Source organism: Salipiger abyssi (assembly GCF_017311415.1).
GTDB classification, from domain to species: Bacteria; Pseudomonadota; Alphaproteobacteria; order Rhodobacterales; family Rhodobacteraceae; genus Salipiger; species Salipiger abyssi_A.
On the sequence record NZ_JAEKIS010000002.1, the window covers coordinates 280,395 to 362,098 of the forward strand.

General features: G+C 66.3%; 78 protein-coding genes and 1 tRNA gene (1 of these 79 only partly in view). 34 read left to right on the plus strand and 45 right to left on the minus strand.

Going from position 1 to position 81,704, the window contains the following annotated elements; genetic code table 11:
- Positions 1 to 85, minus strand: partial view of a hypothetical protein gene (locus tag I6N89_RS04670; RefSeq protein ID WP_207017050.1) — the beginning only. 149 nt of this gene lie to the left of the window's left edge; the window shows 85 of its 234 coding nt (coding positions 1-85); its start codon is at positions 83 to 85; the stop codon falls past the left edge of the window.
- A 127-nt stretch (positions 86 to 212) separates the two neighbouring features.
- On the opposite strand from I6N89_RS04670, the gene I6N89_RS04675 reads away from it, so the two are divergent.
- Positions 213 to 818 carry a nucleotidyltransferase family protein gene (locus I6N89_RS04675; protein ID WP_207017051.1) on the plus strand — a complete coding sequence of 202 codons (606 nt, stop codon included), beginning with the start codon at positions 213 to 215 and terminating at the stop codon, positions 816 to 818.
- Positions 819 to 872: 54 nt separating this feature from the next.
- Here the strand turns inward: I6N89_RS04675 and I6N89_RS04680 are convergent, their stop codons facing one another.
- From I6N89_RS04680 to I6N89_RS04695, 4 genes are all read right to left on the minus strand, one after another.
- Entirely contained in the window at positions 873 to 2,144 is a 1,272-nt protein-coding gene (locus tag I6N89_RS04680; RefSeq protein ID WP_207017052.1) for a glycerate kinase type-2 family protein, read from the minus strand.
- Between the two features lie 24 nt (positions 2,145 to 2,168).
- Positions 2,169 to 3,887, minus strand: coding sequence for a CoA-binding protein (locus I6N89_RS04685; protein WP_207017053.1), 1,719 nt, complete (start codon positions 3,885 to 3,887; stop codon positions 2,169 to 2,171).
- A 152-nt stretch (positions 3,888 to 4,039) separates the two neighbouring features.
- Positions 4,040 to 4,489: a lipocalin gene (locus I6N89_RS04690; protein WP_207017054.1), complete on the minus strand. Its 450-nt coding sequence runs from the start codon at positions 4,487 to 4,489 to the stop codon at positions 4,040 to 4,042.
- Complete coding sequence (locus tag I6N89_RS04695) at positions 4,486 to 5,121, minus strand: SGNH/GDSL hydrolase family protein (RefSeq protein WP_207017055.1); 636 nt, start codon at positions 5,119 to 5,121, stop codon at positions 4,486 to 4,488. The genes I6N89_RS04690 and I6N89_RS04695 overlap by 4 nt, the downstream gene beginning before the upstream one ends.
- A gap of 166 nt (positions 5,122 to 5,287) precedes the next feature.
- Here I6N89_RS04695 and I6N89_RS04700 point away from each other — a divergent pair, with 166 nt between their 5' ends.
- Positions 5,288 to 5,533 carry a hypothetical protein gene (locus I6N89_RS04700; RefSeq protein ID WP_207017056.1) on the plus strand — a complete coding sequence of 82 codons (246 nt, stop codon included), beginning with the start codon at positions 5,288 to 5,290 and terminating at the stop codon, positions 5,531 to 5,533.
- On the opposite strand, the gene I6N89_RS04705 is transcribed toward I6N89_RS04700, so the two are convergent.
- Positions 5,530 to 6,246, minus strand: coding sequence for an RlmE family RNA methyltransferase (locus I6N89_RS04705; protein ID WP_207017057.1), 717 nt, complete (start codon positions 6,244 to 6,246; stop codon positions 5,530 to 5,532). The two genes, I6N89_RS04700 and I6N89_RS04705, sit on opposite strands and share 4 nt — an antisense overlap.
- A 66-nt stretch (positions 6,247 to 6,312) precedes the next feature.
- Entirely contained in the window at positions 6,313 to 7,221 is a 909-nt protein-coding gene (locus I6N89_RS04710; RefSeq protein WP_207017058.1) for an AAA family ATPase, read from the minus strand.
- 202 nt (positions 7,222 to 7,423) lie between these two features.
- Here I6N89_RS04710 and I6N89_RS04715 point away from each other — a divergent pair, with 202 nt between their 5' ends.
- The 5 genes from I6N89_RS04715 to I6N89_RS04735 all read left to right on the plus strand — a co-directional run bounded on the left by I6N89_RS04715 (position 7,424) and on the right by I6N89_RS04735 (position 13,664).
- Positions 7,424 to 8,446 carry a glycosyltransferase family 2 protein gene (locus tag I6N89_RS04715; RefSeq protein WP_207017059.1) on the plus strand — a complete coding sequence of 341 codons (1,023 nt, stop codon included), beginning with the start codon at positions 7,424 to 7,426 and terminating at the stop codon, positions 8,444 to 8,446.
- Positions 8,446 to 9,078, plus strand: coding sequence for a sulfotransferase family protein (locus I6N89_RS04720; RefSeq protein ID WP_207017060.1), 633 nt, complete (start codon positions 8,446 to 8,448; stop codon positions 9,076 to 9,078). The genes I6N89_RS04715 and I6N89_RS04720 overlap by 1 nt, the downstream gene beginning before the upstream one ends.
- A complete protein-coding gene (locus I6N89_RS04725; protein ID WP_207017061.1) occupies positions 9,075 to 11,417 on the plus strand; it encodes a glycosyltransferase family 2 protein in 2,343 nt (780 codons plus the stop codon). Before I6N89_RS04720 ends, I6N89_RS04725 begins: the two co-directional genes overlap by 4 nt.
- A gap of 70 nt (positions 11,418 to 11,487) precedes the next feature.
- The gene (locus I6N89_RS04730; RefSeq protein WP_207017062.1) at positions 11,488 to 12,558 is read left to right on the plus strand and encodes a glycosyltransferase family 2 protein; all 1,071 of its coding nucleotides are present in this window, start codon (positions 11,488 to 11,490) and stop codon (positions 12,556 to 12,558) included.
- Positions 12,559 to 12,719: 161 nt separating this feature from the next.
- Positions 12,720 to 13,664 carry a phosphoadenosine phosphosulfate reductase gene (locus I6N89_RS04735; RefSeq protein ID WP_207017063.1) on the plus strand — a complete coding sequence of 315 codons (945 nt, stop codon included), beginning with the start codon at positions 12,720 to 12,722 and terminating at the stop codon, positions 13,662 to 13,664.
- 6 nt (positions 13,665 to 13,670) lie between these two features.
- Here the strand turns inward: I6N89_RS04735 and I6N89_RS04740 are convergent, their stop codons facing one another.
- Together I6N89_RS04740 and I6N89_RS04745 are read right to left on the minus strand one after the other, a co-directional pair.
- Positions 13,671 to 14,438 (minus strand): GNAT family N-acetyltransferase, encoded by a 768-nt coding sequence (locus tag I6N89_RS04740; RefSeq protein ID WP_207017064.1) that lies wholly within the window; start codon positions 14,436 to 14,438, stop codon positions 13,671 to 13,673.
- Positions 14,439 to 14,447: 9 nt separating this feature from the next.
- Positions 14,448 to 14,900 carry an outer membrane protein assembly factor BamE gene (locus I6N89_RS04745; RefSeq protein WP_236016431.1) on the minus strand — a complete coding sequence of 151 codons (453 nt, stop codon included), beginning with the start codon at positions 14,898 to 14,900 and terminating at the stop codon, positions 14,448 to 14,450.
- Positions 14,901 to 14,995: 95 nt separating this feature from the next.
- Between I6N89_RS04745 and I6N89_RS04750 the strand changes: the two genes are divergently transcribed.
- The 8 genes from I6N89_RS04750 (at position 14,996) to I6N89_RS04785 (ending at position 20,958) form a co-directional block, all read left to right on the plus strand.
- On the plus strand, positions 14,996 to 15,571 hold the full coding sequence (locus tag I6N89_RS04750; protein ID WP_207017065.1) for a YceD family protein: 576 nt from the start codon (positions 14,996 to 14,998) through the stop codon (positions 15,569 to 15,571).
- A gap of 174 nt (positions 15,572 to 15,745) precedes the next feature.
- A complete protein-coding gene (gene rpmF / locus I6N89_RS04755) occupies positions 15,746 to 15,952 on the plus strand; it encodes a 50S ribosomal protein L32 (RefSeq protein WP_076704033.1) in 207 nt (68 codons plus the stop codon).
- A 24-nt stretch (positions 15,953 to 15,976) separates the two neighbouring features.
- Positions 15,977 to 17,095: a phosphate acyltransferase PlsX gene (gene plsX, locus I6N89_RS04760; protein WP_207017066.1), complete on the plus strand. Its 1,119-nt coding sequence runs from the start codon at positions 15,977 to 15,979 to the stop codon at positions 17,093 to 17,095.
- Positions 17,092 to 18,063 carry a beta-ketoacyl-ACP synthase III gene (locus I6N89_RS04765; protein WP_207017067.1) on the plus strand — a complete coding sequence of 324 codons (972 nt, stop codon included), beginning with the start codon at positions 17,092 to 17,094 and terminating at the stop codon, positions 18,061 to 18,063. Before plsX ends, I6N89_RS04765 begins: the two co-directional genes overlap by 4 nt.
- Before the next feature lie 108 nt (positions 18,064 to 18,171).
- A complete protein-coding gene (ihfA, locus tag I6N89_RS04770; RefSeq protein ID WP_076704026.1) occupies positions 18,172 to 18,474 on the plus strand; it encodes an integration host factor subunit alpha in 303 nt (100 codons plus the stop codon).
- A 6-nt stretch (positions 18,475 to 18,480) separates the two neighbouring features.
- Positions 18,481 to 19,596 (plus strand): MerR family transcriptional regulator, encoded by a 1,116-nt coding sequence (locus I6N89_RS04775; protein WP_207017068.1) that lies wholly within the window; start codon positions 18,481 to 18,483, stop codon positions 19,594 to 19,596.
- Between the two features lie 77 nt (positions 19,597 to 19,673).
- Positions 19,674 to 19,750, plus strand: a tRNA-Pro gene (locus tag I6N89_RS04780).
- Between the two features lie 131 nt (positions 19,751 to 19,881).
- Positions 19,882 to 20,958 (plus strand): 2'-deoxycytidine 5'-triphosphate deaminase, encoded by a 1,077-nt coding sequence (locus I6N89_RS04785; protein ID WP_207017069.1) that lies wholly within the window; start codon positions 19,882 to 19,884, stop codon positions 20,956 to 20,958.
- A gap of 236 nt (positions 20,959 to 21,194) precedes the next feature.
- Here the strand turns inward: I6N89_RS04785 and I6N89_RS25655 are convergent, their stop codons facing one another.
- The 10 genes from I6N89_RS25655 to I6N89_RS04835 all read right to left on the minus strand — a co-directional run bounded on the left by I6N89_RS25655 (position 21,195) and on the right by I6N89_RS04835 (position 31,947).
- Positions 21,195 to 22,448 carry a diguanylate cyclase domain-containing protein gene (locus tag I6N89_RS25655; RefSeq protein ID WP_207017070.1) on the minus strand — a complete coding sequence of 418 codons (1,254 nt, stop codon included), beginning with the start codon at positions 22,446 to 22,448 and terminating at the stop codon, positions 21,195 to 21,197.
- 173 nt (positions 22,449 to 22,621) lie between these two features.
- Positions 22,622 to 22,819 carry a hypothetical protein gene (locus tag I6N89_RS04795; protein WP_207017071.1) on the minus strand — a complete coding sequence of 66 codons (198 nt, stop codon included), beginning with the start codon at positions 22,817 to 22,819 and terminating at the stop codon, positions 22,622 to 22,624.
- Positions 22,820 to 22,890: 71 nt separating this feature from the next.
- Entirely contained in the window at positions 22,891 to 23,481 is a 591-nt protein-coding gene (gene scpB / locus I6N89_RS04800; protein ID WP_236016448.1) for an SMC-Scp complex subunit ScpB, read from the minus strand.
- A 106-nt stretch (positions 23,482 to 23,587) separates the two neighbouring features.
- Positions 23,588 to 24,385, minus strand: coding sequence for a segregation and condensation protein A (locus I6N89_RS04805; protein ID WP_207017073.1), 798 nt, complete (start codon positions 24,383 to 24,385; stop codon positions 23,588 to 23,590).
- Positions 24,386 to 25,390, minus strand: a complete 1,005-nt coding sequence (locus I6N89_RS04810) for a glycoside hydrolase family 3 protein (protein WP_207017074.1) — start codon at positions 25,388 to 25,390, stop codon at positions 24,386 to 24,388.
- Positions 25,387 to 26,394: an SPOR domain-containing protein gene (locus I6N89_RS04815; RefSeq protein WP_207017075.1), complete on the minus strand. Its 1,008-nt coding sequence runs from the start codon at positions 26,392 to 26,394 to the stop codon at positions 25,387 to 25,389. Before I6N89_RS04815 ends, I6N89_RS04810 begins: the two co-directional genes overlap by 4 nt.
- 85 nt (positions 26,395 to 26,479) lie before the next feature.
- Entirely contained in the window at positions 26,480 to 28,222 is a 1,743-nt protein-coding gene (gene argS, locus I6N89_RS04820) for an arginine--tRNA ligase (RefSeq protein ID WP_207017076.1), read from the minus strand.
- Between the two features lie 144 nt (positions 28,223 to 28,366).
- Entirely contained in the window at positions 28,367 to 29,491 is a 1,125-nt protein-coding gene (locus I6N89_RS04825; protein WP_207017077.1) for an extracellular solute-binding protein, read from the minus strand.
- Between the two features lie 113 nt (positions 29,492 to 29,604).
- Positions 29,605 to 31,356, minus strand: coding sequence for a methyl-accepting chemotaxis protein (locus I6N89_RS25390; protein ID WP_236016432.1), 1,752 nt, complete (start codon positions 31,354 to 31,356; stop codon positions 29,605 to 29,607).
- A 21-nt stretch (positions 31,357 to 31,377) separates the two neighbouring features.
- Entirely contained in the window at positions 31,378 to 31,947 is a 570-nt protein-coding gene (locus tag I6N89_RS04835; RefSeq protein WP_207017078.1) for a hypothetical protein, read from the minus strand.
- Positions 31,948 to 32,151: 204 nt separating this feature from the next.
- Between I6N89_RS04835 and typA the strand changes: the two genes are divergently transcribed.
- On the plus strand, positions 32,152 to 33,972 hold the full coding sequence (typA, locus tag I6N89_RS04840; protein WP_207017079.1) for a translational GTPase TypA: 1,821 nt from the start codon (positions 32,152 to 32,154) through the stop codon (positions 33,970 to 33,972).
- Positions 33,973 to 34,267: 295 nt separating this feature from the next.
- On the opposite strand, the gene I6N89_RS04845 is transcribed toward typA, so the two are convergent.
- The 12 genes from I6N89_RS04845 to I6N89_RS04900 all read right to left on the minus strand — a co-directional run bounded on the left by I6N89_RS04845 (position 34,268) and on the right by I6N89_RS04900 (position 47,370).
- Positions 34,268 to 34,984, minus strand: coding sequence for an alanyl-tRNA editing protein (locus I6N89_RS04845; RefSeq protein ID WP_207017080.1), 717 nt, complete (start codon positions 34,982 to 34,984; stop codon positions 34,268 to 34,270).
- Complete coding sequence (locus I6N89_RS04850) at positions 34,981 to 37,455, minus strand: DUF3772 domain-containing protein (protein ID WP_207017081.1); 2,475 nt, start codon at positions 37,453 to 37,455, stop codon at positions 34,981 to 34,983. Before I6N89_RS04850 ends, I6N89_RS04845 begins: the two co-directional genes overlap by 4 nt.
- Positions 37,452 to 38,480 (minus strand): cysteine synthase A, encoded by a 1,029-nt coding sequence (locus I6N89_RS04855; RefSeq protein WP_207017082.1) that lies wholly within the window; start codon positions 38,478 to 38,480, stop codon positions 37,452 to 37,454. Before I6N89_RS04855 ends, I6N89_RS04850 begins: the two co-directional genes overlap by 4 nt.
- Before the next feature lie 58 nt (positions 38,481 to 38,538).
- A complete protein-coding gene (locus I6N89_RS04860) occupies positions 38,539 to 39,663 on the minus strand; it encodes an NUDIX domain-containing protein (RefSeq protein WP_207017083.1) in 1,125 nt (374 codons plus the stop codon).
- A gap of 11 nt (positions 39,664 to 39,674) precedes the next feature.
- Complete coding sequence (locus tag I6N89_RS04865; protein ID WP_207017084.1) at positions 39,675 to 40,115, minus strand: TrgA family protein; 441 nt, start codon at positions 40,113 to 40,115, stop codon at positions 39,675 to 39,677.
- 139 nt (positions 40,116 to 40,254) lie between these two features.
- Positions 40,255 to 41,676, minus strand: coding sequence for a cryptochrome/photolyase family protein (locus I6N89_RS04870; RefSeq protein ID WP_207017085.1), 1,422 nt, complete (start codon positions 41,674 to 41,676; stop codon positions 40,255 to 40,257).
- A 63-nt stretch (positions 41,677 to 41,739) separates the two neighbouring features.
- Entirely contained in the window at positions 41,740 to 42,939 is a 1,200-nt protein-coding gene (locus I6N89_RS04875; protein ID WP_207017086.1) for an aminotransferase class V-fold PLP-dependent enzyme, read from the minus strand.
- A gap of 124 nt (positions 42,940 to 43,063) precedes the next feature.
- Entirely contained in the window at positions 43,064 to 43,486 is a 423-nt protein-coding gene (locus I6N89_RS04880) for a hypothetical protein (RefSeq protein ID WP_207017087.1), read from the minus strand.
- Positions 43,487 to 43,740: 254 nt separating this feature from the next.
- Positions 43,741 to 45,384, minus strand: coding sequence for a BCCT family transporter (locus tag I6N89_RS04885; RefSeq protein WP_207017088.1), 1,644 nt, complete (start codon positions 45,382 to 45,384; stop codon positions 43,741 to 43,743).
- A 42-nt stretch (positions 45,385 to 45,426) separates the two neighbouring features.
- The gene (locus I6N89_RS04890) at positions 45,427 to 45,840 is read right to left on the minus strand and encodes a universal stress protein (RefSeq protein WP_207017089.1); all 414 of its coding nucleotides are present in this window, start codon (positions 45,838 to 45,840) and stop codon (positions 45,427 to 45,429) included.
- A 339-nt stretch (positions 45,841 to 46,179) separates the two neighbouring features.
- The gene (locus tag I6N89_RS04895; RefSeq protein WP_207017090.1) at positions 46,180 to 46,695 is read right to left on the minus strand and encodes a DinB family protein; all 516 of its coding nucleotides are present in this window, start codon (positions 46,693 to 46,695) and stop codon (positions 46,180 to 46,182) included.
- 186 nt (positions 46,696 to 46,881) lie between these two features.
- On the minus strand, positions 46,882 to 47,370 hold the full coding sequence (locus I6N89_RS04900) for a DUF2867 domain-containing protein (protein WP_207017091.1): 489 nt from the start codon (positions 47,368 to 47,370) through the stop codon (positions 46,882 to 46,884).
- A gap of 226 nt (positions 47,371 to 47,596) precedes the next feature.
- Between I6N89_RS04900 and I6N89_RS04905 the strand changes: the two genes are divergently transcribed.
- The 3 genes from I6N89_RS04905 (at position 47,597) to I6N89_RS04915 (ending at position 50,961) form a co-directional block, all read left to right on the plus strand.
- Positions 47,597 to 48,658: a TRAP transporter substrate-binding protein gene (locus tag I6N89_RS04905; protein WP_207017092.1), complete on the plus strand. Its 1,062-nt coding sequence runs from the start codon at positions 47,597 to 47,599 to the stop codon at positions 48,656 to 48,658.
- A 76-nt stretch (positions 48,659 to 48,734) separates the two neighbouring features.
- Complete coding sequence (locus tag I6N89_RS04910; RefSeq protein ID WP_207017093.1) at positions 48,735 to 49,532, plus strand: TRAP transporter small permease subunit; 798 nt, start codon at positions 48,735 to 48,737, stop codon at positions 49,530 to 49,532.
- Between the two features lies 1 nt (position 49,533).
- Positions 49,534 to 50,961, plus strand: coding sequence for a TRAP transporter large permease (locus I6N89_RS04915; RefSeq protein ID WP_207017094.1), 1,428 nt, complete (start codon positions 49,534 to 49,536; stop codon positions 50,959 to 50,961).
- Positions 50,962 to 51,221: 260 nt separating this feature from the next.
- Here the strand turns inward: I6N89_RS04915 and I6N89_RS04920 are convergent, their stop codons facing one another.
- Positions 51,222 to 52,811, minus strand: coding sequence for an NAD(P)H-hydrate dehydratase (locus tag I6N89_RS04920; protein WP_207017095.1), 1,590 nt, complete (start codon positions 52,809 to 52,811; stop codon positions 51,222 to 51,224).
- Positions 52,812 to 52,984: 173 nt separating this feature from the next.
- On the opposite strand from I6N89_RS04920, the gene I6N89_RS04925 reads away from it, so the two are divergent.
- Entirely contained in the window at positions 52,985 to 53,323 is a 339-nt protein-coding gene (locus I6N89_RS04925; RefSeq protein ID WP_076703943.1) for a P-II family nitrogen regulator, read from the plus strand.
- A 61-nt stretch (positions 53,324 to 53,384) separates the two neighbouring features.
- Positions 53,385 to 54,791 carry a type I glutamate--ammonia ligase gene (gene glnA, locus I6N89_RS04930; RefSeq protein WP_207017096.1) on the plus strand — a complete coding sequence of 469 codons (1,407 nt, stop codon included), beginning with the start codon at positions 53,385 to 53,387 and terminating at the stop codon, positions 54,789 to 54,791.
- Positions 54,792 to 54,877: 86 nt separating this feature from the next.
- On the opposite strand, the gene I6N89_RS04935 is transcribed toward glnA, so the two are convergent.
- Positions 54,878 to 55,297, minus strand: a complete 420-nt coding sequence (locus I6N89_RS04935; RefSeq protein WP_207017097.1) for a hypothetical protein — start codon at positions 55,295 to 55,297, stop codon at positions 54,878 to 54,880.
- Here I6N89_RS04935 and I6N89_RS04940 point away from each other — a divergent pair.
- From I6N89_RS04940 to I6N89_RS04950, 3 genes are all read left to right on the plus strand, one after another.
- On the plus strand, positions 55,284 to 56,105 hold the full coding sequence (locus I6N89_RS04940) for a hypothetical protein (protein ID WP_207017098.1): 822 nt from the start codon (positions 55,284 to 55,286) through the stop codon (positions 56,103 to 56,105). The two genes, I6N89_RS04935 and I6N89_RS04940, sit on opposite strands and share 14 nt — an antisense overlap.
- Positions 56,106 to 56,232: 127 nt before the next feature.
- Entirely contained in the window at positions 56,233 to 57,045 is an 813-nt protein-coding gene (locus tag I6N89_RS04945; RefSeq protein WP_207017099.1) for a lytic murein transglycosylase, read from the plus strand.
- Positions 57,046 to 57,158: 113 nt separating this feature from the next.
- Complete coding sequence (locus I6N89_RS04950) at positions 57,159 to 57,950, plus strand: hypothetical protein (protein WP_207017100.1); 792 nt, start codon at positions 57,159 to 57,161, stop codon at positions 57,948 to 57,950.
- Here I6N89_RS04950 and I6N89_RS04955 read toward each other — a convergent pair.
- Entirely contained in the window at positions 57,931 to 58,686 is a 756-nt protein-coding gene (locus I6N89_RS04955) for a heme-dependent oxidative N-demethylase family protein (protein WP_207017101.1), read from the minus strand. The two genes, I6N89_RS04950 and I6N89_RS04955, sit on opposite strands and share 20 nt — an antisense overlap.
- Before the next feature lie 218 nt (positions 58,687 to 58,904).
- Here I6N89_RS04955 and I6N89_RS04960 point away from each other — a divergent pair, with 218 nt between their 5' ends.
- From I6N89_RS04960 to I6N89_RS04985, 6 genes are all read left to right on the plus strand, one after another.
- Entirely contained in the window at positions 58,905 to 59,321 is a 417-nt protein-coding gene (locus I6N89_RS04960) for an EF-hand domain-containing protein (RefSeq protein ID WP_207017102.1), read from the plus strand.
- Positions 59,322 to 59,377: 56 nt separating this feature from the next.
- Positions 59,378 to 59,683 carry a hypothetical protein gene (locus tag I6N89_RS04965; protein WP_207017103.1) on the plus strand — a complete coding sequence of 102 codons (306 nt, stop codon included), beginning with the start codon at positions 59,378 to 59,380 and terminating at the stop codon, positions 59,681 to 59,683.
- A gap of 81 nt (positions 59,684 to 59,764) precedes the next feature.
- Positions 59,765 to 60,337 (plus strand): RNA polymerase sigma factor, encoded by a 573-nt coding sequence (locus tag I6N89_RS04970; protein ID WP_207017104.1) that lies wholly within the window; start codon positions 59,765 to 59,767, stop codon positions 60,335 to 60,337.
- On the plus strand, positions 60,334 to 60,648 hold the full coding sequence (locus I6N89_RS04975; RefSeq protein WP_207017105.1) for a hypothetical protein: 315 nt from the start codon (positions 60,334 to 60,336) through the stop codon (positions 60,646 to 60,648). Before I6N89_RS04970 ends, I6N89_RS04975 begins: the two co-directional genes overlap by 4 nt.
- The gene (locus I6N89_RS04980) at positions 60,648 to 61,043 is read left to right on the plus strand and encodes a hypothetical protein (RefSeq protein WP_207017106.1); all 396 of its coding nucleotides are present in this window, start codon (positions 60,648 to 60,650) and stop codon (positions 61,041 to 61,043) included. Before I6N89_RS04975 ends, I6N89_RS04980 begins: the two co-directional genes overlap by 1 nt.
- Positions 61,044 to 61,175: 132 nt before the next feature.
- The gene (locus I6N89_RS04985; RefSeq protein ID WP_207017107.1) at positions 61,176 to 61,523 is read left to right on the plus strand and encodes a TfoX/Sxy family protein; all 348 of its coding nucleotides are present in this window, start codon (positions 61,176 to 61,178) and stop codon (positions 61,521 to 61,523) included.
- A 96-nt stretch (positions 61,524 to 61,619) separates the two neighbouring features.
- On the opposite strand, the gene ndk is transcribed toward I6N89_RS04985, so the two are convergent.
- Positions 61,620 to 62,042 carry a nucleoside-diphosphate kinase gene (gene ndk / locus I6N89_RS04990; RefSeq protein WP_076703908.1) on the minus strand — a complete coding sequence of 141 codons (423 nt, stop codon included), beginning with the start codon at positions 62,040 to 62,042 and terminating at the stop codon, positions 61,620 to 61,622.
- 220 nt (positions 62,043 to 62,262) lie between these two features.
- Between ndk and I6N89_RS04995 the strand changes: the two genes are divergently transcribed.
- From I6N89_RS04995 to I6N89_RS05005, 3 genes are all read left to right on the plus strand, one after another.
- Positions 62,263 to 64,116 (plus strand): ABC-F family ATP-binding cassette domain-containing protein, encoded by a 1,854-nt coding sequence (locus I6N89_RS04995; RefSeq protein ID WP_207017108.1) that lies wholly within the window; start codon positions 62,263 to 62,265, stop codon positions 64,114 to 64,116.
- A 112-nt stretch (positions 64,117 to 64,228) separates the two neighbouring features.
- Entirely contained in the window at positions 64,229 to 64,849 is a 621-nt protein-coding gene (locus I6N89_RS05000; RefSeq protein ID WP_076703902.1) for a MarC family protein, read from the plus strand.
- A gap of 63 nt (positions 64,850 to 64,912) precedes the next feature.
- The gene (locus tag I6N89_RS05005; RefSeq protein WP_207017109.1) at positions 64,913 to 65,494 is read left to right on the plus strand and encodes a retropepsin-like aspartic protease family protein; all 582 of its coding nucleotides are present in this window, start codon (positions 64,913 to 64,915) and stop codon (positions 65,492 to 65,494) included.
- Positions 65,495 to 65,760: 266 nt separating this feature from the next.
- Here I6N89_RS05005 and I6N89_RS05010 read toward each other — a convergent pair whose 3' ends face one another.
- Positions 65,761 to 67,134 carry an FAD-binding oxidoreductase gene (locus I6N89_RS05010; protein WP_207017110.1) on the minus strand — a complete coding sequence of 458 codons (1,374 nt, stop codon included), beginning with the start codon at positions 67,132 to 67,134 and terminating at the stop codon, positions 65,761 to 65,763.
- Between the two features lie 73 nt (positions 67,135 to 67,207).
- On the opposite strand from I6N89_RS05010, the gene I6N89_RS05015 reads away from it, so the two are divergent.
- Complete coding sequence (locus I6N89_RS05015; protein WP_207017111.1) at positions 67,208 to 68,884, plus strand: chloride channel protein; 1,677 nt, start codon at positions 67,208 to 67,210, stop codon at positions 68,882 to 68,884.
- Here the strand turns inward: I6N89_RS05015 and I6N89_RS05020 are convergent.
- The 9 genes from I6N89_RS05020 to I6N89_RS05060 form a co-directional block, all read right to left on the minus strand.
- Entirely contained in the window at positions 68,881 to 69,999 is a 1,119-nt protein-coding gene (locus tag I6N89_RS05020) for an ABC transporter permease (RefSeq protein WP_207017112.1), read from the minus strand. The two genes, I6N89_RS05015 and I6N89_RS05020, sit on opposite strands and share 4 nt — an antisense overlap.
- 2 nt (positions 70,000 to 70,001) lie before the next feature.
- Positions 70,002 to 72,704, minus strand: a complete 2,703-nt coding sequence (gene rbbA / locus I6N89_RS05025) for a ribosome-associated ATPase/putative transporter RbbA (protein WP_207017113.1) — start codon at positions 72,702 to 72,704, stop codon at positions 70,002 to 70,004.
- 4 nt (positions 72,705 to 72,708) lie between these two features.
- A complete protein-coding gene (locus I6N89_RS05030) occupies positions 72,709 to 73,728 on the minus strand; it encodes an HlyD family secretion protein (RefSeq protein ID WP_328805842.1) in 1,020 nt (339 codons plus the stop codon).
- A gap of 310 nt (positions 73,729 to 74,038) precedes the next feature.
- Positions 74,039 to 77,110 (minus strand): molybdopterin dinucleotide binding domain-containing protein, encoded by a 3,072-nt coding sequence (locus I6N89_RS05035; RefSeq protein WP_207017114.1) that lies wholly within the window; start codon positions 77,108 to 77,110, stop codon positions 74,039 to 74,041.
- 12 nt (positions 77,111 to 77,122) lie between these two features.
- Entirely contained in the window at positions 77,123 to 78,232 is a 1,110-nt protein-coding gene (gene nrfD / locus I6N89_RS05040; protein WP_207017115.1) for an NrfD/PsrC family molybdoenzyme membrane anchor subunit, read from the minus strand.
- Entirely contained in the window at positions 78,232 to 79,005 is a 774-nt protein-coding gene (gene dsrO / locus I6N89_RS05045; protein ID WP_236016433.1) for a sulfate reduction electron transfer complex DsrMKJOP subunit DsrO, read from the minus strand. Before dsrO ends, nrfD begins: the two co-directional genes overlap by 1 nt.
- A gap of 213 nt (positions 79,006 to 79,218) precedes the next feature.
- Positions 79,219 to 80,283 carry a hypothetical protein gene (locus I6N89_RS05050; RefSeq protein WP_207017116.1) on the minus strand — a complete coding sequence of 355 codons (1,065 nt, stop codon included), beginning with the start codon at positions 80,281 to 80,283 and terminating at the stop codon, positions 79,219 to 79,221.
- A gap of 178 nt (positions 80,284 to 80,461) precedes the next feature.
- The gene (locus tag I6N89_RS05055; RefSeq protein ID WP_207017117.1) at positions 80,462 to 81,415 is read right to left on the minus strand and encodes a DUF2971 domain-containing protein; all 954 of its coding nucleotides are present in this window, start codon (positions 81,413 to 81,415) and stop codon (positions 80,462 to 80,464) included.
- A gap of 41 nt (positions 81,416 to 81,456) precedes the next feature.
- On the minus strand, positions 81,457 to 81,704 hold a 248-nt coding region (locus I6N89_RS05060), incomplete at its 5' end, for a hypothetical protein (RefSeq protein WP_207017118.1).

Here is an 81,704-nt window from a genome sequence, read left to right on the forward strand (position 1 = left end):
GGCTCGGCTGGGGCAGCGCAGCGGAGGCCAGCGGCGACAGCGCAAGTGCCGCCGAAACAAGCAGGGACGTGATCGTCGAGATCATGTTTGCGCCTTTTCACGCCAGGTTTTCGTGAAATATTAACAAATATTAACAGCGCTTACGAACAAGTTTACAAAATCTATACCAAAAAACACGTACAGGTTGCCGGAACTCGGATATAAGGGCCGCCATGGGAGGAATCGCTGTTCTGATTCCCGCCGCCGGTGCGAGTCGCCGTATGCGCGGGACCGATAAGCTGCTGATGGATGTCGGGGGCCAACCGCTCCTGCGTCGTCAGGCAGAGGCGGCGCTTGTCGCCGCAGATCATGTCGTTGTGGCCCTGCCGGGCCACGACCATCCCCGCGCCAAGGCCCTGAGCGGCCTGCCGGTGCAGGTTGTCGAAGTTCCCGATGCCGATCTGGGTATGTCCTCCGCGCTGCGGCGCGGTGTCAGTCTGCTGCCGCCCGGCATCGACGCGGTGATGATCCTGCCGGCCGACATGCCGGACATCACCACCGCCGATCTGAGGCGCGTCATCGCCGCGTTCCGCACGGTACCGCGCCCGACGATCCAACAGGCCACCGCCGAGGATGGCACGCCGGGTCACCCGGTGCTATTCCCCGCCGACTGCTTCTCTGCACTGCTGGCGCTTAGCGGCGATATGGGGGCCAAGGCGGTGCTGCTGGCCAATGCGCATCGGGTCCGTTACGTGCCGCTGCCCGGACGCGGGGCGCTCACCGATCTCGATACGCCCGAGGCGTGGCGCGACTGGGAGGCGACGCGGGCGGCGGTCTGACCCGATCGGCACCGGCATGCGAACGGTGGGCAGGAATTGCCCAACCGGTACGTCCTATTCCGGCGCTCTGATCAGGATGGCGCGGAAATCGTTCACATTCGTCCCGGTTGGACCGGGTACGAAGAGCGCGCTCACGCGGTCGAAGGCGCTCCAGGCGTCGTTGCGCGAAAGCGCCGTCATCGCATCATCGCCGGTGTCGCGCAGCCGCGCAGCCGTACCGGCATCAGCAAAGGCCCCGGCATTGTCCTCGGACCCGTCGATCCCGTCGGTATCGGCGGCCAGCGCGTGCACGCCCGCCACCCCGTCGATCGCATGGGCGAAGGCCAGCAGAAACTCGGTATTGCGCCCGCCGCGCCCGCCTTCGCCGCGCAGCGTCACCGTGGTCTCGCCGCCCGAGAGCAGTACTACCGGCGGCGCAAAGGGCCGACCCCGTGCCGCCACCTCGCGGGCAATGGCCGCATGCACGAGCCCCACGTCGCGCGCCTCGCCCTCGACCGAATCCGACAGGATCGCCGCCGGCACCCCCGCCGCTTCGGCCTTGCGCGCGGCGGCTTCCAGCGACAGCCGTGCCGAGGCCACTACATGCACCTCGTTGCGGGCAAAGACCGGGTCGTCCGGCATCGGCGCCGCCGAGGCTTCGCTGCGGATATGCGCCAGCACGCGCTCGGGCAGCGCGATGTTCCAGGCCTCGACCATGCCGAGCGCCGTCTTTGCATCCACCGCGTCGGGCACCGTGGGGCCGGAGGCGACCTGGGCGGGATCGTCGCCCGGCACATCCGAGACGATCAGGCTCACCACCCGCGCCGGCGCGCAGGCTGCCGCCAGCCGCCCGCCCTTGATCCGGCTCGCATGCTTGCGGATGGCGTTCATCACGCCAATAGGTGCGCCAGAGCCCAGCAGCGCCCGGTTCAGCGCCTGTTCGTCCTCCAGCGTCAGCCCCTCGGGCGGCGCCGGCAGCAGCGCCGAGCCGCCGCCGCAGACCAGCGCCACGACGAGATCGTCCTCCGTGAGCCCCGCGACCGCCTCGAACAGCGCCGCACTGGCGTCGAGCCCCGCCGCGTCGGGCACCGGATGCGCGGCTTCCATCACCCGGAGCTGCGCGCAGGGCGCGGCATAGCCGTAACGCGTTATGACCACGCCCTCGACCGGCCCGTCCCAGAGCCGCTCGAAGGCGGCCGCGAGCTGCGCCGCCCCCTTGCCGAGCCCGATCACCACGGTGCGCCCCTTCGGCCGCTCCGGAAGCGCCGCGCGCAGCGCGAGCTCGGGGTCGGCGGCAGCGACCGCAGCCTCGAAGAGCCCGGTCAGGAAAAGCCGTTCATCCTGCATGCGTGATGTCCTTCGCCTTCGTCCTCAGCCGCCCGCCGCTCGGATCCGCAGCCCGCTGGCCAGCGCCCTCCCGCGCCCGCCGGGGCGAAAGCCGAGCTCCAGCTCGGCAACGGTCCCGCCCTGGGCGACGACGTAATCCTGCACCGAGAGCAGCGCGGGAACAACCGCCGCCACCTCCTCGCTCGACATCGGCAGCGACGAGAGCAGCGCCTGCGCCTCGCCCTCACGCAGCGGCAGCAGGCCCGAGACATGCGCCGCGCCGATGCGGAAGGTCATAACATAACCATAGGCCGGATCCGCTGCGAGATGCAGATGCAGTTCGGTGCCTTCCGGCGGTGTGTCGGCGGCGAGCAGATGCACGCCGCGCGCCGCCAGCGTCGCCGTCGCGGCGGAGGGGTCGGCACCGTCGGGAGGTGTCGCGCCGCCAGCGGCGGGCATGAAGAGCGGCGCCGGATGGCGCAGCGGCCCGCCCAGCGTGACGCAGGCGGCCAGCGCCTCAAGCGCCGCGGCAAGCCCCGCCAGCGGGATCAGTTTCTGCTCGATCAGCGCCTCGGCGCGGGATTCGGGCAGGCCCTCCGGCAGGGTCGAGACGATTGCCAGCGGCATGCCGACACGGGCCCGGGCGGCACCGGCCGCTTCGGTCACCCGTCGCCAGGTCTCGTCATCGCACAGCTCCTCGCGCGGGCAGTCGAGCACCACCAGGGTCAGCACAGCCCCACCAGACATCACTTCGGTAAAAACCCGGGCCAGATGGGGCACCGGCCGGCCGGCGGCGGCGCCGCATTCCAGCGGGTTTTCCACCACCGCACGCGGCTCGAGATCCTCGGCCAACACCCGCCGCTGCGCCTCGGAGAACGGGGCGAAGCTCAGCCCGTGCAGCGTCGCCATATCCTTCACCATCTGCGCGGTACCGCCGGTGCAGGCGACCGCCGCCAGCGCGTTGGCCGGCAGCGCCCCCATCACATGCAGCACCTTCAGCGCCTCCAGCAGCGCCTCGGGACTGCGCAGCCGCGCCATGCCGCCGCGCGCGATCAGCGCCGTGGCACCGGCATCTTCACCGGACCGCAACACGACCACCGGCTTGCCCAGCCGCTCCGCCGTCTTCGCGAGCGCAAGAAACGCTTCCGGATCACCCAGTTCCTCGGCCTGAATGCCCAGAGCGGTGATGCGGTCATCGTGCAACAGCGCCTCGCCCAGCCGCGCCAGGCCTGTCTGTGCCGCGCCGGCAGCCGCCACGACAATGCAGGCAATGGGCAGGCCGCGGCGCTGCATGGAAAGGCTCTGCGCCAGACTGGCACTGCGTGCGAGAATCGCCACGCCGCGCTTGACCGGGCGAAGCCCGTGCGCGCCCTCCCAGACCGGTGCGCGCTCCAGCGCGTTGACGATGCCCTTGCAACCCGGCCCCAGCACCGGCATCCGCCCGGCCGCTGCAGCGAGATCCTGCGGTTCTACCTGCCCCGCGCACATCGCCCCGCCGGCGCCGCGCGCGGCAAGCGCCGCAACCGCCGCGATGGCCGCCTCGCCATCGAATTCCACAAACGCGCTGTCCGGAGGCGCCGGCAGACGGTCGATGCTTTCGAAGCTGCGCATCTCCATCACCGAGCCTGCCCCTGGGACCACCGGCCAGATATCCCAGACATAGCCCATGGCGCGCAGATTGCCGATCACCCCACGGCACCAGACCTCAGACCCGATCAAAGCGATCGAGCGCGGTGTCAAAAGGCGTGAATAGTCTCGCGTCATTCGGTCGGTTTCAGGTTCACAGATGCCTCTCCCCGCATCCCGAATGAAAGTTTTGCGTGAAACTGCAAGCGGTTGCGAGCCTTTTCAAGCAATTGACGCAACGGAAATCCATGGCTGCCGCATTATTCAGCGTGGTGGCGGGCCGGCACATGTTAAACACCGTCGAGGCGCCGCAGGTCATACCCGTACCAGTCGAGGATCTCGCGCGCGGCGTGCAGCCGCTCTCCCGGCGCGCCGCCGCGGTCCATGATCCAGACTCGCGCGCCGGCGGGGTCGCCCATCGCCGCCGTCCGGTTGTCGGCATCGAGCCAGTGTACCCAGACCGTCTGGCCCGCCAGTTCGAACCGACCCGCGCCGCGCGTCGCCATCGGCATCGCCACCCCGTCGAGTGACATGGCCCGCTCGGAAAAACGCAGCCGCGTACCTGGCGCCACACCCGCGCCCTGCACCACCACCCACTCGCCCGCGAGCCGCGCCGCGGTGGCGTCGGCCTGGCTCGCCACCGGCGCGGTGGGGTTGCGCAGCGGAATCGTCACCTGCGGCAGGTCCGGCGCCCCTGAGCAGGCCGAAAGCAGCAGCAGCGCCGCGAACGCGCGCCTCACTGCAACCGCTCCAGCGCGCTGCGCGCCTGCTCCGCCATCACAGCGCCGAATCTCTCATGTTGCTCCGCCTCCCAATGCACGCCATCGCCTTGCGAGACCGAGACATGCGCGCCGGCCTCGACAAAGCCGCAACCGTGGCGCTCGGCCACCGCGCGCATATGCGCTTCGAGCCCGGCCTGCCGCGCCTCGGCGCCGGCGAAGACATCCGTGAGCGTGCCGGTCTCGCGCACCGGAGCCGGGCAGACGATCAGCTCGCCCCGCGTGACCGCCTCGGCCCGGGTGGCGAGCAGGATGCGCTCGACCGAGCGCGCGATCTCGTAGGCGCTGACCGAGAACCGGTTCTTGAGATCGTTTGTCCCAAGCATCAGGATCATCAGGTCAATCGGCTTGTGGCTGTGAAGGACGGCCGGCAACACCTTGATACCGTTTCGCTCTCCGCCTTCTACCGGATCGTCGTGAACGGTGGTGCGCCCAGGCAGGCCCTCGGAAATCACCTCATGCCCGGCGCCCAGGGCACGCGCCATGACCTCGGGCCAGCGCTGCGCGCGCTGGTGCCTCTCCGATACGCCCGCGATGCGCATCGGTCGGGTGCCATGCGTGTTGCTGTCGCCATAACAAAGGATCACGCTCATCCCGCCTGCCCACCCCGGTTCTGCCTGTTGCGGCACAGAGTGATCAACCGCGCCGGGATACGCAAGAGCGCCGGTCGCCCGATTTCCGCTCCAATTCCGTTCAAAAGCCGCCTTGTTTACGGAATAGAAAAATCTTCCGGCCAGAGTGTCCGGGAGGAGGAGCGCCATGAACCGGCCTATCACAGAGAGGGTGACCGCCTTTCCGGTCACGGGTTTTCCAACATCCGCGCCGCAGCCTGACGCTGCAGCCGCTCCGCGGGCGCGCCTGTTCTCGCTCATGCGTCAGCAAGATAGCCAGACGCGCAGCGCCGGTTTCGTCGAGGAGCGGGTGATCTCTCCGTATTTCGCGCGGGCCTTTCAGGAACGGGCGGTGGCGTCATTCCGCCATCCGCCGGCCCTGAGGCAAGACTAACCGCGAAACCCCGTCGCGACCACGAATTTTTCCGAAGAATCAGAACGACTTGCCGGCGGCTTCACATTCGCCACCTTGTCGAAGCGCTGCTTCAGCAGCGCCTGAAGCCCCTGTTCCGCACCGCCCGCCAGCACCTTGGCGACAAAGGTGCCGCCCACTTCCAGCACGTCAAAGGCCAGCTCCGCCGCCGCCTCGCACAGTGCCACGATGCGCAGGTGATCCGTCTGCTTGTGGCCCGAGGACGATGCCGCCATGTCCGACATCACCACATCCGCCTTGCCGCCGAGCCAGGCCTTGACCTTGTCGTCGGCGCCGTCCTCCATGAAATCGAGCTGGTGGATCTCGGCGCCCGGCACCGGCAGCACCTCTTGCAGATCGACCCCCAGGACATAGCCCTGCGGCTTGTTCTTCTTCTCTCCCAGCGCGTTCACCCGGGGCACCGCCACCTGACACCAGCCGCCCGGCGCACAGCCGAGATCGACCACCCGCGCGCCGGGCTTCAGGAAATGGAATTTCTCGTCCAGCTCCAGAATCTTGAAGGCCGCGCGCCCGCGATAGCCCTCGTCCTTGGCGCGCTTCACATAAGGATCGTTCAACTGCCGTTGCAGCCAGCGCGTCGAGCTGAGCTTGCGCCCGCGCGCCGTCTTGACCTTGACCTTCAGGTCGCGCTGACCGCGCCCGGAGGTGTTCTTTCCCGATGGGGGCTTTGCCATGGCCATGCCGCCTTTCCGCAACTCTTCGGGGTCACATGGCCCCATCGCGACTATTCTGCAACCAGATCAGCCCGGTTCCAATGACGCTTTCGCCTCTTTCAGCAGCCGCGCCGCCTCCGAGCCCTGAATCTTCGCGATATCGTCCTGATATTTCAGGATCGCCCCCAGCGTGTCCGAGATCACCTCGGGCGAGAGATCGACCACATCCAGCGCCAGCAGGCATTTCGCCCAGTCGATGGTCTCCGCCACGCCCGGCTTCTTGAAGATATCCTCGGTGCGCAGCGCCTGCACAAAGGCGACGATCTCGCGGCTGAGCTGCTCGGCCAGATGCGGCTCGCGCGCATGCAGGATCTCGACCTCGCGGGCGAAATCCGGGTAGTCGACCCAGTGATAGAGGCAGCGGCGCTTGAGCGCGTCATGCACCTCGCGCGTGCGGTTCGAAGTCAGCACCACGATGGGCGGCTCGGGCGCGGTGATCGTGCCGAGCTCGGGGATGGTCACCTGAAAATCGCTGAGCGCCTCCAGCAGAAACGCCTCGAAGGGCTCGTCGGTGCGGTCGAGCTCGTCGATGAGCAGCACCGGCGCGCCATTCGCATCGGGCCGCATTGCCTGCAAGAGCGGTCGCTCGACCAGATAATCCGGCCCGAACAGCTCTTTCTGGAGGATCTCACGGTCGGCATCACCCTGCGCTTCCGCCGTGCGGATGGCGATCATCTGGGCGGGAAAGTTCCACTCATAGACCGCGCTCGCCGCGTCCAGCCCCTCATAGCATTGCAGACGGATCAGCCGGCGCCCCAGCGACGCGGCCAGCGCCTTGGCGATCTCGGTCTTGCCGACGCCGGCCTCGCCTTCGAGAAACAGCGGGCGGCCGAGCTTTAGCGACAGGAACACGACGGTGGCCAGCGCCCGGCCGCAGACATAGCCCGTCTGCGACAGCATCGCCTGCACATCGTCGATGGAATTGGGGTTTTGCATGAGGCCTCCTCCTGCCCTCCGGCTTGCCCGCCCCGACCGGCCCGGTCAATACCCACAAGGTCGCAGAGCGCCGCCCGCAGATTGACGACACGGCAGCGAGATGCGATGATTTCGGCAAGTTAGAAAGCCATGGCGGAGCAACCGCCGGGCGGTCAGGCGCAGCGGGCAGACCCATGGGCAACGATTTCGCGGGAGCGCAGCCATGCGCATAACCGCTGTGACATGTGTGAAGAACGAAGGCCCCTTCCTGCTGGAATGGATCGCCTTCAACCGTCTGATCGGCGTCACGGATTTCCTCATCTATTCAAACGATTGCACCGACGGCACCGACCGGCTGCTCGACGCGCTCGGCGAGTATGGCGTGGTGCATCTGCCGAACCCTGCCAAGGGGCGCAACTACCAGATGGAGGCGCTGAAACACGCCGCGAAACAGCCCTTGGTGCGTGATGCGGATTGGGTCTGGATCGCCGACGTGGACGAGTTCCTCAATATCCAAACGGGCGATCACACGATCCCCGCGCTGATCGCGGCCTGCGGCACTCCGCAGGCGATCTCGGTCACCTTCCAGTTCTTCGCCAATGACGGGATCGAGCGCTTCGAGGACCGCCCGGTGATCGAGCAGTTCACCCGCACCCACAATCCCGATCTATGGTGCGCAGACAGCGCCATCGAAGTCAAAACACTGATCCGTAAGGATTTCCCCCTGCAATATTTCGGCGCACACCGGCCGTTTTTTCGCGAGGCCAAAGGGGCCGAGCTGCCCAGCTGGACCGACGGGTCTGGCCGCCCGGTGCCGCCGAAGTTCCACACCGCCGCCAACACACGCCGCATCCGCCGCTTTCCCGCCGCCGGCGCGCGGCGTTATGCGACGCTCAATCATTATGCTCTGCGCTCGCTCGACAGCTATCTCGTCAAGAACGACCGTGGCGACGTCAACCGCGAGGGCCGGGCCTTTGACGACAGCTATTGGCGCGAGCGCAACGACCGCGCCTGGGAGGAGCGTTCAATCCACCGCTACCTACCCGCGCTTGAGGCGGCTCTGGCAGATATGAAGCGCGGAGAGATCGGCGCGCTGCATGACGAGGCGGTGCGCCTGCATCTCGAAAAGGTCAATGAACTCAAGAGGAAGACCGCCCATGCGGAGATGTGGAAGCATCTGCACGCGCTGCCGCCCTACCCGCCCGGCGAACTTGAGATCCGACATGAACTTGGACTGACAACCTAATGGTTCACATCATAAATCTTGGACTTCCGAAGACCGGAACCACGACGCTGGGCGTGGCTTTGCAGCGTGCGGGCCTCACGGTGGCGGATTTCAAGCTGCGCCGGGGCAGTTGCCCGGACAAGACCATCGCCGGCAGCTATGTGGCGCGGCAGCTCTATGACGGCTATTTCGGCGCTGGAGACCCTTTGGAACATCTCGGCGCGCTGGATGCGCTGAGCGAGATTTCCGTCCTGAACCCAACGCTCTGCCTCTGGCCGCAGACCGATTTCGGCCTGATCGAGGCGATCCGCAGCCGCTATCCGGATCTGCGCTTTGTCGCCTCCTGGCGCGATCCGGACGATACCGCCCATTCCATCCTGCGCTGGTCAGATCTCGGCACGCGGCGGCTGCCCGAGGGCAATATCCCCGGCCTGCCCGCCGGCTATGGCGAGACGCGGCTGCAACGGGCGCAGTGGGTGGCGCAGCATTACGCCTTCCTGCGCCACATTTTCGCCGGCGATACCCGCTTTCTGGAATATGACACCGCCGATCCGGAGGCGCCGAAAAAGCTCTCCGACTTTTTGGGGCTGGAGCTTCCGTGGTGGGGAAAAGCGAATGAAAACAGATCCCTGAAAGCACCCGGCTCGGCATGAGGATCTATGTACATATCGGCCCCGACGCGACCGTGACCGACCGGCTGCAACGGGTGTTGCAGGCCAAGCGCGACCAGCTCGGCGGTAAGGGTGTGCTCTTTCCCCGCTCGCCCGGCACCAAGAACCATACCCGGCTCTTCATGGCGGTCACCGATCCCGAGGCGGTGGATTCGCTGCGCTTCAACCGGGGTTTCATCGCGCCGGAGAAACAGGCGGCGCTGCGTCAGGCGGTGGTGACCCAGCTCACTCAGGAGGTGGAGCAGGCCCGGCCCGACACGCTGGTCCTGACCGCGCACCAGCTCGGATCTTCTCTTATATCTCAGAGAGGAATCAAATCACTACGGGACATTCTTTCACCGATTTCCGAAGACATCCGCATCGTGGCGCATCTCGACGATCCGGCGCGCATGCTGGCCCGGCGCTATGCGGCGCAGGTGATGGACGGGCGCGCGGCGCCGCTGACACAGGAACTCGGTCTCGCCGATGCGCCCGACTGGTGGCAGTCGGCGCTCGACACACGCCCGGCGGCAGACCCGCGCGCGGGTCGGTTCCCTGAAACGCAGGGCGCGGTTTTCTGGCTCGATTACAAGCGGTTGCAGAAGGAATGGGAGGCGGTGTTCGGGCCGGGCTCGGTGATCTTCCGCAGCATTTCCCCGGAGCGGCTCTATGGCGAGGCCACCACCGAAGAGCTGCGCTCCGCCTTCGACATCGCAGACACCATCGGCAAGGCCGACCCCGTGACGCCGCCAACCGCGCCTTCCGCCGCCTGGCTGGCCCGATGCCGGCAACTCAACGACGTACTGCTGCGCTATCTGGCGCAGCATGAAGCTGTCCTCCCGCGCCCGCTCTGGCGGAAGTTTCTGAATGAAATCAAAGTGTCCGGCGCGCCAATTGACGCGGGAAGCTTGTCTGCCGTCTCGCAGCGCTTCGCCAGGGATCTCGCCGCGCTCTGCGCCACCCATCCCGGGCTCGATCCCGATCACCTGACCCCGGATCCGGCCACCGAAGACTGGCAGGAGGCCGACCCGACGCGCGGCTTTCGCGCCACGCAATACCTGCTCGCCTTCCGTTGGCGCATCACGCAGGCGAGCAAGCAGGAGCTCGCCGCCAAGACCGCCGATCTTGCAGCGCTCGACCCGGCGGCAAAGCCCCGAATCGAGAAGACACTGACGCTCTCGCCCTCGGCAAAGGCGCATCTGCCGCCGCAGGCGATCCAGGCGCTGGCGAAGCTGCAAGGCTCGGTCTTTGCGCCGCATAACCGGCTGGGCCATCTCGATGAGGAGGCCGAGGCCGCGCCATATCCCCCCACCGAGGGCGGCAGCGGCGCCGTCATCGTCGGCTGCATGAAGAACGAGGCGCCCTATATCGTCGAATGGGTGGCCTATCACCGCGCCATCGGGGTTGATCATTTCCTCATCTATACAAATGGTTGCGAGGACGGCACGCGCGAGATCCTCACCCGGTTGCAGGAGATGGGCGTGCTCACCCATCGCGACAATGACGACTGGACGGGCAACTCGCCGCAGCAGCATGCGCTCGACAGCGCGCTGACAGAACCGATGGTCAAGGAGGCCGCATGGATCGCCCATATCGACGTGGATGAGTTCATCAATGTGCGCTGCGGCAACGGCACGCTGGAGGATCTGTTTCAGTGCGTGCCCGACGCCACCAATATCGCCATGACCTGGCGGCTCTTCGGCCATAACGGTGTGGCGCGGCTCGAGGACAAGCTGGTGATCGACCAGTTCGACCGCTGCGCCCCGAAATACTGTCCCAAGCCGCATACGGTCTGGGGCTTCAAGACGCTGTTCCGCAATATTGGCGCCTATGGCAAGCTCTCCTGTCATCGCCCGAACAAGCTCTTGCAAGGCTTTGATGACAAAGTGAAATGGGTCAACGGCTCTGGTGCCGACATGACCGGCGAGGCGCTGCGCAACGGCTGGCGCAGCTCGCGCAAGAGCATCGGCTACGATCTGGTGCAGCTCAACCATTACGCCCTGCGCAGCGCCGAGAGCTTTCTGATCAAACGCCAACGCGGCCGCGCGCTGCATGTGGATCGCTCCATCGGGCTCAATTACTGGGTGCGCATGGACTGGACCGGCGCGCGCGATCTCACCATCAAGCGCAATATCCCCCGGGTCCGCGCGGAATATGATAGGCTGCTCGCCGATCCCGAGCTGCGCAAATGGCACGATCACGGGCTGGACTGGCACCGCGCCAAGGCCGACGCTCTGCATGCGACACCTGAGTTCGAAGAACTCTACCAGCGCGCGCTTGCCCTGCGTTTGACGGACCCCGAACGCGTGGCCTATGCGCTCGCGCTCGATATGGAGAGCTGACCATGGGCGAGGCGCGACAGGCCCATCCCGGCACGGGGGCCGGGGCGGGTTTCCCGAAGGCAGGACTGCCATGAGCATCACCGCGATTCTCTGTGTGCGCAACGAGGGCGCCTTTCTGCTCGACTGGCTGGCGCATCACCTGATCTGCGGCATCGACCATGTGGTGGCGCTCTCGAACGATTGCGCCGACGGCACCGACGCGCTGCTCGACCGGCTTGCCGAGATGGGCCATGTCACCCATATCCGCAACGACGGCCCCTACGATCAGGGCGGCATCCAGTTCACCGGGCTGAAACGCGCGGATCGTTGCGACGCCGTGCGCGCCGCCAAGTGGCTGCTGCCGCTCGATGTGGACGAGTTCGTCAATGTGCATGTGGGCGGGCGCACGCTGCCCGACCTCATCGCCGCCCTGCCCGAAGCCGATGCCATCACGCTCACCTGGCGGCTCTTTGGCAATGCCGGTGTGCTTCGCTATAAGGACAGCCCCATCCCCGAGCAGTTCACCCGCGCCGCGCCGGTGCGCATGGTCTGGCCCTGGCGCTCGGCGATGTTCAAGACGCTCTACCGCAACAATGGCATCTACCGGAAACTCGGCGTGCATCGGCCGCGCAACCCCGATCCGGCGCGTGTGAGCGGCGCGCGCTGGTTCGATGGCGAGGGGCGCGCGCTCGACGCGCAGTTCCGCACGCGGCGGATTTTCTCCAATTACGGCCGCTCGAACTATGCGCTTGCGCAGCTCAATCACTATCCGCTGGGCGCGATGGAGAGCTATGTGCTCAAGGCCGACCGGGGCCGCGCCGTGCATTCCGAGCATATGCTGGGGCTGGATTACTGGGTGGAGCGCAATTTCAACAGCGACGAAGACCGCTCGATCCTGGCGCTGGCACAGCAGGTGGCAGAGCAGCGCGCGGCGCTGGCAGCGGATCCACGGCTTGCAGAGCTGCACGCCGCCGCCGTCGATTGGCGCAAGGCGCGGTTCGAGGCGCTGATGCTGGAGGAGCCCTATCGCGCGCTGATGGGCCGGCTTATGATGACGCCGCCAAGCCGGCCGCTGACGCCGCAGGGAGCGCGGCTTTTGCATGGGTATGCCAACAGCGCGCGCGCATCCTCCTACGGGGACACCGGCAAGGGCCATGAATGAAGCAGGTTGCCGGTTACGCGCGCCAACCTTGGCCATTTTGTCGACAATCATCCAACCCCCCGTAAACTTTCCTAGCTTTCTGCATAATTCCGCCTCAAACCGCTTACAGAGTCCCCACAATTAACGACGCGCTAACGCGACACGCAGAACGGCAGGCAACCATGCAGGATCAGACAGACCTTTCAGCGGTCGATCTTACCGGGCTTCAGCGCGGCCAGTGGATCAAGGCGATCTCGGATATCGGCGAGGCGGAAGGATTCTCCGAACCGCTCGGCAAACGCCATCAGGCGGTCTTTGTCGAACGCGGCGACACGCTTCTGGTGAGCTTCGAGTCCCTGCCCGGCATCGAAGCACTGTCGGAGACCGCCACCCCTCTGGGCTGGGAATTGGCCAATACCAAGGGTTGGTCCTCGCTCGCGGTGATCTCTGCCGGCGACACCTGGTTTCGCGATGCGCTGGTCTATGACTTCTTCGACCAGCTGCTCGATGACGGCTTTTTCGACGATTTCGAAACCATCGTGTTCTATGGCGCCGGCCCCTGCGGCTATGCCGCCGGCGCCTATTCGGTGACCGCCCCCGGCGCGCGGGTGGTGATGCTCCAGCCGCAGGCCACGCTCGACCCGCGCATCACCGACTGGGACGACCGTTTCGCCGATATGCGACGGCTGAATTTCACCGCGCGCTACGGCTATGCGCCCGACATGCTCGATGCTGCGCAGCAGGGCTATGTGCTCTTCGATCCGCGCGAACGGCTCGACGCGATGCATTCGGCGCTGTTCGAGCGCCGCAACGTGACCCGCTTCCGCGTGCCCTTTATGGGCAGCGCACTTCAGGGGGATCTGCTGGATCTCGGGCTCTTCGTGCCGATTCTCGAAGCCGCCGCCGAAGACAGGCTCGACGCGCTCAGTTTCGCGCGGATGCTGCGCAAGCGCCGCGATCATACGCCCTATCTCCGCAAACTGCTCGCGCGGGTCGAGGGCGATGGCCGGCAGGCACTGGCCGAGGCGCTCTGTGCCAATGTCACCGCGCGCCTCGATGCGCCGCGCTTTGCCCGGCATCTCCAGGCGCTCCGAGCGGGCCACGCCAAGGCAAAGGCCGAGGCCTGATCGGTCTCAGTCGGTGATCGCGCGCAGCGCCCGCACCCGGGCGGGGGGAATCGCCGCGACCTCGACGCCGGTGAAGACATGCAGCGTGTTCATCGCGCGATCCACCACCGCGTGGTCGCTGACCCAGCCGCCCATGCCCAGATAAGTGCGCAGCAGCGGCGGAATCAGCTTCATCGCCGCGCGCGCATCCGCGCCCTGCTCGGGGAATCGCACCCGCTCACGCGCCTTTTCGCCCACCCGCCAGCGCTCCGGCGCCGCGTGACGGGCGCGCAGATGCGCGAAGGCGGCGGCATAGCGCGCCGGATCGGTGCCCTGAAAGCTGGCGCAGCCGAAGAGCAGCTTTGCCCCGCCCGAATCCACCAGCCCGGTGATCGCACCCCAGGCCAGCCTCAGGATATCGGGATCGCTGGGGCCGGGACGGATGCAAAAGCGCCCGAGCTCAAGCATCGGCCCGCCGAACCCGTCGAGCCGGCTCAGATCGTAATATTGCGCCGCATAGCTCTCGGTGATCGACGCTCCGTCCTCCAGCCAGAGATAGCGGTAACAGGCGAGCGGCGCGCCACCGGCGGCGTCCTCGACCAGCACATGCCGGCAGAGCGGATCGAAGCCATCGGCATCGCTGGGGCCGGTTTCGCCGAAAAACGCCCGCCCGCGCAGCGCCTGCGCGGCGGCCAGATCGGCGTCGCTCACAGCCAGCCGGGCGCGATAGCGCCCGCGCCGCAACAGGATATCCGGCCCTTCCCCCGCGGCGCCACTGTCCTGCCGGGGGCTCATGTCCCGGTCCTACTGTTCCATGAAATCGCCGAGCGCCAGCCCGCCGATATTGCCGAAGAGTTTGCGGATGAAGCTCAGTTCGCCATCGGTGGTGCGGGTGACGCGACGCGACAGCGGCACGACATTGCCGTCTTCGAGACCGTAGCGCGCGATATTATCGACCACGCCCGCCTCGTCGAAGGTGATCGCCAGCACCTGCCGGTCGACGACTTCCGGCGCTTTCCAGGCGAACTGCCGCATCTCGGATTCGATATAGTAGAAGCCGCCCTCGTTCAGAACGCCCGAGGTGGTCGGCACGCCGATCACATCCTCGACGGTGCCCCGGGTATCGACCCCGGGCACGATCTGCTGAAGCTCGTCTTCGGAAGGGGCATAGCCGTGGCTCCGGTACTGCGCCGTGCAGGCGGTCAGCGCCAGCACGGCCAGCATCGCCGCCATCACTCGTCTTCCGGGTATTGCCATGGACTGCGCCCTGCCCTCTTGTCTTGGCCCTTGCGGGTTTCTATCCCGGATTACATAACCAAGCCAAGCCGTTCAAGCAAAGGAAAGGCGGGCCCATGAGCAGAAGCGGAAAGAGCGACGACAGACTCCGGGTGGCGGCACTGCGCAACAACGCACCGACCGCCTTCGACATCCGCCCCGACGAGCATCAGCGCGCCGCGCTCGCCGACTCGCTGGGGCTGCTGGCGTTGCGCAAGCTGCGGCTGGCCGGCGAGATTCGCCCCGAGGGGCGCGGCTCCTGGCGACTGGTGGCCGAACTGGGCGCCACTGTAACGCAGCCCTGCGTGGTCACGCTCGACCCGGTGACCACGCGCATCGACGAATCCGTCGAACGGCTCTGGCGCCCGGAAGAGCAGATCGCGACGCCCACCGAAGGATCCGAGATCGAGACGCCCGAGGACGATGCCGATCCGCTGCCCAATGTGATCGACCTGCGTGCGGTGATGCAAGAGTCACTGACCCTGGCGCTGCCGCTATATCCCCATAGCGAGGGCGCGGCGGCGGTCGCCACTGCTCTGGCCGAGGAGGCCGCACCGGAGCCTGAGGAGGCGCGCCCCAACCCCTTTGCCGCGCTCTCGGGCCTGCGCGACAAGCTGGCCAGCGACAAGGACGATGGTGAAAACGGTGCCTAGCCCTGCCCGCGCGGCGAAATTGCGCTTGCGGTTTTGCAATAAACCCCTATTTTCGCGCCTTCATCGGGATTCCGGGTTGCCATGGCCCTCTGCTTGCGACTATGAGGCCGGGCACGCCCGAACGGAACCGGGCATCGAAATGCCCCCCATCACGCGAAAGATCGAGGTTGAGACATGGCCGTCCAACAGAACAAAGTATCCAAATCGCGCCGCAACAACCGCCGGGCGCATGACGCTCTCGTTGCCGGCAACCCCAACGAATGCGACAACTGCGGCGAACTCAAGCGCCCGCATCACGTCTGCCCCTCCTGCGGTCACTACGGCGAGCGCGAAGTCGTCGCCATGGCCGACGAGATCGAGCTGGACGAAGACGCAGCCTGAATGTCCTGAAGGCCCGGGCGCCGCATGAGTTCCTCCGCACAGGATAACCGGCCGGCAAACGGGCCTCTGGTCCTTTCCATCGACGCCATGGGCGGCGATCGTGGCCCGGCAACCATCGTTGCCGGTCTTGATATCTTTGCGCGCCGCAACCGCAGCGCGCGATTCCTGCTGCACGGTCCTGCCGCGCAGCTCGAACCCCTCGTCCAGAAGAAACGCCGCCTTTCGGGCCGTTGCGAGATTCGCGACGCGCAGGGCGTTGTCTCGATGGAGGACAAGCCCAGCCATGTCATGCGCAACGGCCAGGACACCTCGATGTGGTCCGCGCTCGATTCGGTGCGCAATGGCGAGGCGACCGTGGCGGTCTCCTGCGGCAATACCGGCGCGCTGATGCTGCTGTCGATGGTGCGGCTGCGCAAGCTGCCGGGCGTTAACCGCCCCGCCATCGCCGTGCTCTGGCCGTCGAAGAACCCGCAAGGCTTCAACGTCATGCTCGATGTCGGCGCCGATATCCGCGCCGACGCGCAGGATCTGCTGAAATACGCGCTGATGGGCGCCTCTTATGCCCGCAACGGGCTGGCACTCGACCGCCCGCGCATCGGGTTGCTGAACGTCGGCACCGAAGAGCACAAGGGCCGCGCCGAGTTGAAACAGGCGCATGACCTGATCGCCGCGCAGGCCGAACAGGGCAATTTCGAATTCGTGGGCTTTGCCGAGGGCGGCGACATTCCCGGCGACCGCTGCGATGTTATCGTGACCGACGGCTTCACCGGCAATATCGCGCTGAAGACCGGCGAAGGCACCGCCTCGCTGATCGGCCAGTTCCTGCGTGAGGCCTTTGCCTATTCGCCGCTTTCCCGCATCGCAGCCCTGCTGGCGCTGACCTCGCTGAAGCGGCTTCAGGCGCGCATCGATCCGCGTCGAAAGAATGGCGGCGTGTTCCTCGGCCTGAATGGCACGGTGGTGAAATCCCACGGGGCGGCGGATGCGACAGGTGTAGCCGCCGCCGTCGAACTCGCCTACGATCTGGCGCAATCGGGATTTGGCGACAGACTCGCCGCCCGCATCGCCTCCGCCGCAAGCACGGCGGAAGACAGCGCCGCAATCGCCGGCGACGAGCAGAAAAAAGACGGAACGGATCCATGACCATACGGGCGCAGGTGGCAGGGGTCGGGCATTATCTGCCCGAGCGCGTCGTACCCAACGCAGAGTTCGAGAAAACCCTGGACACGACCGACGAGTGGATTCGCACCCGCTCCGGCATCGAACGCCGCCACTTCGCCGCCGAGGGCGAGACGACCTCCGATCTGGCCACCCGCGCCGCGCAGGCCGCGCTGGCCGATGCCGGGCTGGAGCCGTCGGATCTCGATGCGCTGATCGTCGCCACCTCGACCCCGGATCTCACCTTCCCTTCCGCCGCCACCATGGTGCAGGCGCGGCTGGGCATGGAAACCGGCTTTGCCTTCGACGTGCAGGCAGTCTGCGCCGGCTTCGTCTTTGCGCTGACCAATGCCAACGCGCTGATCGTGTCGGGCGCGGCCAAGCGCATCATGGTGATCGGTGCCGAGACCTTCTCGCGCATCATGGACTGGACCGATCGCGGCACCTGCGTGCTCTTTGGCGACGGCGCCGGCGCGCTGATCCTCGAAGCCGGCGAGGGCGATGGCGGCAAGGACGACCGCGGTGTGCTCTCGGTCGATCTGCATTCCGACGGGCGCTACCGCGATCTGCTCTACGTGGATGGCGGGGTGAGCACCAATTCCATCGGCCATCTGCGCATGGAGGGCAAGGAGGTGTTCCGCCACGCGGTCGCCAAGCTCGCCGCCACCGCCGAGACCGCAATGGAAAAGGCAGGGGTCGACCCGTCCGAGATCGACTGGATCGTGCCGCATCAGGCCAATATCCGCATCATCGCCGGCACCGCGAAAAAGCTCGGCCTGCCGATGAGCCGGGTCATCGTGACGGTTCAGGATCATGGCAACACCTCCGCCGCGTCGATTCCCCTCGCGCTGTCGGTGGGCAAGGCGCAGGGCGATATCAAGCCCGGCGATCTCGTCGTGACCGAGGCGATCGGCGGCGGTCTCGCCTGGGGCTCGGTGCTGCTGCGCTGGTAATTCCTGCAAAGGCGCGTTTTCACGCTCTGAATACGCTGTCGCAAGTGCTTGATATTGACTCGGAAAATTCCCCGGGCCTATGCTGCCTGCAAACCGGGAGGGACGGGTATGAGCGAAAAGACTCTGACGCGTATGGATCTGAGCGAGGCGGTGTTCCGCGAAGTCGGTCTGTCGCGCAACGAAAGCGCCGAACTGGTCGAGGCGGTGCTTCAGCACATGTCCGACGCGCTGGTGAGCGGCGAACAGGTCAAGATTTCGTCTTTCGGAACCTTCTCGGTACGCGACAAGGCGGCGCGCGTGGGGCGCAATCCCAAGACCGGCGAAGAGGTGCCGATCCAGCCGCGCCGCGTGCTGACCTTCCGCCCGTCGCATTTGATGAAAGAGCGCGTGGCGGCGGGCAACAAAGGATAAGAACACATGAGCAAGTCCCGCGATGCATTCCGCACCATCAGCGAGGTGGCGGAGCTGCTGGACACGCCCGCCCATGTGCTGCGGTTCTGGGAGAGCAAGTTCACCCAGTTGAAACCGGTCAAGCGCGCCGGCGGGCGGCGCTATTACCGCCCCGGCGATATCGGCCTGCTTTCAGGCATCAAGAAGCTGCTGCATGACGATGGCATGACCATCAAGGGCGTGCAGAAAGTGCTGCGTGAGAAAGGCGTGAAACACGTCTCCGCCCTGGCGCCGCTGCCGCTGGACGACGAGGATGACATCGCCGAGCTGGTCGAAGACGCGCCCTATACCGAGGCCGAGCCCGAGACCGGCACGGTCCTGCCCTTCGCCCCGGCCCAGCCCGCCGCACCGCCGGCGGAGGAGCCGGCGCCCGTCGAAATGGCGGAAGAGGAACCGTCCGAACCGCAGGCCCCTGCCGACGCAGAGCCGGAAGAGAGGATCGAGGCGATGGCGGAGCCGTTGGCCTCCGAGGACGACGTGGCTGTTCCGGAAGACGTGCCGGAGGAATCACCGCCGGCGGCCATGTTGGATACCGGGCCCGAAACGGCTCCGGAGATGCCCCACGAGGCCTTTGCCGATGAGGGCTCGCAAGAGACCGAAGAAGACCCGGCGGAAGAGGCCCATGACCAGGCCGATCTCTTTGCCGAAGGCGCGCCCTCCGAGCCCGTCCTGGAAGACAACGGCGCCGATCTGCCCGATTTTCTCAGCCAGTCTCTTGAAGAGCGCGCCGATGCGCAGGGGGACGAACCAGCCGCCGCACCGGAAATCGCGCCGGCCGACGAATCGCCTGCCCCGGCCGAGCCTGACCTGCCGCCGCTCGAGCCGGAATCGGCCGTCACCGCGCTGCCCGAAGAGTCCTCTCCAGAGCCGTTGCCTGCTGAGGAAGCTGCGCCCGAGCCTCCGACCGCCATCGTCATCCCCGAGGTTCCGCCCCTCGCGGACATGCCGCCACCGCCGCCGGGTATTCTTTCCTATCTGGCACGGGTTGAGCGGCTCAGCCCTGAACAGGCGCAGGCGTTGGCACCGCAGATGGCGGCGCTGCGCGCGCTGGCGGCGAACGCTGGGCGGCGCGCGTCTCGTTAACTGGCCTGCCGCCCGATTTTCGTGCAAATGGGGGTTGCCCCCGCCGGTAAAAACGGTATGACACAGGTCCATCAAGTCGGGCTATGGCGCAGCCTGGTAGCGCGTCCGTCTGGGGGACGGAAGGTCGCAGGTTCGAGTCCTGCTAGCCCGACCAAATATCCCCTAACCTTCTGATTGCAAACGCATGTCTGCATGGCATGCGGCGCGGCTTCCTGCCGAGGGCTTTTTTGCCCTCCCCTTCGGCGCGCGCGCTTGCTAAGGACGTCCGAAGCAGAGGAGCAAGGCATGACAGGGGTGCTCGCAAGCCAGCAAATCGCCGCGATGATCGCATCGGGGGCCATTCAGTCCGGCGCCGATCTCGCGCCCGGCCAGATCCAGCCCGCCAGCCTCGACCTGCGGCTCGGTACCGAGGCGATCCGCGTGCGCGCGTCGTTTCTCGCCGGCGCCGGGCGCCGCGTCGCCGACCGGCTCGACGAGTTCGAGATGCATCGCGTCGATCTCACCCGGGGCGCGGTTCTGGAAAAGGGCTGCGTCTATGTGGTGCCTCTGCTGGAACGGCTTTCCCTGCCCGGTGACCTGACGGCGGTCGCCAACGCCAAGAGCTCCACCGGCCGGCTCGACCTGCTGACCCGCACCATCACCGATGGCGGCACCGAGTTCGACCGCGTGCCGCGCGGCTATGACGGGCCGCTTTATGCCGAGATCTGCCCGCGCAGCTTTTCGGTGCTGGCGCGCACCGGCATGCGGCTGAACCAGATCCGCTTTCGCCGCGGCCAGTCGGTGCTGAGCGATGCCGAGCTGAGCGCGCTGCACGAAGCGGAGACGCTGGTCAATGGCGGGCCTGCGGTGATCGGCGAGGGGCTCGGCTTTTCGGTCGATCTGAAACCGGATGCGGGCACGCTGGTCGGCTGGCGCGCCAAACCGCATACCGGGCTGATCGACCTCGACAAGATCGGACATTACGATCCGGCGGAATTCTGGGATCCGCTGCACAGCGACAAGGGTCGGCTGATCCTCGACCCGGACGCGTTCTATATTCTGGTGAGCCGCGAGGCGGTGCATATTCCGCCGGCTTACGCCGCCGAGATGGCGCCCTATCTCGCCATGGTGGGGGAATTCCGCGTGCACTACGCCGGTTTCTTCGACCCCGGATTTGGCCATGCGGGCGCCGGCGGCACCGGCTCGCGCGGCGTGCTGGAAGTGCGCTGCCACGAAGCGCCCTTCGTGCTGGAGCACGGCCAGGTGGTCGGACGGCTGGTCTATGAGCGCATGGATGAAGCACCCGAGCAGCTCTATGGCGCGGGGATTGCCTCGAATTATCAGGGCCAGGGGCTCAAGCTTTCCAAGCATTTCCGGGGCTGAGCCGTCGCGCGGCCATCCCCCCGCAAGGTGCACCAGACCGCGCGGCACAGCGATCACGACGACAGCGCGGCCCCGAGCTCGGCCTTGCGCGCATAGTCGATCTGTCGTAATAGCGCCCTTTGGCGCCACGCCTGTCGAGGGATCTGCGCCTGCCGCGAGTGCGCTTGCCGGGCCCGGGCCAGTCTGCCCCCCCCCGGCAAGGTGCCAACGCCGCCGGGGCTCACGCGGCGCAACGCTCAAGCGGCGACCTTCAGAACCACGCGGTTGCAGCCCGCCCGCTCGGCCTCGCGCAGCGCGGCCTCGGCGCGGGCCGCCGCCGGCGACAGCGAGAGATCGCCGCGACGGGCGCGCACCGCGCCGGCGGAAAGGGTAAAGGCCGGGAGCTGATCCGCGCCTTGCCCGGTGAGCCCGATGCCGAGCTTACGCAGGGCCTCGGCCCGCGCCTCGAGCGCGTCCTGGTCGAGCCCGTGGGTCAGCGCCAGCAGCGTGCCGTCGTCGCGGCGCACCAGCACCTCGCCCGGCCCGAGCGCGGCGGCCACCCGCGCGCTCAGAAGATCGAGGATGCGCGCACTCGTGCCGTCGCCATGGCGCTCGTTCAGCCGCTCGCAATGGTCGATGCCGAGCATGATCAGCCCAACAGGCCCGATCTGCCCGAAAGCGCGCATATAGATCGCGGCCATGGCCGTCGACTGCAACCCGCTCGGCGGGTCGAGCCGCAGCGCCGCGGCGAGATCGCGGGCATCTTCGCGCCGGCGCTGGCTGCGCGCCTCGGCCTTCATCCCGAGATACAGCATCGCCGCCAGCGCCCAGACCGCCATCGCCATCAGCAAGACCATCAGCGCCGCCGAGCGGTAGGGCAGCGCCACCGCCTTCATGATCAGCGCTTCGCCCATCAGCCAGCCGACCCAGAGCAGCACCGTCATGCGGGTTGCGCGGCCCACTGGCGACGTGCTGACCAGAGGCCGCAACAACGGGCGGCGCACGAAACGCGCTATGCCGGCCATGCCGAGCGCCAGCAGCATCGCGCTGGTGGGCAGCGACATCGCGCCGAAGAAGCCCTCATGCCCGTTGAGATAGCCAAACAGCGCCACGAAAGGCGGCGCCAGCGCCAGCAGCGCCAGACCGAAGGACGCGGTTTGCAGCCGCCCGAAGCTCAGATGCGCCAGCGCGAGCAGGATGAACCCGACCGCCGTATTCGTCCCCATTTCGCCGGCGCCGAGCGTGATCCCGCGCAGATGCAGATAGCGCGCGGCGAGACAGACCAAGATCACCAGCGCCCAGATCGCCATTTCCACGCGGTTCGGCAGCCCCAGGGGGCGTTGCATCAGCACCGCGCCGAAACTCAGTATCGCGGCAACGACCGTCGGGATCGAGAACACCGCCGGCCCGACCGGCGCATAAAAATGCGGAATCGCATAGACATGTCCCTCGATCGCAACGACGCAAAGCAGGGCCACCAGGGTAAGGCAGGCGGCCCGGATCCAGACCATTCCACGTAACGATGGGCATCGAGGCCCGTTCCCGACCAGAGACCGGTTTCTGGACTGCCGAATGTGTGCAGGCATGGAACGCTCCCTCAGTTCTTCGGATGCGGCCCGGACGGCACGCATCGGAGGAGCAGCCTAAGCGCGGAGCGTTGATGCTTCGTTAAGGCCTGGCGGTCTCAGAACCGCCCCATGCGGCGCACCATCCGGGCCGCCTGCCGTGCCCGGCGCATGCCGTCGGGCGCCTTGCCCGCGCCCGGCCCCTGCCTCCGGCCCTGCGATCCCAGTGCCTTGTTCAGCCCCGCATTCACTCCGCGACCGACCAGTTTGCGCATGACCATACGCAACACCATATTGACGATCTGATTGCCGTTCATGCCTCGCACTCCCTTTGTCCGCAGCCCTGGATAATACTAACAATTGCGAAGATTTCTGGGCGTTTACGTGCTCAATCCTCGAAGAGTTCGCTCTGCCCGGGCGCGTCGTCATCCTCGCCGGCCTCGCTCTCGCCCGCAAACGGCACCGCGCCGGGCGGCGGGCGGTTGTCGAGCAGCCCCGCCGCGCGCAGCTCCTTGAGACCGGGCAGATCGCGGGCATTCTCCAGCCCGAAATGATCGAGGAAATCCTGCGTCACCACAAAGGTCACCGGGCGGCCCGGGGTCATCTTGCGGCGCCCGAAGCGGATCCATTCCATTTCGAGCAGTTGGTCCACCGTGCCGCGCGACACCGAGACGCCGCGCACCTCTTCGATCTCGGCACGGGTGACCGGCTGGTGATAGGCGATGATCGCAAGGGTCTCGATCGCGGCACGGCTGAGCTTGCGGGTCTCAACCGTTTCTTTCTGCATGAGAAATCCCAGATCCGGCGCGGTGCGGATCGCCCAGGCATCGCCCACGCGCACCACTCGCACGCCGCGCCCCTCATAGCGCTTGCGCAGATGGACCAGCGCCTCCGCCGGGTCGCAGCCATGCGGCATGCGCGCCTCGAGCTCGCGCACGCTCACCGGCTCGGCGGAGGCGAAGAGGATCGCCTCGACCATGCGCTCCTGCTCGGCGATGGGCGGCGCCTCGAACAGCGTCTCACGCGGCGCCTCGGCCTCTGCGACGGAGCCGGTTTCCGGCGCCTCGGGGGCGGTGTCTTCGGCGTCAGTCATGCGGTGTCTCCCGTTTGCGCAGCTGGATCGGCGCGAAGGTTTCCGACTGCCGTATCTCGGCATGGCCCTCCTTCACCAGCTCCAGCGAGGCGGCAAAGGTCGCCGCCGTGGCCGAGCGCCATTTCACCGGATCGCCGTCCCAGCCCTCGGGCAGCCAGGAGGCGATATCCGTCCATTGCCCGGCAAAGCCCAGCAGCCCGCGCATGCGGTCGAGCGCCTGTTCCATGGTGTAGACGCTTTCGCGATCCATCACGAAGGGGCGGAATTCGTCGCGGGTGCGGATGCGGGCATAGCCCTGCATCAGGTCGAGCAGCGTGGCGGTGTACTGGACCTTGCGCACGCGCTCCATGCCCTCGGGCAGACCGCGTGCAAAGAAATCGCGCCCCAGCCGGTCGCGCGCCATGAGCCGCGCCGCCACGTCGCGCATTGCCTGAAGCCGTTCGAGCTGAAAGGCCAGATGCGCCGCCAGCTCCTCACCCGAGGGACCCTCTTCGGTGGGATCGGGCGGCAGCAGCAGGCGCGATTTCAGGAAGGCGAGCCAGGCGGCCATGACGAGGTAATCGGCGGCGAGCTCGATGCGCAGCGCCTTGGCCTTGTCCACGAAGGCGAGATATTGCCGCGCCAGTTGCAGCACCGAGATCTTGCGCAGATCGACCTTTTGGGTGCGCGAGAGCGTCAGCAGCAGATCGAGCGGCCCCTCGAACCCGTCCACATCGACAATGAGCGCCTCGGCGGCAAGGCGTTCGGCGACGCTGAGCGTCTGCACATTGCTCTCGACCTCGTCGTTCATTCAGGCACGCTCCGGCAGAAGCGCCTCACGTTCCGCGCTGAGCGCGGCGATGTCAAGCTCGGGCGCCGGTCTGCGCGCCGCCAGCGCCGCCTCTGCGCGGGCCTGTGCCGCCTCGCTCATCTCGCCGGCGCCGGCCATGAGCGGCGCCATCTCCGCCATCTCGCCATTGCAGTGCAGCACACAATCGCAGCCCGCCGCCAGCGCGGCAGCGCCGCGTTCGGCGACACTGCCCGAGAGCGCCTGCATCGAGATATCGTCGGTCATCAGGAACCCGGCAAAGCCGATCTCTTCGCGGATGAGCGCGATCATTGCCGGGTCGATGGTGGCCGGACGGGTATTGAGCCCCTCGAAGACCAGATGCGCGGTCATGCCGAGCGGCAGGTCGTGGAACGGGCGGAAGGCGGCGAAATCCACCGCGTCGAGCTCCGCGCGCGGGGCGGAGATGCGCGGCAGGTCGAGATGGCTGTCGAGCCGCGCGAGGCCGTGGCCCGGCAGATGCTTGATCACCGGCAGCACGCCGCCCTGAAGATGCGCCTCGGCCACGGCGCGGCCAATCTCGGCCACGCGCTCCGGCGTCTCGCCATAGCAGCGGTTGCGCAGGAACGCGTGGGTTTCGGGCCGGGCGACGTCGAGCATCGGGGCGCAATTGCCGTCGATGCCGAGGGCGCGCAGTTCGGCGGCGATGATGGCGTAGCGCAGGAACATGGCGCGGGGCGCGTGGGCGCCAAAGCGCGCGGCATCGTCGAGCGGCGGCAGCCACTCGGTCGCCAGCGGCGGGCGCAGGCGCTGCACCCGGCCGCCCTCCTGGTCGATGAAGACCGGCGCGTCACGCCCCACACTATCGCGCAGATCGGCGGTCAGCGCGCGGATCTGATCGGCCGTGTCGAGATTGCGCGCGAAGAGGATGAAGCCGAACGGGTTGGAATCACGGAAAAACCGGCGCTCCTCGCCGGACAGTTGACGCCCCAAAGGCGCGAGGATCGCCGCCCCGAACCGCCCGCTCACCGCGTGGTCACCGGGATGCAGTCGGCATTCTCGGCGACAAAGGCGGCGCAGAAGCGGCGGGCGTCGGAAAGATCGGCGAAGCCATGGGCGCGCAGGCGGTAGAAGACGCGGCCACCGGAGCTGGCGCGCTCGATCACCCGGTCCTTGCCTTCCATGAACTCGCCGAAGCGCGCGGAGAAGCGCTGCCATTCCTTGCGGGCGGTTTCCGGGCTGTCATAGGCGCCGAGCTGCGCCAGGCGGGTGCCGGCGGGCAGGCTGGACGGGTCGATCTCGGTCGGGCCGGCCTGCGCCTCGAGCGCGGCCGCAAGCATCGCCTCGGGGGCGGGATTGGTGGAGAGCGAGGCCGGGCGCTGATGCGGGCGCAGCGAACGCACAAGCGCGCCCGCCGGTGCCGGCGCGGCGGCCTCTTCGATCTCTTGCGAGCCCTCATCGGACTCACCGCCAAGCGCGGTCACCACCTCGGCATCTTCGCCCGCTTCCAGATCAGAGAGCGGTTCGGCATCGGCGGCGATCTGATCGGCGAGCGAGCGAATGAGCCCGGCGCTGTCGGCGGGCGCGCCGTCGGCGCCCGGCTCGGCCAGCGCGGTCTCGTCCTGCGGCGCGATCACCGCGGGCGCGATCTTGTCGGAGGGTTTGCGAACCGAGGCCGGCAGAGACGCCACCGGCACGTCCTCGTCGGAGAGCCCAGACTGCTCGGGCGCCAGCAGCAGCCGGTCGGGCACGGGGGCGGCCGTGCCATTGCCCGCCACCTCGTTCACCGCCAGCCCCTGGTGATCGGCCAGCGTGCCGCCGGGATCCTCGGGCGCGATGCGCATCGGGCCTTCCATCGCCTGCACCACCGGAATGCCGGTGACATCGCGCACCAGCAGCTTGTAGCCCCAGACGCCAACGCCGATCACCAGCGCAAGCGATACCGCCGCGCCGGCCCAGTTGGCGATATTTGCGACCTTTGCCCCCGCCGGCGCCTGCGTCTCCGCAGGACCGTCATAGGTGAAATCTGCCATATTTGCCTCGCTGCCCCGCGCCGGGTTCCCCGTCACGCGGTGTCTGCTCTGCCCGTTCTTCCCCGGGGCGGCGCGGCGTTTGGGCTCAGCGCATTTCTTCCGCCGGGGTTACGCCCAAGATACCAAGGCCGGCGGAAATGACAACCGCGACGGACCGCGCCAGCGCGATTTTGCTCTGGCTGGTGGCGGCATCGTCCTGAAGGAAGCGCAGCGCGGGCTCGTCATGGCCCTTGTTCCACAGCGCATGCAGATCCGAGGCCAGTTCGTTGAGCCAGATCGCCACCTTATGCGGCTCGTGCCCCTTGGCGGCGATCTCGACCAGGCGCGGCCATTCGGAGAGCTTTTTCATCAGCCCGAGCTCGGCCTCGTGATCCAGCACCGCCAGATCCGCCTGCATCAGCGCCCGGTCGGAGACGTCGATCCCCGCCTCGGTGGCCTTGCGGATCACCGAACAGACGCGGGCATGGGCGTATTGCACGTAAAAGACCGGGTTTTCCTTTGATTGCTCCACCGCCTTGGCGAAATCGAAATCGAGCGGCGCGTCGTTCTTGCGCATCAGCATGACAAAGCGGGTCACGTCAGGGCCGACCTCGTCGACCACGTCGCGCAGGGTGACAAAGGTCCCTGCCCGTTTCGACATCTTGAAGGGCTCGCCGTTCTTGAAGAGCTTCACCAGCTGGATGAGCTTGATATCGAGCGGCACCCTGCCCTCGGAGAGCGCCGAGACCGCCGCCTTCATCCGCTTGACATAGCCGCCGTGATCGGCGCCGAACACGTCGATGAGCTGGTCGTAGCCGCGGCTCACCTTGTCGTAGTGATAGGCGATGTCGGGGGCGAAATAGGTCCAGCTGCCATCGGATTTCTTGATCGGCCGATCCACATCGTCGCCATGCTCGGTGGATTTGAACAGGGTCTGCTCGCGCGGCTCCCAATCCTCGGGCGTCTTGCCCTTGGGCGGTTCCAGCACGCCGCGATAGATGAGGCCCTTGTCGTTCAGGCTGTCGATCGCCGCTTCGATCCGGCCAGTGCCGTAGAGCGATTTCTCCGAGAAGAACCGGTCCATCTTCACGCCGAGCTGCGCCAGATCCTCGCGGATCAGCGCCATCATCTCCTCGGTGGCGAAGTTGCGGATCTCTTCGAGCCAGACCTGCTCGCCCTCGCCGACATATTTGTCGCCGACCTGCTCTTTCAGCTTTTCGCCCACCGGGATGAGGTAATCGCCCGGATAGGTGCCGTCGGCGAATTCCACCTCATGGCCCTGCGCTTCGAGATAGCGCAGATAGACCGAGCGGGCGAGCACATCGACCTGCGCGCCGCCATCGTTGATGTAATATTCCCGCGTCACGTCAAAGCCCGCGAAATCCAGCAGGCTGGCCAGCGCGTCGCCGAAAACCGCGCCGCGGGTATGGCCCACATGCAGCGGGCCGGTAGGGTTGGCGGAGACATATTCGACGTTGATCTTTTCGCCCTGCCCCATATGCGAACGCCCGAAAGCCGTGCCGTCCGTCAGGATCGCCTGGGGAAGCTGCTGCCAGAGCGACGGCGCCAGACGCAGGTTGAGAAAGCCCGGCCCCGCGACCTCGGCGCTGACGATGCGCTCGTCGGCACCGATCTTGGCGGCCAGCGCCTCGGCAATGTCGCGCGGTTTCTGCTTTGCGGGCTTGGCCAGCACCATTGCGGCATTGGTCGCCATGTCGCCATGCAGCGGGTCGCGCGGAGGTTCCACCGTCACGGGGGCGGTGTTGAGGTCGACGGGCAGTGCACCCTCGGCCTGCAACGCCTCGATCGCCTGTAGCACAAGCGCGCGAATGTCGGTGAAGAGGTTCATCGGTCGTGTCTCCATACGGTCGGCGATCCCTCTACCACTTTGGCGGTTGGGGTCAAATGCCCCTGCGGTGGCCCCGACGAAAAGAGCGGGCCGCGCGGGCCCGCTCTGTTCGTTTTTGGTGGCTGGCCGCCGGGCGACCGCCGGTCAGGCGTTGGTGAGGATCTCGACATACTCGTTGCGGATCGGGTCGAAGAACGGCGTCGAGGCCTGCCACCACCACATATTGCCCAGCACCTCCTCGGTATAGACCTCGTTAAACTGGCGCTTGAACTCGTCGCTGGCGTAATCGGCGGCGCCGACCACGGCGGAGTTGTAGCCGGTGTTGTTGGCGAACATGCCGCCGGTCTCCGGCTTCAGCATGAAGTTGATGAAGGCGACCGCCTGCTCCGGGTTCGGCGCGTTGCGCAGGATGCCCATCGTGTCCATCCAGGTGATGATGCCTTCCTTGGGCGCGCGATAGACGTAATCGGGGTTTTCGCGGTTGAGCAACAGGCCGGTGGTGTCCCAGGTCTGGCCGATGACACAGCCCGCATCCTTGAAGGCGGCGGTCGCCTCGGTGGCGTTGTTCCAGAAGGCGCCGATGTTTTCCTTATGCGCGAGGATCCACTGGGTGATGGCACCCCAGACGCGGCGGGCGTCGTCCTCGGATTTGTAGACGTCGAGCATGCGGTTCGAGGGCACCTCGCCGGTGGCGTCGAGATAGAGCCCCGCACCCATGATCACCGATTTCTGGCGGAAGGCGGCGGCGCCCCGGGCGGCCTCTTGGGTGAAGAGATCGCCAAAGGAGAGATCGGCGTCCGAAATCGGCAGCGCGGCGCGGTTCAGCGTGAGGCCCTCGGTGCCCCAGTCATGCGGCAGCAGGATCTGCTTGCCGGCATGGGTGGCGCCTAGCGCGACGCTGTCGCGCAGGAAGCTCGGGTAGATCGCGTCCATGTTCACCGTCTCGGGGACCGGCGCGAAATAGCTGTCGCCACTCTCGTCGAGATAGTTCACCGCCGTGTCGATGGAGGGGAAGACCACGTCGAAATCGCCGCCATTGGAGGCGCGCACGATGGATTGCGCCTCGTCGTTCGAGCCGAAAGTGGTGAGATCCAGCGTGATGCCGGTCTCGGCCTCGAAGGCCTCGGCGATGTTCGGCTGAACGTAATCCTGCCAGGCCAGAACCTTGACGCTGCCCGACGCGGCCAGCGCGTCATGGGCGCGCAGGATCGCGGGCGCGGCCACGACGGTGGCGGTCAGCTGCATGGCGGTACGGCGGGTGAGCTTCATGGTCGTATCCCTTCGGAGAGTCCGGATGTGTCAGAAAAAATGACTGACCGCCGGGTAAAGGGAGATGGACTCAGCTTGATGACGGTTCGGTTACAGCTTCATGACGCCCCGCCTCATGCCGCCTGACCGGGGGCGGCGCGCGCCGCCGCCGCGCCCTGCCCGCCCGCAGGCTGACCGATATCGAAGCGCGCCACCAGTTCCGAGAGCGCGCCGGCATCGCTGCGCAGCATATGGGCGGCGGCGGTGGACTGCTCGACCATGGCGGCGTTCTGCTGCGTCACCCGGTCGAGATTGCCGACGCCGACATTGATCTCGTTGAGCCCCTGCGCCTGATCGGTGGACACGCTGGCGATGCCGCTGACCAGATCGGAGATCTGCCCGACCTGATGCACCACATCCCCCAGCGCCTCGCCCGCCCGCTCGACAAGCTGCACGCCCTCCTTGACCTGATCCGCCGAGCCGCTGATCAGCGTCTTGATCTGCTGCGCCGCGTCCGAGCTGCGCTGCGCCAGCGCCCGCACCTCGGAGGCGACCACCGCGAAGCCGCGTCCGCTCTCGCCGGCGCGCGCCGCCTCGACCCCGGCATTCAGCGCCAGAAGGTTGGTCTGAAAGGCGATGTCGTCGATCACCCCGATGATCTCGCCGATCTGATCCGAGCTTTGCGCAATGCCGGCCATGGCAGAGACCGCCGAGCGCATGATCTCGCCATTCTCGTCGGCCATGCGGGCGGCGCCGCGCACGTTTTCCTCGACCTCCTTGGTGGTGCGGGCGGCGTCGCGCACGCTGCCCAGAAGCTGCTCGAGCGCCGCCGCCGTCTGCTCCAGCGTGGCAGCCTGGGTCTCGGTGCGGTGCGACAGGTCGTCAGAGCCGCTCGCGATTTCCTCGGCGTTGCTGTGAATGTTCTGGGCGCTCACCCGCACTTCGTTGATCGCGTCGCGCAGGCTGTCGACGGCGCGGTTGAAATTCTCGCGCAACGCCTCGTATTCGCTGGGAAACCGCTCCTGGATGCCTTCCGCCAGACCGCCATCGGCAAGCCGGTCGAGCGCCTCTGTCAGGTGGCGCACGACGCGGTCCTGAGCCGCATGCGCCGCCATGCGCGCCTCCTCCGCCGCGCGGCCCTGCGCCAGCGTGGCGGCGAGATCGCTGAGATGGCGCGCGATCTCGCCGAACTCGTCCGAACGCTCGCGCTGGTCGACGGCGCTGTCGTAATCGCCGCGCGCCACCCGGGCCATGGCCGCGTCGAGCCCGCCGAGCGGGCGCGCGATGATCCGGCGCAGCAGGAAGACGGTGAGCGCCATCATGACGACGAAGACCGCCAGCGCGGTCATCTGGATCTCGCGCTTGTCGCCGGCGGCGCTGGCCAGCACCGCCCGGTCGGTCCAGATCATTGCCACCGCGCCGGCGGGATCCGCGCGTCCCGGCAGCAGGATCGGCGCCGCGACCCAGAGCCCGTCCTGCGCGCTCTGCACCGAGGCTTCCGCGACCGCACGCGCCGCCAGCGCCGCGAGCGCGGCACGGTCGCCGGCGGCGACGCCCGCATCGGCAAGCACCGTGCCGTCCGCCTGCACCACAGCCCCGCCAAGCGCATCCGCGCCGCCACTCTGCAAGCCGAGCGACAACTGCTCGCCGAGCTTGCCCTCGTCCTTGAAGCGCAGCGGCTGCACCATGGCACCGGCCTGGCTTTCGACGGTCTTGTGCGCCATGGAGACGACCCCGTCGCGCGCGATGCGCATGGTCAGGTGCCAGGATTGCCAGGCCATGACCGAGGCTACCGCGATGGTTGTCACCGCCAGCAGCAGCGCCGCGCGGACGAACACCGAATGGAAAAGGCTGCGCAGCCGCGCGCCGGTTGCGGCGAGTTGCATTGAACGGACCTCCGGGCCGGATTACATCAGCAGATCGGCATTCACGCCCACGGTCATCGCCCCGATGGGCGCGCCGGTCTCGGGATCGCTGAGGGTGAGCGAGATCTGCGCCTGATAGCTCTGGCTCGATTCGTCGAATTCCACCTCGCCGTAATGCACCGCGCCGGCGCCCTGCCCGTAAGTCTCGGTGAATTTCGCCTCGTCGCCCTGCCAGTAATCCGAGGTGATCGCCGAGGCCGCCACGTTGAGCCCCTGCGCATCCATCACGAAGATCTCGGTGATGGCGCCCTGGGCCGCTCCCACATGATCGCGCAGGAACGTCGCGAGATCGCTTTCGACCACGGCGGAGATCGTCGGCGTGTCGGCGGCGCCGATTTCCGCCTGCCAGGCACTGTCCAGCGCGTCGATCCGCGCGGCATCATACCCGGCCGTCTGAGCATTCTGCGCCTCGATGGCCGCGATCAGCGCGGGATCCTGCGCCCAGGGCTGAATGCCGCTTTGCAGAAAAGCCTCCATCGCCGTGCGGGCATCGACGGCAAAGGCCGGCGCGGCGGACACGGCCAGCAGGGCCGCGCAGATAAACGTCTTCATTCACTCCTCCTTCGGAACACCCCCGACCGGGGGGCACGCCCCTTCTCTCTAGAGGCCAAATCCTCACGGCAGGTTAAGACGCGGCCTCACTGCCCGAACCGCACGCATTCGGGCATCACAGGCCGGGAAAGCGCTATTATAGGTCTGGCCTTTTGCCCCGTACCCGGCTAGGCGGTCGCGCAACACTTCCCGAAAGGCTGGACAATGGACCTGCGCAATATTGCGATCATCGCCCACGTGGACCACGGCAAGACCACGCTCGTCGACGAACTGCTGAAACAGTCAGGCGTCTTCCGCGAGAACCAGGCCGTGGCCGAGCGCGCCATGGACAGCAACGATCTGGAACGCGAGCGCGGCATCACCATCTTTGCCAAGCCGACCTCGGTCGAGTGGAAAGGCACGCGGATCAATATCGTCGACACCCCCGGCCACGCCGATTTCGGCGGCGAGGTGGAGCGGATCCTGAGCATGGTCGATGGCGTGGTGCTGCTGGTGGACGCCGCCGAAGGCCCGATGCCGCAGACCAAATTCGTGACCTCCAAGGCGCTGGCGCTGGGGCTGCGCCCGATCGTGGTGCTGAACAAGGTCGACAAACCCGATGCCGAACCCGACCGCGCGCTGGATGAGTGTTTCGACCTCTTCGCCTCGCTCGATGCCGACGAGGACCAGCTCGATTTCCCGCATATGTACGCCTCGGGCCGCAACGGCTGGGCCGACGCCGAGCTCGACGGGCCGCGCAAGGATCTCTCGGCGCTGTTCAACCTGGTGGTGAACCACGTCCCCGCCCCCAAGCAGATCAAGCATCAGGACGAGGATTTCCGGATGCTCGCCACCACGCTGGGCTCGGACCCGTTCGTGGGCCGTCTGCTCACCGGCCGGATCGAGACCGGCCGCGTCAAGGTCGGCCAGACGGTGCAGGCGATCAGCCGCATCGGCCAGAAGATCGAACAGTTCCGCATCACCCGCGTGCAGGCCTTCCGCGGCCTCGGACAGGCGGATCTCGAAGAGGGTCTGGCGGGCGATATCGTCTCCATCGCGGGCATGTCCAAGGCCACCGTGGCCGACACGATCTGCGCGCTGGCGGTGGACGAACCGCTCGACGCCCAACCCATCGACCCGCCGACAATCACCGTGACCTTCGGCATCAATGACAGCCCGCTGGCGGGCCGCGACGGCAAGAAGGTGCAGTCGCGCGTCATCCGCGAGCGGCTGATGAAAGAGGCCGAGGGCAATGTCGCGATCAAGATCGCCGACACACCCGGCGGCGAGGCCTTCGAGGTCTCGGGGCGCGGCGAACTCCAGATGGGCGTTCTGATCGAGAACATGCGCCGCGAGGGGTTCGAGCTGTCGATCTCGCGCCCGCAGGTGATCATGAAGGACGACAACGGCGTCACCATGGAGCCGGTCGAAGAGGCAACCATCGACGTCGATGACGAATATTCCGGCGCGGTGATCGAAAAACTCACCGGTGCGCGTAAGGGCGAGCTGGTCGAGATGCGTCCGGCGGGCGCGGGCAAGACGCGGATCATCGCGCATGTGCCCTCGCGCGGGCTCATCGGCTATCACGGCGAGTTCCTCACCGACACCCGCGGCACCGGCGTGCTGAACCGGGTGTTCCACGGCTGGACCGAGCACAAGGGCCCGATCCCGGGCCGGCGCGCCGGCGTGCTGATCTCGATGGAGAACGGCGAGGCGGTGGCCTATGCGCTGTGGAACCTCGAAGATCGCGGCAAGATGTTCATCGGTGCGCAGGCGCCGGTCTACACCGGCATGATCATCGGCGAGCATTCGCGCGACAACGATCTGGAAGTGAACCCGCTGAAGGGCAAAAAGCTGACCAACGTGCGCGCCTCGGGCACGGACGAAGCGGTGCGCCTGACCACACCGGTCACGCTGAGCCTTGAAGAGGCCATCGCCTATATCAACGACGACGAGCTCGTCGAAGTGACGCCCAACGCGATCCGCCTGCGCAAGCGCTATCTCGATCCGCATGAGCGCAAGCGGATGGCGAAATCGGCGCAATAAGGCGGCGCGAAATTCGCAGGGAACGGTGGGCAGGATTGCCCACCCTACACGAGGCCTATACGCGCGAGCCGCGCCATCGCCTGCCCGTGGGTTGGCGATCTGACCGACGAACCTCTTACTTTATCCCTGCCAGATCCGAAGGATCTCGACACTTTGCGCGATCGTCACCAAATCGCCAGCCCGGCGGACGGGCCGGCGATGGCGCGGCGCCCTTCGGGCTTGCCCCGCGCCCGAGCGCTGCTCGACCGTAGGGTGGGCAATCTGCCCACCGTTCCACGAGAGCCACGAAGCGCTCTCACTCAAGAACCAAATGAACCCGCCGGTTCTGGCGGCCCTTGTTCTCGATCTTGCCGAGGCGGATGCGCCCGATCTCGCCCGTCCTTGCCACATGGGTGCCCCCGCAAGGTTGCAGATCGACCTGATCGCGCCCGCTGCCGATACGCACCAGACGCACGCTCCCCTTGCCGCGCGGCGGCTGCACCGTCATCGTCTTCACCAGACCGGGATTGGCGTCGAGCACCGCTTCCTCGACCCAATCCGCGCTCACCACCAGATCGCGGTCCACCAGATCGTTGAGCGCCGCCTCAATCGCATCGCGGTCTTCGGGCGGTTCCGGCATGGCGAAATCGAGCCGTCCGCTGCCCGCCGAGACCGCGCCGCCGGTCACCGGCAGCGGGATCACCACCGAGAGCAGATGCAGCGCCGTATGCACGCGCATATGCTTGTAGCGCCGGTCCCAGTCGATGCGCTGCGCGACCGGCGTGCCCACCGGCGGCAACGGTACGGGCTCGGCGGGCACAAGCACCACCGCGCCGTCCTCCCCCGGCACCGCCGTGGCGATGGAGAGCGCGCCTCCCGACCATTCGATCCGCCCGCTGTCGCCAGGCTGGCCACCGCCCTTGGGGTAGAAGACCGTGGCATCCAGCACCAACCCGCCCTCGGGCGTATGCGCCACCACCACACCCTGCGCGTCGCGCAGATAGGCGTCTTCGCGGAACAGTGCCTCGCTCATCGGCCCTCTCCTCCTTCGCTGTGCTGACCGTCGTCGCCGTCGCGCCCGGTGGGCATCACATCCGAGCGGCTGCTCTGCTGCGCCTCAGCTCTAACGCGGGATGCATCATCCTGCCCGGTGCTCTCGTCGCTGGCGGAGGACGGCGTCCCGTTGCTGTCGCGGGCGAACAGCGCCTCGGGATTGCGCAGCCAGACATCGCGCTGTGCAAACGGGATCTCGATCCCCTCTTCCTTAAAGCGGCAGGCGATCTCGTGGTGGAAATCCGATTTCACGACCAGGATCTGTCCGACATCGCGGATCACCGCGCGGATCACGAAGTTCAGAGAATCCGCACCGAACTCCTCGAAAGTGACCATCGGTTCGGGGTTCAGCAGCACCATGTCGTGCTCGCGCACCGCCCGCAGGATCACCTCCTCGACCTTGCGCGTATCGGTGCCATAGGCCACGCCCACATTCATCACGACCCGGCCCAGCACATTCGAGCGGGTATAGTTGGTCACCCGCCCCGACACGAAATCGGAGTTCGGCACGATCAGCTCGGTGCGGTCGAAGGTCTCGATCCGGGTCGAGCGCACCGCGATGCTCTTGACGATGCCATGCGTGCCGCCGGTCTCGATCCAGTCGCCCTCGGAGATCGGCCGCTCGATCAGCAGGATGATGCCCGACACGAAATTCGACACGATGTTCTGGAGGCCGAAACCGATCCCGACAGAAAGCGCACCCGCCACGATGGCGAGCGACGAGAGGTCGAGCCCGGCGGCGGTGATCGCGATAAGCGCCGCGAGGAAGATGCCGACATAGCCCAGCCCCGAGACGATGGCGGTCTGTCCGCCCGGGTCGAGCTTGGTCTTCGGCAGAATCGAGCTGCGCAGCCCGCTCTGGGTCAGCCGCGTCAGCGCGTAGCCGATGACGAAAACCACCAGGAAGGTAAAGAAATCGGCGGGCGAGATCCGCGTGTCGCCGAAGGTGAAGCCTTCGCGGAACCGCGCCCAGACCTCGGTGAGATCGGCCACCCGCGCGCCCCAGACCAGCGCCAGCAGAGGCAATGCGCCGATCAGCAGCGCCAGACCGGCCAGAACCGGGATCAGCCCGTCCGCATCCTGCGCGCCCTTGCCGGTGACCAGCTCGTAGAAATCGTTGACGACGCGCTGAAGCACCAGCACCAGCGCCAGCACCGCCAACGTCGCCACTGCCGGGTAGACGGTCGCCTGACCGACCGCATCGTAGCCGATGGCCGACATAACCGGACCGACCACCGCCAGCACCACCGCCGCGCGGCCGATGATCCGCGCCAGCCGCAGGCGGAAATGCGAGCCTTCGAGCAGCGTGCCCTCGGTGGCCCGCTCGGGAGTCAGCCCCGAAAGGATATGGCCCAGCCGCGACAGCATCAGCGCGCAGAGCACCAGGATGGGGAAATCCAGCACCACCCGGGTGGTATCCGAATAGGAAAAGATCTCGGCGGTGGTGAGCCCGGCCGAGCGCAGCACGAACAGGACGGCCAGCAGGTTGGAATAGTAGCGGGCCTCGCGGCGCTGTGCCTGTGGCAGCGGCAACGTCGCGATATCGTCGTTCTGATGGAAACTCTGATCGGCCAGCCAGCCGATCAGCAACAGCGCGCCACCCCAGACGGGAAGCTGCTCCAGCATCAGCCGGCCCTTGACGCCGGCGAGCCCCGTCGCCTGAAGCGCCGCGGTGAGCAGCACCAGCCCGGCAAAGGGCAGCATGATGCCGCCGATCGAGAGCAGGAAGCCCCAGACGCCGGTCCCGCGTCGGGTGCTTCGGCGCAACCAGTTGATCGCCATGCGCATCCATGCCGGGCCGCGTATCACCAGCAGCAGCGCCAGCCCGACCAGCAGAAGGATCACCGGCAGATCGCGCCGCGCCTCGCGCAGCGTCACGTCGGATTGCAGGTTCTGGTGCAGCTCCGACCACAGGCTGTGCCAGGACGCCGCGAGCGCATGTGCCGCATCCGGCCAGAGCGACGGGTTGAGCGGCGACGGTCCCAGCGACAGCAGCGCATCGGCCTGCCGCGCTCGGATCATCTCGTCGATCTCGCGGATCAGCCCGTCGGCGCGGGTATAGGCCTCCTCGGCCTGCCGCACCGGCGCCTGAAGGCGCCCGAGCTCGTCGTTCAGCTCGGCGCGCCGTGTGGCGATCTCCTCGGGTTCGCTTTCGCCCTCCGCCGGCGGCTCTCCCAGCGCGGCGATCTGCGATTGCAGCGTCTGGATACGCGTGGCGTTGGTGCTTTCGGCCTGAAGGAAGCTCTCACGCCAGCCCGCGACGGTGCTGCGCAGATCTTCGAGCGCGGCGTCCGACGCCTGTCCGTTCTCGATCACCTGTTCCGCCCGGGCCGCGACGGTCTCCCAGGAATCGTAACTCAGATCTCTGTCCTGCGCCCGGAGCGCCCCGGCGCTCAGCGCCAGGAGGAGAGCCAGGCCGACGGCGGCGAACCAGCGCGTAAAGGCGGTCATGCGTCCTCGAAAACACCGGGTATGGAGGCGGGGGCGCGGTCCAGCCAGGCCGGCACGGGCAGCCCCTTGTCCTTCAGGAATGCGGGATTGAACAGTTTCGACTGATACCGCGTGCCGAAATCGCAGAGCACGGTGACAATGGTGTGACCCGGGCCCATCTCCTGCGCCATGCGGATCGCGCCCGCCACGTTCACGCCCGAAGACCCGCCGAGGCAAAGCCCCTCGTCCTGAAGCAGATCGAACACCACCGGCAGCGCTTCCTCATCGGGGATGCGGTAGCTGAAATCGGGGGTGAAGCCTTCGAGATTGGCGGTGATACGCCCCTGCCCGATGCCCTCGGTGATCGAGTCGCCGGGATTCTCCTGCCCGGTATATAGCTTGTAGAGCCCCGCGCCCTCGGGATCGGCGAGCCCGACCTTGACGCCCTTGGGTTGCAACGCCGCCGCGACGCCGGCCAGCGTGCCGCCGGAGCCCACCGCGCAGATGAAGCCGTCGACCTTGCCGTCGGTCTGATCCCAGATCTCGGGGCCGGTCATCTCGATATGCGCCTGACGGTTGGCCACGTTGTCGAACTGGTTGGCCCAGATCGCGCCATGCGCCTCGGTCTTGGCGAGCTCTTCGGCGAGACGGCCGGAATAGCGCACATAGTTGTTGGGATTCGCATAGGGTGCGGCGGGCACCTGTACCAGCGCGGCGCCGGCCAGACGGATCATATCCTTCTTTTCCTGGCTCTGGGTCTCGGGAATCACGATGACGGTCTTGAACCCCATCGACGCGCCGACCAGCGCCAGCCCGATCCCGGTATTGCCCGCGGTGCCCTCGACCACGGTGCCGCCGGGCTCCAGCAGCCCCTTCTCCACCGCATCGCGGATGATGTAGAGCGCGGCACGATCCTTGACCGACTGGCCGGGGTTGAGAAACTCCGCCTTGCCGAGGATGGTGCAGCCTGTCATCTCGCTGGCCTTGCGCAGCTTGATGAGCGGCGTATGTCCGATGGCCTGCGCCAGATCCTGTGCGACCCGCATGGGTGCCCTCCCTCTTTCACGGTCTGAAACACAGGTTTAGGGCCGCGTGTTTGGGAACTCAAGCGCTGCGGCGCAGCTCCTCACGATGACGTGCCAGCCAGTAGAGCATCATCACCAATGGCCCGGCATTCACCTCGCCGCTGTCGACCAGCGCCATGGCCCGCTCGAACGGGATCACATGGCTGCGAATATCCTCGTGCTCCTCATCCAGCCCGCCCAAGCCGTTATCGGCCTCGCTCAGCTCGCAAAGCCCCAGAAAACAGTGGAAAAACTCGGTCGTATAGCCAGGCGAGGCATAGACGCGCATCATTGGACGCAGCTCTCTGAGCTGCACGCCGGCCTCTTCCTCGGCCTCGCGCAGGGCGCAGACCTCCGGGCTTTCTCCGGCATCAACCAGCCCCGCCGGCGGCTCCAGAATCGAGGGTTTGGGATCGCCGCGCAGCACCGGGCCGTAGCGTAGCTGTTCGATCAGCAGCACGCGGTCCGTTTCGGGATCGTAGGGCAGGACGAGTGCCGCGTCATAGGCGACAAATCCTTCGCGGCTGAGGGTCTCCGTCATGCTGCCGTCGAAGCGTCGGAAACGCAGATCGAAATCGCGCAGGCGGAAGAAACCCTCAAAGCCCGGCCGGTCGCGCAGGATCTCGACCGTATCGAGCCCGCGAGCGGAGCGCAGCGCATGCGGGGCGTCCTGTCGGGCCAGCTCACGCGCCCAGGCCCGCGCCGCCAGAAACGGGCGCAGCCTGGCCATCGTCTCGGGCTCTGTCCGGCCGTACTGCGCCATGATCTCGCGCGCGGTGCCGCAGGCCAGCCGGCCCCATTCGGCGGCCCACTCGGCCAGATCGAAAAGCCGCTCGCCATCCGGCACACATCCCAGCGCGCGCGCCAGCGCCTGCACCGTGGCGCCGTCCGACATTGTCACGGACATCTCGCGCAGGACGTCGACGCTTTCCCCCTCGTAATAGGCCAGCCGCGCCAGATCCTGGTTGGAGAGATCCCGCAACAGCACCCCCTCGGCGGCAGCGCCGGGGGTTTGGCAGAGTACCGCTTCCGGCGCCCCTTTCGCGGCGACCTCGTAGACCGAATAACCCGAAAGCCTCGCCGTCTCGCAGGCCACTGCGCGGCCAAGAACCTTCTCTCGCAAGGGCGCATGACGAAGCGGTCCGAAGACAAACAGATCGGCCATGCCGTTCTCCCTCAGCGCCAGTGGCGCGATGCGGTTTCCGACAGCAGACCGGTGACGATGGCTCCGGCGAGCATCATGGTGAAAAACCCGCTGTCGAGCAGGATCTGGCCAAAGTCGATGCCGATTTCGAAAATCGCGGCAAAGGCCTCCATCGCGCTGTGATAGCGGTGCCGCATCGCCAACCGCACCATTTCGTTGGCCGACTGCACGAACAGCCCCCACAGGATGAGAGCCACCACTCCGGTGATGCCGTGCGAGACCGCAGAGGCCATCCCCCGCCCGGCGCGCGGACCGACGATGATCCAGCCGCAGAGAAATCCGATCACGCAGTTCACCTGCGTGAAGATGCCGAAATCGGTGGTCTCTTCCGGCAACGTCTTGATGTATTGCGACCCGAAATAGGCCAGCACCAGCATGCAAAGCGCGGCGACCAGGCGGGCGGCGGTAAACATCTGCGACGGGCCTCAACTGCGTGATTATTGATTGACGCTAAGGTAACGCCGCCGCGTCGCGATCTGCAAGCGCTGCGCGGCCCTGTGCCAAAGCCGGTCTGCGCATGTGACCCTTGCGAAACATCTGGCCCGGTCGCGCTCAGAAATCGCGCGCCTCATAGGCCGCCAGCGCCGCCTTGCGCCCGTCGTCGGCGCTGACCACCGGGTCTGGATAGGCATCGCCCGGCGCCATCGCCCAGCTCTCGGGGATCGCGTCGAAATAGCTGAGCGCAGTCTCGGGCGGGCGGCGCTGCCCCTCGGCGATCCAGCGCGTGACATAGGTGCGGTCGGGGTCGAATTTCTCGCGCTGGGTGATCGGGTTGAAGACGCGGAAATAGGGCGCCGCGTCCGGGCCGCTGCCGGCGGTCCATTGCCAGCCGAGCGCATTGGCCGCCGGATCCCAGTCGATCAGGCAGTCGGCAAACCAGTCCATTCCAATTTTCCAATGACACATCAGGTGCTTGGTGAGGTAACTTGCGACGATCATCCGGGCGCGGTTGTGCATCCGCCCCGTCACATACATCTCGCGCAGCGCCGCATCGACAAAGGGAATGCCGGTGCGGGCGCGTTTCCAGGCGATGACCTCGCGGCGGCGCTCATCCTCGTTCCAGGGGAAGCCGCCCCATTCCTCGCGCCAGTTGTCCTCCAGCAGATGCGGCGTGTGCCACATCAGGTGATAGGCGAATTCGCGCCAGACCAACTCCTTCAGCCAGGTCTCGGCGCCGGGCTTGCCCGCCTCCTGCGCGCGCTTGCCGGCGTGCCAGCATTGCGCCGGGCTGATCTCGCCCAGGCTGAGATTTTCCGACAGGTTGGAGCAGCCGTCCTCGGCCACCATATTGCGCCCGTCCTTGTATTCGGCGATGCGCCCCGAGACAAAGCCGCCAAGCCGCCCCTGCGCCGCCGCCTCGCCGAGCTGCACATAGGGCCGCACCACCGCAGCCCCCCGCCGCATCGCAGCGCCGAGTTGCCAATCCTCCAGCGCATCGCTTTCCGGCCAGCTTGCGGGAGCGGGCAGCTTCGACGGCGCCGGCAGCGGCTCGGGCACATCCGTGCCGCAGACCGCGCGCCAGAACGGCGTATAGACCTTGTAGAACCCGCCCTGCTTGGTCTCGACGCTCCAGGGCTCGAAAAGCAGATGGCCGCCATAGCTTTTGGCGTCGACGCCACGATCCTTGAGCGCGGATTTCACATCGGTGTCGCGCTCGACCGCAGCCGGATCGTAGGCGCGCTGCCACCAGACAGCACCCGCGCCGGTCTCCGCCACCAGCGCGTCGAGCACCTCGCGCGCAGGCCCCGCACGAAAGATCAGCCGGCTGCCCTTCTCCGCCAGCGCCTGCGCAAAGACCTCCAGCCCCAGCCCCAGCCGCCATTTAGGCGCCGCGCCGAGCGCATCGACCGTATGGTCGCGGATGAAGACCGGGATCACCGGACGCCCCGCCTGCCCCGCCGCGTGCAACGCGGCGTGATCGCTCAGCCGCAGGTCGCGGCGGATCCAGACGAGGACGGGGGATGGCTCTGACATGGCGGCTTTCCTTGTTGCCCGGCAGACAGATAGCGCCCACGCGGCAGGGTCAAGCCACCGGCGTCACAGCACCCGGTCGAGCGCTTCGATCAGCTTTTCCACCTCGTGCTGCGCGGTGTAATGCACGAAGGAGAGCCGCAGCACGCCCATCGCCGGATCGACGCCCATGGCCTGCAACGGGCGCACCGCGTAGAAATCGCTGCCCCCTGCCATGATCCCGTGCTCCGCCAGCGCCCGCGCCGCCGCCTCCGCCGGGCCCTGCAAGGCCACCGCCACGGTCGGTGCGCGGTGCGCGGCATCGCGCGGCCCCAGAAGGCGCACCGAATTCCGGTTGCCCAGGAAGTCGAGCAGCGGCTGCATCAGCGTCACCTCATGCGCATGCATGAGCCCCGCCACCTCGCGCGGGGCGACGCCCTCATGCGCCGCCAGCGCCTCGATATAATCCACCATGCCGGCGCTGGCCGCGACCTGCGCATGATCCGGCCCGGCGGGGGTGAATTTCTTGTAGAGCGTGTCGCCATTGAAGAAATGCGCCTGGTTGGGCAGCGCCTCTCCCAGCGCGCGGCGCATGACCATGATGCCCTGATGCGGCCCGTAGGTCTTGTAGGCCGAGAACAGGTAGATATCGCAGCCGAGCTCCCCCACATCCGGGAAGCCGTGCGGCGCATAGCTCACCCCGTCGACACAGACCCAGGCGCCGGCGGCATGGGCCAGCGCGGTGATCTCGCGCACCGGGTTGATCTCGCCCACCACGTTGGAGCAATGCGGGAAACAGACCAGCCGCACCTTCTCGTCGAGCAGCTTTTCCAGCGCTGCCGGGTCGAGATGCCCGGTCTCCGGGTCGATCTTCCATTCGCGGATCTCGATCCCGTCCTCGGCCAGCCGCCGCCAGGGGCCGGAATTGGCCTCGTGATCCTGATTGGTGACGACGATCGCCTCGCCGGGCATCATCCGCTGGCGAAAGGCCTGGGCCAGCACATAGGTGTTCTGCGTGGTCGAGGGGCCGAAGCTCAGCTCATCGCTCTCGACCCCCAGCAGCCCGGCCAGACGGCTGCGCGCCTCGTCCATCTCGGCTCCGCTCGCCTCCGAGGCCGGGTATGGCGCATAGGGCTGGACCTTGCGCTGATGGTAGAAACGCGTCAGCCGTTCGATCACCGGCTGGCAGGTATAAGACCCGCCCGCATTCTCGAAAAACGCCCAGCCTTCCAGCGACGGCTCGGCAAAGGCGGGAAACTGCCCGCGCACGAACTCCAGATCCAGCATATGTCCGACTCCCCTGAGATTGCGGCGGAGAAAACCGGCGAATGCGCGGAGCGTCAAGGATCGGCGCGGCGAACCTTACGTGAGTTTGGGGGATGGCCCCGGATCTGTGGGTTGGAACCCCACCCTACGCTGCCGGATCGCCGGACATGCGGGCCTTTGCCCGTTTACGCCGAACCAACCGCACCGTTGCGAATGCGGCAAATACATATGGCGTCGCGAGGAACACGACGGCGAAGATTGCCGAAAGCGCCCAGCCAATCCCAAGACGCGCGTTGATCAGGTCTTGTGCGATCTGCCGGTGTTTCGGAGCGACCGTGCGGAGCTGCTCTTCAAAGGTAAAACCCGCTGGATCGGTGCCCAGCCACCAAAGCTTGAGATCAATGGAACGATCCGCCCAATAGTAGCAGATGAAAGTCACGATGGCGGTCAGCATCAGGCTAAGGGCCAGCCCCGGAACAAGACGCAACCGGGTCATCGCGATCCCTGGCGGAATCGCCAGCGCCACAATCGCAAGCGAGATCGTCGCTAGGTTTATGAGCAAAAACATAGGGAACCGCCCTTTGGTCACGGATGACAGGACCATATCGGCTGACTGGAAACAACCGTTCCAAACCTTGCCGCACGCGGACGGACTAGTACCGGATCGGTTTGGCGGCGGCTTGGCGCATGCGTCGCTCCAGGCTCCCCCTTCCAAGGACACAACGCAACACCTCACAGGGCTCGCGTTGCCACCCTGCGCCACAAAAAAGCGCGCGGGCCCGAGGGCCCGCGCTCATTCAGATCAAACCTGGCTGACAGGTGTCAGGCCCGGCGTTCCGCCAGCAGCCCGCGCCAGATCGCAAAGCACATGATCAGCAGCACCACCGTGAACGGCAGACCCGTCGAGATCACCATGGATTGCAGCGAGGACAGACCGCCCGCCGAAAGCAGCAGCACGATGGCCACGGCGCCCTCGAAGATGCACCAGAACACCCGCTGCGGCACCGGCGCGTCGACCTTGCCGCCCGCCGTGATCGTGTCGATCACCAGCGAACCCGAGTCCGACGAGGTGACGAAAAACACGATGACCAGCACGATGCCCACAATCGAAGTGATCCCGGTCAGCGGCAGCGCGTCGAGCATCTTGAAGAGCTTCAGCTCGAGCGAGGCCTCTTGCGCGGCGGTGTAGCCGTCGGCCAGCACCTGATGGATCGCCGCACCGCCGAAGATGCTCATCCACAGCACGCAGACCAGCGAGGGGATCAGCAGCACGCAGACCACGAATTCCCGCACGGTGCGCCCGCGCGACACCCGCGCGATGAACATGCCGACGAAGGGCGACCAGGAAATCCACCAGGCCCAGTAGAACGAGGTCCAGCCTTGCATGAAGTTCACGTCCTCACGCCCGACCGGATTCGACAGCGCCGGCAGGTATTCGAGATAGGCCACCAGATAATCGACAAAACCGGTCAGCAGCGCCACGGTCGGCCCAACCAGCAGCACAAAGATCAGCAGCAGGAACGCGAGCCCCATATTGATCTCGGAGAGGATTTTCACCCCGCCGTCGAGGCCGCGCAGCACCGAAATCAGCGCGATGGCGGTGATACAGGAGATCAGGATCACCTCGGTGGTCGAGCCCACCGGAATGCCGAACAGCTCGTTCAGGCCCGCGTTCGCCTGCGTCGCCCCGAAGCCCAGCGAGGTCGCCAGGCCGAACAGCGTCGCGAACACCGCCAGCACGTCGATGATATGGCCCCACCAGCCCCAGACGCGCTCGCCGAGCACCGGGTAGAAGGCCGAGCGGATCGTCAGCGGCAGCCCCTTGTTATAGGAGAACAGCGCAAGCGCCAGCGCCACCACCGCGTAGATCGCCCAGGGGTGCAGCCCCCAATGGAAGATCGTCGCGGCAAAGGCCAGCCGCGTCGCGCCCAGCTCGTCGCCCGCCGCGGCGCCCAGCGGCGCCCAGTCGGTGCGTACCCCGTCCTCGCCAACGGCCGTGCCACCGAAGGAGGAGGAGAAATGGCTCATCGGCTCGGACACGCCATAGAACATCAGGCCGATGCCCATGCCGGCGGCGAAGAGCATCGCGAACCAGCCCATATAGCTGTAATCCGGCGTCGCATCCGCCCCGCCGAGCCGCACCTTGCCCACCGGCGTCACGATCAGCAGCAGGCAGAAGATGACGAAGATATTGGCCGCGCCCAGAAAGAACCAGTCGAAGCCTTTGGTCACGCTGTCGAACAGCCAGCTGAAGACATTGCCCGCCTGCTCCGGCAGCGCCAGCGTGTAAAAGGTAAAGGCAATGATCGCGAGACCCGAGATCAGAAAGACCGGGTTGTGAATGTCCATCCCGAACGGGCCGATCTGGGTCTCGATATTGTCCTGACCGATCGTGTAATCGGTGTCGATGATATCCGCCGTGCCTTCCGGCGCGGGGATACCCTGGTCGTCGCTCGTGTCACTCATGGCACGAAACTCCCTATTGTTGTTCTGTTGGTCTCGTGCGCCTCAGCGCACGAGCATCACCGACACATCCGCATGGGTGGCGATGCTGCCCCCGTTTGCGGGCCAGAAGCGGTCGGCGACATTGGGAATGTGACTTGCCATCACCACCAGATCCGCCCCGGTCTCCTTCACCGCCTTCAGCAGCGTCGGATCGAGGTCGATGCTCGGATCGTGGCTGGCATAAGCCTTGGAGTCGGTGGCGATGCCGCGCAGCTCACCTTGCTCCGCAGCGAAGGCCGCAAGTTTCTCGCCATATTCCGCCGGTGTGCGGGCGATCGACGAAGGCTGTTCCGTGGTCACCCCCACATAGACCGCCGTCGCGCCGTAATGCGCCGCCAGATCGGCCGCGCAAAGCAGGGCTTTTTCCAGCTTTTCCGCATGGCCCAGGTCCACCGGCACCATAATACGTTCGAACAAGGATCCCTCCTTTTCCTGTACCGCCGGGTTCGTCCCGGCACGTTCTTCAGGCAAAGACCGGCTTCCGGCAAAGAAAGATGCGGGGCTGGCCCGCGCAAGAACCGGGCCTTCGCCCTGTCTGTCCTGCGCGGCCTCAGTCACCCCGCATTAACACAAAGCTAACGCGAAAGTGAGGGGAGGTGCAAACCGACGCGCCGGTAAAACGCTCGAAAACGACATTTCGGCGTCGGTAAAACCAAATTTTCGCAGAGGGTTGCGACGCATTCCGCTCAGAAAGCGTCGCTTTTGGGCGATGCATCGGCTCGACAAAAAACCGGTGTCTGCCCGGTTCCGCGCCATTCAGAGCCAGGGGCCCGCTTCCGGCATGAAGGCCAGATCGCTCGTCCAGCCGACGCCGCCCGCTGCCGTCACCATCGCATGCACCTGCCCCCGGTGATGGGTCTGGTGATTGAACATATGCGCCACGCATAGCCCCAGCGGCTTAACCTGCTCGCGCCCGGTGGCGCCGGAATACCAGCGCAGATCGCCCTTGAGGTCGAGCGATCCCAGCGCCTCGGCCCAGAGGATCAGGCGCGAATCCACCCGGAACCGCTCGGCGCTCCAGACCGAAAGGGTCGGCGTCATCTCGACACTCTGCGCAATCCCGCCCTCGGGCGCCGGCCAGTTGGCGAAACGGCTCATCCAGATCCGGTCGCCCCAAAGCAGATGGTTCACCGTGGCGAAGATCGAGCCGAAAAACGCTCCGCGCTCGGCGCGCAGCTCTGCCTCGGGCAAGGTTTCGAGCGCGTCCTTCATCTGACGGTTCTGCCAGGCGTTGAAGCGCGCCAGGCTCAGCGCAAGATCAGGGCTCAGCATCGGTTCCGGCTCCGGTGGTTCGCGGCGCAACGCCCCGCGCAGCGGCGTGGCCCTGGACATCCAATCGTCTGGTACTGAAGCGGAAACCCCATCGCTCTGCAAGCGTCCTGGCCCCGAGCACCTCTCGGCGGAGCACGCGCGCCGCTTTGTGCGCCAGCCCCCCGGCATGCCGCGCGGGGGCGGCTATCACGCGTCGCCGGCCCGCAGCCGCCCCGCGACGCGGCGCAGCAGGGCGTTGACGATCACCTTATGCGCAAACCCGACCGGCAGCATATAGGCCCGTCCGAAGAGATTGTGCGTCACCACCGACGAGGTGACCGTCAGGCACGCGCCGCTCGTGGTGATCGTGGTCATCACGTCGAGATGCCGGTCGCGCTCGGTCAGCACCAGCGCCTCATCAGAGACATGTTCGACCAGAAAGAAATCCAGCCGGTCCCCTACCTGCACGGTCTGCGCCTGCCGACCGGAAAACCCGCCGATCCGCTTCACGCCGAACCGCGCGGAGATCGCATCGCGCAGCGCAAAGGCCGTCCGCATCACCGGCAGTGGCTCTGCGACCATAAGGTTCCACGCCTCGACCGCAGTGAGCGGATGCGGCAGCGCCAGCACACGCGTGTCATGATAGTCGAGCTCCTCGGGCGGCCGCAGCAGATGGGTGTCCCCGTGCAGGATCATGGTCTTTCCTTCCCTCGCCGCAACGCGCGCAATGCCCGCGCCAGACGCTAGCCGGGGCCGCCCGGCGGCGACATGCGACACGCTGCCCGACGTGGCGGCATCGGCGCGGGCTTACGCATTATTGGGTATTCACAGCCGATCACGGCTCCGTTAGCGTCCGAACACTGGCAGGCCCCGGCCCGCCACGCGCCCTTGGGAGGGGGCGCTCATCAGGGAGGAGACCAAAATGAAAACGACCCTCGCGGCGGCCGTTGCCGCTTCGTTCGCCATGTCGGGCGCCGCCTCGGCACAGGAGCTGTTCGAAATGACCAGCGGCTATGCGAACAACCTGCCGATCCTCGGCACCGCATCCGTCAATTTCGTCGAAAAGATCAACTCGATCTCCACCGAAGTGGAATTCGAGCATTTCAACCCCGGCGAGCTGGTGCCGGCGCTGGAGATGCTGGATGCCACCTCGAACGGGTCTGTCGATGCCGCCTATTCGACCTCCGGCTACTGGCAGGGCAAGATGAACGCCGCCGGGCTCTTTGCCGCCGTGCCCTTCGGCCCCGAGCCCGGCGAGATGCTGGCGTGGATGCTCTACGACGACGGCATGAAGTACTTCCAGCAGATGTACGATGACAACGGCTACAACGTGAAGGTCATCCTCTGCGGCATGTACGCGCCCGAGACCTCCGGCTGGTTCAAGAAAGAGATCAACTCGATGGACGATCTCAAGGGGCTCAACATGCGCTTCTTCGGGCTCGGCGCCGAAGTCATGGCCAAGCTGGGCGTCTCGACCTCGCTTCTGGCGGGCGGCGACATCTTCCCGGCGCTGGAGCGCGGCGCCATCGACGCGACCGAATTTTCGATGCCGCTGGTCGATGCCAATCTCGGCTTCTACAACATCGCGAAATACAACTACTTCCCCGGCTGGCATCAGCCCTCGACCATGTTCGAGCTGCTGATCAACAAGGACAAGTGGGAAGACCTGGACGAGACCGCCCAGAACCAGATCGAGATTGCCTGCATGGCCAACCTCGCCGACAACTTCGCCGAGGGCGAGGCCAAGAACTTCCCGGCGATGAAGGAAAACGTCGAGGAACACGGCGTGCAGATCAAGAACTGGAACGAAGAGCAGCTTCAGCAGTTCGAGCGCGCCTGGCTGGAAGTGGCCGACGAGCTGGCGGCGGAAGACGAGTTCTTCGCCGAAGTCTGGGCCGATCTTCAGGAATTCCGCGAGGGCTACAAGCTCTGGGGCAACAATATCTACCTGCCGCGCCCCTATCTCTCGGTCGCCGGACAGTAAGCCGCCGCGACGCTGACACCGGCCGGGGCGGCGCGTCCGCCCCGGTTTCTTGACTTGCGCGAGGGAGGCAGGCGCGATGGCCGAGCAACACGAGGTCGTTGCCGCGATTTCCGATCCGGGAGAGATCGGGCGGAACGAGCAGAATCGCGGCGACCGGGCCGTCATCCGGATCTCCAACCTGGCCGCCTGGCTGTTTCCGATCCTGATGGTGGCGATCTGCGCGCAGGTGGTGCTGCGGCAGGCCGGGCACAATCAGGCCTGGCTCGACGATCTGCAATGGTGGCTTTACGGCGCCGCCGTGCTGATGGGGATCGGCTATGCGGTCACCACCAACAGCCATGTGCGGGTGGATATCTTCTACGACAATTTCGCGCAGAGAAAGCGCATCGTCACCGATATCTTTGCGCTGGTCTGGCTGTTTTTGCCCTTCATCATCCTGTGCTGGGATGTGACGCTCGATTACGCGCTGACCTCGATCCGCGCCGATGAGGGATCCGACAGCCCCAACGGGCTGCACAAGCTCTGGCTGCTCAAGAGCTTCATGAATGTGAGCTTTGTCTTCATCGCTGTCGCGGTCTGGTCGACCTATGTGCGGCTGCTGTCGAAACTGACCGCACCCTTACTCTGGAAACAGATGCTTTTCGCATTTCCCTCCGTTGCTTACGCCATCAATCTCACGTTCTACTATAGCTGCTTCGGCATCCTTTACGCCACCCGCGACCCGGAGATGAGCGCCCGCGATGTCGGTCGGCTGCCGATCTTTGGCGAACTGGAATTCGGCCAGCACGAGATGCGCTGGACGGTGCTTGCGGCGCTGGTCCTGACCGTCGCCGCCATCGTGATCGCGCGGCTTTTCGCCCGCAAGGAGGCCTGAGATGGAGTGGCTCACGGTCAATGAGATCGCCGTGGCGGCGATGTTCGCCACCTTCATCTGGCTGCTCTTTCGCGGCGTTCCGGTGGCCTTCGCGCTGGTCGGCGTCAGCCTGATCTTTGTGCTGGTGGCCGAGATCGCGCTCGATCCCTATCGCAATGTCTTCAAGGGCATCATCGAGTTCGACCGCACCGGCATCGATTACCGTAAGTTGCAGGCGCTCTCGGGCCGGATATTCGGCAACACGATCAAGAACCCTGTGCTCGTGGCGCTGCCGATGTTCATCTATATGGGGCTGATGCTGGATCAGTCCGGCGTGGCGCAGCGCATGATGCATGCGATGCAAAAGCTCTTCGGCTCCCTGCGCGGCGGGCTGTCGCTGACCGTCATGCTGATCGGCATCATCCTCGCGGCCTCTACCGGCGTGATCGGCGCCTCGGTCACGCTGCTCGGCGTCATGGCCCTGCCCGCGATGATGGCGCAGAACTACTCCAAGCCCATCGCCACCGGCACCATCGCCAGCGCCGGCACGCTGGGCATTCTCATCCCGCCTTCGATCATGCTTGTGATCATGTCCGACCAGCTGGCGATTTCGCTGGGCGATCTGTTCATGGGGGCGCTGTTTCCCGGGCTGATCCTGGGGGCGCTCTATATCGTCTTCATCGTGATCTACGGGTTCATCTCGCCCGACGCGATGCCCGCGCCGGAACGCGCCGAGCGTGTCGGCTGGGCGGAGCTGCGCGAGGTGCTGGTGGCGGTGGTGCCGCCGATGTTCCTGATCCTGCTGGTGCTGGGCTCGATCTTTGTGGGGCTGGCGACGCCGACCGAGGCCTCGGGGCTCGGCGCCATGGGCGCGACGCTGCTGGCGGTCTTTGCCCGAAAGCTGAACTGGAAGGTATTCCGCGAGGTGGCGCGCTCGACGCTGAACACCTCCGGTTACATCGTGGGGATCTTTCTGGCGGCGAATTTCTTCGCCTATGTGCTGCGGCGCTATGGTGGCGACGAGATCGTGCAGACCCTGGTGCTGTCGGCCTTCGACAACCCCTATCTGACGGTGAGTTTCATCCTGTTCATCGTGTTTTGCCTGGGCTTTCTGCTCGACTGGATCGAGATCACCATAATCATCATGCCGCTGATGCTGCCGATCATTCAGGGGCTGGAGCTGGCGGTGCCGGGCTTCGATCAGGTGCGCGACCCGCAGGTGGTGTGGTTCGCCATTCTGGTGGCGGTGACCTTGCAGACCTCGTTCCTGACGCCGCCGGTGGGCTTCGCGCTGTTTTACCTCAAGGGCGTCTGCCCGCCGGGCGTGTCGCTGGCGCATATCTATCGCGGCATCATCCCCTTTGTGCTGTTGCAGCTGCTGGGGCTGTTTATCGTGTTCGAGTTCCCGGCTCTGACGACCTGGCTGCCGTCGGTGGCCTATGGGGATTGAGCCTGGCCAGTGCGGTGGGCAGATTGCCCACCCTACGGGGTGTGAACGCGCCGCGCTGTCGCCGGCCCGTGTGCTGGCGGCCCGGCACCCGAACCTCTCGATTTATCCCGGCCAAGTCCGAATGACCTCATCAGGCGGCTCTAACGTCACAAAATCGCCAGCCCGCCCGGACGGGCCGGCGATGGCGCGGCGGCCTTCGGCCTTGTTCCGCGCCCGGGCACCGTTCGTAGGGTGGGCAATCTGCCCACCGCACCTGTCGCTTACCCCACCAACCCGCGCAGCACCCCTGGCAGCGCCTCGGGCAGATCCTCGGCGATGAGCCCCGGCCCGAAGGCCAGCGCCGCCTCCACATGCAGCCAGGCACCAGAACAGGCCGCCTGGAACGGCGGCAGCCCGCGCGCCATCAGCCCGGCGATGAGCCCCGCCAGCACGTCGCCCGCCCCGGCCGTTGCCAGCCAGGGCGCCGACCGCGCCCCCACCGCCGCATGCACCGAGGCGCGCCCGTCCGGCGCCGCGATCACCGTGTCGGGGCCCTTGAGCAGCACCGTGCAGCCCGCCTGCCGCGCCGCCTCGCGCGCGACATCGACTCGGGAAAAGGCCGGGCCGGTCGCGGGCCGCGCGGCGAGCTGCTCCGCCAGATCCGGAAACAGCCGCGCGAACTCGCCACCATGCGGCGTCAGCACGCAGCCCTCGTGCAGCATGTCGAACAGCTCGTCGGGATCTCCGGCGAAGGCCGAGAGCGCATCGGCGTCGAGCAGCACCGCGCGGCCCTTCTCCAGCGCCACCGGCACCAGATCGCGCGCCCGTTCCTGCCCCAGCCCCGGCCCGAGGCAGAGCGCGTTGAGCCGCGCATCCCCGAGCAGTGCGGCGAGATCCTCGGCCTCCTCCACCCGGCGCAGCATCAGCGCGGTGATCTGCGCGGCGATCTCCATCTGCGCCGCCCCAGGCGCGCCCAGCGTCACCAGCCCGGCCCCCACCCGCAGCGCCGCGCGCGCCGCCAGCCGCGCCGCGCCGGTGCGCCCAAACCCGCCGCTCAGCACCAGCGCGTGGCCGTGGCTGTATTTGTGCCCGCTGCCCGCCTTGCCGAGAGCGCCCGGCCCGGTCACCTCCTCGGCGCGCTCCCGGCGCGCAGGCCGCGCCCGCCGGGCGTCGAGCCCGATCGGCGCCACCACCACCTTGCCGCAAAGCTCCGGCCCCTCGGCCAGCACATGGCCGAGCTTGCGGGCGTGAAACGTCACGGTCAGATCCGCCCGCGCCGCCGCCGCCTCCAGCCGATCCGGCAGGCCTACGAAATCGGCGTCGCGCAGCACCCGCCCGCTGTCGCTGCACAGCCCGCTCGGCAGGTCGACCGCAACAATTCTCGGCGTCGCGCCGCCGCGCCCGCCCTGACCGCGCGGCTCGGCAAGATCCAGCAGCGTCAGCCCCAGCCCGCGGATCGGCCGGGTGAGCCCGGTGCCGAACAGGGCGTCCACCACAAGCGCCGCGCCGCTGGAGGACGGCTCCAGATCCGGCTCCAGCGGCAAGACCTCGCCGATCTCGCACCAACGCTCGCAATTCGCCCGCGCATCCGGCGGCAGGCGGTCGGCATCGCCGTAGAGACAGACCTCCACCTCCCAGTCGCGCTCCGCCAGAAGCCGCGCGATCACAAAGCCGTCGCCGCCGTTATTGCCCGGCCCGCAAAGCACCAGCGCGCGCTGCGCTGCGGCGTCAAGTTCAGGCCATTCCTGCATAATCGCCGCCACGACACCGGCGCCCGCGCGCTCCATCAGCTCCAGCCCGCTGACCTCTCCCGAGGCCATCGCCGCCGTCTCGATTGCCCGCATCTGCGCCGCCGTCAGAAGCTCTGCCATGCCCGTTTCCCCGTGTTTTCATTTTGCCCGTCAAAATGGCGGATTGCACAAAATTTATGCGGGATGTAGGAATCCCCCTATGCACCCCCTGCCCCGGTAGCCTATCCGATTGTGGGCGCCGAACAGAAGTGATCTGGCAGGGTCCGACACGGGATTACGAGGAGACAGGGACCATGAAAAAGGTCGAGGCGATCATCAAGCCGTTCAAGCTCGACGAAGTGAAAGAAGCGCTTCAGGATGCGGGCATCCAGGGTCTTTCGGTCCTCGAAGTGAAGGGCTTCGGCCGCCAGAAGGGCCATACCGAGCTCTATCGTGGCGCGGAATACGTGGTCGACTTCCTGCCCAAGGTGAAAATCGAGGTGGTTCTGGACGACGATCAGGTCGACGCCGCCATCGAGGCAATCATCTCGGCCGCCAAGACCGACAAAATCGGCGACGGCAAGATCTTCGTGAGCCCCGTGGAACAGGCCATCCGGATCCGCACCGGCGAATCCGGCTCGGACGCGCTCTGAGCGGCCGCACGCAACCAACCGGACCCAAAAAAGTATCACGTCACAGAAAGGGAAGAAGGGAATGAGCATCAAGGACGTTCTCGAATTGATGAAGAGCGAGGAGGTCGCATATGTCGACATCCGCTTCACCGATCCGCGCGGCAAGCTCCAGCACGTAACGGTCATCGCCGACGAGGTCGATGAGGACTTCCTCGAGGAAGGCTTCATGTTCGACGGCTCGTCCATTGCCGGCTGGAAGTCGATCGAAGCGTCGGACATGAAACTGATGCCCGATACCGAAAGCGTTTATATCGACCCGTTCTATGCCGAGAAAACCCTCTGCATTCACTGCTCGGTGGTCGAGCCCGACACCGGCGAACCCTATGAGCGCGACCCGCGCGGCACCGCGCAGAAGGCCGAGGCCTACCTGATCTCCTCGGGCATCGGCGACTCCGCCTTCATGGGTCCGGAAGCGGAATTCTTCCTGTTCGACGACGTGAAATACTCCGTTGCGATGAACAAGGTGTCCTATGAGGTCGACGCGCTCGACGCGGCCTGGAACACCGACACCGAATACGAGATGGGCAACACCGGCCACCGTCCGGGCGTCAAGGGCGGCTATTTCCCGGTCAACCCGGTGGACGACGCGCAGGATCTGCGTTCCGAGATGCTCTCGACCATGAAGCGTATCGGCATGAAAGTCGACAAACACCACCACGAGGTGGCGTCCTGCCAGCATGAGCTGGGTCTGATCTTCGGCACCGTCACCAAGCAGGCGGACGAGCTTCAGAAATACAAGTACATCATTCACAACGTGGCGCAGGCCTATGGCAAATCGGCAACCTTCATGCCGAAGCCCATCGCCGGCGACAACGGCACCGGCATGCACGTCAACATGTCGATCTGGAAAGACGGCAAGCCGCTCTTTGCGGGCGACAAATACGCCGATCTGAGCCAGGAAGCGCTGTATTTCATCGGCGGCCTGCTGACCCACGCCAAGGCGCTGAACGCCTTCACCAACCCCTCGACCAACTCCTACAAGCGTCTGGTCCCGGGTTTCGAAGCGCCCGTTCTGCGTGCCTATTCGGCCCGCAACCGCTCCGGCTGCGTGCGAATCCCGTGGGCGGAATCGCCCAAGGCCAAGCGTGTGGAAGCCCGCTTCCCCGACCCCTCGGCAAACCCGTATCTGTGCTTCTCGGCGCTCCTGATGGCCGGCCTCGACGGCATCAAGAACAAGATCGATCCGGGCGAAGCCATGGACAAGAACCTCTACGATCTGCCGCCGGAAGAGCTCGAAGGCATCCCGACGGTCTGCGGCTCGCTGCGTGAAGCGCTCGACGAGCTGAAGGCCGACATGGACTTCCTGCTCGCAGGCGACGTGTTCACCAAAGACCAGATCGAAGGCTATATCGACCTGAAGATGGAAGAGCTCGAGCAATACGAGATGACCCCGCACCCGGTCGAGTTCAAGCTGTATTACAGCTGCTGATCCAACGGTCCGACAGGGATCGAAAGGGCGCCCCTCGGGGCGCCCTTTTTCGTTTCACCGTGTTGCGAATCCGATGCGCAATCGCCTCAAAACGAGGAAATCCGCACGGAATCGTGTAATGTTTTCAAGACAATTATCGCCCTTTGGGCATCGGTTCCGGAAATCGTCAGATACTGTTTCCACCGACGCACCACCGCCGCAGCGGGGCTATAAAAGGTGGCCTCTAATTTCGTGTCAGATTTCGCCCCTGCATGACGCGAAATAGCATCAATACTGCTCATTTCGCCCTGTGAATAGGGCAACAGATGAACAACCGGCCCGGGAATATGGCGGTTTCGACATAATTTCAGGTGATATCGCCGCTTTACGCCGCAGAACGACGGAATTGGGGCAAACCCGGCACAGGGACATCTCATCCCGACCAGAATCTTTCCCCAATTCCCGGAGAGGTTGTTCTTAACGAAATGTAAAACCAAGTTGAGGAGCCGGAGAATGACCACTGTCACCAGTTGTACCGCCCGTCTTGTGTTTGCCCCTGAAACGCATGTTGCGTTCGACCGTATTGCCACGCTTCTGAGCGACGCGCTTGCCAGCCAGAACCGTCCCGTATCTGCCAGCCACGCGGTCTCGTCCGAGACGCTGTTCCTGACCACCGAGGATGCGGTATGCTGCCTGGAGGCCAGCCGCGACGAGAACGAGACGCTGATCTCGCTGACCGTCGACAGCACCGGCTCCGACTATCGTGCCAAACTGGCGCGTATCCTCTACCGCATGGTCAAGGCGCTGCCCGTCACACATCTGGTCTGGAACGACTGCGCCCGTCGCCTGCCCCGCGCGCTGTTCCTCGACAATCTCGCCCCTGATTGCGACGCCAAGACCAAGGCGCCGTCGCCCCGCCGCGTGCGGCGCGACCCGCGCCGTCAGTCGCGCCCGCGGCTGGCCGGCGACGCTCTGCTGGCACGGATGCTGCCGGTGATCGACGCGGCGCGCTCGGTGCCGATGTCGGATGGCCGGGGCGGCTCGCGCCGCGATGCCTATCAGCAGGCTCACAGCCGTCAGATGCGCGCGGCGCTGACCTCGCCGGTCGCCGCGCGCGAGATCATCGAGATCCATGCGGAAACCAATGCCCAGACGTCGGGCGAGGCGTCTGACACCACTCTCTCTCTCACCACACTCGCCCACCCCGCGATGCTGCACAGCCTGGCGCGCAGCGGCATCGGATCGAGCGCGACCATCTCCGTCGCCCTCGCGGCCGTCTTCATGCTGGCTCTCGGCGGCAGCGGCGCGGCGGAAACGCTTCTCTCTTCCTTCTGAACGCTCACAAGCAGAAGGCCGCCGCCCGGATCTCCCGGGCGGCGGACTATCGCCGATTTGCAGTTTGCCGCGCTCGGCCCGTGAGCTAACGTTTGCTCCCAAGCCAAGACTTTCGGAGAGCGAACCAATGCCCCGCTTCATTTTCAAACTCGTGGCGACCGCCGCGCTTTCTTTTGTCACCGCCAGCGCCGCGCAGGCCGCAAGCTGCGGCAATACCGCCAGTGGCTTCGACGCCTGGAAACGGGAATTCGCCGCCGAGGCGCAACGCGCCGGTGTCGGGCAACGGGGCATTCAGGCCCTGATGAATGCGCAGTATTCCACCGGTACAATCAATGCAGACCGCAACCAGAAGGGCGTGAAATACGCGCTGAACGATTTCATCCGCATCCGCCTGGGCTCGGTGGATGGCTTTGCCTCCACGGCGCGCAAGCGGATGAACCGCAATCCGAACTTCTACGCCGCGCTGGAGCAGCGCTATGGCGTGCCTGCCGGTATCCTGCTGGCGATCCACGGCATGGAGACGGGCTTTGGCCGCACCATGGGCAGCACGCCGGTGGTCTCGTCCATCACCACGGTGGCTTATGACTGCCGCCGCTCGTCCTTCTTTACCCCGCATGCGATTGCCGCGCTGAAGATGGTCGACCGGGGCATGCTGGCGCCCTCGCAGAAAGGCGCCTTCCATGGCGAGCTGGGCCACACGCAGTTCCTGCCCGGCAACGCGCTGCGCTATGGCGTGGACGCCAATGGCGACGGGCGTGTCGATTTCTACAACGAGGCCGACGCGCTGGCCTCGACCGCCAATTTCCTGCGCCAGAAAGGCTGGCGCCCGGGGCAGCCCTATGGCGAGGGCACCGCGAATTTCCGCGTCCTGAACGAGTGGAACGCGGCCACCGTCTATCAGCAGGCCATCGCGCTGGTGGCGGCGAAAATCGACGGCTGACAACCCGACGCTGATCCGGGCCACGCAAACTCCCACAAGCTGGCCCGGTTCGGCCCTATTTTCTACGCATTCGATTTGCATCTTCGCGATCAAGACAGTTGAGAGAAGTTGCGATGATGAATGTTCCCGACCAGCCCTATGCCGGGCTGATCCTTCCCGCTTCGACAGGTTTCGACATTCAGAAAGCGCTCGGCGCCGCCGCGGCGGCGCTCAAGCGGCTCGACACGGCCTCCGGTCGCCCGATCCTGCGCTCCAACAAGCGCTCTGCGATCATGGCAGACCGCTTCGGCATCGACATCAGCGCACACGACGAGAGCAGCTCTGCCCGGCATGTGGCGATCCGGCTGATCGCCAGGCAGCGCGGGCGGCTCGAAGGCGAGCTGGTCGCCACCATCCTCGCGCAGACGGTTCTGGCGATCCTCGAATATTGCAGGGTCGACCGGATCGAGTGGTTCTCGCCCGACACGGTGATCGGTTCGGAGGATTTCATCCGCCTGCACACCTATGTCTCGCCCCGGCGCAAACGCCTGGCGCCGCTGGAAGACGAAGAGGAATTCGCCCTGTCGGAAAGCGTCCGCAAGGCGATGGCGCAGCAGGGTATCGAACCGGCACCGGTCACGGCCTACACCCGCAAGGGCACCATGGTCGGCAAGGCGGTGGAGACGGTGCGTGACCGGATCGCCGAGCAACCGCCCGAAGAGCGCCGGCTCAAATTCGCCGGCTGGCTGATGACCGGGCTTCTGGGGCTGATGTCCTTTCCCATCGCATCGGCGCTGGTGGTCATCGGGCTCGGACGCGGTATGGATTTCCGGCTCGCCACCCAGGCGCTGACCATGACCTCGCTCTTCGTAACACTTCAGAACGCCGATCTGCTGGACATGTCGGTCACAGGGCTGCTGAACTGAGCGCCTCGGTAGCCGCGCGCGTCAGCACATAGGTATGGATCGAGAACACCACCGCGCGGGTTTCCGGCAGACGCACCAGGCATTGCCGCTCTGAGCGGAAATAGGGCGCGGTTGCGGGGTTGGCGCGCTCGCTGTTGTCACGCCTGGGGCCGGGCTGGAACAACGCCGGATCGTCCTGCCAGAGCCGGTTGAACCGCATGAGCGGCCGCCCCGGCTGCACCCCATCAAAGAGCCGCTGCACCCGCTTTGCGATGCCTGCATCGTATTCCGGGATCGGGATGTGGATCGCGGTAAGCGGGCGCATCATTTTCTCCGTCAGCCGCCACCCCGCCGGAAAGCACAGCACCGCGCCGGTCAGCACATGTTCATCGCTGCCCGGGCGTTTTTCCAGCAGGCAGAGATCCTCCTGCACCAGCCGTCCCAGCGTGCCCATGGGATCGTCGCGGTCGAGCAGCAACTGCACGGCATCTGGCCGGATCACCGTCTCGCTTTCGCGCACGAAGCCCTCGGGTAGATTGGCAAGCACCATCTCCAGCAGCTCTTCGGCGGCAGGCTGCGCATCGGGATCGAGCTGGAGCACCGCCGCGCGGTCGGTGTCGAGCAGCCGCGCGCGCTCGGCCATCTGCGCGCCATAGGCCTCGTCCACCAGCAGCCAGTCAGCCATGTGCACCGGCCCGATATTGGGCAGCGGGCGCACGCTTGCGAGATCGTATGGAAGACGGTTTTGCAGGATCATGCCTTTTGCCTAGAGCCGCCCCGCCGTCGCCGCAAGAGCCTGCGGATGAAACGCGGCACCCTGCCCCATGGGCCGCCCGAAAGCCGGGCGCCCGGCAGGCGCCTTGGCTGTGGCGCGAGAGAAAAAACCTCCCCAATGCAAAAAAATCCGACCGGCCCGTAAGGGGATCGCACCGGCGCCGTACTCCCATGTGAAAGCACACTCAGTCGGAGACATTGATGACAGTGAGACAGATCATAACCCGGGCCGCATTCGCAATGGCCCTGATCCCCGGCGCGGCGCTGGCGCAAGACAGCCTCTTCATGCAGCTCGACACCAATGGCGACGGCGTGATCGACGGCAACGAGTTCCTGCAACTGCGGGTGACCATGTTCGACCGGATCGACGCCGACCGCAGCGGCACAATCACCGCCGCCGAGATCGAGACCGCCCGCCAGGCCCTGCCCGGCAAGCGCACCATGCAGTCCGACAAGCGGATCTGGGATCAGGACGCCAATGGCGACGGCATGCTCACCCTGGCCGAATACACCTCGCAGACGCGCGGTTTCGACATGGCCGACCGCAACAATGACGGCGTGATCAGCAGTGCGGAATACAACCGCATCGCCCGTTTCCTCGCCGCCTACCGCCCGTAACCCCAACCAAGACACTCGAACACGTCAACCTATTCCCCACTGAAAGGACCATCATTATGAAAACCGTTCGCTTCTTCGCCATCCTCGCCCTGCCGCTGATGACCGCCACCGCCCTGCCCGCGCAGAATATCACCGTGACCAATGGCAACGGCGGCACTGTGCAGAAATCGCGCGACTGCGACCGCAGTGCCGGAACCGCGAACTGCGCGACAAGCACCACGGCAACCACTGCCGGCGGCAAGTCGGCCACCTGGGGCAAGGACCGCACCCGTGTGAGCGGCAACGGCGCCTCGGCGACCACGGTCACCAACACCGGCCCCGGCGGCCAGAGCGGCACCCGCACCCGCCTGGTGACGAAGTAATGATCCTCCGGCAGCCCGTGCCGTAAGGTGACGGGCTGCCGGCCCTTGCCCCGCGCCGGACCGGTGCCAAAGCTGACGCAGATGGATCAACGTGCAGAAGACGCGCGGGCGGCGATGGCCGCCATGGCGCAAGGGGACCGGCAGGCGCTGGGGCGGCTCGTTGCGCTCTACGGGCCGGGGCTGACGCGCTATGCCGCGCAGATGCTCGATGCGCCCTCGGAGGCCGAAGACGTGGTGCAGGAGGTCTTTCTCAAGGCCTGGCACAACGCCGGACGCTACGATCCCGCCAAGGCCGCCGTGTCGACCTGGCTCTACCGGATCGCGGTCAACCATTGTATCGACCGCAGCCGCCGCACCCGCTTCCGCCGCTTCATCGGCCTGGAAGCGACAGACGAGATGAGCGATGACGGCCCCGGAGCGGCCGCCATCCACGAGAGCCGCGACCGGCTGGCGCATACACGCGCCGCCATTGCGGAGCTCCCCGACCGCCAGCGCCGCGCGATCCTTCTGCGCGCCGCCGGCGACATGAGTACCGCCGAGATCGCCGCCACGATGGGGGTGAGCCCCGGCGCGGTGGAACAACTGCTGGTGCGGGCGCGCAACACGCTGCGCCGCCAGCTCGACCCGGACGAATTGGAGGAGAGGAGGCCATGATGGAAGACGACGACAAAGACCGCGCCTTCGATGCCGCGCTGGCGGCGGCGCTGGAAGACGAGATGCCGGTGGAAACCCCGATGCTGGCGCGCGCGGTGCTGAGCCGGCTCGCCGAGGAGGAAACCGGCCCTCACCGGGCGGAGGGACTGGCCGAGGTACTGAGCCATCCCGGCCCGGTCGCGGCGGGCTATGGGCTGCTGCTGCTGGGCGCCACTGTACTGGGCTATGCCGCCCTGCCGGCGCTTGGCGGCGACGATCTGGTCTTTGCCAGCGCCATCGCGCAGCTTCTCGGCTTTCCGGGGGGGCTGTGATGGGACGGATCCGACGCAATTCCGGCCGTATCGCGCTGATCGCGGTGCTTGCGGTCTCGCTGCTGGGCAACGCCCTGACCGCCGGCGCGCTGCTGCGCTTCAAGGCGATGCGCAGCGAGCTGCTCGGCCCGGTCGCCGAGGCGGCGGTGTTCCCGAGAGAGGTCCGCCGCGATCTGCGCGCCGCCCTGGCGGAGAACGCCGACACGCTGCGCCCGGCGCTGCACGATCTTGCCCGCGCGCGCGCCGCGATCATCAGCGCGGGCACGGCGGAGCCCTTCGACCGCGCCGAGGTCGAGGCGGCGATGGACGTGTTCCGCGGTGAAGCGGAGGCCACCATCGCGCAGGTGCAGGCTGTGGTTCTGGAAGTGCTCGCGGCCCGCGCCGGGTCCGAGTGAACCTGGCGGGCTTGTTCCCCGCCCGCGCGGGTGGCAAAATCCCTTGCGAAGCCCCGGGAGAGCCCTCATGCCGCACATTGCCTTTCTGATCCGGTTGCCGGGCCTGCGTCGCGGCGGGGAGGTCTGAGCGCGATGGGCACGCCCGTCTCCTCAATCCGCAATCTCGGCCCAGCGGTCGAGGCGGCGCTGGCCCGCGCCGGCGTGCCCGACGCCGAAACCCTGCGCGAGATCGGCGCGCATGAGGCCTATGCGCGGATGCTGCGGGCGGGCACGAAGGCGCATTTCATCGGCTATTACGTGATACATATGGCGCTTCAGGGCCGGCCCTGGAACGATTGCCGGGGCAAGGAGAAAGAGGCGCTGCGGCTGCGGTTCGACGCGCTCTGCGCAGAGATCGCCGGGGTGGCGGCGCTCAGCGGCATCGAGGCGGTGCTGGACGAGATCGGCGTCGTGCCGCGCGAGCGCCTGCAAGGCGGGTGACGCTCGGTGCCCCTTGCGGGGCGTCTCGCTGGGACAAACGAAAACGGGCGCCCTCTCCGGCGCCCGTTTCGTGTTTCTGACCTGGAAAGGCGGCGCTTAGCCCACCAGCTCCAGACCGGAGAAGTAATAGGCGATCTCGACGGCGGCGGTTTCCGGCGCGTCGGAGCCGTGCACCGAGTTCTCGCCGACCGACTCGGCGAACTCGGCGCGGATTGTGCCCTCGGCGGCGTCGGCCGGGTTTGTGGCGCCCATCACTTCGCGGTTCTTCGCGATGGCGCCTTCGCCTTCCAGCACCTGCACCACGACCGGCTCGGAAGCCATGAACTCGCAGAGCTCGTCATAGAACGGGCGCTCCGCATGCACCTTGTAGAACTCGCCGGCCTGCGCCTTGGTCAGCTGGATGCGCTTTTGCGCGACGATGCGCAGGCCCGCTTCCTCGAACTTGGCGTTGATCTTGCCGGTGAGGTTGCGGCGGGTGGCATCGGGCTTGATGATCGAAAGGGTACGTTCGACGGCCATGTCTGGTCTCCATTGAAAAGCCGGGCGTCAGGCCCGGCCGGTATTCGCTGGCGTGGGCGTTAGCATGCAGGCGCAAGATTGGGAAGACCTCGCTTGCCGGCCCGCGCGGCGCTGCGCGCCCGCGGCGAGGGGCCAGCCCCTCGCGCACCCCGGGATATTTCCTGCCAATGGAAGACCATGGGGGATTTCCGCCGGCGCGGCGCTCTGCTAGAGCGCCTCCATGCTACGGATCGACGATATTTCCTTTTCCATCGAGGGCCGGCCTCTGTTCGAGGGCGCCTCCGCCGTGATTCCCGCCGGCCACAAGGTCGGGCTCGTGGGGCCGAACGGCGCCGGCAAGACCACGCTCTTCCGGCTGATCCGGGGCGAGCTGACGCTGGACGGGGGCGAGATCTCCCTGCCCGAGCGCGCCCGCATCGGCGGCGTGGCGCAGGAGGCGCCGGCAAACGACATGTCGCTGATCGAGACGGTGCTGGCCGCCGATGCCGAGCGCGCCGCGCTGATGGCCGAGGCCGAGACCGCCACCGATCCGCATCGCATCGCCGAGGTGCAGACCCGGCTCGCCGATATCGACGCCTGGTCGGCAGAGGGGCGCGCCGCGTCGATCCTCAAGGGGCTGGGCTTCAGCGAGGCGGATCAGCAGCGCCCGAGCTCGGATTTCTCCGGCGGCTGGCGGATGCGGCTGGCGCTGGCCGGCGTGCTCTTTGCCCAGCCCGACCTGTTGCTGCTCGACGAGCCGACCAACTATCTCGACCTCGAAGGCGCGCTCTGGCTGGAAAGCTATCTGACGCGCTACCCGCATACGGTGATCGTGATCAGCCACGACCGCGGGCTGCTGAACCGCGCGGTGGGCGCGATCCTGCATCTGGAGGCGCGCAAGCTGACGCTCTACCAGGGCGGCTACGACACCTTCGCCCGCACCCGGGCCGAGCGCCGCGCGGTGCAGGCCGCCGCCGCCCGCAAGCAGGACGAGCGCCGGGCGCATCTGCAAAGCTTTGTCGACCGGTTCCGCGCCAAGGCCTCCAAGGCCAAGCAGGCGCAGGCGCGGCTCAAGATGATCGCGCGGATGGAGACCATCACCGCGCCCGAGGATGCCGCCAAGCGGGTGTTCAGCTTCCCGCAGCCCGACCAGCTCTCACCGCCCATCGTGGCGCTGGAGGGCGGCGCGACGGGCTATGGCGAGCGCCAGGTGCTGCAACGGCTGGATCTGCGCATCGACCAGGACGACCGCATCGCGCTCCTGGGCCGCAACGGTCAGGGCAAATCGACGCTGTCGAAGCTGCTGGCCGACCGGCTGCCTCTGATGCAGGGCAAGATGACCCGCAGCTCCAAGCTGCGCATCGGCTATTTCGCCCAGCATCAGGTGGACGAGCTGCATCTCGACGAAACACCCCTGCAACATCTCCAGCGCGAGCGCCCCGACACGGCGCCCGCGAAGCTGCGCGCCCAGCTCGCGGGCTTCGGGCTGATGGCGGCGCAGGCGGAGACCGAGGTGGGCCGGCTCTCGGGCGGGCAGAAGGCGCGGCTGTCGCTGCTGCTGGCGACGCTGGACGCGCCGCATATGCTGATCCTCGACGAGCCCACCAACCACCTCGATATCGAGAGCCGCGAGGCGCTGGTCGAGGCGCTGACGGAATATTCCGGCGCGGTGATCCTCGTCAGCCACGACATGCACCTGCTGAGCCTGGTGGCCGACCGGCTGTGGCTGGTCAAGGACGGCACGGTAAAGCCCTATGAGGACGATCTCGACGCCTATCGCTCCCTGCTGCTGACGCAGGAGAAGCCCGCCAGGCCCGAGAAACCCGCCGCACCGAAACCGCCGAAACCCTCGCGCGACGCGATCCTCGCGCTGCGCTCGGAGGTCCGCAAATGCGAGGCGCGGGTGGAAAAGATCGAGGAGATGCGCGAGAAGCTCGCCAAGAAACTCGCCGACCCCGCGCTCTACGAAGACGGGCGCGCCGGCGAGCTGGAGACCTGGAACAAGAAATACGCCGAGGTCATGGACGGGCTGCATCGCGCCGAGGCGCTCTGGGAAACGGCGCTGGAAAAGCTGGAGACGGCGGAGGCGCGCTGAGCCCCGCCCCTTCATCTTTCCGGCAAATACTCCTGCCCGGCCTCTGCCGCCCCGCGCCGCCCTCAGGCCCGGCGCGCTGGACAAGCTGCCCGCCAGCCCCTACCCCTGAGGCATGGAGCCCGCCTTTCTCGTCACCGCCTTTGCCACGCTCTTCGTGGTGATCGACCCGATCGGCCTGACGCCGATCTTCATCGCGCTGACGCAGGGCGCCGATGCCCGTCATCGCCGCGCGGTGGCGCTGCGGGCCTGCATCATCGCGGCGCTGATCCTGCTGCTCTTTACCTTCTTCGGCGAGGCGGTGCTGGGCTTTATCGGCATCTCAATGCCCGCCTTCCGCATCGCCGGCGGCATCCTGCTGTTCCTGACCGCGCTCGACATGCTGTTCGAACGCCGCTCGAAACGGCGCGAGGACAAGGCCGGCGAAGAGGAGTCCCTGCCCGATCCGTCGGTCTTTCCCATCGCCATCCCGCTGATTGCCGGCCCCGGCGCCATCGCCACGATGATCCTGCTCACCGGGCAGACGGCGTCCGGCCTCGAAATGGCGGCGGTGCTGGGCGTGATGGTGGCGGTGCTGCTGGTGGTGCTGACGCTGTTTCTCAGCGCCGGAATGATCGAGCGGGCGCTCGGCCATACCGGAATCGTGGTGGTGACGCGTCTCCTTGGCATGCTGCTGGCGGCGCTCTCGGTGCAGTTCGTCATCGACGGGCTGCGCAATATCGGTGCGCTGGTCTGACCCCTGTTCACACCTGCCGCCCACGCCTACATACAGCATAGCGGAACCAGCGGAGCACGGGCCTTGACGGAATTCGATTACGGACATCTCGCCTATCTCGGACTGCTCGGCGCCGTTCTGGTGATCTGGATGTTTGTCCAGAACCGCGAAAGGCTGGGGCAAAAGCTGCAATATCTCGCCGTCTGGGGGCTGATCTTTCTCGGGGCCATCGCCGCTGTCGGGCTCTGGGGCGATATCCGTCAGACGGTGATGCCGAGCCAGGCGGTGTTCGCCGATGAGGGCCGGGTCGAACTGCCGCGCGCGCCGGACGGGCATTACTATGTCTCGCTCGACATCAACGGCGTGCCGACGCGCTTCGTCATCGACACCGGCGCCACCGGCATGGTGCTGACCCAGCAGGACGCCGAGCGCGCCGGGCTCGACGCCGAGGGCCTGATGTTCCATGGCGAGGCGAGCACCGCGAACGGCATCGTGCGCACCGCGCCGGTGAGGCTCGACGAGGTGGCGCTGGGGCCGTTCACCGACCGCGGCGTGCGTGCCTATGTCAATGGCGGCACCATGCAGACCTCGCTGCTCGGGATGAGCTATCTGCAACGGTTCGAACGGCTGGAGATCTCCGGCGGTCGGCTGATTCTGGAGCGCTGAGCGCAAGTCCCCTTGGCTCCCGCCCCACCCGATCCGGGGCCTCAGCGGTTGCTCTGGGCGGTCACTTTTGTCGTTCTTTTGCTCAGTCGCCTGTGGTGCCTGTACCAAGCCAGACGACCGATCACTCTTCGTGCCGACCGCTGAGGCCCCGGATCGGGTCCGGGGCGAGTCATTCTTCTCGTCAGCGTTTCGCACCGCACCACCGGACGCACCGTAGGGTGGGCAATCCTGCCCACCGCTCCATCACCCGCCAAAAGGCCCGCCTGCTACCCCTGCCGCACCAGCTTGCCCGGGTTCATCAACCCCTGCGGGTCGAGCGCGCGCTTGATCTCGCCCATCACGTCCCAGCCGGCGCCGTGCTCGGCCTCCATGAAACCGATCTTGCCTTGCCCCACGCCATGCTCGCCGGTGCAGGTGCCGCCAAGCGCAAGCGCGCGCTCGGCCATGCGGTGCGACAATTGTTTGGCCGTCTCCAGCTCGGCGGGCTGCTCGGGGTCGACCAGCAACACCGCGTGGAAATTTCCGTCCCCCACATGGCCGAGGATCGGCCCCGGCACGCCGCTGGCGGCGATATCGGCCTGGGTTTCCTCCACCGCCCGCGCAAGCTGCGAAATCGGCACGCACATATCGGTCACCACCGCGCGGCTGCCCTTGCGCGCCGCGAGGATGGCGTAATAGCCGTTGTGCCGCAGCGCCCAGAGCGCCCGGCGCTCCTCCTCCCGCGCCGACCAGCGGAAGGGCGAGGCACCGTGATCGGCGACAATCTCGCCGAAGCGCTCGGCATCCTGCGCCACGCTTTCGGGCGAGCCGTGAAACTCCACCAGCAGATGCGGCGCCTCTGCCATCTCCATGCCGGAATAGGCGGTGAAGGCGCGCGCCGTCGCGTCGTCGACGAATTCGATCCGCGCCATGGGGATGCCCATCTGGATCACCTCCATCACCGCCGTCACCGCAGATCCCATATCGGGAAAGGCGCAGATGCCCGCGCTGGTCGCTTCGGGCACCCCATGCAGGCGCAGGGTCAGCTCGGTCACCAGTCCCAGCGTGCCCTCCGAGCCCACCATCAGCGCGGTAAGATCATAGCCCGCCGCGCTCTTGCGCGCCCGCGTGCCGGTGCGGATCACCCGCCCGTCCGCCAGCACCACCTGAAGCCCCAGCACATTGTCGCGCATCGTGCCGTAGCGCACCGTGGTGGTGCCCGAGGCCCGCGTCATCGCCATGCCGCCCAGCGAGGCGTTGGCGCCGGGATCGACCGGAAAGAACAGCCCCGTGGCGCGCAGCTCTTCGTTCAGCGCCTCGCGGGTTACGCCGGGCTGCACCGTCACATCCATATCCGTGGGACGGATCTCCAGCACCTTGTTCATGCGGGCGAAATCCACCACCACGCCGCCCCTGACCGCGAGCCCGTGGCCCTCCAGCGAGGTGCCCGCCCCCCAGCCGGTCACCGGGCAGCCGTGTTCGGCGCAGATCGCCACCAGCGCCTGCACCTCCTCGGTGCTTTCGGGATAGGCCACCGCGTCGGGCGGCGTCAGCGGGAAATAGGATTCCGAGCGACCGTGCGCGGTCAGTTCGGACTTGGACCTGCTGAGCCGTTCGCCTAGGAGTAAGGCGATAGCGTCGAGGGCTGTTGCGATGGACATTAAGAACCTCCGGATCGTCCGGGGGCGACATTAGCGCCGCCACAAGCCCTGCGAAAGCCAAAGGGGACACGGAATGTCAAGGGGCTTGGCCCGGCAATGGCAGGACACCCGCGCCGTCTGCGGGCGCGGCTGGGATCAGCTGCGCCACAAGGCGCCGGGACAGGTCACCTTCTGGCTGATCGCGCTGGTCGTCGGCGTCGCCTCGGGCTTTGCCGCCATCCTTTTCCGCTTCGCGATCAACCGCTTGCAGGCCGCGCTTTATGGCGTCGAAGACGTCAACACACTGGCCAGCTTTGCCCAGACCCTGCCCTGGATCTGGGTGCTGGTGATCCCGGTCTGCGGCGGGCTCGCGGTCGGGCTCATCGTGCAGTTCTTTACCCCGGACGGGCGCGTGCGCTCGGTCTCGGACGTGATCGAGGGCGCGGCGCTGAATGACGGACGGGTGGAAAAAAAGGCAGGGATCGCCTCTGCGTTGTGTTCCTGGATCACCCTCTCCACCGGCGGTTCCACCGGCCGCGAGGGGCCGGTCGTGCATATCGCCGCGATGATCGCCTCCTGGGTGTCGAACCTGCTGCGGGTCGACGGCATCACCGGGCGCGACCTGCTGGGCTGCGCGGTGGCCGCCGCGGTCTCGGCAAGCTTCAACGCCCCCATCGCCGGCGCGCTCTTCGGGCTGGAGGTGGTGCTGCGCCATTTCGCCCTGCATGCCTTCGCCCCCATCGTGGTGGCAAGCGCCGCCGGCACGGTGATCAACCGGCTGGCCTTTGGCGATGTCACCGAGTTCATCCTGCCCGGCACCACCACGGTGGAGTTCTATCTCGAACTGCCCGCCTTTTTCCTGATGGGGCTGGTCTGCGGGCTGGTGGCGGTGCTGATGATGCAGGCGATCTTCTGGTCGGAAAACATCGGCAACCGCATCCAGAGGTGGCTGGGCCTGCCGCACTGGCTGCGCCCCGCCGTGGCCGGGCTGCTGCTCGGCGTCGTCGCGATCCGCTTTCCGCATATCATCGGCGTCGGATACGAGACCACCTCGCGCGCGCTCACCGGCACGCTGCTTCTGAGCCAGGCGATGGCCTTTGCCGCCGTCAAGGTGGCGGCGGTCTCGGTCACCATGGCGGGGCGCATGGGCGGCGGGGTGTTCTCGCCCTCGCTGATGGTCGGCGCGCTGACCGGGCTGGCCTTTGCCCATATCGCCACCGGGATCTTTCCCGATCAGAGCTCGGCCTTCACCCTCTATGCGCTGGCCGGCATGGGCGCGGTGGCGGCCTCGGTGCTGGGGGCGCCGATCTCGACCACGCTGATCGTCTTCGAGCTGACCGGCGACTGGCAGACCGGGCTCGCGGTGATGGTCTCGGTGTCGATGTCCACGGCGGTGGCCTCGCGGCTGGTCGACCGCAGCTTCTTTCTCACCCAGCTCGAACGCCGCAACGTGCATCTGGCGGCGGGGCCGCAGGCCTATCTGCTGGCGATGTTCCGGGTGGCGGGCGTCATGCGCAAGCCCGACGATCCCGGCGCCGCCGACGAGGAGGCCTGCCTGCGGATGATCGACCAGGGGCTCTACGTGCAGGTCACGGCGACGCTGGAGACCGCGCTGCCGCGCTTCGAGAAATCCGGCGTGGCCTTCCTGCCGGTGGTGGTGCTGGAGGGCGAGGAGCAGACGCCGCTCCTTCAGGGCGCGCTGTTCCATGTGGATGCGCTCAAGGCCTATAACCGCGCGCTGGCGGCGACGGCGGCGGAAGAGCATTCCTAGCCCGCCAGCACCTTGCGGAACCGTGCCAGCACGATGGCCAGCGCCACGCAGGCCATGACCGCCATCGCCAGCAGATCGCCGGCCACCAGATCGACCCCGCCGCCGCGATAGAGCACGGTCTGCGAAAACGCCACGAAATGCGGCGAGGGGCTGAAGATCTGCATCACCAGACGCAGCCAGCCGGGCATGGATTCCAGCGGCGTGATGCCCCCCGACAGCATGAAGATCACGATGATCACCGGGATCACCAGCAGCCCGAACTGGCCCATATTGCTGGTAAAGCTCGCCATCAGCAGCCCGAGGCTGGCAATCGCCACCACATAGATCCCCGCCCCCAGCACATAGAGCCCGAGCGAGCCCGCCACCGGCACGCCCATGACCCCCTCGACCACCAGCACCAGGCTGAGCACCGAGCCCAGCAGGATCACCGCGCCGGTGGCGAGAATCTTGGAGAGCACGATCTCCACCGGGCGGATCGGCATCACCAGCACATGCTCGATGGTGCCGTGCTCGCGCTCGCGGATCAGCGACGAGCCCGACAGGATCAGCGTCAGGATGGTGACATTGTTCATGAGCTGCATCACCGAGGCGAACCAGCTCGCGGTGAAATTCGGGTTGAACCTCGTGCGGAAGACCACATCCACCAGCTCGGCGCCGCTCGCGCCCGGGCTCAGGTAATCGGTCAGCTCCTGCGCCACCGTGCGCTGGAGGAACGATGCGCCATTGCCCGCCTGCGCCACCGCCGTGGCATCGACCAGAACCTGAAGCGTCGCCGCCTCGCCGGCGCGCAGGTTGCGCTCGAATTCCGGCGGGATCGACAGCACCAGCACATACTCTCCGGCGGTCTGCGCCCTGGCCGCCTCCTCGGGCGAGAGCGGCACCGGCGCCGCAAAGAGCGGCGGCTGGATGGCATCGGTCAGGCGCCGCGAGAGCTGCGAATGATCCTCGTCCACCACCGCGACGGAGAGGTCGCGCACCTCGGTCGAGGCGGCATTGGTCACCATGACGATGGCCACCGAGAAGACATAGACCATCAGCACCAGCATCACCGTGTCGCGACGGATCGCGCGCAGCTCCTTGAGCGTCAGGCGGAGGGTGTTGAACAGCGCCTGCATCCTCACGCCTCCTGCTTTCTCAGGGCCAGCACCGCGACCAGCAGATAGGCCAGCCCGAACCCGGCGAGGATCAGCCCGTTCATCGCCACATCCGGCCAGCCGAAGCCCTTGACGAAGGTGCCCACGGTCACCGGCTGATACCAGCCGCCGGGAAAGCCCAAGCCAAAGATCCGCCCGGTCTCGCTCATCGACGAGACCGGCACGATCAGGCCGGAGAAATTCACCGTGGGGATGATCGCCAGCACCGCCGTGGCAAACACCGCCGAGACCTGCGTGCGGGTGAAGGTGGAGATGAGCTGACCGAAGCCGGTCGTCGCCAGCACATAGACCACCGTGATCGCCGCAAGCGCGCCGAGGCTGCCGCTGAACGGCACCTGGAACAGCCAGCGCCCCATCGCCGCGAGGATCCAGAAGCTGACCCAGGCCAGCGCGACGTAAGGAAGCTGCTTGCCGACCAGGAATTCCGCCCGCCGCACCGGGGTCGAGCGGAAATTGGCGATGGTGCCGGTCTCCTTCTCGCGCACCACGCTCACCGCCGACATGATCGCCGGGATCAGCATCAGGATCAGCATCAGCAGCGAGGGCACCATGGCATTGGCGCTGCGGAAGGCCTGATTGAAGAGATAGCGCGTCTCGATCTCCAGCGGCACGCCGCCGGCGCTGCCGGTCTCGGCGGCCTGACGGGCGGCGTAGGCGTCGAGCACGCCCATGGCATAGCCGCGCGTGGTCTCGGCGCGGAACGGCATGGCGCCGTCGATCCAGATCGAGACCTCGGGCACCGCGCCCCGGTGCAGATCGTGGCCATAGCCCTCGGGGATCTCCAGCGCCACGGTCAGATCGCCGCGCTCCATCCGGTCGTTGAGCGCCTCGAGCGAGGCAAAGGGCGGCCCTTCGCGGAACTGCCGGATCGACGCGAATTCGTCGATCAGTGCCCGGCTCTCCGGGCTGTGATCCTGATCGTTGACCGCAAAGCTCAGCTCGTCCACATCGAAGGAGATGCCGTAGCCCATGGTCAGCAGCAGCAGCACAGGGCCCACCAGCGCAAAGAACAGGCGGATCGGATCGCGCGCCAGCTCCAGCGTCTCGCGCCAGCTATAGGCCCAGAGCCGCGTCAGTGCCTGCCGCAGCGCGCCGCGCTTCGCCGGCGTCGCCTCATAGACCGGTGCCGCCGCGTGATCGTCGCGGCCCATCTCCTCTTCCAGCGCGTCGATAAAGGCGTCTTCCAGCGTCTCGGCGCCGCGCCGCGCGACGATCTCGTCGGGGGCGCCCATCTCCAGCACCTTGCCCGCATGCATCAGCGAAATGCGGTCGCAGCGCTCGGCCTCGTTCATGAAATGGGTGGTGATGAAGATCGTCACCCCGTCTTCGCGCGAGAGCCGGATCAGCCGGCGCCAGAACGCATCCCGCGCCAGCGGATCGACGCCCGAGGTCGGCTCGTCGAGGATCAGGATGCGCGGATTGTGGATCACCGCCACCGCGAGCTGCAAGCGCTGTTTCTGGCCGAGCGGCAGCCCGTCGGGCAGTTCGTCGGCCTCGTCGCGCAGCTCATAGGCGTCGAGCACCTCCTCCACCCGCGCGCTCCGGCGCTCGGCGGGAATGCCGTAAAGCTCCGCGTGCAGCGTCAGGTTCTGGCGCACGGTCAGCTCGGTATAGAGCGAAAAGCTCTGCGACATGTAGCCGATGCGCAGCCGGCTCTGCATGTCCGAGGCCTTCAGTTCCTCGCCAAAGAGCCGCGTCGTGCCCTCGCTGGGCTCCAGAAGCCCGGTGAGCATCTTCATCGTGGTGGATTTGCCGCAGCCGTTGGAGCCGAGAAAGCCAAAGATCTCGCCTTCGGGAATGGTGAACCCGACATTGTCGACGGCGGTGAAATCGCCGAACCGCTTGGTCAGCCCCTGCGCCTCGATGGCGGGCACCTCGCCGTCCCGCGCCTCGCGCGGCGGCAGCACCACGGGGCTGTGATCGGCGCCCTCGGGGAGCAGGTGCAAAAAGGCCTCTTCCAGCGTCTCGGTGCCGCTCTGCTCATGCAGCGCGGCGGGGCTGCCCTCGGCAATCACCCGGCCCGCATCCATCGCCGCCAGCCAGTCGAACCGCTCCGCCTCTTCCATATAGGCGGTGGCGACGATCACGCTCATGCCCGGCATATGGCCGCGGATCCGGTCGATCAGATCCCAGAACTGCCGCCGCGACAGCGGATCGACACCGGTGGTGGGCTCATCGAGGATCAGCAGGTCGGGGTCGTGAATGAGCGCCGAGCAGAGGCTGAGCTTCTGCTTCATCCCGCCCGAGAGCTTGCCCGCCGGACGGTCCGGGAACGGCGCGAGCCCGGTGGCCTCCAGCAGCATCTCGATCCGGGCGGCGCGCTCGTCGGCGGGCTGGCCGAAGAGGCGCCCGAAGAAATCGAGATTCTCGCGCACCGTCAGCGTGGTCGAGAGGTTCCGCCCCAGCCCCTGCGGCATATAGGCGACGCGCGGCGCCACCCGCACGCGGGCCGAAGCCTGCGCCATGTCCTCGCCGAGCGTGGTGACACCGCCCTCCTGAAGCCTGCGCACGCCGGCGACCAGCCCCAGCAGGGTCGATTTGCCCACCCCGTCCGGGCCGATCAGCCCGGCCATGCAGCCGGCGGGGATCTTCAGCGACACCGAATCCAGCGCCGTGGTGGCGCCGTAGCGATGGCTGACGCCGTCCAGCTCCGCGACGAATGCCATGGGCTTACTCCGGCACGTTGACCGCCAGATCCTCGGGCCACTCCGCCCCCGGCTCCGCGCGCACAAAGCCCAGGCCCCGCACCCCGGATTTCACCCGGTTCTCGAATTTCTCCAGCAGGTCGCGGGGGATGGTCAGCTTGACGCGGAACACCAGCTCCTCGCGCTCCTTCGCCGTCTCGACGCTTTTCGGCGTGAACTGCGCCTGCGGCGAGATGAAGGTGACCCGCGCCGGAATCACGTATTGCGGGACCGGATCGAGGATCAGCCGCGCCTCGTCATTGGCGGCGAGGGTGCCGACCACCGGCGCCGGCAGGTAGAGGTTCATATAGACATCGGCCAGATCGAGCATGGTCATCACCGGCGCGCCGGCCGAGATCACCTCACCCGGCTCGCGCAGCCGGTAGAGCACCCGACCCCGGATCGGCGCGCGGATGGTGAGATCGTCGAGCGCGATCTTGAGCCGCTCGACCTCGGCCTCGCCGGCGGCGATCTGCGCGTCGGAATTGCTGACCTGCGCCTTGGCCGAGGCCAGCGAGGCCTTGGCCGAGTTGAGCGCGTTGGTGGCATCGTCGAGCGCGCTCTGGCTGGCATGGCCGTCGGTGTGAAGCTGGGTGACCCGATCGAAATTCGTCTGCGCCACATCCAGGGCGCTTTGCGCCTGCATGACGCTGGCCTCGGCCACCTGCTTGCCCGCCTGTGCCTGCATCACCGCCGCCTGCGCCGCCAGAAGCTGCGCCTGGGTGTCGCGGTCGTCGAGCTGTGCCAGCACCGTGCCGGCCTCGACGACATCGCCCTCATCGGCCAGAACCTCGGTCACGCGCCCGGCATATTTCGTCGCCACGTCAACGCTTTGCGCCTCAATCCTGCCATTGGAGCTGGCGATGCCCTCATAGCGGTCCTCACCGCTAAAGCGCGCCAGCAGCGCCTCGAATTTGGTTTCAGCCATGGCGGCGGGCGCGGGTATCAGGGCAAGGGGTGCTGCGGCAAGCGCGAGAGAGAGGAAAAAGCGGCTCGAACGGATCACTTGCGGGGCCTCCTTGTGGATGTGTCGGGCAGACTCGGCACTGTACGGCGCAGTTTAGTTTCATACGCGGGAGACACCAGAGCCCGAGACCGAAGAGCGCAAAAAATGCCGAGATGACGCAGGCGCGGGCGCGGGCGCCTTTCCCTGGGCCAGAGACCTCAGATCATCCACTACATTATCGATTTAAAATAATATATTACAGATCAATCCTGATGCAGTAAACGAGCCATCCACCGATGTGCCTCCTCACGCAATGCTCCAAATCGAAAAGCCCCGCCACAGCAGCTGCGGCGGGGCGTCTTGCGCCGATTCAGCCGATCCGCTCGACCCGCGCGGGCAGGCCCTGGCGCACGGCGGTGCCCGAGACCGGATCCACCCAGACGCCGGCCTTCTCGCGCGTCGGGTCCATCATGCCCAGATCGTTGAGCAGCACCCCTGCGGCAAGTCGCGGGTCGGCGGGCGTTGTTTGGCCGTCGATGGTGATGTCCTCGGCGCCAAAGCCGCGATGGCCAAAGCCGTGCTCGATCGCCACCGTGCCCGGCGCCAACCCATCGCGCACCACCGCGACGCTGTCGAGCTGCCCGCCCGGCGTGGTGAGCCGCACCATATCGCCCGTCGCGATGCCGCGCGGCTCGGCCACGTCGCGCCCGATCATCACCGGGTTGGCGGCAACGATCCTGAGCAGCGCCTTCGCCCCCACCGAATAGGAGTTCTGGAGCGGCGATTTGAAGCTTACCAGCTTCACCGGCCAGTCGGCATCGGGGTAATGCTCCGCCACCCTGGAGCCGTCGGCGAACTCGGGCACCCGCCAGCAGGCGGTGCCGGGCATGCGCTTGCCGGTCGAGGCGCGGCGGAAGCTGCCCACCGCCTCGTTCCAGATCTGCATCGGCGCGGCAAAGGCATGGGTGGCGCGCTCGCCGGTATAGGTCTGTTCGATATTCTCGTAGCGCCCGCCCTTGGCATAGATCGTCGCGGCCTTGCGCCATTCCCCGGGTTTCAGCACCGCCTCCAGATCGGCGCGGATGCGCGAGACACCGGAGAGTTCGATATCGTCATCGCTGGCATCGCCCACCGGAGCGCCGAGCAGCGCCACATTGGCCGCGCCGCGCAGATACCAGTCCTCGGCGCGATTGAGCGGGTGCAGGTTGCCCTCGGCGTCCGGGATCGCCGCCTCGCCGAAGCCCGGCAGCCCCATACGCTTGGCGGTGGCGATGAGGAAACTCTCCAGCCCCACACGCTGCCCTTCGGCGTTCTGCGCCATGCGCGGCTCGATCACCGGCCAGCGCGCCGTGGTCGCCTTGGTCGCCACCCCGCCCCAGGGCTTGGTGAACCCCCAGGTCTCGTACATCACCGAATCCGGCACGATGTAGTCGGCGATGGCCGAGCTTTCGTTGATGAAGGGATCGACCGAGATGATCAGCGGCACCACCGCCGGATCCTTCAGCCTATCCATCACATGGGCGATGCCGGGAATGCCGTAGACCGGGTTGGTGTTGCGGAAAATCAGCGCCTCGGCGTGGTATGGGTAGCCATTGACCAGCGAGCTGATCCACTCCGTGGCAAGCCCCGGCGCCTGCGGATACCAGGGCCCCTCCGCCGGATAGGGCCTGCCCGCCGCCTGCTTGGCCCTGAACTCGGCGGTCTTCTCATATGGCGCGTTGCGCCCATAAGGCAGCCCCCTGGCCGTCACCGCGCCGGGGAAGCTCGCAAGATCGTAGGCCGGCCCCTTGGTCTCGGGGAAGCCGCCGCCTGCGATCATCGTGCCGCCCTTCCAGTTCAGGTTCCCGATCAGCGTGTTGAGCATTGTGAGCGCCCAGGCGTTATAAAAGCCCGAACCGTTCATCATGCCGCCATGGCTGTTCACCGCCGCCTTGCGCCCGTGCGAGGTGAACTCACGGGCGAGCCCGGCGATGGTCTCGGCGGGGATGCCGCAATCCTGCGCATAGGCGTCGAGGCTCTGCGCCATGGCCTCCTCGCGCAGCAGCGTCAGCGCGGTCTTGACCGCCACCGGGCCGCCCGCCGTCCCGGCCACGCCGTCGAAAAGGAGCGGCGCGGCCGAGTCTCCGGCAGGGACGGGGCCGGAGTCCGACGCCACCATATAGGGGTCGGCGTCGGTATAGGGCTCACCCGCGACAGCGAGCCCGATGTCAGAGCCGCGCAGCATGCGGCCAAAGCGTTTATGCCCGTCCTCGACCACCACCAGATGGGTGGCATTGGTCCAGTTGGCCTCTCCCGCCGCGTCGGCGGCGGCCTGCGAGGGCTGGGCGAGATAGGCCGCGTTGATCCGGTCGTTCTCGAACATCCAGCGCATCATGCCCATGGCGAGCGCCCCGTCCGTGCCCGGCTTGATCGGCAGCCAGCGCGCGCGGTTGCCCGAGGGCGCGTTCTGCGCATTGTTCAGCACCGGATCGACCACCACATATGTCAGCTTGCCGGTGGCGCGGGCCTGGGCGACCAGCGCGCCCACCCGCTTGAACGGGTTGCCGGCATTGCCCGGCGCGGTGCCGGCGAAGATGATGAACTCGGCCTCCGAGAAATCCGGCTTGGCATGCGGCATCTTCTTCACATCGCCAAAGAGCGCGCCGGAGCCCGAGCGATACGCCCCGCCGCAATAGGAACCGTGCCGGGTGAAGTTGTTCGATCCGAAGCTCTGCTTGAGCCAGCGCAGGGCGAAATTGTCCCGCCCGTCATCGACGCAATTCATCCAGACCAGACGGTTGGCGCGCGGCCCGTATTCCGGCGCGCCCTCGACGGCGGGGGTCTCCAGATTGCGGATCTCGCGCAGCCCGGCCACCCGGCCCTCGCCGAAGAGGTCGCCGCCCTCGACCACCTCTTCGACCAGCTGCTCGAAGCTGATGGTCTGCCATTCGCCCGAACCGCGCGGCCCGACCCGCTTCATCGGTTTCAGCACCCGGCGCGGGTTGGTCACCTGTTGCAGCACCGCATTGCCGCGCCCGCAGGCGGTGGAGCGGTTGGTCAGCCCCTGCCCCGCGCCGGTCTGCGCCATCGCTCTGAAGCTGTCGCGCACCGAGGTCTCGTAGGGGATGAACGGATCGGTGCTCATCGGCGAATAGGGGTTGCCCGCGACGCGCAGCACCTCGTTGCGGGTCTTGTCGACCCTGACGCGCACACCGCACATGGTCGTGCAGCCGATGCACATGGTGTAGCTCAGCGCCTGGTCGGGATTCAGCGCCAGATCGCCGGTCTCCGGGTCGATGCGGTATTCCGGGTCGGGCGCGTTGCCGGCCAGCGCCTTGTCGGGCCGCTCGCCCGACCAGTGGCCTTTGGCGAGCTTCTTCAGCGTGTCGGCATAGCCCACACCGAAGGTGGCGAGCGCACCGGTGGCGGCGGCGCCTTTCAGGATGTTGCGGCGGGTGGACATGGCTGTCTCTCCTCAATGCGAGGTTGCGGGACGGGCGGGAACTGCGCCATCGGCGGGCGCGCTTGCCTCGGTCCAGGGAATGAAGGTGGTGTAGGCGATGAGCAGGAAGAGCCAGAGCCCGAAGGTGCCGATCACCCCCATGAGCCCGTCGAGCCCCGCAGGCAGCAGCGCGTCATAGAGGCCGGAGCCCACTTTCGGCACCGCCTGCCCGCCCATGAAGACGGTCCAGCGGAACATCCAGGCGGCGTGTATGGCGATGAGCCCGGTCACCCAGCCGGTGCGCGACGGCGAGACCAGCGCCAGCACGAAGGGCACGGCGACCGAGACGGCGCCCCAGAGCGCGATCTTCTGCCAGACCGGGAAACCCGCGACCGAGGCCAGCGCCTCGCTGTGCCGGGGCGAGAGCCCCGAGAGCGCCAGCGCGAACCAGGCCGCCCCCAGCACCGCAACCACCCCGAGTGCTAGAGCCAGCGCCCGGTTGAGCCGCGCCTCGAGCGCCGGCTCGCGGCAGAGCACCCGCTCCAGCACCAGCATCAGCCCGAGCGCGCCGACAAAGCCGGTGGCGGCGAATTGCAGCGGCAGGAAGGGCGTGTTCCAGAGCGGACGGGCGCGCACCACATAGACCTCGGCACCGGTATAGATCAGCACCAGCAGCGCAGCCGCGCCCGCAGCGATGCCTAAGGGCCTCACAAAACCGTTGGACGCACCCCCCAGCGACAGCCAGCGGAAGAGCCAGTTGAACCGCCAGCTTTCCTGCCCCAGCGCGTAAAGCCCCGGACGATGCACCGCCCAGGCGAAGGCCACGATCAGCCCCACATAGGAGGGCACGAACCAGGCGCCCCAGGCCATCCAGGAGCTGCTGTTGGTGTAGAGAAAGAATTCCCAGAACCGCCCTGGCTGATGCAGATCGGCCAGCAGCGCGATGGGCGCGGTGATGCCGGTGGTCACCGCCACCATGAGCGCCAGCCTTGCGCGCGGCAGCGCCGCGACGCGCCCCAGCGCCAGCCCCGGCAGCGCCATCAGCAGCGCCGTGGCCGAGAGCGCGATGAGGAAGAAATACTGCACCGCCCAGGGCAGCCAGGCGGCCTCGTGCACGGCACCGACAAGTTCATGGATCTGCATCACGCATCCTCCCCTTGGGGCTGGGGCTCGGCACCGAGCCCGTGGGCTTGGGGCTCAGTGGTCAGCGGCGGACGATAGGCGGCCTCCCCGGCCACGCGCCCGTCGAGCACCGCGTCGAGCCCGATGTAATAGACATTGGGATTGGTGTGCATCTCGGGGCGCAGCACCGAGACCTCGTTCTCGCGCAGCATCCGCGACACTTCGCTCTCGGGGTCGTCGAGATCGCCAAAATTGCGCGCGCCGCCGACGCAGGTCTCCACGCAGGCGGGCAAGAGCCCGGCGCTGGTGCGGTGGAAACAGAAGGTGCATTTGTCGGCGGTCTGCGTCTCGTGGTTGATGAACCGCGCGTCATAGGGGCAGGCCTGCACGCAATAAGCGCAGCCCACGCATTTCGTGTTGTCCACCACCACCTCGCCGGTCTCCAGCTTGAAGGTCGCCTCGACCGGGCAGACCGGCACGCAGGGCGGATCGTCGCAATGGTTGCAGAGGCGCGGCAGCATGACCATGGCCGGATCGCCGCCCTCCTTCAGCACCTCGTAGACGCTGACATGGGTGCGGAAACTGTCCTCCGGCACGTCGTTTTCCATGATGCAGGCGACGGTGCAGGCCTGGCAGCCGATGCATTTGCGCAGATCGACCACCATGCCCCAATGCGGAATGTGCGGTTTGTCGGTAGCGGCTTGCGCGGACTGGCCGGCGCCCGCCATGGAGGCGGCGGCACCGATGGTCACCCGCCCCATCGCACCCAGAAAGCCGCGGCGGTTCGTGTCCATAAAGCTGATCCTCTTCGGGTTCCTGTCTGTCCCCCAGACTACGCCCGCGCGGGCTTGGCCGGTATTGGAGGAAACCCGGAGGGGTTAGGGGTTAACCCTTAGGGGGGTGAACGGCCCAGAGCCGACATTCGCTAGGACCGAGCGCCGCACTGCGGCAGTCCTCGAAGTTGACATTCATGCTTAGCGCGGCAACCTACCGCCAGCCCAGATCGATCAGTCGTCCTTCGTCCAGCCCGCCTGCCCCTCGCAAAACTCGCACCCGGTGTGGTAGCTGAATTCCAGATCACCGCCCCCGATCTGTCGTTCGTTGCACCAATCGCATTGGGGCGCTGAATCCTCAGAATAGAGGCATTCGGTGCAAACAAACGTCTCGCCGTGTTGAACCACGCTTCCAAGACTGGAACACTGGGCGCAGTTGATCTGCGGTTCAAATTCTGACGGATCAGAAAATTCCGTATCTAAGGCATCGGCCACGTCTTCAGGTGTTACCTCGTACCCGCATTTTTCGCACGCCATACCCGAGACGTTGTGTCCGTCGATGTGCAGTATTTCACCGCATTCGTTCGGGCAAGATATTTCGATATAAGCCTCACCCAAGCCGCAGACCGTGCACTGCTGTTCAAAAAGAACGTCCGAAACTTCGGTCACGGCTGCCGCATCGAATCCACAGCCAGAACAGGTTTTGAAGGCGGTCCCCACCTTTTTCGCTGCGTCTATTTTGGGTTTCATCCGGTCGAACGCCACCTGCAAGTAAGCACGAAGCCGTTTCATCCGCCAAGTAACAGTGGCGATCTCATCTTTGAAATCATCGAACTGGTCATCCCAATCCGAAAGCAGGCGTTCAAGATGGAACCAACACAAGCATAGTTCCTTGACGATCTCTTCAGTAAGCGCGTCGTCAGCCTTTTTCTTTCCTGCTTCGTGGAAAAAATGGATCATGCGATTTCGGTGCGCTGCGATCTTGCCAAATTGAGTAACAGCGTCCTGCGGAATGTTTTCGCCACAAGCATTTTTCAGCCGCTTGATCGCATCCACTTGCGTCACGGTCTTTGCTTTACCTGACATGAAGTCTTCCACTGACACATCCGAAGTCCGCTCGACTACAAGGGTCCAATGCTCCCGCATCAGCCGCGCCTTCAGGATCAGTTCAACCGCCGTGGCAAAGTGGATCACAGAGTATTTCGGGTGGGTCTTGATCTCTTTCACCGACCGTTCGAGGAAATCAAAAGCGCTTTCGGAAAGATGGCGCAATGCTGAGTTCAATTTCTTCTTTGACACTGTTCGCTCCGATCAAGTCTTCGCAGGTTCACATACTGCGCCCTGATCTACTGCTCTCAATGCGCCGTCGTAACGGTGCCTGAAGCATCCCGTCCTGCTGTTCATGCCAGGTCCTATATGGGCTGAGAGGCACTAGGGTCTTGCTTTTCGCCTGACGTTCTACTGGGCGCTCGTATCTTTATCGGGTTCGCAAAGGGATATCAGAAAGAACAACCTTGGCAGTTGCGTCTTCTACGCCCATCTCCGCAAGAATGTCTACAAATGCCTTATAGCTCACGTATGGAAATTGGGTAGGGCCAACGATGATCCGATCTAGTAAGGAGGGGATATCGGCTCCGTGCAGCCCATTCTCTGGATCATCGGAAAGACGTAGCTTGAAGATTTTTTGCGGAATGCCACCCAGAACGACAGTTTCTTCTGTCATCCCCGGACTCAGTCGCTCTGTTGGGCGATAGAACAAGCGCCACTCTTTTTCTTCCCCAAAACCCGGATGCTTCGTCGCGATCGCGAACCGAAAAAGCATTTGATGAATGTATGCAACAAGCGTCTCCTGCCCCAATCCATTCAAGTAAGTACGATTGATGAGAATGGCATCTGTGATTTTGGACAGGTAGACCGACAAGTCGTGTTCGGAAAGATAGAGCACAGGAATAGAGAAAACAGCTAACAGGTCGGTGATTGCCATCATTGGTGTGTTGTTGACGACCAAAGCAGTGTCTCCGTACGCCCTCCACATTGAAAGCCTGCCTTGCCGATCTTCCTCTGGATTGTGAACGGATACACACGCAATATAAGTTTCAAGTTTCCAGTCGTGTTCCCATCCGGCAATAAGTTCTTCGGCTTTTTCGATTGTGCCGGGATAAATATCCTCGACCGCAGTCCGAAACCTTGCGCCCTCTGGCCCGGAGAAAACTGAACGGATCAATCCAAGCCCGTAAGAGACCTCAGAATAGTCATTCATGACTGTCACGTTTCTGAACCACAGCTCTTGGTTGCGAAGAACCTTCATCGCTGTGTCAGCAGATGTGTAGTAAACGAACCTCTTGTTTTCGCTAACCACTGCTAAGGTTTCTTCGATCAACCCCGGTTGAAATATCTGATTGAACTTGATCGTCGCCTCATCAAAATCCATCGCTAAGCTTTCATCGATAGTGCTACATTCTGAACAAATACTCACATCGAAGCATACAGAACTTCTTGCAGGGACGCCACGCGAACTGAATCATCAGTAGCCATGTAAATTGAACAGCAGTTTTGCCTGAATACGAGACGTTCACGCAGCCCGCAGCGAACGACCGCTTCCCGCCGATTCCGTGGAAAAACACTCGTTCGCGAGCGCAGAATATCGAGGTCTGAAAGGGGCGCGAGCGCCTTTCCTGTCAGGCGTTTCGCGATTGCTGCGGTGCGGGAAGGATCTTGGC

Coding starts and splice junctions, on each gene's coding strand:
- I6N89_RS04805 (WP_207017073.1), bottom strand. CDS start 24,385: ATGAACGACGAGGTCGAGAGCAATGTGCAGACGCTCAGCGTCGCCGAA.
- I6N89_RS04855 (WP_207017082.1), bottom strand. CDS start 38,480: ATGCGGGTCGCACAGGATCTGGCGCAGGCCATCGGACATACGCCGCTC.
- argS (WP_207017076.1), bottom strand. CDS start 28,222: ATGAACCTCTTCACCGACATTCGCGCGCTTGTGCTACAGGCGATCGAG.
- I6N89_RS04695 (WP_207017055.1), bottom strand. CDS start 5,121: ATGAGCGTGATCCTTTGTTATGGCGACAGCAACACGCATGGCACCCGA.
- I6N89_RS05020 (WP_207017112.1), bottom strand. CDS start 69,999: ATGCAGGCGCTGTTCAACACCCTCCGCCTGACGCTCAAGGAGCTGCGC.
- I6N89_RS04875 (WP_207017086.1), bottom strand. CDS start 42,939: ATGCTGGATCTGGAGTTCGTGCGCGGGCAGTTTCCCGCCTTTGCCGAG.
- I6N89_RS05035 (WP_207017114.1), bottom strand. CDS start 77,110: ATGTCCACCCGCCGCAACATCCTGAAAGGCGCCGCCGCCACCGGTGCG.
- I6N89_RS04915 (WP_207017094.1), top strand. CDS start 49,534: ATGGAGTGGCTCACGGTCAATGAGATCGCCGTGGCGGCGATGTTCGCC.
- scpB (WP_236016448.1), bottom strand. CDS start 23,481: ATGGTCGAGGCGATCCTCTTCGCCTCCGCCGAGCCGGTGAGCGTGCGC.
- I6N89_RS04795 (WP_207017071.1), bottom strand. CDS start 22,819: ATGAACGGCAATCAGATCGTCAATATGGTGTTGCGTATGGTCATGCGC.
- I6N89_RS04940 (WP_207017098.1), top strand. CDS start 55,284: ATGACCACTGTCACCAGTTGTACCGCCCGTCTTGTGTTTGCCCCTGAA.
- I6N89_RS05000 (WP_076703902.1), top strand. CDS start 64,229: ATGGAGCCCGCCTTTCTCGTCACCGCCTTTGCCACGCTCTTCGTGGTG.
- I6N89_RS25390 (WP_236016432.1), bottom strand. CDS start 31,356: ATGCAACTCGCCGCAACCGGCGCGCGGCTGCGCAGCCTTTTCCATTCG.
- I6N89_RS04985 (WP_207017107.1), top strand. CDS start 61,176: ATGGGCACGCCCGTCTCCTCAATCCGCAATCTCGGCCCAGCGGTCGAG.
- I6N89_RS04715 (WP_207017059.1), top strand. CDS start 7,424: ATGCGCATAACCGCTGTGACATGTGTGAAGAACGAAGGCCCCTTCCTG.
- I6N89_RS04975 (WP_207017105.1), top strand. CDS start 60,334: ATGATGGAAGACGACGACAAAGACCGCGCCTTCGATGCCGCGCTGGCG.
- I6N89_RS04785 (WP_207017069.1), top strand. CDS start 19,882: ATGACAGGGGTGCTCGCAAGCCAGCAAATCGCCGCGATGATCGCATCG.
- I6N89_RS04675 (WP_207017051.1), top strand. CDS start 213: ATGGGAGGAATCGCTGTTCTGATTCCCGCCGCCGGTGCGAGTCGCCGT.
- I6N89_RS04910 (WP_207017093.1), top strand. CDS start 48,735: ATGGCCGAGCAACACGAGGTCGTTGCCGCGATTTCCGATCCGGGAGAG.
- I6N89_RS04825 (WP_207017077.1), bottom strand. CDS start 29,491: ATGAAGCTCACCCGCCGTACCGCCATGCAGCTGACCGCCACCGTCGTG.
- I6N89_RS04995 (WP_207017108.1), top strand. CDS start 62,263: ATGCTACGGATCGACGATATTTCCTTTTCCATCGAGGGCCGGCCTCTG.
- glnA (WP_207017096.1), top strand. CDS start 53,385: ATGAGCATCAAGGACGTTCTCGAATTGATGAAGAGCGAGGAGGTCGCA.
- I6N89_RS04750 (WP_207017065.1), top strand. CDS start 14,996: ATGAGCAGAAGCGGAAAGAGCGACGACAGACTCCGGGTGGCGGCACTG.
- I6N89_RS04775 (WP_207017068.1), top strand. CDS start 18,481: ATGAGCAAGTCCCGCGATGCATTCCGCACCATCAGCGAGGTGGCGGAG.
- I6N89_RS04710 (WP_207017058.1), bottom strand. CDS start 7,221: ATGCAAAACCCCAATTCCATCGACGATGTGCAGGCGATGCTGTCGCAG.
- I6N89_RS04735 (WP_207017063.1), top strand. CDS start 12,720: ATGCAGGATCAGACAGACCTTTCAGCGGTCGATCTTACCGGGCTTCAG.
- I6N89_RS04835 (WP_207017078.1), bottom strand. CDS start 31,947: ATGAAGACGTTTATCTGCGCGGCCCTGCTGGCCGTGTCCGCCGCGCCG.
- I6N89_RS04900 (WP_207017091.1), bottom strand. CDS start 47,370: ATGATCCTGCACGGGGACACCCATCTGCTGCGGCCGCCCGAGGAGCTC.
- I6N89_RS04885 (WP_207017088.1), bottom strand. CDS start 45,384: ATGAGTGACACGAGCGACGACCAGGGTATCCCCGCGCCGGAAGGCACG.
- I6N89_RS04865 (WP_207017084.1), bottom strand. CDS start 40,115: ATGTTTACCGCCGCCCGCCTGGTCGCCGCGCTTTGCATGCTGGTGCTG.
- ndk (WP_076703908.1), bottom strand. CDS start 62,042: ATGGCCGTCGAACGTACCCTTTCGATCATCAAGCCCGATGCCACCCGC.
- I6N89_RS04680 (WP_207017052.1), bottom strand. CDS start 2,144: ATGCAGGATGAACGGCTTTTCCTGACCGGGCTCTTCGAGGCTGCGGTC.
- I6N89_RS04725 (WP_207017061.1), top strand. CDS start 9,075: ATGAGGATCTATGTACATATCGGCCCCGACGCGACCGTGACCGACCGG.
- nrfD (WP_207017115.1), bottom strand. CDS start 78,232: ATGCAGATCCATGAACTTGTCGGTGCCGTGCACGAGGCCGCCTGGCTG.
- typA (WP_207017079.1), top strand. CDS start 32,152: ATGGACCTGCGCAATATTGCGATCATCGCCCACGTGGACCACGGCAAG.
- I6N89_RS04765 (WP_207017067.1), top strand. CDS start 17,092: ATGACCATACGGGCGCAGGTGGCAGGGGTCGGGCATTATCTGCCCGAG.
- I6N89_RS04720 (WP_207017060.1), top strand. CDS start 8,446: ATGGTTCACATCATAAATCTTGGACTTCCGAAGACCGGAACCACGACG.
- I6N89_RS04745 (WP_236016431.1), bottom strand. CDS start 14,900: ATGGCAATACCCGGAAGACGAGTGATGGCGGCGATGCTGGCCGTGCTG.
- I6N89_RS04705 (WP_207017057.1), bottom strand. CDS start 6,246: ATGGCAAAGCCCCCATCGGGAAAGAACACCTCCGGGCGCGGTCAGCGC.
- I6N89_RS04965 (WP_207017103.1), top strand. CDS start 59,378: ATGAAAACCGTTCGCTTCTTCGCCATCCTCGCCCTGCCGCTGATGACC.
- I6N89_RS04920 (WP_207017095.1), bottom strand. CDS start 52,811: ATGGCAGAGCTTCTGACGGCGGCGCAGATGCGGGCAATCGAGACGGCG.
- I6N89_RS25655 (WP_207017070.1), bottom strand. CDS start 22,448: ATGGTCTGGATCCGGGCCGCCTGCCTTACCCTGGTGGCCCTGCTTTGC.
- I6N89_RS04845 (WP_207017080.1), bottom strand. CDS start 34,984: ATGAGCGAGGCACTGTTCCGCGAAGACGCCTATCTGCGCGACGCGCAG.
- I6N89_RS05015 (WP_207017111.1), top strand. CDS start 67,208: ATGTCAAGGGGCTTGGCCCGGCAATGGCAGGACACCCGCGCCGTCTGC.
- rpmF (WP_076704033.1), top strand. CDS start 15,746: ATGGCCGTCCAACAGAACAAAGTATCCAAATCGCGCCGCAACAACCGC.
- I6N89_RS04730 (WP_207017062.1), top strand. CDS start 11,488: ATGAGCATCACCGCGATTCTCTGTGTGCGCAACGAGGGCGCCTTTCTG.
- I6N89_RS04850 (WP_207017081.1), bottom strand. CDS start 37,455: ATGACCGCCTTTACGCGCTGGTTCGCCGCCGTCGGCCTGGCTCTCCTC.
- plsX (WP_207017066.1), top strand. CDS start 15,977: ATGAGTTCCTCCGCACAGGATAACCGGCCGGCAAACGGGCCTCTGGTC.
- I6N89_RS04950 (WP_207017100.1), top strand. CDS start 57,159: ATGATGAATGTTCCCGACCAGCCCTATGCCGGGCTGATCCTTCCCGCT.
- I6N89_RS04945 (WP_207017099.1), top strand. CDS start 56,233: ATGCCCCGCTTCATTTTCAAACTCGTGGCGACCGCCGCGCTTTCTTTT.
- I6N89_RS04970 (WP_207017104.1), top strand. CDS start 59,765: ATGGATCAACGTGCAGAAGACGCGCGGGCGGCGATGGCCGCCATGGCG.
- dsrO (WP_236016433.1), bottom strand. CDS start 79,005: ATGGACACGAACCGCCGCGGCTTTCTGGGTGCGATGGGGCGGGTGACC.
- I6N89_RS04700 (WP_207017056.1), top strand. CDS start 5,288: ATGAACCGGCCTATCACAGAGAGGGTGACCGCCTTTCCGGTCACGGGT.
- I6N89_RS04815 (WP_207017075.1), bottom strand. CDS start 26,394: ATGGCAGATTTCACCTATGACGGTCCTGCGGAGACGCAGGCGCCGGCG.
- I6N89_RS04880 (WP_207017087.1), bottom strand. CDS start 43,486: ATGTTTTTGCTCATAAACCTAGCGACGATCTCGCTTGCGATTGTGGCG.
- I6N89_RS04870 (WP_207017085.1), bottom strand. CDS start 41,676: ATGTCAGAGCCATCCCCCGTCCTCGTCTGGATCCGCCGCGACCTGCGG.
- I6N89_RS04955 (WP_207017101.1), bottom strand. CDS start 58,686: ATGATCCTGCAAAACCGTCTTCCATACGATCTCGCAAGCGTGCGCCCG.
- I6N89_RS05010 (WP_207017110.1), bottom strand. CDS start 67,134: ATGTCCATCGCAACAGCCCTCGACGCTATCGCCTTACTCCTAGGCGAA.
- rbbA (WP_207017113.1), bottom strand. CDS start 72,704: ATGGCATTCGTCGCGGAGCTGGACGGCGTCAGCCATCGCTACGGCGCC.
- I6N89_RS04980 (WP_207017106.1), top strand. CDS start 60,648: ATGGGACGGATCCGACGCAATTCCGGCCGTATCGCGCTGATCGCGGTG.
- ihfA (WP_076704026.1), top strand. CDS start 18,172: ATGAGCGAAAAGACTCTGACGCGTATGGATCTGAGCGAGGCGGTGTTC.
- I6N89_RS04905 (WP_207017092.1), top strand. CDS start 47,597: ATGAAAACGACCCTCGCGGCGGCCGTTGCCGCTTCGTTCGCCATGTCG.
- I6N89_RS04740 (WP_207017064.1), bottom strand. CDS start 14,438: ATGAGCCCCCGGCAGGACAGTGGCGCCGCGGGGGAAGGGCCGGATATC.
- I6N89_RS04960 (WP_207017102.1), top strand. CDS start 58,905: ATGACAGTGAGACAGATCATAACCCGGGCCGCATTCGCAATGGCCCTG.
- I6N89_RS04685 (WP_207017053.1), bottom strand. CDS start 3,887: ATGACGCGAGACTATTCACGCCTTTTGACACCGCGCTCGATCGCTTTG.
- I6N89_RS04925 (WP_076703943.1), top strand. CDS start 52,985: ATGAAAAAGGTCGAGGCGATCATCAAGCCGTTCAAGCTCGACGAAGTG.
- I6N89_RS05055 (WP_207017117.1), bottom strand. CDS start 81,415: ATGGATTTTGATGAGGCGACGATCAAGTTCAATCAGATATTTCAACCG.
- I6N89_RS04895 (WP_207017090.1), bottom strand. CDS start 46,695: ATGCTGAGCCCTGATCTTGCGCTGAGCCTGGCGCGCTTCAACGCCTGG.
- I6N89_RS04860 (WP_207017083.1), bottom strand. CDS start 39,663: ATGGCCGATCTGTTTGTCTTCGGACCGCTTCGTCATGCGCCCTTGCGA.